At 38.5% G+C, this 115,343-nt stretch carries 106 protein-coding genes, 1 rRNA gene and 3 pseudogenes (1 of these 110 running past the window's edge); 78 read left to right on the forward strand and 32 right to left on the reverse strand.

All coding sequences use genetic code 11. From position 1 onward, the window contains the following. Positions 1-200: 200 nt before the first annotated feature. Positions 201-315: ribosomal RNA gene (gene rrf / locus I6E80_RS02745) — 5S ribosomal RNA — on the forward strand. A gap of 809 nt (positions 316-1,124) precedes the next feature. Next, the gene (locus I6E80_RS02750; RefSeq protein WP_024598455.1) at positions 1,125-1,760 is read left to right on the forward strand and encodes an isoprenylcysteine carboxylmethyltransferase family protein; all 636 of its coding nucleotides are present in this window, start codon (positions 1,125-1,127) and stop codon (positions 1,758-1,760) included. A gap of 92 nt (positions 1,761-1,852) precedes the next feature. Here I6E80_RS02750 and I6E80_RS02755 read toward each other — a convergent pair whose 3' ends face one another. The 3 genes from I6E80_RS02755 to I6E80_RS02765 all read right to left on the reverse strand — a co-directional run bounded on the left by I6E80_RS02755 (position 1,853) and on the right by I6E80_RS02765 (position 6,475). Continuing rightward, the gene (locus tag I6E80_RS02755) at positions 1,853-3,871 is read right to left on the reverse strand and encodes an EAL domain-containing protein (protein WP_197184720.1); all 2,019 of its coding nucleotides are present in this window, start codon (positions 3,869-3,871) and stop codon (positions 1,853-1,855) included. 4 nt (positions 3,872-3,875) lie between these two features. Further along, positions 3,876-4,331 (reverse strand): YfiR family protein, encoded by a 456-nt coding sequence (locus tag I6E80_RS02760; RefSeq protein ID WP_231616699.1) that lies wholly within the window; start codon positions 4,329-4,331, stop codon positions 3,876-3,878. Between the two features lie 83 nt (positions 4,332-4,414). Then, complete coding sequence (locus I6E80_RS02765; RefSeq protein ID WP_197184721.1) at positions 4,415-6,475, reverse strand: TonB-dependent siderophore receptor; 2,061 nt, start codon at positions 6,473-6,475, stop codon at positions 4,415-4,417. A gap of 476 nt (positions 6,476-6,951) precedes the next feature. Between I6E80_RS02765 and I6E80_RS02770 the strand changes: the two genes are divergently transcribed. Further along, a complete protein-coding gene (locus tag I6E80_RS02770) occupies positions 6,952-7,830 on the forward strand; it encodes a sensor domain-containing diguanylate cyclase (RefSeq protein WP_197184722.1) in 879 nt (292 codons plus the stop codon). Positions 7,831-7,879: 49 nt separating this feature from the next. Here the strand turns inward: I6E80_RS02770 and I6E80_RS02775 are convergent. Next, a pseudogene (locus I6E80_RS02775) lies at positions 7,880-7,999 on the reverse strand (LysR family transcriptional regulator); the annotation flags it as partial. 274 nt (positions 8,000-8,273) lie between these two features. Here I6E80_RS02775 and I6E80_RS02780 point away from each other — a divergent pair. The 3 genes from I6E80_RS02780 to I6E80_RS02790 all read left to right on the forward strand — a co-directional run bounded on the left by I6E80_RS02780 (position 8,274) and on the right by I6E80_RS02790 (position 10,942). After that, the gene (locus tag I6E80_RS02780) at positions 8,274-9,290 is read left to right on the forward strand and encodes a kelch repeat-containing protein (RefSeq protein ID WP_197184723.1); all 1,017 of its coding nucleotides are present in this window, start codon (positions 8,274-8,276) and stop codon (positions 9,288-9,290) included. After that, a complete protein-coding gene (locus tag I6E80_RS02785; RefSeq protein ID WP_197184724.1) occupies positions 9,287-10,003 on the forward strand; it encodes a Sir2 family NAD-dependent protein deacetylase in 717 nt (238 codons plus the stop codon). Before I6E80_RS02780 ends, I6E80_RS02785 begins: the two co-directional genes overlap by 4 nt. A 141-nt stretch (positions 10,004-10,144) precedes the next feature. After that, positions 10,145-10,942, forward strand: coding sequence for a response regulator (locus I6E80_RS02790; protein ID WP_197184725.1), 798 nt, complete (start codon positions 10,145-10,147; stop codon positions 10,940-10,942). An 87-nt stretch (positions 10,943-11,029) separates the two neighbouring features. On the opposite strand, the gene I6E80_RS02795 is transcribed toward I6E80_RS02790, so the two are convergent. After that, positions 11,030-11,632, reverse strand: a complete 603-nt coding sequence (locus I6E80_RS02795; RefSeq protein ID WP_197184726.1) for a LysE/ArgO family amino acid transporter — start codon at positions 11,630-11,632, stop codon at positions 11,030-11,032. 95 nt (positions 11,633-11,727) lie between these two features. Between I6E80_RS02795 and I6E80_RS02800 the strand changes: the two genes are divergently transcribed. Next, a complete protein-coding gene (locus tag I6E80_RS02800; protein ID WP_197184727.1) occupies positions 11,728-12,621 on the forward strand; it encodes a LysR family transcriptional regulator ArgP in 894 nt (297 codons plus the stop codon). 6 nt (positions 12,622-12,627) lie between these two features. Here the strand turns inward: I6E80_RS02800 and I6E80_RS02805 are convergent, their stop codons facing one another. Next, on the reverse strand, positions 12,628-13,941 hold the full coding sequence (locus I6E80_RS02805) for a M20/M25/M40 family metallo-hydrolase (RefSeq protein ID WP_197184728.1): 1,314 nt from the start codon (positions 13,939-13,941) through the stop codon (positions 12,628-12,630). 408 nt (positions 13,942-14,349) lie between these two features. Here I6E80_RS02805 and I6E80_RS02810 point away from each other — a divergent pair, with 408 nt between their 5' ends. From I6E80_RS02810 to I6E80_RS02820, 3 genes are all read left to right on the forward strand, one after another. Continuing rightward, a complete protein-coding gene (locus I6E80_RS02810; RefSeq protein WP_024597446.1) occupies positions 14,350-14,709 on the forward strand; it encodes a hypothetical protein in 360 nt (119 codons plus the stop codon). 255 nt (positions 14,710-14,964) lie between these two features. Further along, positions 14,965-15,456 (forward strand): hypothetical protein, encoded by a 492-nt coding sequence (locus tag I6E80_RS02815; protein ID WP_197184729.1) that lies wholly within the window; start codon positions 14,965-14,967, stop codon positions 15,454-15,456. 26 nt (positions 15,457-15,482) lie between these two features. Beyond that, positions 15,483-15,704 carry a hypothetical protein gene (locus I6E80_RS02820; protein ID WP_004334476.1) on the forward strand — a complete coding sequence of 74 codons (222 nt, stop codon included), beginning with the start codon at positions 15,483-15,485 and terminating at the stop codon, positions 15,702-15,704. 122 nt (positions 15,705-15,826) lie between these two features. Here the strand turns inward: I6E80_RS02820 and I6E80_RS02825 are convergent, their stop codons facing one another. Beyond that, positions 15,827-16,507, reverse strand: coding sequence for an SDR family oxidoreductase (locus I6E80_RS02825; protein ID WP_197184730.1), 681 nt, complete (start codon positions 16,505-16,507; stop codon positions 15,827-15,829). A 48-nt stretch (positions 16,508-16,555) separates the two neighbouring features. Further along, complete coding sequence (locus I6E80_RS02830) at positions 16,556-17,236, reverse strand: SDR family oxidoreductase (protein ID WP_024597442.1); 681 nt, start codon at positions 17,234-17,236, stop codon at positions 16,556-16,558. 275 nt (positions 17,237-17,511) lie between these two features. On the opposite strand from I6E80_RS02830, the gene I6E80_RS02835 reads away from it, so the two are divergent. Then, complete coding sequence (locus I6E80_RS02835; protein ID WP_197184731.1) at positions 17,512-18,366, forward strand: mechanosensitive ion channel family protein; 855 nt, start codon at positions 17,512-17,514, stop codon at positions 18,364-18,366. A gap of 86 nt (positions 18,367-18,452) precedes the next feature. On the opposite strand, the gene astB is transcribed toward I6E80_RS02835, so the two are convergent. The 3 genes from astB to I6E80_RS02850 form a co-directional block, all read right to left on the reverse strand. Further along, on the reverse strand, positions 18,453-19,799 hold the full coding sequence (astB, locus tag I6E80_RS02840) for an N-succinylarginine dihydrolase (protein WP_182749772.1): 1,347 nt from the start codon (positions 19,797-19,799) through the stop codon (positions 18,453-18,455). A gap of 634 nt (positions 19,800-20,433) precedes the next feature. Beyond that, positions 20,434-21,540 carry an L-dopachrome tautomerase-related protein gene (locus I6E80_RS02845; protein WP_197184732.1) on the reverse strand — a complete coding sequence of 369 codons (1,107 nt, stop codon included), beginning with the start codon at positions 21,538-21,540 and terminating at the stop codon, positions 20,434-20,436. Between the two features lie 45 nt (positions 21,541-21,585). Continuing rightward, positions 21,586-22,020: a MarR family winged helix-turn-helix transcriptional regulator gene (locus I6E80_RS02850; protein ID WP_170071607.1), complete on the reverse strand. Its 435-nt coding sequence runs from the start codon at positions 22,018-22,020 to the stop codon at positions 21,586-21,588. A 129-nt stretch (positions 22,021-22,149) separates the two neighbouring features. Here I6E80_RS02850 and I6E80_RS02855 point away from each other — a divergent pair, with 129 nt between their 5' ends. The 5 genes from I6E80_RS02855 (at position 22,150) to I6E80_RS02875 (ending at position 27,607) form a co-directional block, all read left to right on the forward strand. Next, positions 22,150-22,578, forward strand: coding sequence for an organic hydroperoxide resistance protein (locus I6E80_RS02855; protein WP_197184733.1), 429 nt, complete (start codon positions 22,150-22,152; stop codon positions 22,576-22,578). Between the two features lie 161 nt (positions 22,579-22,739). After that, a complete protein-coding gene (locus I6E80_RS02860; protein ID WP_197184734.1) occupies positions 22,740-23,096 on the forward strand; it encodes a metalloregulator ArsR/SmtB family transcription factor in 357 nt (118 codons plus the stop codon). A 32-nt stretch (positions 23,097-23,128) separates the two neighbouring features. Beyond that, the gene (locus I6E80_RS02865) at positions 23,129-24,139 is read left to right on the forward strand and encodes an ArsJ-associated glyceraldehyde-3-phosphate dehydrogenase (RefSeq protein WP_197184735.1); all 1,011 of its coding nucleotides are present in this window, start codon (positions 23,129-23,131) and stop codon (positions 24,137-24,139) included. A gap of 23 nt (positions 24,140-24,162) precedes the next feature. Next, the gene (gene arsJ, locus I6E80_RS02870; RefSeq protein ID WP_197184736.1) at positions 24,163-25,380 is read left to right on the forward strand and encodes an organoarsenical effux MFS transporter ArsJ; all 1,218 of its coding nucleotides are present in this window, start codon (positions 24,163-24,165) and stop codon (positions 25,378-25,380) included. A 106-nt stretch (positions 25,381-25,486) separates the two neighbouring features. Beyond that, positions 25,487-27,607 (forward strand): methyl-accepting chemotaxis protein, encoded by a 2,121-nt coding sequence (locus I6E80_RS02875; RefSeq protein ID WP_024598477.1) that lies wholly within the window; start codon positions 25,487-25,489, stop codon positions 27,605-27,607. A gap of 84 nt (positions 27,608-27,691) precedes the next feature. On the opposite strand, the gene I6E80_RS02880 is transcribed toward I6E80_RS02875, so the two are convergent. Next, positions 27,692-28,276, reverse strand: coding sequence for a TetR/AcrR family transcriptional regulator (locus I6E80_RS02880; RefSeq protein WP_197184737.1), 585 nt, complete (start codon positions 28,274-28,276; stop codon positions 27,692-27,694). Positions 28,277-28,389: 113 nt separating this feature from the next. Here I6E80_RS02880 and I6E80_RS02885 point away from each other — a divergent pair, with 113 nt between their 5' ends. Next, complete coding sequence (locus tag I6E80_RS02885) at positions 28,390-28,932, forward strand: carboxymuconolactone decarboxylase family protein (protein ID WP_024598479.1); 543 nt, start codon at positions 28,390-28,392, stop codon at positions 28,930-28,932. A 69-nt stretch (positions 28,933-29,001) separates the two neighbouring features. On the opposite strand, the gene I6E80_RS02890 is transcribed toward I6E80_RS02885, so the two are convergent. Beyond that, the gene (locus tag I6E80_RS02890; protein ID WP_024598480.1) at positions 29,002-29,532 is read right to left on the reverse strand and encodes a hypothetical protein; all 531 of its coding nucleotides are present in this window, start codon (positions 29,530-29,532) and stop codon (positions 29,002-29,004) included. A 52-nt stretch (positions 29,533-29,584) separates the two neighbouring features. On the opposite strand from I6E80_RS02890, the gene I6E80_RS02895 reads away from it, so the two are divergent. After that, a complete protein-coding gene (locus I6E80_RS02895; RefSeq protein WP_197184738.1) occupies positions 29,585-29,953 on the forward strand; it encodes a DUF1294 domain-containing protein in 369 nt (122 codons plus the stop codon). A 64-nt stretch (positions 29,954-30,017) separates the two neighbouring features. Here the strand turns inward: I6E80_RS02895 and I6E80_RS02900 are convergent, their stop codons facing one another. Then, positions 30,018-30,374 carry a PEGA domain-containing protein gene (locus I6E80_RS02900; protein ID WP_024595403.1) on the reverse strand — a complete coding sequence of 119 codons (357 nt, stop codon included), beginning with the start codon at positions 30,372-30,374 and terminating at the stop codon, positions 30,018-30,020. A gap of 171 nt (positions 30,375-30,545) precedes the next feature. Then, positions 30,546-32,519 (reverse strand): serine/threonine-protein kinase, encoded by a 1,974-nt coding sequence (locus I6E80_RS02905; protein ID WP_197184739.1) that lies wholly within the window; start codon positions 32,517-32,519, stop codon positions 30,546-30,548. 493 nt (positions 32,520-33,012) lie between these two features. On the opposite strand from I6E80_RS02905, the gene tagH reads away from it, so the two are divergent. The 33 genes and pseudogenes from tagH to I6E80_RS03065 all read left to right on the forward strand — a co-directional run bounded on the left by tagH (position 33,013) and on the right by I6E80_RS03065 (position 71,373). Beyond that, complete coding sequence (gene tagH / locus I6E80_RS02910) at positions 33,013-34,323, forward strand: type VI secretion system-associated FHA domain protein TagH (protein WP_197184740.1); 1,311 nt, start codon at positions 33,013-33,015, stop codon at positions 34,321-34,323. Between the two features lie 15 nt (positions 34,324-34,338). Continuing rightward, a complete protein-coding gene (gene tssJ / locus I6E80_RS02915; RefSeq protein ID WP_024598484.1) occupies positions 34,339-34,803 on the forward strand; it encodes a type VI secretion system lipoprotein TssJ in 465 nt (154 codons plus the stop codon). 14 nt (positions 34,804-34,817) lie between these two features. Next, on the forward strand, positions 34,818-36,146 hold the full coding sequence (gene tssK, locus I6E80_RS02920) for a type VI secretion system baseplate subunit TssK (RefSeq protein WP_076924340.1): 1,329 nt from the start codon (positions 34,818-34,820) through the stop codon (positions 36,144-36,146). A 21-nt stretch (positions 36,147-36,167) separates the two neighbouring features. Beyond that, positions 36,168-37,448 carry a type VI secretion system protein TssL, long form gene (gene tssL / locus I6E80_RS02925; protein WP_076924339.1) on the forward strand — a complete coding sequence of 427 codons (1,281 nt, stop codon included), beginning with the start codon at positions 36,168-36,170 and terminating at the stop codon, positions 37,446-37,448. A 9-nt stretch (positions 37,449-37,457) separates the two neighbouring features. Then, positions 37,458-40,970 carry a type VI secretion system membrane subunit TssM gene (gene tssM, locus I6E80_RS02930; RefSeq protein ID WP_197184741.1) on the forward strand — a complete coding sequence of 1,171 codons (3,513 nt, stop codon included), beginning with the start codon at positions 37,458-37,460 and terminating at the stop codon, positions 40,968-40,970. Continuing rightward, positions 40,952-41,680, forward strand: coding sequence for a type VI secretion system-associated protein TagF (gene tagF / locus I6E80_RS02935; protein WP_197184742.1), 729 nt, complete (start codon positions 40,952-40,954; stop codon positions 41,678-41,680). The genes tssM and tagF overlap by 19 nt, the downstream gene beginning before the upstream one ends. Continuing rightward, a complete protein-coding gene (locus I6E80_RS02940) occupies positions 41,673-42,470 on the forward strand; it encodes a PP2C family serine/threonine-protein phosphatase (protein ID WP_076924336.1) in 798 nt (265 codons plus the stop codon). The genes tagF and I6E80_RS02940 overlap by 8 nt, the downstream gene beginning before the upstream one ends. Before the next feature lie 220 nt (positions 42,471-42,690). After that, positions 42,691-43,806, forward strand: coding sequence for a type VI secretion system protein TssA (gene tssA / locus I6E80_RS02945; protein WP_197184743.1), 1,116 nt, complete (start codon positions 42,691-42,693; stop codon positions 43,804-43,806). A gap of 16 nt (positions 43,807-43,822) precedes the next feature. Beyond that, positions 43,823-44,326, forward strand: coding sequence for a type VI secretion system contractile sheath small subunit (tssB, locus tag I6E80_RS02950; protein WP_024598491.1), 504 nt, complete (start codon positions 43,823-43,825; stop codon positions 44,324-44,326). After that, positions 44,323-45,813 (forward strand): type VI secretion system contractile sheath large subunit, encoded by a 1,491-nt coding sequence (gene tssC, locus I6E80_RS02955; RefSeq protein WP_024598492.1) that lies wholly within the window; start codon positions 44,323-44,325, stop codon positions 45,811-45,813. Before tssB ends, tssC (I6E80_RS02955) begins: the two co-directional genes overlap by 4 nt. 36 nt (positions 45,814-45,849) lie before the next feature. Further along, positions 45,850-47,376, forward strand: coding sequence for a type VI secretion system contractile sheath large subunit (gene tssC / locus I6E80_RS02960; RefSeq protein WP_197184744.1), 1,527 nt, complete (start codon positions 45,850-45,852; stop codon positions 47,374-47,376). A gap of 2 nt (positions 47,377-47,378) precedes the next feature. Further along, positions 47,379-48,146, forward strand: coding sequence for a type VI secretion system accessory protein TagJ (locus I6E80_RS02965; protein WP_197184745.1), 768 nt, complete (start codon positions 47,379-47,381; stop codon positions 48,144-48,146). Positions 48,147-48,163: 17 nt separating this feature from the next. Continuing rightward, positions 48,164-48,649 (forward strand): type VI secretion system baseplate subunit TssE, encoded by a 486-nt coding sequence (gene tssE, locus I6E80_RS02970; protein ID WP_024594570.1) that lies wholly within the window; start codon positions 48,164-48,166, stop codon positions 48,647-48,649. Beyond that, complete coding sequence (gene tssF / locus I6E80_RS02975) at positions 48,646-50,472, forward strand: type VI secretion system baseplate subunit TssF (protein ID WP_197184746.1); 1,827 nt, start codon at positions 48,646-48,648, stop codon at positions 50,470-50,472. The genes tssE and tssF overlap by 4 nt, the downstream gene beginning before the upstream one ends. Beyond that, on the forward strand, positions 50,469-51,458 hold the full coding sequence (gene tssG, locus I6E80_RS02980; protein ID WP_197184747.1) for a type VI secretion system baseplate subunit TssG: 990 nt from the start codon (positions 50,469-50,471) through the stop codon (positions 51,456-51,458). The genes tssF and tssG overlap by 4 nt, the downstream gene beginning before the upstream one ends. Positions 51,459-51,480: 22 nt before the next feature. After that, positions 51,481-54,084: a type VI secretion system ATPase TssH gene (gene tssH, locus I6E80_RS02985; protein ID WP_197184748.1), complete on the forward strand. Its 2,604-nt coding sequence runs from the start codon at positions 51,481-51,483 to the stop codon at positions 54,082-54,084. 250 nt (positions 54,085-54,334) lie between these two features. Beyond that, positions 54,335-54,814 carry a type VI secretion system tube protein Hcp gene (locus I6E80_RS02990; protein ID WP_024594574.1) on the forward strand — a complete coding sequence of 160 codons (480 nt, stop codon included), beginning with the start codon at positions 54,335-54,337 and terminating at the stop codon, positions 54,812-54,814. A gap of 74 nt (positions 54,815-54,888) precedes the next feature. Then, complete coding sequence (locus I6E80_RS02995; RefSeq protein ID WP_024598498.1) at positions 54,889-56,766, forward strand: type VI secretion system Vgr family protein; 1,878 nt, start codon at positions 54,889-54,891, stop codon at positions 56,764-56,766. Between the two features lie 7 nt (positions 56,767-56,773). Further along, positions 56,774-57,130, forward strand: a complete 357-nt coding sequence (locus tag I6E80_RS03000; RefSeq protein ID WP_024598499.1) for a hypothetical protein — start codon at positions 56,774-56,776, stop codon at positions 57,128-57,130. Between the two features lie 35 nt (positions 57,131-57,165). Then, on the forward strand, positions 57,166-57,456 hold the full coding sequence (locus tag I6E80_RS03005) for a PAAR domain-containing protein (protein WP_024595244.1): 291 nt from the start codon (positions 57,166-57,168) through the stop codon (positions 57,454-57,456). A 2-nt stretch (positions 57,457-57,458) separates the two neighbouring features. Next, a complete protein-coding gene (locus I6E80_RS03010; protein WP_197184749.1) occupies positions 57,459-58,487 on the forward strand; it encodes a hypothetical protein in 1,029 nt (342 codons plus the stop codon). Further along, a complete protein-coding gene (locus I6E80_RS03015) occupies positions 58,484-59,335 on the forward strand; it encodes a hypothetical protein (protein WP_197184750.1) in 852 nt (283 codons plus the stop codon). The genes I6E80_RS03010 and I6E80_RS03015 overlap by 4 nt, the downstream gene beginning before the upstream one ends. Beyond that, the gene (locus I6E80_RS03020; RefSeq protein WP_231616701.1) at positions 59,335-63,957 is read left to right on the forward strand and encodes an RHS repeat-associated core domain-containing protein; all 4,623 of its coding nucleotides are present in this window, start codon (positions 59,335-59,337) and stop codon (positions 63,955-63,957) included. The genes I6E80_RS03015 and I6E80_RS03020 overlap by 1 nt, the downstream gene beginning before the upstream one ends. Next, positions 63,950-64,414, forward strand: coding sequence for a hypothetical protein (locus I6E80_RS03025; protein WP_154946061.1), 465 nt, complete (start codon positions 63,950-63,952; stop codon positions 64,412-64,414). Before I6E80_RS03020 ends, I6E80_RS03025 begins: the two co-directional genes overlap by 8 nt. A 99-nt stretch (positions 64,415-64,513) precedes the next feature. Then, positions 64,514-64,995, forward strand: a pseudogene (locus I6E80_RS20395) (transposase); the annotation flags it as partial. Positions 64,996-65,158: 163 nt separating this feature from the next. Beyond that, a complete protein-coding gene (locus tag I6E80_RS03030) occupies positions 65,159-65,656 on the forward strand; it encodes a DUF6795 domain-containing protein (RefSeq protein ID WP_197184751.1) in 498 nt (165 codons plus the stop codon). A 14-nt stretch (positions 65,657-65,670) separates the two neighbouring features. After that, on the forward strand, positions 65,671-66,843 hold the full coding sequence (locus tag I6E80_RS03035) for a lipase family protein (protein ID WP_197184752.1): 1,173 nt from the start codon (positions 65,671-65,673) through the stop codon (positions 66,841-66,843). A 117-nt stretch (positions 66,844-66,960) separates the two neighbouring features. Next, the gene (locus I6E80_RS03040; protein ID WP_197184753.1) at positions 66,961-67,734 is read left to right on the forward strand and encodes a ChaN family lipoprotein; all 774 of its coding nucleotides are present in this window, start codon (positions 66,961-66,963) and stop codon (positions 67,732-67,734) included. Between the two features lie 17 nt (positions 67,735-67,751). Continuing rightward, positions 67,752-68,309 (forward strand): hypothetical protein, encoded by a 558-nt coding sequence (locus I6E80_RS03045; protein WP_331459313.1) that lies wholly within the window; start codon positions 67,752-67,754, stop codon positions 68,307-68,309. A 70-nt stretch (positions 68,310-68,379) separates the two neighbouring features. Next, entirely contained in the window at positions 68,380-68,646 is a 267-nt protein-coding gene (locus I6E80_RS03050) for a hypothetical protein (RefSeq protein ID WP_197184755.1), read from the forward strand. Between the two features lie 90 nt (positions 68,647-68,736). Next, positions 68,737-69,516, forward strand: a complete 780-nt coding sequence (locus I6E80_RS03055) for a hypothetical protein (protein ID WP_197184756.1) — start codon at positions 68,737-68,739, stop codon at positions 69,514-69,516. Between the two features lie 235 nt (positions 69,517-69,751). After that, positions 69,752-70,183 carry a transthyretin-like family protein gene (locus I6E80_RS03060; RefSeq protein WP_231616702.1) on the forward strand — a complete coding sequence of 144 codons (432 nt, stop codon included), beginning with the start codon at positions 69,752-69,754 and terminating at the stop codon, positions 70,181-70,183. A gap of 23 nt (positions 70,184-70,206) precedes the next feature. Continuing rightward, on the forward strand, positions 70,207-71,373 hold the full coding sequence (locus I6E80_RS03065; protein ID WP_197184757.1) for a lipase family protein: 1,167 nt from the start codon (positions 70,207-70,209) through the stop codon (positions 71,371-71,373). Between the two features lie 14 nt (positions 71,374-71,387). Here the strand turns inward: I6E80_RS03065 and soxR are convergent, their stop codons facing one another. Further along, positions 71,388-71,849, reverse strand: coding sequence for a redox-sensitive transcriptional activator SoxR (gene soxR / locus I6E80_RS03070; RefSeq protein ID WP_197184758.1), 462 nt, complete (start codon positions 71,847-71,849; stop codon positions 71,388-71,390). A 78-nt stretch (positions 71,850-71,927) separates the two neighbouring features. On the opposite strand from soxR, the gene I6E80_RS03075 reads away from it, so the two are divergent. The 5 genes from I6E80_RS03075 (at position 71,928) to I6E80_RS03095 (ending at position 75,819) form a co-directional block, all read left to right on the forward strand. After that, positions 71,928-72,401, forward strand: a complete 474-nt coding sequence (locus I6E80_RS03075) for a flavodoxin family protein (RefSeq protein WP_197184759.1) — start codon at positions 71,928-71,930, stop codon at positions 72,399-72,401. A 65-nt stretch (positions 72,402-72,466) separates the two neighbouring features. Continuing rightward, positions 72,467-72,979, forward strand: coding sequence for a DsrE family protein (locus tag I6E80_RS03080; RefSeq protein WP_024598520.1), 513 nt, complete (start codon positions 72,467-72,469; stop codon positions 72,977-72,979). Between the two features lie 8 nt (positions 72,980-72,987). Beyond that, on the forward strand, positions 72,988-73,623 hold the full coding sequence (locus tag I6E80_RS03085) for an SGNH/GDSL hydrolase family protein (protein ID WP_197184760.1): 636 nt from the start codon (positions 72,988-72,990) through the stop codon (positions 73,621-73,623). A 77-nt stretch (positions 73,624-73,700) separates the two neighbouring features. Then, positions 73,701-75,239: an EAL domain-containing protein gene (locus I6E80_RS03090; RefSeq protein WP_197184761.1), complete on the forward strand. Its 1,539-nt coding sequence runs from the start codon at positions 73,701-73,703 to the stop codon at positions 75,237-75,239. A 58-nt stretch (positions 75,240-75,297) separates the two neighbouring features. Then, positions 75,298-75,819 carry a hypothetical protein gene (locus I6E80_RS03095; protein ID WP_197184762.1) on the forward strand — a complete coding sequence of 174 codons (522 nt, stop codon included), beginning with the start codon at positions 75,298-75,300 and terminating at the stop codon, positions 75,817-75,819. A gap of 70 nt (positions 75,820-75,889) precedes the next feature. On the opposite strand, the gene I6E80_RS03100 is transcribed toward I6E80_RS03095, so the two are convergent. Beyond that, entirely contained in the window at positions 75,890-78,142 is a 2,253-nt protein-coding gene (locus tag I6E80_RS03100; RefSeq protein WP_197184763.1) for a TonB-dependent receptor, read from the reverse strand. A 304-nt stretch (positions 78,143-78,446) separates the two neighbouring features. On the opposite strand from I6E80_RS03100, the gene I6E80_RS03105 reads away from it, so the two are divergent. The 4 genes from I6E80_RS03105 (at position 78,447) to I6E80_RS03120 (ending at position 83,260) form a co-directional block, all read left to right on the forward strand. After that, positions 78,447-79,454, forward strand: a complete 1,008-nt coding sequence (locus I6E80_RS03105; RefSeq protein ID WP_197184764.1) for a LacI family DNA-binding transcriptional regulator — start codon at positions 78,447-78,449, stop codon at positions 79,452-79,454. A gap of 175 nt (positions 79,455-79,629) precedes the next feature. After that, a complete protein-coding gene (locus I6E80_RS03110) occupies positions 79,630-80,868 on the forward strand; it encodes a sugar MFS transporter (protein ID WP_197184765.1) in 1,239 nt (412 codons plus the stop codon). Between the two features lie 14 nt (positions 80,869-80,882). After that, positions 80,883-82,385, forward strand: a complete 1,503-nt coding sequence (locus I6E80_RS03115; protein WP_197184766.1) for a trehalase family glycosidase — start codon at positions 80,883-80,885, stop codon at positions 82,383-82,385. Positions 82,386-82,570: 185 nt separating this feature from the next. Next, complete coding sequence (locus tag I6E80_RS03120) at positions 82,571-83,260, forward strand: response regulator transcription factor (protein ID WP_024598527.1); 690 nt, start codon at positions 82,571-82,573, stop codon at positions 83,258-83,260. A 164-nt stretch (positions 83,261-83,424) separates the two neighbouring features. On the opposite strand, the gene I6E80_RS03125 is transcribed toward I6E80_RS03120, so the two are convergent. Genes I6E80_RS03125 through I6E80_RS03140 form a run of 4 tightly spaced genes read right to left on the reverse strand, consistent with a single transcriptional unit; the run spans position 83,425 to position 86,555 of the window. Next, a complete protein-coding gene (locus I6E80_RS03125) occupies positions 83,425-84,198 on the reverse strand; it encodes a CsgG/HfaB family protein (RefSeq protein ID WP_024598528.1) in 774 nt (257 codons plus the stop codon). Further along, entirely contained in the window at positions 84,198-84,623 is a 426-nt protein-coding gene (locus I6E80_RS03130; protein WP_024598529.1) for a curli assembly protein CsgF, read from the reverse strand. The genes I6E80_RS03125 and I6E80_RS03130 overlap by 1 nt, the downstream gene beginning before the upstream one ends. After that, positions 84,613-85,011, reverse strand: a complete 399-nt coding sequence (locus I6E80_RS03135; protein ID WP_024598530.1) for a curli production assembly/transport protein CsgE — start codon at positions 85,009-85,011, stop codon at positions 84,613-84,615. The genes I6E80_RS03130 and I6E80_RS03135 overlap by 11 nt, the downstream gene beginning before the upstream one ends. Before the next feature lie 41 nt (positions 85,012-85,052). Continuing rightward, entirely contained in the window at positions 85,053-86,555 is a 1,503-nt protein-coding gene (locus I6E80_RS03140; protein ID WP_076924316.1) for a curlin, read from the reverse strand. Between the two features lie 581 nt (positions 86,556-87,136). On the opposite strand from I6E80_RS03140, the gene I6E80_RS03145 reads away from it, so the two are divergent. After that, a complete protein-coding gene (locus tag I6E80_RS03145) occupies positions 87,137-89,638 on the forward strand; it encodes a S8 family serine peptidase (RefSeq protein WP_197184767.1) in 2,502 nt (833 codons plus the stop codon). 93 nt (positions 89,639-89,731) lie between these two features. Here I6E80_RS03145 and puuE read toward each other — a convergent pair whose 3' ends face one another. From puuE to xdhA, 8 genes are read right to left on the reverse strand one after another with little or no spacing between them, the layout of a single operon-like run. Then, on the reverse strand, positions 89,732-90,664 hold the full coding sequence (gene puuE, locus I6E80_RS03150; protein ID WP_197184768.1) for an allantoinase PuuE: 933 nt from the start codon (positions 90,662-90,664) through the stop codon (positions 89,732-89,734). 1 nt (position 90,665) lies between these two features. Next, positions 90,666-91,877, reverse strand: a complete 1,212-nt coding sequence (locus tag I6E80_RS03155; RefSeq protein ID WP_197184769.1) for a urate hydroxylase PuuD — start codon at positions 91,875-91,877, stop codon at positions 90,666-90,668. Between the two features lie 5 nt (positions 91,878-91,882). After that, positions 91,883-93,247, reverse strand: coding sequence for a guanine deaminase (gene guaD / locus I6E80_RS03160; RefSeq protein WP_197184770.1), 1,365 nt, complete (start codon positions 93,245-93,247; stop codon positions 91,883-91,885). A gap of 2 nt (positions 93,248-93,249) precedes the next feature. Next, on the reverse strand, positions 93,250-93,600 hold the full coding sequence (gene uraH, locus I6E80_RS03165) for a hydroxyisourate hydrolase (RefSeq protein ID WP_231616703.1): 351 nt from the start codon (positions 93,598-93,600) through the stop codon (positions 93,250-93,252). Continuing rightward, a complete protein-coding gene (uraD, locus tag I6E80_RS03170; RefSeq protein WP_197184771.1) occupies positions 93,597-94,097 on the reverse strand; it encodes a 2-oxo-4-hydroxy-4-carboxy-5-ureidoimidazoline decarboxylase in 501 nt (166 codons plus the stop codon). Before uraD ends, uraH begins: the two co-directional genes overlap by 4 nt. Beyond that, on the reverse strand, positions 94,094-94,984 hold the full coding sequence (gene xdhC / locus I6E80_RS03175; RefSeq protein ID WP_197184772.1) for a xanthine dehydrogenase accessory protein XdhC: 891 nt from the start codon (positions 94,982-94,984) through the stop codon (positions 94,094-94,096). Before xdhC ends, uraD begins: the two co-directional genes overlap by 4 nt. Then, complete coding sequence (gene xdhB / locus I6E80_RS03180) at positions 94,977-97,316, reverse strand: xanthine dehydrogenase molybdopterin binding subunit (RefSeq protein WP_197184773.1); 2,340 nt, start codon at positions 97,314-97,316, stop codon at positions 94,977-94,979. The genes xdhC and xdhB overlap by 8 nt, the downstream gene beginning before the upstream one ends. Beyond that, positions 97,303-98,811: a xanthine dehydrogenase small subunit gene (xdhA, locus tag I6E80_RS03185; protein WP_197184774.1), complete on the reverse strand. Its 1,509-nt coding sequence runs from the start codon at positions 98,809-98,811 to the stop codon at positions 97,303-97,305. Before xdhA ends, xdhB begins: the two co-directional genes overlap by 14 nt. 200 nt (positions 98,812-99,011) lie before the next feature. Here xdhA and I6E80_RS03190 point away from each other — a divergent pair, with 200 nt between their 5' ends. The 12 genes from I6E80_RS03190 to I6E80_RS03245 all read left to right on the forward strand — a co-directional run bounded on the left by I6E80_RS03190 (position 99,012) and on the right by I6E80_RS03245 (position 109,307). Then, positions 99,012-100,571 (forward strand): ABC transporter ATP-binding protein, encoded by a 1,560-nt coding sequence (locus tag I6E80_RS03190; protein ID WP_197184775.1) that lies wholly within the window; start codon positions 99,012-99,014, stop codon positions 100,569-100,571. Beyond that, the gene (locus I6E80_RS03195; protein WP_197184776.1) at positions 100,568-101,671 is read left to right on the forward strand and encodes an ABC transporter permease; all 1,104 of its coding nucleotides are present in this window, start codon (positions 100,568-100,570) and stop codon (positions 101,669-101,671) included. Before I6E80_RS03190 ends, I6E80_RS03195 begins: the two co-directional genes overlap by 4 nt. A 3-nt stretch (positions 101,672-101,674) precedes the next feature. Further along, positions 101,675-102,601, forward strand: a complete 927-nt coding sequence (locus I6E80_RS03200; RefSeq protein WP_024600002.1) for an ABC transporter permease — start codon at positions 101,675-101,677, stop codon at positions 102,599-102,601. Positions 102,602-102,673: 72 nt separating this feature from the next. Next, positions 102,674-103,741 carry a BMP family ABC transporter substrate-binding protein gene (locus I6E80_RS03205; protein WP_197184777.1) on the forward strand — a complete coding sequence of 356 codons (1,068 nt, stop codon included), beginning with the start codon at positions 102,674-102,676 and terminating at the stop codon, positions 103,739-103,741. Positions 103,742-103,815: 74 nt separating this feature from the next. Continuing rightward, positions 103,816-105,192 (forward strand): uracil-xanthine permease family protein, encoded by a 1,377-nt coding sequence (locus tag I6E80_RS03210; RefSeq protein WP_029750908.1) that lies wholly within the window; start codon positions 103,816-103,818, stop codon positions 105,190-105,192. 29 nt (positions 105,193-105,221) lie between these two features. After that, a complete protein-coding gene (locus I6E80_RS03215) occupies positions 105,222-105,956 on the forward strand; it encodes a DUF5020 family protein (RefSeq protein WP_197184778.1) in 735 nt (244 codons plus the stop codon). Positions 105,957-106,095: 139 nt separating this feature from the next. Then, a complete protein-coding gene (locus I6E80_RS03220) occupies positions 106,096-106,692 on the forward strand; it encodes an RDD family protein (protein WP_197184779.1) in 597 nt (198 codons plus the stop codon). A 14-nt stretch (positions 106,693-106,706) separates the two neighbouring features. Further along, entirely contained in the window at positions 106,707-107,171 is a 465-nt protein-coding gene (locus tag I6E80_RS03225; protein ID WP_231616704.1) for a hypothetical protein, read from the forward strand. A gap of 21 nt (positions 107,172-107,192) precedes the next feature. Next, the gene (locus I6E80_RS03230; RefSeq protein ID WP_231616705.1) at positions 107,193-107,678 is read left to right on the forward strand and encodes a hypothetical protein; all 486 of its coding nucleotides are present in this window, start codon (positions 107,193-107,195) and stop codon (positions 107,676-107,678) included. Positions 107,679-107,753: 75 nt separating this feature from the next. Then, positions 107,754-108,068: a hypothetical protein gene (locus tag I6E80_RS03235; RefSeq protein ID WP_197184780.1), complete on the forward strand. Its 315-nt coding sequence runs from the start codon at positions 107,754-107,756 to the stop codon at positions 108,066-108,068. 11 nt (positions 108,069-108,079) lie between these two features. Continuing rightward, positions 108,080-108,499 carry a hypothetical protein gene (locus I6E80_RS03240; protein ID WP_197184781.1) on the forward strand — a complete coding sequence of 140 codons (420 nt, stop codon included), beginning with the start codon at positions 108,080-108,082 and terminating at the stop codon, positions 108,497-108,499. A gap of 172 nt (positions 108,500-108,671) precedes the next feature. Beyond that, a complete protein-coding gene (locus I6E80_RS03245; RefSeq protein ID WP_004334621.1) occupies positions 108,672-109,307 on the forward strand; it encodes a trimeric intracellular cation channel family protein in 636 nt (211 codons plus the stop codon). Between the two features lie 2 nt (positions 109,308-109,309). Here the strand turns inward: I6E80_RS03245 and I6E80_RS03250 are convergent, their stop codons facing one another. Next, positions 109,310-109,744, reverse strand: coding sequence for an N-acetyltransferase (locus I6E80_RS03250; protein ID WP_197184782.1), 435 nt, complete (start codon positions 109,742-109,744; stop codon positions 109,310-109,312). Positions 109,745-109,858: 114 nt separating this feature from the next. Further along, positions 109,859-111,325 carry a DASS family sodium-coupled anion symporter gene (locus I6E80_RS03255; RefSeq protein ID WP_197184783.1) on the reverse strand — a complete coding sequence of 489 codons (1,467 nt, stop codon included), beginning with the start codon at positions 111,323-111,325 and terminating at the stop codon, positions 109,859-109,861. A 284-nt stretch (positions 111,326-111,609) separates the two neighbouring features. On the opposite strand from I6E80_RS03255, the gene I6E80_RS03260 reads away from it, so the two are divergent. The 3 genes from I6E80_RS03260 to I6E80_RS03270 all read left to right on the forward strand — a co-directional run bounded on the left by I6E80_RS03260 (position 111,610) and on the right by I6E80_RS03270 (position 114,252). Continuing rightward, entirely contained in the window at positions 111,610-112,449 is an 840-nt protein-coding gene (locus tag I6E80_RS03260; RefSeq protein ID WP_197184784.1) for a DUF417 family protein, read from the forward strand. Between the two features lie 17 nt (positions 112,450-112,466). Then, positions 112,467-112,718, forward strand: a complete 252-nt coding sequence (locus tag I6E80_RS03265; RefSeq protein WP_197152198.1) for a Rho-binding antiterminator — start codon at positions 112,467-112,469, stop codon at positions 112,716-112,718. A 550-nt stretch (positions 112,719-113,268) separates the two neighbouring features. Further along, positions 113,269-114,252, forward strand: a complete 984-nt coding sequence (locus I6E80_RS03270) for a hypothetical protein (RefSeq protein ID WP_197184785.1) — start codon at positions 113,269-113,271, stop codon at positions 114,250-114,252. Between the two features lie 52 nt (positions 114,253-114,304). On the opposite strand, the pseudogene I6E80_RS20400 reads toward I6E80_RS03270, so the two are convergent. Further along, positions 114,305-114,535 (reverse strand): annotated as a pseudogene (locus I6E80_RS20400) (IS110 family transposase); the annotation flags it as partial. 272 nt (positions 114,536-114,807) lie between these two features. Here I6E80_RS20400 and I6E80_RS03275 point away from each other — a divergent pair. Together I6E80_RS03275 and I6E80_RS03280 are read left to right on the forward strand one after the other, a co-directional pair. Then, a complete protein-coding gene (locus I6E80_RS03275) occupies positions 114,808-115,206 on the forward strand; it encodes a hypothetical protein (protein ID WP_197113126.1) in 399 nt (132 codons plus the stop codon). A 78-nt stretch (positions 115,207-115,284) separates the two neighbouring features. Further along, positions 115,285-115,343 carry the 5' end (the start) of a hypothetical protein gene (locus I6E80_RS03280; protein WP_169044704.1) on the forward strand. Its footprint extends 364 nt past the window's final position, so the window shows 59 of its 423 coding nt (coding positions 1-59); the start codon lies at positions 115,285-115,287; the stop codon falls past the right edge of the window.

The raw sequence follows: 115,343 nt of genomic DNA on the forward strand, positions 1-115,343 counted from the left end.
AAGTGGTGTGAGCCATTAAGCTAACTTGTACTAATTACCCGTGAGGCTTAACCATACAACGCCAAACGCGTTTTATGCGACAGTTTAGACAGAAGTTAATATGACTAAAGTAGATATTACTTAGAAAGACTTAAAAAATATTATCAGATATTTTCCAAATTCAGTTAGTGCGTAGAAATACGGATTAACGCCCAAATTTGCTTGGTGACAATAGCGTTTTGGACCCACCTGATCCCATGCCGAACTCAGTAGTGAAACGAAACAGCGCCGATGATAGTGTAGCATTTGCTATGTGAAAGTAGGACATTACCAGGCTTCAAATTGTAGAAAGCCCGAATCTAACGATTCGGGCTTTTTTACGTCTGCAGAAAAATAAAATGCGCGCAATTAATAGACACTCACATCAACATCCATCACGTAGGCCGGGCGAGCGTAGTGACTCCTGGCGCTAAAGTTATGTTTAATCACACCAAAAGCCCTCAATATCTCTGCACGCCGATAAGTATGTAGCATTTCACAGTGACTTTTTACCGCTGTGGGCACTCCGACATTCTACTGTGTAGGGCACCGACTTCAAATTGTAGAAAGCCCGAGTCTAACGATTTTGGTTTTTTTACGTCTGCAGAAAAGTGAAAACGCGCAATTAACACACACTCACAGCAACACCCATCACGTAGGTCGGGCGGGCGTAGTGACTCCTGACGCTAAAATTATGTTTAATCACTCAATATCTCTGCACGCCGATAAGTATGTAGCATTTCACTGTTGTCCTTTACCGTTGTGTATAATAGCTTCTATTGCGTAGCGCACCGACTTCACATTGTAGAAAGTCTGTATCTAACAATTTGGGCTTTTTTGCGTCTATAGAAAGGAAAATATGAGTGAATAATATCGATATAAAATATATAAGCAGATTGGTATTACATAAAAAGTATGAGAACCTCATAAATTAAAGTTATTTTTAAATTAATGGTATGAGTCAATGACTAGCCATTAACAAACTACTGACTTAACTTGTTTATGAAGGCAATGAATACTAATATAATTTCATGACTATATAACTAAAATTTTTTGAGTTAGTTGTTTTAAAATTATCACCAATAATGATTGTGAGCTGTAACTAAATGCACTATGAAACATTTTTAGATGACTCTACTTCGCTAGTTGAATTTACACGTATTTACTTAGCTATTTTTTATACTTTTGTTGCGGGGTTTTATACATTTAGAATTATTTATAAAAATAGAAACACACCATCTGGCGTTGTTTATCCAGGAGATAAGTTTTGTTCTAGTTGGTGGAACCATATGGTTTTTAAGTTTTTCAGAGCTGCTATTTGGTTTGTATGTGTAGTGAGAGTGTTTGTACCTGAGTTAGATAGTTATTTGGGTCTGTTTTCGATATTTAATGGCTGGCCAGGAGTATTGTTTGGCGATATTTTATTAAGTGCGGGTTTTATTTTGACGATGTTTGTACATTTCCATATGTCTGAGCTTTGGCGATCAGGAATTGATCCTAAAGGACCGCATGAGCTTAAAACCTCTGGGTTATATGAATATTCTAGAAATCCGATGTATTTAGGTATCGTAGCAGCACAAGTAGGTTTCTTTTTAGCCTTACCTAGTATATTTAGTTTGATCTGCTTAGTGGTTGGTTTAATTGCTATATATAGACAAACTTTAGTTGAGGAAGCTCATTTGACCCATCGTTTTTCTACACAATATAAAGAGTATAAATTACTTGTCCCTCGCTGGTTATAGCTTGAGGTAAGGCTATAAGTATATTGAATGTAAATTAAGAGTTATGGGGTTTTCTATGTTGAATTGTAAAAGGTTCACACGATAGACAAAAATTAGATCACTTCTTTTTGTTCTATGTATTTTCCCATAAACTCTTTTTTAGAAATAGCCTTTGAAAAGAAGTAGCCCTGAATATAATCACAAGCAAGATGCTTTAATAGGTTGTATTGTTTTTGTGTCTCAACGCCTTCAGCAACAACCATAACATCTAGGTTGTGCGCCATGGTAATAATAGCTTTAACTAGAGCAATACTATTATCATTTGATTCAATATCTTTAATGAATGAACGATCTATTTTTAATATATCTATGTCTAAGCGCTGTAAATATGCAAGCGAAGAGTATCCAACACCAAAGTCGTCAATGGCTATGTCTAAATTAATTGTACTTAAGCGTTTTAACTGTTGTTGTATTGAGGAGTCTGGGTCCATTAATGTATTTTCTGTAACTTCAATTAAAATAGTATTTGCGGGAAGTTGGTATTTTTTGCTTGCGGTAATCCAATCATCCACCCAGCAACCAGCACGATCAATTTCAAGAGGTGATGTGTTCACACTTATTTGAATCGTTTTCTCACTCAAAATATTAAATTGGACGGTATCTTGAATTGCTTGAGATTTAACCCATTGCCCTATTCCGTTTATTAATCCATTTTTTTCTGCTACAGGTATAAATTCATTTGGTCCTATTAGACCCCGCGTAGGGTGATTCCAACGTATAAGGGCTTCAGCTTTTGGTACTGATTTTCCATCAATTGAAAAAATAGGTTGGTAATATAATTCAAATTGATTTTGAATGATTGCAATACGTATCTCTTCTATTAAACGACGCTTTTCTGTAGCTTTTTCTTCAATGGCATAAGAAAAGAACTCATAGCGATTACGCCCTTTATTCTTAGACAAGTACATTGCTTGATCAGCACGTTTAACGAGCTCTTCTACTGTTAAGCCATCAGCTGGGAAAAACGTTAAACCTATACTTGCTGTAACATACACTGTTTCTTTTTTTATTTTTATACTTTGCATTAAGCTGTTTTTTACAACTTCGGCAATTTTTGATGCCTCATCTGAACTACTTACGCCCTCTAAAATCAACGTAAATTCGTCTCCGCCTAAACGAGCTACTGTATCTTTACTTGTTAAACAGCTTTGAAGTCTGGTTCCTACTTGGTGTAATAGTAAATCGCCGTAGTCATGGCCAAGGCTATCGTTTACCTCTTTAAAACCATCTAAATCGATAAATATAAGGGCGAATTTCATTCCTTCAACACTTACTAAGCTTTGTAGTTTCTCGTAAAAATACCGTCTATTTGGTAAATCGGTTAACCCGTCTTGGTAAGCATACTGTTGCAGCTGAGAATTTGCATTTTCAAGTTCGTTAGTGCGAAGCCTTACTTGATTTTCTAACGAATTTTCCCTTTGCTCAATATTGTGCAGCATATCGTTAAAACAAGAAGTAAGTTGTCCCACTTCATCTTGAGATAATAGCTTGGCACGTAAGCTGTAATCATGTGATGTTGTTATTTTATTAGCCGTTTGCGCTAAATACAGTATTGGATTTAAAAATCGGCGTCTGAGTAATAAAGACAAAAGTAAACTTACTGCAAACGTAAAAGCCATTAAAATTAAAATAAACTTAATATAAAAAGTAATTCTATCTCTAATATAGCTGTCATTTGCACGTATTTGTAGGTCTCCATAATGGTTAGTGTCGAGCGTTAGAGGGGTATTTACTTCAATACTATGTTCAACCTCCATTGCTTCTGATTTAGCTATTGCTAATTGTTTTCCAGCCTTATTATTTACAGCTACGCTAATAACATCAGATCGAATCAGTATTGGATTAATAAGCTCCTGAATAGCTTCTATATCATCAAACATAAGTGCTGTTGTTATATTTGGGGAGAGCATCTTTGAGAGAGAATCTAAGCTTTCTATTTGGTCTTCTTTGGCACTTGTAATTTCATAAGCACTGAATACAAGAGTAACAGTTGCAGTAGAAACAAGTGCCACGCTCATTAGGATGAATAACAATTTTTTGCTTATTGTATTTAGTGCAAATAATTTCTTCATTGCATTACCTATCTACAACGCGGGCAAGGCGTAGTACTTTTGAACTCATAGTAATGCCTGCATCTTTAAGTTGCTTTGGCGCAATTTCAAAGCGAATTTTTCCACTTGATAGAAAAAATCGGATATGACCACCGCTTTGAATAAATACATCGGTTTCACCTACTACCATTATATTATTTTGCATTAAAGGTTTTGCAATGTTCCAAGCCTCTACAGTATCGGATGTAATGAATAGCATGTTGCATTTTGTACTAGCTAATTCCTCGAATGAAATAAATTTACTACGAAGTGGTAAGTCCTGAATTGTTCTGTTTTTCAAAGCAACGTTTGCTATATCAATGAAGTTTTGGTCTGGGCTACATAAAATAAATGCTTTTTGTTCACTCAACGAAGTATGCCATTGCCCAAATCTAGCGAAGTTATATAAAAAGCCTGCTTTTAACATATATTCTTTTTCCATAGCATAACTGTTCGTACTAAGTGAAAGTACAAAAAGTATTATAAGGCTATGAAATGATCGTTTAAATTTCAGCATTTATTAACTTAAAATGTCGCTTTAATAGTAAAGGTAATACATTCATCAATATAGTTAGGTATTGTGTAAGTTTCGCGAGTATTTCCATATTCTATATGAGAACCCGCAAATAAATTTTTACCTGAAAGCGCCGTTGACCACTTTGGATTGATTTGATAGTTCCAAGTAAGATCTAGAGTTGTGTAGCTATCGGTATTGTAAGCATCAGAATTTTCTACGCGCAATGTCGCAAATATATTATGGTTCTTAAGTAGTGTGTAATTGGCTTTAGCAAATAGCTGCCTATTCGTTGAATCAAACCCAATGGAGGGGGTTGTGCCTACTGGTAAGTCGTAATCAATCCTTGTGTAGCTGTAACCAAGTTCTGTACTTAGTGTATTTAAAGGGTGCCATGAAATAACAGCATCAAGGCCATTAGTCGTTGTTGCCCCTACAGATACTAAATCTAAATCAATTTGTGTTGTTGTGAGTGCTAAGGCCGCTTGCTGAAATTGCCCTGCTTGAAAAAAAGCGAGAGCGGGCAAAAACTGATCTGCGTGCGTATTTAAATTAATGACTGCAACGTGCTTAGCATCAGTATGAAAAGTCGAGAAGTCCACTGACCATTTTTCATCTGTAAATCGGTAGCCTAATTCGTAGGATGTATAATTTTCTGATTTAACGTCATCGTTACCATTTAAAAATGTAGCAATACGATACTCGTCAATTGCTGTTACGCCAGTGCTTGAGCCTAACGCTTCGATAACTTTAGTACCGTTTACTGTAAAGTTATCATTAAACTCGATAAGGGTGGGTGTTCGTACACTTCTTGATAGTGCGCTCCATACTAAATGGTTTTCAATTGGTTTATACACGAGTCTTGCAGATGGTTGGTTTTCCCATCCAGTTAAATCATTATGATCGAATTTAGTGCCAATTATAAAGTCTAGTGTATTTGGAATGAAGTTATATTGAGCCTGAATAAGCCCGCCATATTGCTGTAAGCTATCAAGGTCTTTATCGCTGTCTAAAAACACGCTTTTTTCAAAAGAAATACTATTGTATCGATAACTCAACCCCCAATCTAATTGTAGGGACTGATAAATAAAGTTCATTTGATAATCTATATCAATAGATTCAAAATCTTCCTTTATATATTTTTGAGAACCGTTTTGTTTAAGCCAAGAGACTTGTAACATTTGATTGGCATCAGGCGAGATTCGATTTTCTAAGCGAGCCATAACGCGAGAGTCTGTTCTTTCTAAGCCGTCTGAGAAAGAAATGTTTTCATTAGTATCATCAATCACACCGCGATAATTTTGTCCTAAATCAGAATGAGTAATAGTACCTTGAAACAATCCTGACCATTCATCATTAGGCGTAAAGTCAGCTCGGATACCAAATGATTGTTGTTTTGTAGTGTCACTAGGTGTCAGTGAAACACCTTTTTTGGATTCATTGGCATCTTTTAAGTGGCCATAAACACGGTAACTGCCGATGTTACTTATATCACCACCGTAGCGAAGATTTGCATCTGCATTTATTTGATTACCAGTTGTTACACTGGCGTATCCTCCGCGAGTATCAATACTGTTTTTAGTAATTATATTAATAACGCCATTATTTGCGTTACTACCCCAAAGTAGTCCGCCTTGCCCGCGTATTACTTCAATGCGTTCAATATCGTATAAAGGAACATTTAGCGTTTCCCAATAGACTGCGGCAAATTTAGGTGTATATAAACTTTGCCCGTCAATCATTACTAACAGTTTGCTTGAAAAACGAGAAGCAATACCTCTTGAAGAAATAGCCCATTGATTGTTATCAAGCTGACGTACAATTAAACCAGGTACCATTTTAAGGGCTTCGGGAACTGAGGTTGCTCCAGACTTTGTTATTTGCTCTTTGCTAAGCACATAAATTGATGAAGCGGTATCAAATGCTGACTGTGCTCTTTTCATCGCGGAAGTTACTTGCACATCCATACCCATTAAGGCATCAAGATCGAGGTCTTCATCTTCAAACGGCTCAGCCGTTACAAGAGGGCACACAAAAAGTAATGGCCAAAATAAACGTTGTGATATTTTCACCCGAAAGTCTCCTGCGCAATCAAAAAATCAAAAACAATGACTGTTTTTGTAATACATGTGATATCACACAATATTAACATACATTAACAGCGTAAAAGTATAAATGCGATTAAATCAAAATAACTAATGTTGTAGTAGTTAAAAAATTTAACTACGGCCAATAAAACAATAAAAAATACAGTAGATACATTTTATACAAGTACATTTATTAAAGAGTAAAAAAATAGAAGTTACTGAGAGCTATATGGTTATTTACAATTTAAAATTTAGGCTATTTTTGAAGGACTTCAAAGTATTTTGCGGTTATTGATTATTTAACTTTGCATATCATGCTTTTGCAAGAGCGATATTAATTATACGTGCACGATTAATCTAACTTTGTATTAATTATTATTGTAGTTTCAATTACCTTTGCTTTTATTAAAGGTATATAGAATACTTAAATTCGCTTGGTTTTGCTTTAAAGGCACCAGAGTATGATGAAAAATGAATTGATTAATGTAGAAGAAGTACTCGATTTAATGCTTGATGCCGTGTGTGTGGTAGATAAACAAGGCACATTTGTTTTTGTAAGTGCTGCATTTGAGCAAATTTTTGGTTATACAGCCGATGAAGTTGTTGGCAAAAAAATGATTAACTATGTTTATGCCGGCGATCATCATAAAACCCATAACGCAGTAACTTCGCTATTGTCTGGTGACATGGTGAACCCTCGCTTTGAAAATCGTTGGTTGAGAAAAGATGGTGAAGTAGTCCATATACTATGGTCTGTTCGCTGGTCAGAGCAACATCAAGTAAGAATTGCTGTAGCGCACGACATAACCGAGCGTAAAGTAATGGAAGAACAACTACATTACATGGCACGGCACGATGTATTAACAGGTCTGCCTAATCGATCTTTATTGATGGACCAGTTAGAAAAAGTAATTATTAGTGCAACCAGAGACAACACATTTTTTTCCTTACTGTTTATAGACATAAATGGCTTTAAAGCAGTAAACGACACCCACGGACACGAAACTGGCGATAAGCTTTTATGCGCCATTGCAAAAAGGCTCTCAGCATCGGTCAGGCACTACGATACAGTAGGGCGTTTAGGCGGAGATGAATTTTTAATTATTTTAGATAATTTAAGTTCTAGCCACGAAACTGTCAGAATCAAAAATAAAGTCCTCACTGAGTTTAAGGCCGTCTTTAAGTTAGGTGACGTACTATTAAATATTTCACCTAGTATTGGTATTGCAAACTACCCAGAGCACGGTCAAACAGATCACGAACTTATAAAATATGCCGACCAAGCGATGTATAAAAATAAACAACGAGGGTTAGATAACGTAACCTACTTACCTCAGTAACTAAGCTGAACTATCACCTTAGATCAAACAATAGTCAAAACGCCCTTAACTATAATACCTTACTTGCCGCCATATTTTTAATATCGGTTTGCCAGTGCTGCGCTAAAAAGTCGATGAAAGCACGCACTGCCGTTTGCAGATAATTACGTGATAAATAAACTGTCCACAAATTATGTCCAGATGATAATGAAGGCGATTACCGTGTTGGCAGCAATACATATTTTACTAATGACGCAGGCGAGAGCAAAGTTTCGGTCACTGATTACGCAACAGCAATGGTTGATGAAGCGCAAAAAGGAGTGTACGTAAATCAGCATATTAGTATTGCCTACTAACATGATTACTACTCAAAAACGTTTGATTATTTAGATATAACAATACTGGCTCATAAGGCTAAAATAATTTAATCTGAGCGTATTAATTCTTATTAAATTACTTGCCTTATGAGTCTTCTTTTTTCTCTTGCGTTAGCAAGCCTTCCCGCTTTACCTGAGCCAGTTGCGAATAATGCTGTTGCTAAAGTTATAGTACAAAACCAAACCTATTTTTTAAGCTTTATGGGATTAGGCAGCGATAAGCTGCACTCGTCAGTGCATAACAAAGTATGGGCGCTTAAAGTTGGCGATTCACAGTGGCAACCCAAAACTGGTGTGCCTTCAAGCTTGCCATTAAAAGGGCGCTTAGCTAGCACCGCAGTCGGTTTAGGCGAGTACGCCTATGTATTTGGCGGCTATACGGTAGCAGAGGATCATACTGAAGTTTCTAGCCCAGACGTTTATAAGTACGACGTAATAAAAGATACTTACACTCATCTTGCGAGCATGCCAGTACCCGTAGACGATAGCGTAGCGCTGAGCTACAAAGCGCGTTACATTTATCTAATTAGCGGTTGGCATAACGATGGCAACGTAAACTTAGTGCAAGTATACGACACGCAAAATAATACATGGCAACAAGCCTCGCCATTTTTAGGTGAACCCGTGTTTGGTCAGGCAGCTGCAATTAGTGGGAATACCATTGTTATTTGTGATGGCGTTAAAACACAAGCTAACCCAGATTCTCGCCGCTCGTTTACAGGTGTAGCACAGTGCTTAAAAGGCACAATAGATTCAACTAATCCACAAAAAATAGATTGGCGTACGTTGCCTCATCCAACGGGCACCGCTCACTATCGAATGGCAGCTAGCAGCTATAATGGCAATATTTATATGATGGCAGGCTCTAATAACCCATATAACTACAGTGCAATAGGTTACGACGGTAAGCCTGCACCAGCAAGTGATCATGTTTGGCGTTTTAGTGTGGATAAAAACGAATGGCAGGTTTTATCATCGGCTAAAGTAAAAAGTATGGATCACCGTGGTTTACTAGAGCACAAAGGTGTTTTATACCGAGTTGGCGGTATTGATAATAACCAGCAAGTAAGCGCTAACGTACTCAGTTATAAGGCTGAAAAATGAACACCCTTTACATTACCGGCGCAGGAGTAAGCGCAGCCAGTGGCATTCCGACCTTTAGAGGGGAGGACGGTTATTGGACCATAGGCAGTAAAAATTATACGCCTATGGAAATGGCAACACGCGCAATGTATCAAAATGCCCCTAAAGAGTTTTTAGCATGGTATTACCATCGCTTTGCAACGTATCGCAACCACGGCCCAAACGACGTGCATCATTGGCTGAGTAACAAAAACCTAATTACTCAAAACATAGATGGGCTTGATGGCAAAGCAGGTAATAAAAACTACATTGCTATTCATGGCAGGCTTGATCAAATGACCTTATTTCATGAGCAAGGTGATAACGTAACCCCTTTTACCGCTCCGTGGGAAAAGGTCGATGAAAGCTGCTTGCACAACTCTTTATTTGATGTGTTTAATATTCAAAACCAAGCACCTGAGCTTAATTACTCTTTTAAACCCTTTGTTTTATTGTTTGATGAGTACTACACCGAGCTTTATAGAATTAGCGAAGCGCAAAAGCGTATGAGCAACGCCGATAAAATCGTATTTATAGGTACCTCGTTTAGCGTTAACATTACGCAAATGGCAATTGAAATAGCCCGCGATTACAACATTCCCATTGAAGTTGTAGACCCCGAGCCAGCTCATATTTTACACCCCAATGTGAGCTATAAAAAAATGACGGCACTGGAATACATTCAAAACAATTAAAGTAAGCATTTTATGAGCATTTAACGTGCAATATTTAATGTTATTTACAATTTTGCAAAGTTTTTATCTCTCCAGTTATACATGTTGTTCTATAATGAAAGTAATCGCCTTTAAAAACATAATAATATATAAGAGACATAAATGAGTGATTTAACCGCAATAGCCAATTTATCAATATTATTAGTAGAACCTTCAGACGTTCAACAAAAAATAATTATAAAATCGTTATTAGATAGTGGCGTTAAACAAGTAGAAACGACAACCACACAAGAGCAAACATTAGCACTTCTTATTAAATATCAACCAGATTTAGTAATAAGCGCAATGTATTTGGCCGATGGAACAGCCGACACCTTATTGCAAAAAATCAGATCAAACCCAAGCACCGAACATCAACCGTTTATGCTCGTATCAAGCGAGCGAAATAAAAAGTATTTAGAGCAACTACGTCAATCGGGTGTATTAGCCATTTTACCAAAGCCTTTTAGTGCAACCGCTATTACACGCGCTCTTAAAGCCACGCTAGATATAATTAGTGAAGAAGAAGTAGACCTTGAACATTTTGATGTAACATTGCTAAGAGTGCTGGTTGTAGATGACAGCCGCTTTGCGCGTAAACACATTATTCGTGTACTTGCGGGTATGGGAATACCTGCCCCAGTAGAAGCCGAAAATGGTAAAGAAGCTATTGAGCACTTAAACAATCAATCATTCGACTTAATAGTAACCGACTACAACATGCCAGAAATGGACGGGCGAGAACTAACCGAAACCGTTAGAAGCTCAAATAGCTACTCGCATATTCCTATTTTAATGGTGAGCTCAGAAGCCAACGAAACACATTTAGCAAATATAGCCCAAGCAGGGGTCGATGCAATTTGTGATAAACCGTTTGAGCCAGCAACCGTAAAAGATTTACTGTTTAAAATAATGTCTTAAATTATTAACCCAAAGGCTAACGTTAAAACACATTAGCCTAAGTGAATATAATAAAAGCAGCGCTTGTTAAAAGTCGCTGCTTTTATTTTATTGGCTAGGTACGTTATAAAGACTAAACGCCACAAAACATAATATAACTGCAATTGCGGTATCAAATACTCGCCATCTAAATGGTGAACTTAATATGCTTTTAAGTTTAGGTGCAAAAAATACTAAGCTGCTAAACCAAATTATTGAGCCAACACAAGCGCCAAGTGCAAAATGCATTGGGTTTGGTTGTAAAGCGCCAATATTGCCAAGTAATAACACGGTATCTAAATACACATGTGGATTTAACAAACTAATTGCAAAGGCCGAAAGAGCAGTACTCCACCAGCTTACTTTTTCTACTTGGCTTACCTTTAAACCCGAAGTCCCTTTAACTGCTCGCATTGCAGATCCATACGCTAAGTACAATAGCATCGCAATACCGCCCCACGTTAACCAAGGTAGTAAGCCCGGTAATAATTGCTGTAATTCATTTGCTGCAAATACACCTATTAAAATAAGAGTCGCGTCGCAAATAATGCATACCGAGGCTAAAACAAACCGATTAGCGCCAGCCATACATTGGCTTAAAATCCAGATGTTTTGCGCGCCAATAGCAATAATTAAACTTAGTCCCAGAATCACACCCGATAAAAACGACATACTTTAAATCCACTCAATTATTCAATGCCTTGCAGGGTAGGGTGTAATCTGTTACAAATCCAATGAATATATTTAGGGTTATATGCGTAAAACTCATGATTGATTATCAACTACTCAATGCACTGTCGGCGGTTATTAGTGAAGGCGGGTTTGAAAAAGCCTCTAAAAAACTATTTATTACGCAATCGGCAGTAAGTCGGCGAATTCATCAACTCGAAGCCAAACTTGGAGAGCCTGTAATTATTAGAACGCAGCCACCGCGCCCGACCGCTCTTGGCAAGCGTTTACTTAATCATTTACAACAAGTGCTGCAGTTAGAAGTTGCTTTAAACGTAGATGCACTTAACGAACACTCCAGTTTAAATACACCTCTTAGTGTAAAGTTGGCTGCCAATGCTGACTCACTAGCAACATGGTTGCCAGAAGCCCTTGCCATACTAGACACAGAATCTGATTGTAAATTTAGATTTGAAGTGATCTCAGAGGATCAATCCATCGCTCATAAAAGGATGAAAGATGGCGAGGTAATGGTGTGTATCAGCTCATCTCCTGAGCCTGTAAATGGCGGGTTAGCATGCCCATTAGGCGCTATACGCTACAAGGCAATTGCGAGTCCTGACTTTATTAAACAACATAACCTCACTTCGCTTTCGCAATTGGCGCAGCTACCTTGTTTAGTTTTTAGTGAATACGACAAGCTACAGCACCAGTTTTTAGAAGATATTAACGGCTCAACGCCAGAGTATATGCATATATATCCTTCATCAGAGGGATTTAAACAAGCCATGATAGCAGGCCTAGGATATGGCTTATTGCCGACTTTGCAGCTTGGGGATTCCTTGCAAAAAGGGGAGTTAGTTGACTTATTTCCAGAGTATTATATTGATACGCCCTTGTACTGGCATTATTGGCAAAGTGAAAGCCCGCAACTTAAAGCACTGCGTAAGTTTGCAACGCAAGTTGCGGCTAACCGATTAGAACCAATTTAAAGGTGTTTATAACTGCCCTAATCTATAAATAAGTAATGCGGTTTTTTTAATGTTTTTATCAAGGCTGGTTAAGTCGGCTGTTTCGTTTTTAGTGTGCGCACCGCTACCCATTAAGCCCAAACCATCAAGTGCCATATCAACATGGTTTGCCGCAAACGAAATATCTGCCGCGCCTGCATTACGTGGATTAGCGGCTACTACTTTGTTGAAGCCTAAATCGTGGCTTGCGTCGCTGTATAATTCTAATAGCTTTTTATTGCCATCAGTTAATGCCATTGGCGGGTAACCGTCTTCAAAAATAAGCTCTGCTTTACTGCCATTTAGACTGTTGCTAGCAATAAGTTGCATTGATCTTTTTGCGTTTTCTAATTGTTTTGGTGAAAGTGCGCGTAAATCACCTGCTACATGCACGGTTTGTGCTATTACGTTGCTTTTACCAAACGCCGTTGCTGACGAATTAGCACTGTCGTAATCGGCATTTGTACCACCCACAATAAGCCCCGGATTAAACGTTAAATTAGGTTGCGTGGCAAGTTGCTCTCTAAAATCATTTAAAATACGTGATGCCTCGTAAATAGCGCCATAACCAACGTTTTCGCTAAATATTTGCGAAGAATGCGCCGCATTTGCCGTTACGTTTAGCGTCCAACCGGTATAACCACGGCGCGCCGCCATAGCGGTTTTAATATTGTTGTCGCCATTTTCATAACCAAGCGCTACGTCAGCCCAAATTGCCGCATCAACAATAGCTTGTTTAGATAAGCTAAGCGGGCGACCGCTGCTTTCTTCATCGCCAGTCAGTAACACTTTTATGCTTACATTTTCGAGTAAATTAAGGGCTTGTAAGCTTTTAAGTGCAGTAATTATTACCGTGTTACCGCCTTTCATATCGGCAACGCCTGGGCCACTGGCTGTATCGGCATCAAGCTGTTTGTAGGTAGTAAAGTTATCGTTTTTGGCAAATACCGTATCTAGATGGCCGATCATCAGTATTTTTATTGCATCGGGATCATTACTCTCATGGGTTGCTAATACATGACCTGCGCGGTTAAACGCACTGCCATCAAGCCATTTTACTTTAAAACCTATGGCTTTAAGCTGCTCGCTTGTCAGCGCACCTACTTTTTTTACACCTTCAATATTAAGCGAACCGCTATTAATATTTACGGCTTGCTCTATTTCTTCAAGTGCTTGGGGAATGTTTTTATCGACCTGTTTTACTATTTCACGCTCGTTTTTATCAAGCGCCGCATGGCTTGTAAGCGGTAAGGTACTAGCAAGTGTGAGAATAAGTGCATGGCTAAATTTTAAAAATGACATAACAGCATAATAAGTGAGAAATAAGAGTATTTAATATGAAGTAAAAATACACAGTATTCAATAGAAGGTGATTGTGATTTTTAACTAATTTTATAAGCAATAACGAGTTACAAGTTTAAGGGTTAAAGGGTGAACGTGTTATTAGTTTAAACACAGGTACTTAAAATATAATCTTTTAATTAATAATCAAGCTGCATAACTAAACAGTAATTTGTCTGATATTACTGATCTCCACCATTTTGGGGTTTTGCTGCATTTAGAAAAGGTAAGGCGAAGCTAACTAACTGTTTACAGTTGTTTATTTTATAGCTAGGATAAAATCATTGTAATATAGGTACATTTGTCGGTTTGTAAAACGACAAGTGTCGTAGACTAAATTGTCAGGTGTAAACGGATATCATCAAGTATATGGATATTTTCAAAGGTATAGATTTCAATGATTCGTTTGTTCTCGGTTGGAGTTCAAATACAACTGAAATCACATTCAAAATTGAGGCTAGCATTTGGCCTGATTCACCTCATTATCTAAATCCAAAACCTGATGAATATACTTGCTACCGTAAATGTGAAATTCAATTTACGGGTTTTACTTCATATTCAGGGCTTGTTGAACAAAGTAGTGTTAAACCAAACAATGATATAGATGGTTCATTTGATTATGGCAATATAGACTCGTTAATTGAAACAAATCAGGGCTTTAAGGTTGTAGGTGAGTTTGGTAACTTAGAAATTATAAACGGCAAAGTTCAGTTAAAAATTTACACATAACAAGAGAATGAATAGTGATTCACTTTAGTTTGTCATTTTTAGTTGCAAACGACGCAATAAAACGGCCAAACTAGCTCACACATTATTCAGGCGTTGAGGCTGTAGAATTACTATTTTTCAAGAAAAACAGCCTCGTTTATGGGCTCCAAATGTATTACCTAATGCTTTAAAAACGCTTAGAGTTAATTGCAGGAGCTCGTTTTTTAATTGAATTTGGCTGTTGGAGTTATTCTACAGTCTAGTTATAGGTTCAAGATGACTTCACACAGAGATTTAAATCCCACACATGAAATTGCTGTTCTAGATTCATATAAGAATCTCCTTTCATCACAAGGTAAAGTACTTGAATTAATTAACAGACCAGATCCGCCTGATGCAATTGTAAAGATTGATGGCGTAGATACTTGGATAGAAATAACAGATGCACATTTTAGCCAAGAGACTGCAATCAGCATAACTTCTCATGCCGCAGATGATAAAGTTCACATATCGTCAAAAGGCGATTTAGTTGGAGATTTTGATTCAATTACTAATGGAAGAGTTGAGTCAGCAATTAAAGCTAAGTTACAGAAGAAAACAATGCAAAGCATTGCTACATTAAATAAACCAGGGATATTACTTGTTGGGTTATATGGGCCATTCTTTGACATACTTCAGGTTGAAAGTAATTTTTCTGATGAATTTAAAGCTGAGTTAAAGACCCAGAATATTTTTAGTTCTATTTATGTTTATCAAACCTGTAACTAAAACACTCATGCGTACCATAAAATCAAATGAAGCAATACTCTGTCGTAAAAGTGATATCTCTTAATAAAAAATTTATCTATTCAGAAAAAAGCTTTGGCTCTAGGGTTCCTCAGGTCGGTGATATTGGAACAATAGTTGAAGTTTATGATGGAGCCTTTGATATTGAATGTAGCGATGAAAATGGTGTTACCATTTGGCTTGAAGTATTTGAACCTAGTGATGGAGGTTTAGAGTTACTGTATATATAACAAGCTTTTATTAATGCTGAATATTTTCCCTTCATTCTATCTAGCCGGTATTTAGAATTAACAACCATCAGGTTTAATACCATTAGCATTAAACCTGACAGCTCAAACTCAACCAATCAACGTTAATTAGTCGGCATTAAATAAATCTCACGTACGCTGTTGCGCTGGTTTGCTTCAATAGCAAACAGTACAGTGTCGGCTACATCTTGTGGGTCGAGTTTATCGGGTTTTGCCTCATCAAAAAACGGGGTGTTTACCATACCTGGTGCTATGGTGGTACAGCGGCCATTCCACTCACTCATTTCCTCAGCTAAGTTTTGTCCAAAGCCATAAGCAAACCATTTAGTTGCACCGTAAATAGAGCCGCCAATTGGCTTACGGCCAGCAGCAGAGCTGGTTAATATAAAGTGACCTTTATTTTGGCGTAAATGCGGCAGTGTTAGTTTTGCAGTCCACAGTAGGGCTTTAATGTTTATGTCGATCATGGTTGACCACTCATCCGGATCCCCTTTTTCGGTGCCAGCGGTTGAAACGCCCATGCCTGCGTTAGCAAAGGCTACATCCAAACGGCCAAACTTTTCAATGCCTTTTGTTACTACGTTTTCAAGTGCGGTAAAGTCTGTGGCATCTGCAGCTACGCTAAGTGCGTTATTTGAGCCTAATGATTCAACTAATTTAGTTAATTTGTCTTCGCTTCTGGCGGTTAAAATGACTTTGTGGCCATTGTTAACCAGCGTTTTTGCGGTTGCTTCGCCAATACCGCTTGAAGCACCTGTAATGAGGACTATTTTTTCTTTCGCCATGATTATTTCTCCTATGTTTACATATTCAAAATTATGAGAATTGTTTTACTAATGAGTGGGTCTTAAATGTATTTCTCTGATGTTATTGCGCTGATTTGCCTCAATGGCAAATAGCACAGCATCGGCAACATCTTGCGGGTATAACTTGTCAGGTCTTGCTTCATCAGTAAAAGGGGTATTTACAGCGCCAGGGGTGATGGTTGTACAACGCCCATCCCATTCACTAATTTCTTGTGCTAGGTTTTGAGAAAAACCATAAGTAAACCATTTGCTTGCACCGTATATAGAGCCTTTAACAGCTCTGCGACCAGTTGCTGAGCTAGTAATAATAAAGTGTCCTTTGCTTTGGCGTAAATGCGGCATTGTTAGTTTTGCAGTCCACAGTAGGGCTTTAATGTTTATGTCGATCATGGTTGACCACTCATTGGGGTCGCCTTCTTCAACCCCTAAAGTGTCTAGCCCTTTACCTGCATTAGCAAAGGCAACATCTAAACGACCAAATTTTTCAATGCCTTTAGCAACAACGTTTTCAAGCGCGGTAAAGTCGGTTGCATCTGCGGCTACGCTAATGGCGTTATCTGAGCCCAACGACTCTACTAATTCAGTTAATTTATCTTCGCGTCTAGCGGTAAGTATTACTTTGTGACCATTGTTAACCAGCATTTTTGCGGTTGCTTCGCCAATACCACTTGAAGCGCCGGTTATGAGTACTATTTTCTCTTTTCCCATAGATAACCTCTTTTGTGAACCTTGAAAACTTAAAATAACCATACCAACAAACGATTAACCTATATTGAATAGGCGCTATAAATTAGCCGTAAATAGGCGGGCTTTACGTATCAAAAACCATAGTTTTAACGGTATTTTTAAAGTTGAAATAAGTGATTAAAAAAGATAGGTTTAAATTTTTTATTCTATATACTCGCGCCACTTCTTTTGAAGTCGGTTTTTATTAGATTTAACCATTATTTTGCTGAGTTTCAGCCACATTTATCGGAACAAACATGAAAGATAAACTTTTAGCGTTTTGGCAAAGCCATTCAGAAACAATCATCACTTTAGGGTACAAAGTGATTTTAGCGTTGGTGATTTTAGTTGCGAGTGCCTTAATTGCACGCTCGGTTAAAAAAGCGATTAAAAACTCTAAATCGCCATTAAAAAGAGTAGATAGTACGCTACTCCCGCTTTTATCGAGTATTGCTGGTTATTTAGTTTATATAATTGGCGGGCTATTTATTTTAGATATTTTTGGTGTTAATACGGCAAGCTTAATTGCGCTAATGGGCGCTGCAGGTTTAGCGATTGGTTTAGCCCTTAAAAATACGCTGAGCAATATTGCTGCGGGTATTATGCTGTTAATACTTAGACCTTTTAAAATAGGCGACTTTGTTGATGCCAGTGGCACGCTTGGTACTGTGAGTGAAATCAACCTATTTACCACTATTTTTAAAACCACCGACGGTCTTTATATAGCATCGCCTAACGGCAAAGTATGGGGTGGCAATATTAAAAACTTTACCCGTAACGGCAAAAGACGAATGGACATAGTGGTGGGTATTTCGTATGCCGACTCTATTGATGTTGGCTTAAATGTGCTTAAAGAATTAGCCGCATCAGAGAGCCGATTACTCGCAGAGCCTGCACCTAAAGTAATGGTGGCATCAATAGGCGAAAGCGCAGTAAACATTCAATTACGTGCGTGGGCTGTTAATGGTGATTATTGGCAAACCGTGTGGGATTTAAATAAACGTGTTAAAGAAGCAATTGAAGGCGCTGGGCTGAGTATTCCGTTTCCGCAGCGTACGCTGCATATATCCGAGTCGATGGCGTCGGCAATAACTGTTAACAAAGATGCTTAAATATGTATTAACATAAACATAAACACGAATAAAAATAGCGAGCCTTTGCTCGCTATTTTTGTATTAGCCTTTGTGCTGACGAGGTATTAACCTTCTAATTGAAAGTCGTACACTGAGCCTAAATTAAGTAGCTGCGTTAGCTCATCAAGTGCTTGGTAGCTTTCGGTGAGTAGGGCTGAATCTGCAAAGTCACTTGCGCCTAATTTGTCGCGGTAGTTACGTTTTGCCCAGTCACACAGTTGTGTGTATTTAGTATCAGTTAAAATAACCTCAGGGTTTACCGCAGCAAGTTCTTGCTCGTTAAGGGCTACACGTAAACGCAAGCACGCAGGGCCTCCGCCATTTTGCATACTTTGGCGCAGGTCAAAAAACTGCACTTGGTTTACTGGGTTATCAGCCATAATCATTTCTTCAATGTAGGCGTTAACCGCGCTGTTGCGTTTACACTCTTGTGGTGCCACTAACAGCATTGAACCATCTTCAAGGCTCACTAACTGGCTATTAAATAAGTAACTACTTACAGCATCGGTAATACTTACTTTATCGGTAGGTACTTCAATAATATAAAATTCTTTATTGCCTACATACGCTTCGCGAATATCTTGCAGTGCCAGAGCTTGGTTTAAAAATGCTTGCTGGTGGCACAGTAATACATTGGCGTTACCTACTGCAATTACATCATTATGAAACACACCTTGGTCTATTACGTCTGGGTTTTGCTGTAGTAAAATTTGGCTTGAATCTTTTAAGTTATGTAAACGACAAATTGCTTCTGAGGCTTCGAGTGTTTGCCTTGCAGGAAACTTAGCGGGTTTTGGTAATTGGCTGTTAAACGCGCTGGCACCAAATACAAACATTTCAAGGCCTTGCTCGCCGTGGCTGTCACAAAAACGAGTATGGTTTGCTGCACCTTCGTCGCCAAAAAAGCCTTGGTCTGGCAAATGGGTATGGTGCGCAAAGTATTTGTCGTTATTAAACATAGCCTTTAATAAGCGCGTAGTGGTTGCAGGCTCTAATGAACGATGAAACTTATTATTTAAATTAGCTGAAGTAAAATGTACTTTGCCGTCGGTTGTATCAGGAGATGGCGATACCGTAGCAGCATTGGCTGTCCACATTGCAGACGCTGAATAACACGCGCGTAATAAAATTGGGTCAGCTTTAAATGCTTTATGAATTACCTGTGCATCATTACCGGTAAAGCCTAAGCGGCGCAGTACGTTTAAGTCGGGGCGCGCATGAGGGGCAAATACACCTTGGGTTAGGCCTTTGTCGTGCATGGCTTTCATTTTTTCAAGGCCTTGAAGCACTGCCTCTTGAGGATTTGAAAAGCTTGCTGCGTTATTTAACGAAGCAACATTACCATACGACAAACCAGCGTAGTTGTGAGTAGGACCCACTAAGCCATCAAAATTAACTTCCAAAGCGTTCATACACGTTCCAACTAAAAATTTTCAATAGGGTGCAACAATACAACGCAATAGGGTTGCTTGCAAAGTTATAAACGCAGTGTTTTTACTAATTTTTGATGTTTTTAAATGGGGAATTTATTACAAGGGAGTTGTTTTGATATTGAACGATTAATTTGAAGTTTAACTAAAATGTACATATAAATTTCATAGTGTGTAAAAGCTTAGCCTAAAGTAGGTTTATACATTTAAGCTTTATGCCAAGCCTTTACACAATACGATGTTACTTAACATAGGCGCGCTCTTTATCAGCGGTTGTATGGGTATTTGTTGGATCATTAACTTGCCAAACGCTAATATCTAAACGCCACAAAAGATAAAGGGTATGGTATAAATTGAACATGGTTTTTCCTTAGTATTTTCACTGAACACATCAGTTTATAGGAAGAAGTATGCCAACATTAACTTGAATATTTTATGAATAAAAATCAGGTATTTAGTATTTAAGTGTAAATACATACTTAAGGATTAGCACCAAAGAGGTGAAGTATTACTAAAAGATGCACCAGTGTGGTGTGTTTTTAGCAAAAAGCCCTGCAACTATTGGGTCACTTAAATGTGCAAGGCTTTTTAAAAATGTAGTCACTTAAAAAGTAAATTAACGGCCTACTTTTCCTTTTACTAAAGGCTCGAACGACATTACTTTAAACTTGCCGTGGCTTTGATTTTTGCCATTATTAAGCACTGGAGAATTATGTAAATCGTCAACGGTAAAGTATATTTTATGATCGGCTCCGTAACTAAAACCATCAGGCCAGCTCAAACGTTCGTCTTTAAATAATACTTCGTAGTCGCCAGTGGGTTTAACTACGCCAATTGCGCCATTGATTATGTCGGTTACATATACGTTACCGCCGCCATCAACAATAATACCGTCTGAAATTGGCTTAGTGCCGTAACGCGTAACTTTGTCTTCAAGCGCTTTAGCCGAAAGGCTCTCGTTATTTATAGCGCTGGTGGCAATGCGGTAAACCGACGTGCCCGACATAGATCCAAAGTAAAGCCAGTCTTCGTTAGGGTCAAGCGTAATAGGGTTAACACCTAAGCGGGCAGGTTGTCCGCCAAGGCTCATTGTGCGCCCATCAATAACCATATCGATATTTTCGGCTGTGGTGTAATGACTGTCTTGTAATACTCTGCGTGCGACACCTGTTTTAAGGTTAACCGTAATAATAGCGGCTTGGCTGCCTTGGGCTGTATCGGCAATGTATACAACGCCATGCTTATTATCGATGACTAAATCGTTTAAAAACGAGGTGTCGGTAATGGTTGGTTTAGCCAGATAAATGATTTTGTGCAGTTGCTCTTTATTTGTATCCCAACCTACTAAGCGCCCAGCGTGATCGGGCCCTGAAGTGTCGAGCATCCATAAAACGCCATCGCTTGATACGTTTATGCCAAGCACATCGTAAAAACCTTTACCGTTATTGTACGCGTATGCCCATTCTTCATTAGGGTAGGGCTTGGTTGTACCATCGCTTAAAAGCTCCATAATTTTTTGCTTTTGGCCAAAAAAACCATGCACAGATAAAAACTTTCTGCCCGATGGAGTAATAGCAATGTTACCTGGTGGATGCTGCGCATCAAATGTGGCTACTGTTTTTAAATCAGCATTTTGATTATCGGTATTAGCAGATACGGCGTTGCTACCTAAAAGAGCCGTGCTACACGCCGCTGCTAATAGTAATTTTTTAATATGGGTCATTTTTAAAACCTTTTAAAACACGTTTATTGTTTAAAAATTAAGAGCCTAATCGGCTAAGTCGTTTACTACTAAATCGAGCAGCTGCATTAACTGCTGTGCTTGTGTTGCATCTACACTATCAAATTTACATAAAATATTTTTAGGAATATCGGCTGCTTTTAACTTAAGCGATTGGCCATGCTGGGTTAGCTGCACTAGGCGTTTGCGTTTGTCGTGCTCATCTTTAATAACAGCCAGTAATGATTTGTCGCTCATTTTTTTGAGTATTTGGGTCATTGCACCGCCGTCTATCGCGGTTTTATCTTTTAGCTCGGCAATTGTTATTTCGTCTTGCTCCCACAGGGCCATCATTACTACGTATTGTGGGTAGGTTAAATTTAGTTCGCTTAAAGGCTCGCGATACGCACGCGCAATGCTGTTAGATGCCATGTATAACCGATGACATAACTGATTCTTTAACTTTAATTGCTCAAACGACATAACGTTATCCTTCATTTCGATACATGCTATTTTAATTTGCATGCAAAGTATTTGCAATCTCTAATTACTTGTTCTATTATTTTGCACACAAACTAAATTGATTGATATTTTTAAACTTTGGAGTTCATTATGAATGTATTACAAAACGTAGCTTACACAGCAAAAGCAACTGCAACTGGCGGCCGTGAAGGCGTAGCTAAATCTGATGATGGTCGTTTAGATGTAAATTTATCAACACCTAAAGGTTTAGGCGGAGACGACGGACAAGGCACTAACCCAGAGCAATTATTTGCCGCAGGTTATGCAGCATGTTTTATTGGCGCACTTAAATTTGTTGCAGGTAGCGAAAAAATAGAATTACCAAGCGACACGCATATTAACTCTGAAGTGTCTATTGGCGCGATTGAAGGCGGTTTTGGGATTGCGGTAAAACTTGCTGTATCACTAGGTGATATGGATAAAACAGCAGCGCAAGAGCTTGTAGATAAAGCGCACCAAGTATGCCCGTATTCAAACGCAACACGTGGCAACATCGAAATAGAGCTTTCAGTTATTTAATAACTAAATGAAGAAAAGTTATAAAAGCACACTTCAGTTACTGAAGTGTGCTTTTTGCGTTTTAGGGTAAAATCACGTTAACATGCAAAAAATCATATATTCACTATTCCATATGTTCTGTTTTTGTTTTATTGTATGTGCACTAACACAGTGAGGACAGTATGAAACAATTCAACCCACTCCAATTTTATAAATGCCTAGCGGACGATACGCGTTTAAAGGCAATGCTATTAATTAGCCATCAAGAAGAGCTATGTGTATGCGAACTGGTTGCTGCACTTGAGTTAAGCCAGCCTAAAGTGTCTCGCCATTTAGCGCAGTTAAGACAATGCGGATTATTGAGCGACCGAAAACAAAATCAATGGGTTTATTACAGTATTAATAAAGCCCTGCCAGAGTGGGCTAAAAATGTATTAACGCAAACCCTGACTGCTAACCCTTCATTTTATGAAAATGATTTAACGCGCTTAAATGTTATGGGTAATCGCCCTGAACGTGTTACTAGCTGCTGCAACTAACTAATAAATTAACTTATTAAAGGTATTTAATTATGACTATTAAAGTAGGTATTAACGGTTTTGGCCGTATGGGACGCTTAACACTGCGTGCAGCAGTTGATTGGCCAGAAATAGAGTTTATTAAAGTAAATGATGTAGCGGGCGATGCTAAAACCCACGCACATTTAATTGAGTTTGACTCAGTACACGGACGCTTAGCGCAGCAGGTTACTAGTGATGATAATAGCTTTAGTGTGGGTAAACACACGATTGCGGTTACCAACAACAAAACCATAAACGAAACTGATTGGTCAGATTGCGATGTAGTTATAGAAGCCAGCGGTAAAATGAAAACCACTGAACTGTTAAATCAATATTTAGCGCAAGGTGTTAAGCGTGTTGTGGTAACAGCACCTGTAAAAGAAGACGGTATTTTAAATGTAGTAATGGGTGTAAACGATGATCTTTATAACCCAAGTGAGCATAAAATTGTTACTGCTGCTTCTTGTACTACTAACTGTTTAGCGCCAATAGTAAAAGTGCTGCAAGAAAAAGTGGGCATTAAGCACGGCTCAATGACCACTATTCACGATATTACTAATACTCAAACGATTATTGATGCCCCTCATAAAGATTTACGCCGTGCGCGTTCTTGTGGCACAAGTTTAATACCTACTACAACCGGTAGTGCAACGGCTATTACGCATATTTTCCCAGAACTAAAAGGTAAATTAAACGGCCATGCCGTGCGTGTACCTCTTACTAACGCATCAATTACCGATTGTGTTTTTGAGCTTGAACGGGGTGTTACACAAGATGAAGTAAACACGTGGTTTAAAGATGCTGCAAATAATGAGCTAAAAGACATTCTAGGCTACGAAGAAAGACCGCTTGTATCTATAGATTACAAAACAGATCCGCGCAGCTGCACCATAGATGCCCTTTCTACTATGGTAATTAACAACACTCAACTTAAATTATACGCTTGGTATGATAACGAGTGGGGTTATGCAAACCGTACTGCTGAGCTAATGCTTAAAGTTGCAAAAAGTGATTTAGTTTAATCTCATTTAAAAGGTTTAACGCTATGTTTGCGCAGTTGGCTAACTTACCGAGTTCTATAAAACAATATTTAATAATTACTGGTAACTATTGGGCATTTACTTTAACCGACGGTGCACTACGCATGTTGGTGGTGCTGTATTTTCATCAGTTAGGGTATGGTGCATTTGCTATAGCCATGTTGTTTTTGTTTTATGAAATTTTTGGTGTGATCACTAATTTAGTAGGTGGTTGGCTTGGCGCGCATTTAGGGTTAAATAAAACCATGAATGTAGGGCTTGGGCTGCAGCTTGTAGCTTTAGCTATGCTTTGCGTGCCAGGGGATTGGTTAACCGTTACCTATGTTATGGCAGCGCAAGCATTGAGTGGCATAGCTAAAGACTTAAATAAAATGAGTGCCAAAAGCGCCATTAAGTATTTAGTACCGCAAAGCGATGAGGGGCAAAGCCAATTATATAAATGGATTGCCATACTTACAGGCTCTAAAAATGCGTTAAAAGGGGTGGGCTTTTTTTTAGGCGGCTTATTACTTACTGTATTTGGTTTTGTAGGTGCACTAATAAGCCTAATTGCATTACTTAGTGTTGCGTGGGTTATTAGTTTAATTTTTTTGAAAGGCGATATTGGCAAAGCTACAAACAAACCTAAGTTTAAAGAATTATTTTCTAAATCCCGTGCAATCAACTTACTTAGTGCTGCGCGTTTATGTTTGTTTGCAGCGCGTGATGTGTGGTTTGTCGTTGCATTACCGGTTTACTTAGCCGCTCAGTTTAACTGGGATCATTGGTGGGTAAGCGGCTTTATGGCTTTGTGGGTTATTGCTTATGGGCTGGTGCAATCGCAAGCTCCGCGCATAACTGGACAAAGCGATTCAAATTCACACTCAGTCAAAAAAGCATATTGGTGGGTTGCTTTATTAAGTGGCGTAACCTGTATTTTAGCGTTGTTGATGCAATTTGATATCGCGGTACATTTTACGCTTGTAATTGGCTTACTTATTTTTGGTGGTGTATTTGCCGTAAATTCATCACTGCACAGTTACTTAATAGTAAGTTTTGCTAAAAATGACGGGGTGTCCCTCGACGTTGGTTTTTATTATATGGCTAATGCAATAGGGCGCTTGCTTGGTACGGTGCTTTCTGGCTGGGTTTTTCAAGTGTATGGGCTTAGTGCATGTTTATGGGTGAGTGTGTGTTTATTAATTGCGGCCTCAATCACAACGGCACGCTTAGCTAAACTTTAAAAAACTCAACATATTGTATTAAATTCAGTTTCTTTAACGATATTCATAGCTTCGTTGGTTAGATCTACTAAACTATATCAGTAGTTTTAATTTAAGGGTGAGATGAATGCGGGAAATATCGCTAGCAAAAAAATTACTTTGGCTTACTGTTGGAAGTATATTTATCACTGTATTAGTGCTTTCGAGCATTTTGTGGTGGCAGTTATCTGCAAGTAATACCGAACTAGCAAGCAAGTCAGAAGATTATATTGTTGCTGAAGTTGAAGAAAAGTTGAATGCAAATGCAGCAATATATGGTGAAAAAATAGCGGGCTTTATTAACGAAGCTTACCGAGTGCCATACTCTTTAGCTGCGTTATTAGGTGATGCAGCTAAAAGCGAAAGCCTTAGTCGCGATACAGTAGTGAGTATTAATCGCTCTATTTTAGAACAAAATACATTACTATCATCTATTTACTCTCAGTTTGAACCAAATGCGTTTGATGGACAAGATTCAAGCTTTACAACCGGCTATAAGCACTCGGTTAATGGCGATGGTACGCTAGAAGTTTATATAACACGCGATCAGAATAACGTGATTGAGCAGCAAAAAGTAGCTAATGCCGCTGATAAATATATTACCTCACTTAATGAGTTCGGCATTCGTGAAGCACATTGGTACTTGTGTGCAAAAGACACACTCAAGCCTTGTATTATGGAACCGTATTTATACGAAATCCCATCTGGCGATTCAGTAATGCTTACCTCATTAACAGTGCCTATTTTAAAATCGGGTCAGTTTATTGGTTTAGCGGGTGTTGATTTAACACTGCCGACCTTTCAGGCCATGACTGAGGAACTTTCTAAACAGCTTTATAATGGCCAAGCTAAAGTAACCGTGCTTAGCGATATTGGTTTAGTAGTGGGAAGTAGCCATTATAAATCTAAATTAGGGCGCCCATTCAAAGAAGCTGTTAGTTCTAACTTGTTTAAAGAGCTTGAAAAATTTAAGGGCCAAAAAGGCATATTTAAAACATCGTCTGAGTACTTAGTTAATTACCCTATAAATATAAAGCTAGCTAATAGACAGTGGTCTTTACTTATTGAAGTACCTAGTAACTTAGCTTTAGCGGGCCCTGATGCACTGTCACAAGATATGGCCGATACTGCAAACGATTTAGGCGCGATGATTTTAATTACAGGTGCTGTTATTGGCGTTATTGCATTTTTAATAATGAAATTTGTTATTGGTAGCGTGGTTGCGCCTCTTCAGCAAATTCAACAACGTGTAGATAACTTAGCAAGTTCTGAAGGCGATTTAACGCATACACTTCATGTTGAAACTCATGCAGAGCTAATTGCTTTAGCTGGTGGCTTTAATGCCTTTTTATCTAAGTTGCGTATTTTAATTACAGAACTTAAAGATGTGTCTGATCAAACCAAGCAACAAGGTGAAATAGCGCAGCATATAGCTATTGATACTAAGCATAATGTTCAATCTCAATTTCAAGAAATTGAAAGTGTGGTAACGGCTATGAACGAAATGAGCGCAACAGCACTCGAAGTCGCCAGAGCATCAGAGCAATCAGCTCAACAAGCCGATGAAATAAACAGCTTGGTAGTAAGCAGTGAATCGAGCTTATCGTCAGCGATGACACAAGTTAAAACAATGTCTGAAGAAATTAAAGAAGCTAATCAAGCCGTTGAAAAAGTAGCTTCGCGCAGTAAAGACATTACGCAAATATTAGATGTAATTCGTACTATTTCAGAACAAACAAACTTACTTGCTCTTAATGCAGCTATTGAAGCTGCGCGCGCTGGTGAACATGGCCGAGGCTTTGCTGTTGTTGCTGATGAAGTACGTGCACTTGCTTCTAAAACGCGTTCATCAACAGATGACATAAGCCAGTTAATTGATAGCTTATTATCTGAAGTGGGTAATGCGTCTACCGTTATTGAAAAAGGCGTAGTACGTGCGCAAAATGCTGTTGATGAAACATCAGTAGCTTTTGATGCTCTGCACAGTGTTGTCGTTAAAGTTGATGAAATAACCAATCAAATTACACATATTGCAACCGCTGCTGAAGAACAAAGCTTAGTGACCGAAGAAATTAACCGTAATTTAACGCTTATATCTGATGCCGCCTCGCAACTTGCTGACTTATCTACACAAGCGGGGGATAGTAGCGAAGCGCTTAACAAACTTGTTGCGCAGCAAGACTCAGAGCTAAATAAATTAAAAACATAATACTTATTAAGTATTCAGATAAAATAAAAACGGCAGTAATTTAATTACTGCCGTTTTTTATTCAAATTATTGATTGGAAGGTGTTTATAGGCTTTTTATGATCTTGAACATTTGATTGATCATAGGCTGAGCAAGAGACTCTACACCTGGGCGGTTAAAGTAACCACGTAACCCAGTAAATTGAACTTCAAAAAAACGTGCATATTCTTGCGCTGATATATTATTACTCAACTCATTGTTTTCAATTGCTTGCTCAAAAAGAATCGAAAGATAGTTTTCAAACTTATCAGCTAAATCTAAACTTAGTTGATATAAATTGCTATCTTTATCGGCAAACTCGCAATTAGCTTTCACCAACATGCAAATAGCACTCGGTGTACTTTCTTTCTTTGTGACGACATCCTCAACAAAAGCACGTAAACCACCAAGAATGCTGTCTGATGTAGATAGGCATTCTTTAATCTGGCTTTCCATTTGCACTGTGTAGTCTTTTAACGATTCAATATAGAGGCCTTCTTTTGAACCAAAAGCAGAATAGATACTTCCTGGGCGCATGTTTACAACATCTTGTAAATCACGCGTCGAAGTTGCATGAAAACCCTTTTCCCAGAATAGCTGACTTGCAAGGCGGACAACTGTCTCGCGCTCAAACTTCACCTTATTAACCATGTTGTTTCTCAATTAATTTGAACATTTGCTCAATTTTAACTTGAACAGTCGCTCAAAATCAAATATTATGTGTCTCGAAGTTACTTAAACCTAATTATTTATTGGAGCTAAACATGGCAGAATTTACTTTATACACAGCAGATAACGCACCTGAAGAATCAAAATCTCTAATGGCTGATTCAGTAGCTGCATTTGGTATGGTACCTAACTTACACGCAGTAATGGCTGAAGCACCAACATTACTTAAAGGTTACCAAGTACTGCATGAGCTGTTTCAAAAAACATCGTTCAATGCAGAAGAGCTTACAGTGGTATGGCAATCAATTAATGTTGAGCACGCGTGCCATTACTGTGTACCAGCACACAGCGCCATTGCTGCGTCAATGAAAGTTGACCAAGGTATTGTTGATGCACTTGTAAATAAAACACCACTTGAAAATCCTAAGCTAGAAACTCTTCGTGAAACTACACTAGCAATGACACGTGAACGTGGCGTGATCAGTGATGAGCAAATCGAAAAGTTCTTTGCAGCAGGTTACGGCAAGCAGCAACTACTTGAAATTATTGTTGGCTTATCTCAAAAAGTAATGAGCAACTACACTAATCATCTTGCAGATACACCTGTAGATGCACCATTTAAAAAATTCGTAAAATAATTTACGACTTTTAAAGAATGAAATAACAAAAAGGCAGCCTAGGCTGTCTTTTGTATTTATAAATCGCGGCTATTTAAATTTAACCACTTTTGTACTGCGTGTATAAGTACGGCTTTCAGGTTTAGTCCACTCACCCTTTTTAAGATAAGAGGTCGATACAATAAATTTATCGTCTTTCAAATCACTAGTCGATTTAACCTTTGTGATCCCATCTTTGCTGCCTGTTACATCTTCATAAGCGACAAACTGAGTAGGGCTTAATACCTTCATAATCCCTTTTGTATAAAATCCTGCGGTGGTAAAGTAGTAAAATACGAGTGACTGCTTTTTAGTATCGTAAAAAATCATCGACTCGCCACCATACTCACCTTCATTAATTGAGTGCATAGTGCGTATAGCCTTACCATTTAGCGCGCGTTCCCATTTACCCACATCTTGCACAGGTTTTGCACCTTCAGGTACTTTAAAGTCTGCTTGCCACGTTCCTAAGTAAGGTTTAAACACTTCTAGCTCTTTATCAAGGTTACTGGCAGTTTCATTAGCAAAGCTACTAAATGTGCACAAACATAATACTAAGAATAGAGATTTAAAATATGTCATAATTTGACTCTTGTTGTTAGGTTTTTATAAGCCCAGTATAGGTGATAATTAATTGATAAAGAAAATATTAATAACGTTCTCATTACTTTATTTAGCTGCCATTTGGCTGGCTTACCCACTGCAATACTTACCCGTTTATATACCAATATATGTACCTGGTTATATAAGTGTATTAAGTGCTATAACCTTTTTTATGTACGCGTGGGATAAGCGACAAGCTAAACGCTCTTCACATACAAAAGTAAACCGTACACCAGAGCGCGCACTGCAGCTTCTTGCATTATTTGGAGGATGGCCAGGGGCATTAATTGCTCAACAATTACTTCGTCATAAATCGCAAAAGCGACGTTTTATTATTGTGCTGTGGTTATGTGTTTTAGTGAATGTTGCGGCTATGGGGGGATTATATTTTTTTGTGTAGTTTAAAATTATGCCTTTAATACATGTGAAATGTTCAAAGGCATAATTAAAGTTTAGATATTGGACTAGTTAGCCGCTTCAGTTGCTGCTACTTCATCTAAATTTACTGTTAAAATTGTCTTTTTATCGACTACAACCCACTTGCGGTAAGTTAAGTAACCTGGCTTGCTTACTTCAACGTCATACTTACCTTCTTTAAGTTCAATAGCATCTTGGTACACAGGCGCAATGTTCATAATGCGTACGCGTGCATCACTAGGGTTAGTGATTACAGTTAATGAAATAGGTGCTACAGCTTCAACAATTTCTTCTTGTACTTGAACTGCTTCTTCTTTTGCAAGTTGCTGCGTTTCATCTACAGACGATGTAGTTGAACAACCACTTAGTATTAGTAATGCCGCTAGTGCGCTTATCTTTTTCATAGGTACTCCATAAACTCATTTAAATAGTGATAATTACGAAAAATCTTGGAGGAGTTTATGCAAAATGATCGCTCAACCCGTCGTCCTTGACCTTCGTTTGTTAAAACAAAACGTTTGTTAGTTTAATATATTTTTAGTTATTTGGTGATGCTCACGAAATAAAATAGTTGTTTAAAGCATTACATTATCAAGAGATTGAGTAATAGCTTCACTTCTTTCAACTAATTGTTCTGCTGTACGGTACATCTTTCTTTTCATTAACGTATTTGCCATAGTGATATAGCGTCTAGATAATTCTTGTTTTAAAGAAACGAGTAATGAAAAGTCTTTAGGTAATGTTGCAGACTCGGTATTGATTAATTCTTCAAAATCTAATAAATCTTTGTACTCTTCAATCGTCTCTAGTTTTTGTGTGTATCTATCAAATCTAGGACCGTAAAATACGATGGCATCTTCAGTAGGAAAATCAGCTGGCTCACCTAGGTTTACTTTCTTTTGGTAAAGCGTTAAAGCATCTATCGCCGACTCTCTTTTTAGCAGATTGGCAAAGCCAAGTTCGTTTTTTTGATTATTGGTGAAAATAGCTTTACCAACATTAAGTAAAGATTTTTGCGTGATAACATCATCTTCTTCAATAGCTTTATCTAAGGCAAGTTTATAGTTATCAAAATGTACTTCAGACGGGCGATAAACGTAGGTGCTATCGACTACACTTAAATCATTGATTAATTGTGGAATACTATTATTGTCCAGTTCACTATAGCGAGATTGCTCAAGTAACAAATCAATACGAGAAGTAATATCTGAAATTATTGATTGGCGCTCTCTTAAAATGCTTTCGAGTTGTACCGATAGCTTTTCTGAATCTGGGTAATACTCCAAGGCCTTACTATAAACATTAATTGTTTCATCAAAGTCTTTAAACTTGTTAGCGCTTGTATTGATTTGATTCGCTCTGTAATCAAAACGTTGTAGAATATTAGCTTGATTAGATCTTAATAAGCCTTGTTTTAATACCTCGTATTGAGGTGGGATTTCTGCAAGCTTGTTTAGAATCTCCGGTCCATTCCAAGACATCCATGTTTCTACTTGTTGGTTTATTGCTTTTGCATTATCTAATTTAGCTTCAAGCTGCTTTATATTATTTGTATTTGATAGATAGTATTGACCAGCCAAAAGGGCTAACACAACAGTACTGGCTGCAAGTGCTATTGCCGGTTTAAAGTTACTTTGAAGCTTATCTAAAACAGGCTTTAACGAATCAGTTCTTTTTGCTGCATCTAAAGAAATTGCTTTATTAAGCGTGCCCCACAACCATAAAGGGCAGTTACTAGGGCGTTTTGCCGATGTATCTTTAGGGAGTGTGTCTGCTGCAACGCGATTATATGGATGTTTGCTACTCAATAATTCTAGGGCAATACACGCATAAGAAAAAACGTCATCTTTAACGGATGCTGCAGCACCTTTAAGTTGTTCAGGACTTGCATAAGTTGGTGTATAGCCCCCTACAGTACCTAAGCTTGATTCGCTTTTAACTGCATAGGCATCTTCAATGGTTTTGTGTTTTGCAATGCCAAAGTCGAGTACCTTAAGGCTACCATTAGAATCGAAAATTATATTTGATGGTTTTAAATCGTTATGAATAACGCCACGAGAATGGGCATAAATTAATGCATCGGCAAGTTGGTTAAGAATTACATTCGCTTTTTTGAAAACCATTCCAGAGGGTTTATTGCGCTTGATTATTTGCTCAAGCGTTTCGCCTTCTACTAATTCCATGGTTACATAATGTAAACCATTATCAGAGCCTGCAGAATATACTTTTACAATATTAGGGTGAGAGAGCTGTTGTGTTTTAGTTGTTTCATCTTTAAGAAGTGAAATAGCTTCTTCAGAATGAGAAAACTCTTCTAACAATACTTTAATCGCTACAAAAACTTCAGGACGACTCGCACTTTCTAAAAATAAATCTCTGGCTCGGTAAATGTAACACATACCACCTTGGCCAATAAGTTCTTCAACTAAGTAGCGATCCGATACTTTTTTACCAATAAGGTTTAATTTATTTATTGCTTTTGACGTGCGAAGTTTTGAGTCAAGTGAAGCTATCTGCGTTTTATCATTAGAACTGTTGACACCGCTCATTATAAATCCTTTTATTGTGCATATTAAAATAATCGCAAAGGTGAGTTTTTTATTTTTATCAATTCTCCCTTTGATAAGTGCCGTATTTTTACAAAAATTAGCTAACTTAGCAATGTTTCTATAGCAGAACTTTCGTACAAAACTTTAAAAAATTTAGAGCTTTTATAGTAATTTTTGAAATATCGTTTAATTGCTATTTGTTTTTATAAACAGTGTAGGCCTACAGGCATTGCTTTATAACACTTCTATGTGCTTAAAATGAATAAAATGTAATGCTAATTATTAAATAGCAATTTTTTAAATGGGAACATACAAAATATCTTTTGTAAGTTTTGAAAGGGCTTTTTTATAGAGGTTTTGTTTAATTTAATTTATTTAAATTTGAGCTTTTGTATGGTTGAGTATATTTTTATATATTAATTTCAATGTTGACAATAGTTTCTCTTCTACTTTATCCTAATGAGAATGTAGATTTATGGGACTAACTTATCAAATGGAACTGATACTAAACATCACTAGTTATCATAGACTCTCTCCAGAAATTGAAGCAACTAAAACAGTAAAAGACTCTCTAATATTTGGCCGTTCAGAAGTATGTGATTGGCATTTTCCGGATCCTGAAAAAATCATTTCTAGTAAGCACGGACGCATAGTAAAAGAGGGTGATTCCTTTTATGTTTACGACACATCTACAAATGGTACTTTTGTAAATTTTGGCGTAGCTCCATTAGGTCAAGGTAATAAACAACGCTTGTCGGATAGTGATACGATCACCGTGGGTGATTTTCAAATAGAGGTGAAATTAGCTACTAATGAAAAAACACCTGATACCGATTATGGTAATTTAAGTGCAGCAGCTAGTATTAGCAAAGAGCCAGCAAGATCTTATCAGCATCCTACTGAGCATTTTTCTGATCCAGAACAGTACTTTAATGAATCAATAATGGATGAGTCTATGCCTGCGGTTTCTATGACTCAGGCAGCTGACGATAATTCAGCAAACCAAATACCTGAGAACTGGGATGAGCTTGCTCACTTAATGAACCCTGGCGCTGTAACTCAACAAGCACCCGTTGTAAGTAAACCACAACAAAAACCAGCTGTTGAACAGCAAATTTCAGTTAATACACCAGTACTAGATACGCCTGTAACTAAACCTCAAGCAGTAAAGCCTGCTCATAAACCAGTAGTGCAAAAAAATCCAACATCACATAATGAAGACACCGCTTTAACTGATGCTTTTTTAAACGGGCTGGGGGTTAAAGCTGAGTTACAAAATTCATTAAACTCACAAGAACTTTGGTTTGAAATGGGCCAAGGGTTAAATCTATTACTGACCGAGTTGATGGAGTCTCTTCGCCAAAGAGCGCTTGTAAAAAACCAATTGCGTTTAAACCAAACGATGTTTCAAACTCAACAAAATAACCCAATTAAGTTTTCGGCAGATATTGATGACGTTATTCAGAATTTATTCATCAGAAATAGTGCAAGCTTCCTGTCGTCTCAAGAATCAATCAAAGAAAGCTTTGTTGATACGCGAAGACATGAACATGCTTTATTAGCAGGAGCTGACGGCGTATTAAAAGGGATGTTAGAGCAAGTTTCTCCCCAACATATAAATCAACAAATAAATGATAATTCTAACGTATTAAAAATCATCCCTGGCCAAACAGAGTCTAAGTGCTGGAAGTTATACCAAAATTTATATGATGAGTTATCTCATGATGTAAATAGTAAGGGAGCTATGGCATTGTCGGATGATTTCTTAAAAGCATACAACGATAGAATTAAAGAATCGTTCTAGAAAGGAAAGTAGATAATGAACAAATTTAAGCTCTTTTTAATGAGTTTCAGTTTACTGTTTTTAGCCATGGGTTGTTCAACTGTTAATAAGTTTGTGCCTCCTTCTACGGATCTAAAAATTAATGTGTCTAAAAATGTAAACCCAGACACGTCGGATAGACCTTCACCGGTAGTAATGAAAATTTTTGAGTTGAGCTCGAGGACAATTTTTGATACTCAGGATTTCTTTAGCTTGTATGAAACACCTGAAAAACAATTAGGCCCAGACTTATTAAAGAAAGATGAATTAGAATTACAGCCAAACTCTGTTCAAGAATATAAAATGACCTTAAACCGCAATACACGATATGTTGGTGTTGTTGTAGCGTACAGAAATATAGATCAAGCACGATGGAGAGCTGTAATCGAAGTTGACCCAACTGGCTATGACGATATAGATGTAAATGTTGAAGCAATTGCTACATACATGAGAGAGCAATAAAAAGGATTTGTATAATGAGTGATAACACTCGTGTTGCCTGGACCGAAGGGATGTTCTTAAGGCCGCAACACTTTCAGCAGTCAGATAAGCACTTTTCGCATTTAATTAAGCAAATTTGTAATGGGAACTTAGCAGATCCTTGGGGCATACTTGATATAAGTATTGACACTCAACTATTAAGTTCAGGCCAGTTTGCTATTGAGTCATTGTCAGCTATTACTCCTGATTTGTTACCTATCGATATGCCTCAATCAACCTCTTTGCCTGAGCCTTTAGTGGTTGGCAAAGATGTTTATGACGAAATAATTTATTTAGCGGTTCCTGCTCTAAAAGCCAGTGGTATTAATATTTCATCGTTGGATGAGGATATTGTTACGCGTTATAAACTTAATGACTTATCAGTAAGCGATGACTCTTTAGGTGCGCAAGCTCAAGAAATTATTCAAGTAGCTAAGGTATTTAGTAAGCTAGTATTGTCATCAGACGATCACGCTGGCTATATATTATTGCCATTAGCACGCATTGTTGAAGTAAGTAGCGAAGGGCAAATTAAGCTCGATTCAAAGTATATTCCAGCTTCATTAAAAGTAGGTCAGTGTAAGCCATTACTTGGTCTAGTGAGAGAAATTGGCTCAATGATAAAGCAGCGCTCAGAAAGTATCGCTGTTAGGTTGTGCCAAGGCTATGCGGGGAGCACATCTGTAGCTGATTTTATTATGCTGCAAACACTAAATAAGTATGACGCTGTTTTTGAAAACCTGTTATCAGTTAATAACCTTCACCCAAATATTCTTTATACACGTTTAATAGAGCTTGCAGGTGAGCTATCTACTTTTAGTACAGTAAACAAAAGAGTACCTAAATTACCTAAGTACGATCATAAAAATTTAGGTCCTGTATTTAGTGAAGTCGTAAACTTTTTATATCAATCTTTAAGTCATGTAATCGAGCAAACTGCAACAGAAATAAAGCTAGAGCAGAGCAAGTTTGGTATTTCTTTTGGTGCGCTCAAAGACAAATCTGTACTTAGCTCAGGTCAATTTATATTGGCTATTAAGGCGAGTGTTCCTCACGAAGAGCTTCGTAAGATATTACCTTCTCAAATAAAAATAGGTAGCGTTGAGACGATCCGAGATTTAGTAAACAATCAGATCCCAGGTATTACAATCAGTAACTTACCAACTGCACCGCGTCAAATTCCTTACCATGCAGGTTTTCATTATTTTGAATTAAATAAACATGGTGAGCATTGGGCAAAACTTCATTCAAGTGGTGGTATTGCTATTCACTTGTCAGGAAGTTACCCCGAGTTACAACTAAGCCTATGGGCAATAAGAACTTAACTTTTAAAAGGAAGAGTTTCAATGGACGAAACCATTATAAAACCACGTCCTGGTCGATTAGGGCGTGATGCCTCAAATAATAATCAAGTAGATAATGATCCAGACAAAACAGTCATGTCTGTTGAGCCTGTTGCAAGTAGTATTCCTAGTAATGCAAAGGTATCTATATTTAAAAACCCATTAATGGAAGCAGCAACAGACTGCTTTTCATTGGTTATTTCAATTAGAAAATCAGTTGAGATGACTAACTTAGCTGCTTTAAAGCATCGATGTGTAGAGGCTATTAAACGCTTTGAAGTCGAAGTTCGTAATCAAAACCTATCAAAAGATGTAATCAAAAACTCCCGTTATTGCTTATGTGCAATTTTAGATGAGTCTGTTTTAAATTCTAAATGGAGCTCTATGGAATGGGCTGACGAAAGCTTGCTTTCAACATTTCATAAAGAGACCTTTGGCGGAGAGTACTTTTATACTTTACTAGACAATGCATTGTCTCAGCCAGAGCAACACAAAGCCTTTTTAGAGCTTCAGTACCACTGTTTAAATTTAGGTTTTAAAGGTAAGTACAGGTTAGATACTGTGGGTGATAATAAAGTAGAAGAATACCGCTCACAAATGTACCACCTATTAAATCAATTAGATGGGCCAATCAATAATAAGCTTTCTCCTAACTGGAAGCAAAGAGTAGCCGCTGGTGTAGAATTAAGAAATCAGGTGCCGTTGTGGGTTATTTTTTCTGTTCTGGGCTTACTTTTACTTACTGTTTATTTATTTATAAATATGAAGCTAAATGATGATGTTACGGCTGTTAATGACAAGCTTGCTATCATTCATCCTCTAGCTGAAGACCAAGCAATAGACAAAAAGGATCAGCAGCTACTTGTATTAGAGCAGCTATTACAAACTGAGATTCAAATGGGGATTGTAACGATAAAGAAAAATATCGATAGAATCAGAATCTCTATTAATAGTGAGAGCCTTTTTAACCAAGGTGACTCTAAATTATTACCTTCATTTCAACCTATTTTAGAAAAGCTAGCATTGAGCCTTGAAGGAACTAAAGGACGTATTTTAATAACTGGCCACACAGACGATACACCAATTAGAACTGATAAATATCCTTCAAATTGGCACCTTTCTTTAGCGCGCGCAACGCAAGTTGCAAACTCTATGGCTAAAAGTACAAACCTCAGTGGGCGTTTATGGCCCGAAGGTAAGGGCGCAGCAGAGCCTATTGCCAGTAATTCAGATTCAGCTTCTCGGTCACTTAACCGACGAATTGAAATCGATTTATTATTTTAAGAGGCTGAAATGAGTTTTTCACAAAAAATAAAAAAAGTGACCTACGCACTTACATCTCGTACGGCAATGCTAGTTATTGGCTTTTTGGCTTTATCATTACTAATTTGGTTTGGCGGCCCATTAATAGCGATAGCTGACTATGTACCACTACAAAGTATTGCAGCAAGACTGTTTACTATTATATTGGTTTTATTGGTTTTTTCTGTGTCTAAAATTTATCGTCTTATGCAACAAAGCAAACGAGACGAAAAAATGGCTGATGAGTTAATTGATAGTAATAGCGATACAAATAGCTCTGAAGTAAATGAAGAAATTACCACGCTTAAAACGCGAATGAACGAAGCTATCGATCTTTTAAAAGATGTAAAGCTGTTCAAAGGTAAAAACATTTACCAGCTGCCTTGGTACATAATGATAGGACCGCCAGGGGCTGGCAAAACTACCGTTATTCATAACTCAGGGCTTGATTACCCACTAAAAGATAAGCTGGGTGTTGATTTAGTTCATGGTGTTGGCGGTACGCGTAATTGTGATTGGTGGTTTACCAATAAAGCTGTTTTAATTGACACTGCAGGGCGCTACACAACGCAAAGCAGCCACGCAAAGCATGATTCACGTGCATGGGAAGGCTTTTTAGGATTACTTCGTAAGTACCGTCCTCTTAGGCCGATTAATGGTGTAATGATCAGTATGGGTATTTCTGAGCTTATGAGCCAGACCAAAACTGAGAGAAACCTACATGCTCGCGCTATTAAACAACGATTACAAGAGCTACAAAGCCAATTAGGCATGACTTTTCCTGTTTACGTTATTTTTTCTAAAGTTGATTTAATAGAAGGCTTTAGAGAGTTTTTTGGCGAATTAACTGAAGAAGAATGTGAGCAGGTCTGGGGCGTAACCTTTGAACTTGATTTAGATAAAGACACGCAAGTAGATGCATTTAATAAAGAATTTCACACATTAATTTCTAAATTAACCGAGATGTTAAATCGTAGATTAATTAATGAAAGAAACGAAGAAATTCGCGCTAAAATATTCGAATTCCCAAGGCAGCTTCGTGTGCTACAAGGTGTAGGAGATGCTTTTTTAAAAGAAATATTCACTCCTAATGCATACGAAGAACTACCAATGTTTCGTGGTGTTTATCTTACAAGTGCAACGCAAGAAGGTACGCCATCAAGCTTTTTAAACGAAGCAAACGCAGGCGAATCTGGATACATTAACCAATCTAAAAGCTTTTTTATAAAGAATGTATTAGAAGGTGTAATTTTTCCAGAGCAAAACTTAGCAAGCACTAACAAACATCATGACAAACAAAATAAATGGCTTCGTGTTGGTAGCATATCGCTTGCATGCATAGCTTTATTTGGTTTTTCAACATCGTGGTACTTTAGTTTTGCTTGGAATAGTAACTTAATTTCAGAGACTGAGGATGCGATTGCAACGTACCAAGAGCTTGATACCGCCTCATTTGATCGTAATAACTTATTGGTACTAAACGACAGATTAAAAGCTCTTAGAAACTTACCTGCAAGCAACCCTGAACTTGTTAATACACAAGAGTCTAAATCAATTGGGTTTAACAAACTAAATGAAATAAAAATGGCTTCTACACAAGCCTACGACCGTTCATTGCAAACGTATTTAGAACCGTTTATTGCAAGTACCTTAATTAAAGAAATGGAAGCTCATCCTGAGCACTTGAGTTATTTATACGAAACACTGAAGTGTTACCTCATGTTGTTTCAGCCTGAATACTTTGAAGGCGAAGATATAACGGTATGGTTTAACGCGTATTTAGAACGTAATTTACCAGGCGATAAAAATATGCAAACCAGAGTAGAGCTGATGGAGCATGTTGCTACATTACTTGAAAACGGTGTTAGCCAAATTGAAATTGATAATCAAGCAGTGCGTGTTGCACGAGCTGAGCTAACTAAGCTACCAATTGCTGAGCGAGCATACCAACGACTTCAAGCCGACTTCTTAGATAGCAGTATCCCGCCATTTAGGCTTACAGATATTATTAGTTTCGAAAGTGCGCAAAAATTTACTTTTAGAAATGACGGTGAGCTTACGCGAAGTATCCCTGGCTTATATACATTTAATGGTTTCCACGGCATTTTTAATGTTGAGAAAAGTAAAATGCTTGGTAATTTAATGGCAAGTAGCTGGGTGTATGGTGAAGAGGCCACGGGTACCTACGATATTTCTAAAGATGAAATAGAGAAAAAGCTAGAGCAGCGATATTTTCAAGATTATATCTATTATTGGCAATCATTTATTGATGATTTGAGCCTTAATCAATATAGCTCTCCTGCTGAGGGGGTTAATATCACTGATGCTCTAGCGGGTTCTGAAGCTCCTATTAAAAATATTATCACTGCTGTTCAAAAAAATGTGCAGCTAACTAAATTACCAGTATCTGATAATCAAAAGGCTGCAGGTAAAGTGGCAGCAAATGCTGCTGAAATTGCTATGCAAACAAAGGCTAATCGTATCAAACGATTTTTACCTGACGAAGCCCCTAAATTTGATATTAAATTACCGGGTCATCAAGTTGAAGAAGCTTTTGAAGATGTAATAAATATTGATGCTCAACAATTAGATAATATTCAGAAAAACCTAAGAGAGTTAAACGTTTACTTAACCAAACTTGATAGAGGCGATCAGTTAAAGTCGTCAATTAAAGATCAAATTAGCGGTAAAAGTAAGCCAAGCTTTATTCGTCAACTTGAGTTCCAAAGCCGAGACTTACCTTATCCGTTTAATAGTTGGTTGTTAGATATCAGTCGTGATACTAGCAATATAACTAAAAATAGTGCCAACAGACACTTAAACGAGATGTGGAAAAGTAAGGTGTTACGCGAATATAACGCTGCAATTGTTGGCCGTTATCCGTTCTCTCCATACGCAGATAAAGAAGTGAATATGAAAGATTTCACTCGATTCTTCGGCCCTGGAGGAACAATTGATAGCTTTTTCACAAACTATATTGCGCCAAGTGTAGATATGAGCTCAACGCCATGGAAATTTGAAAAAGATATAGGCATTAGCCGAGATACATTAGCGATGTTTGAGCTTGCTAATCAAATTCAAACTGTCTTTTTTGATGGCGGTAGTGCAACACCAAGAATTGAGTTTGGTTTAAGGACTGTAGAATTAGATCAATCAGTATCAAAGTTCAGGGTCGAAATTGATGGGCAATCTATGTCATATCGTCATGGGCCAATCAAAATAACTAACTTTGTATGGCCAGGATCAACAGGGCAAAGTAATACTCGGATTGAATTTACTCCTCCAAGTGGTGGTCGCCCTATTAATACAACTTACCAAGGTGAATGGTCGCTATATCGTATGTTAGACGAGTTAAGTGCTAAAAGAGCAAAAACACGTGAAGACTTAGAGTTACATTTTTCACTCATGGGGAACAATGCGAAAGTCGAGTTATTGCCTAAATCAATCAGGCATCCATTTTGGAACAAAAGTGTAGAGAAGTTTTCATGTCCGACCCGATTATAAATATTGGTTATCTTGGCAAAGTGCCTAGTTTAGGTGACTTTGTACAAGATAATGTATCGAAAGAGTTTTCAGAGCATTGGGAGCAATGGCTGCAAGCAGCCATTGCAGTGAGTAAAGAGCAACTAGGTGAAGTATGGCAAGATAACTACTTAACCGGACCAGTATGGCACTTTGCATTATCGCCAAATATTGTTGGTGACAAAGGGGTTATGGGTACGTTGTTTCCGAGTATGGATGCCGTGGGACGACATTACCCTTTTACTGTTGCAAGTACACTAGAGCATGCACCGATTGATGTTTTAAACTCGGGTGTGTTCTCTTTAGAGTATGAAGATACTGTATTAAAAGTTCTAGATAGTTCCGTTGATTTGTTTTCTTGGCGTAAAGAGGTTGCTAAGTCTTTAAGTGCTATATCTGGAGTTAAAAAGCAGGTTAGCTTTTTAAATTCAGCAGATAAAAATAAAAGTGCAGAAGCATTTGAGTTTTCAGGTGATGAGCTATCGAGTGAAGTTCTTCAAGATGCAATGCATGCTCTTTTATTAAAAAGACATGGCGATTACAGTGTTTGGTGGACGCATGGCTCTTGCAACATAAAACCAATGGTACTTATAACTCCTGGCTTGCCTGCGGTAAATCAAGTTGCGGCAATGTTAGATGGAAGGTGGAAACACTGGGAATGGAATTTTACACAGGTAAGAAATAGTGATTAGCAAGTTTAGTACAAGTTATGCAATTACCCATCGTGGTGCTGTCAGGCAGCTTAACGAGGATGCGCATGTAGAAATAAACAGCCATAACTTATGGGTTGTCGCAGATGGGATGGGTGGTCACGAGGCTGGTGAAGTTGCCAGCCAACTTGTTGTAGATGTATTAAGAGCAAAAATTGAAGAGCTTCCACTTGAAAAACTAGAAGTATCACACATAGTTGAAGCCATTGAAGATGCTAATAGGCAATTAAACGAATACAGTGCCCAATATCTAGGTAGTAAAACCGCGGGCAGTACAGTTACCGCATTATTTTTAAAAAATAATAAGTACTATGTTTTGTGGGTTGGCGATAGCAGAGCTTACATGCTGCGAGATGGTCAACTTAGGCAAATATCAAGAGATCACAGCCAAGTAAATGATTTAATCGATGAAGGGATTATCTCAGTAGAAGAAGCTAAGACGCATCCATTATCAAATGTAATCACAAGGGCTGTAGGTGTAACCGAAGAAGTAAAAGTGGACGTTATTCAAAATGAAGTGAAAACAGGCGATATATTTTTACTTTGTTCAGATGGGCTCACCGGCGAATTGTCAGATGAAGACATATGTTTGTCATTAGAGCCAAGTAGTATTATTGATTCAGGAATGGCGTTAATGCACTCATCATTAGTGAGAGGTGCAAGAGACAACGTAACGTGTATTTTAATAAAGTACGATGAAAGTTATGCTGGCAATAATTCAGAAACATTCAACATTCAAGATGAAGCTACAATTCCATTGTTTTCAAGGTAGCTCTATTTTAAAATGAAATTGTTTTAGTTTACTTTATTTGAGTTTTTACTTTAATTACATTTATTAATTTAAAGTATATTAATATTCTAATTGTTTATGTAAAAGTAATAATCAAGGTTTAAACTCAATTGTAACTAGGCTTGTAATTTATTATAAAGAATGTAATATAAAATCCGCTCAGCTTTATTAGAGTTTTATGGATAATTATTAGGACGACGGAATGTTTTTATTTGAAGAGTATATTTCCCCTATTTCAGACACCGAGATTGCAGGTATTGATCCCCGTTCTGATGTTTCTCCTACGTCGACTTATTACGCCTTAAAAGATTTAAGAAACCAGCTTCGTGCCGCAGAAAGAAATGCGTTGGTTGATGAAGAAGGTATTTCTTCATTAGCAAGAGATTGGCTTCCTTTATTAGAACAATGCAGTAAAGCAATTAAAAACGAAAGCAAAGATATTGAATATTTAGCTTGGTTTATAGAAGGCCTTTGCCGTATTCACGGTTTTAAAGGCTTAGCTTTTGGTTTTAAGGTTGCTCATAATCTGCTCGATAGTTATTTTGATAAGCTGTATCCGTCATTAGATGACGATGATGAGTTATCCGATAAAATTTCAGCTTTAGTTGGTCTTAATGGCTCTGCTGGTGAAGGTACTTTAATAATTCCTATTAAAAGCATCTACTTGACAGACAGTTCCAGTATGGAATCGTACTCTTTTTGGGAGTATCAACAAGGCTACGACATTTCTCGTTTAAGTGATGAAAAAAGAGAGAAAAAGATTAATCTAGGTGCGGTTGACTATGAACTCATAGAAAGAAGTGCATCAGAAACCAGTACTGAATTTTTTGTGACTTTGAAGCATGATATCGAAAGTGCTATTGAACAGTTTGCTTTATTAAGCGAAGTTATGGATAGAGTGACAGGTCAACCTCAGCCAACGTCTAACATAAAGCAAGCGTTAGAAGTTAGCCTTGGAGCTGTTGAACATGTTGCGGCTGATAAACTTGAAGCTGCAGAAAAAGCTAAAGCAGCTCTCAATGCGGTACAAGAAGTTGTTCACAGTGATGACGAAGAAGGTCAAACTACTGTAAATCAAACTGTAAAAGCTAATAACGAAATTAACTCAAGAGAAAGTGCGATAGATAAACTCAAAGAAATTGCATCTTTTTTTAGAAAAACAGAACCACACTCGCCTATGTCTTACACCATAGAGCAAGTAATTCGATGGAGCGAGTTGTCGCTACCTGAATTGTTAAATGAATTAATTACAGATAGTGATGCTAGGACTGGGTACTTTAAGTTGTCTGGCATTAAAATCAGCGAAACTGAAACATAAGTAAAAGGAGTTCTCTATGAGTATCCATGATAAATTAAAACGAGTTCGTAAGCCTCGCGTACACATCACTTATGATGTGGAAACTGAAGGCACTGCAGTAAAAAAAGAATTACCATTTGTTGTTGGTGTTATGGGCGACTTCTCTGGTGATAACACTGAAGCATTAAAACCACTTAAAGATAGACGATTTGTGCAAATAGATCGTGAAAACTTTAATGACGTTTTAAAGCGTATGAGCCCTTCACTAAAATTATTAGTTGATAATACGCTTAATGATGATGGTTCTGAATTTGAAGTAAAACTAAACTTTAAATCGATTGACGATTTTGAGCCAGCAGCTGTTGTGAATCAAGTTGAGCCATTACGTAAATTAATGGAAACACGCAACAAGTTACGCGATTTAATGACTAAGATTGATCGCTCAGAAGAATTAGAAAACGTACTTGAAGAAGTATTAAGCAATACAGCAAGCTTAGACTCTATCGCAAAAGAACTAAAAATAGAGGAGACTGAAAAATGAGTACAGAGCAACTAAGTACTGAATTAGAGTCTACTTCAGAAGCAACGTCTTCACTTTTAGAGCAAGCAATTGGCGCAACTAAACAAACAGATGCAAGCCGTGCAGAAGAGTTACTTAAAACACTGACAGAAGAAGCCTTAAAAGGGACTGTTCAGTGGAACAAAAACATGACAGTGACGTTTAATGAAGCGATTCAATTAATCGACCAAAAAATATCTAAACAGCTAAGTGTAGTTATGCATAGCGAAGAGTTTCAAAAGTTAGAAGGCTCTTGGCGAGGTTTGCACCATTTAGTGATGAATTCTGAGACAAGTGCTACACTTAAAATTCGTATGCTAAATATGAAGAAAAAAGAACTTCATAAAGACTTAAGTAAAGCTGTTGAATTTGATCAAAGTCAAACATTTAAGAAAATCTATGAATCTGAATTTGGTACTCCAGGTGGCGAACCTTACGGTACTATCGTAGGTGACTTTGAGTTTACTAATCATCCTGAAGACGTTGAAACATTAAGCCTAATGTCTAATGTTGCAGCAGCTGGTTTCTGTCCGTTTATTGCAGCTTCATCTCCTTCATTATTTGGTTTTGATAATTGGGAAGAGCTAACTAAACCTCGCGATTTAGAAAAAGTATTTGAATCTCTAGAATACACAAAATGGCGCTCGTTTAGAGACAGCGATGATTCACGCTTTGTATCACTAACAATGCCTCGTTTCCTATCTCGTCTGCCTTATGGCGCAGCTTCAAAACCAGTTGAAGAATTTAACTACGAAGAGTTTGAAGTAGAGCCTAAAGATGGCCGTTCATTAAGCACTGATAACAGCGACTATTGCTGGAGTAATGCTGCATATGCTATGGCTACTAATATGACTAAAGCATTCGCTCAGTATGGTTTTTGTACTGCAATACGTGGTGCTGAAGGTGGCGGTAAAGTAGAAGGTCTTCCTACGCATATTTTCACTAGCGATGATGGCGATCCAGATCTTAAATGTCCGACTGAAATTGGCATTACAGACCGACGTGAAGCAGAACTAAGCAAGTTAGGTTTCTTACCTCTTTGTCATTACAAAAATACAGATTATGCAGTATTTTTTGGTGGCCAAAGCTGTCAAAAACCACAAATTTACTCTACTCCTGATGCAACAGCAAATGCGGCAATATCGGCTCGCTTACCTTACTTGATGGCTACTTCTCGTTTTGCTCATTACTTAAAAGTAATGGCGCGCGACAAAATTGGTAGCTTTATGGAAGCGGAAGATGTTGAATCTTGGTTAAACCGTTGGATCTTATCGTACGTAAACGCGACTGAGGGTGGTGGTCAAGATATCAGAGCGCGTTATCCTCTAGCTGATGCAAAAGTATCGGTTAAGGAAATTCCAGGTCAGCCAGGTGCATACAATGCAGTTGCATGGTTACGACCTTGGCTACAAATGGAAGAGCTTACTTCCTCTTTACGTCTTGTAGCTAAAATTCCAGAGATCGGTTAATAAACTGATCTTTAGCGTTAAGGATAATGCAGTAGAATGAATCACGAAGAGTTTTCATTTATAAATCAAGACTTCGCTTTTGTACAAAAAGCGCAGTCTCGAATAAGTGATAATGAGGCTTTACTCGATAGGTTTTTAAACGAAAAAAACCTAGATAAAGCATTGTTATTATGGCTTGAAGGCTCTTCAGATTCACCTATTTCATGGACTAAAGAATCACTGGGTCCTTATTTACAGCGCGTAATCGTTGAGCTCGATCAGCTCATTTCAGAACAATTAAACCTAATTATTCATAATGATAGATTTCAAAAGTTAGAAGCCAGTTGGCGTAATCTTTGGTGGCTGATACTTCAATGCGAACAATACGACAAAGAAAATAAAGTAAAAATAAAAGTATTGAACTGCGATTGGGCAACACTCTCTAAAGATGTAAACAAAGCCATTGATTTTGACCAAAGTTTATTTTTTCAACTGCTTTATCAGAGTGAATTTGATAGCGCAGGTGGCGAGCCATTTGGTGTTGTTATAGGTGATTACGAAATTAGTAACATGTGCTCAGCGGGCACAATTTATAATGACATAGACACAATAAAAGAAATATCTAGAACCGCTGCTGCGGCTTTTTCTCCATTCATTTGCTCCGCTTCTCCTAACTTATTTGGTGCAGATAACTTTTCTGATTTAGGCTATTACGCCGATTTGTTTAATCAGTTTGAACAACCTGAATACGCTAAATGGCAAAGCTTTAGAGCGATGGAAGAATCTCGTTTCATTGGGCTTACGCTTCCTCATGTATTAGTTAGACCGCCATATAGCAATGATGGTAAACGTCATCAAGATTTTTACTTTAAAGAGCAAATTAAAGACCCCGAAAGCGATATGCTTTGGGGCAATGCAGCATATCAATTTGTATCTACCATAATAAGAGCATATTGCGATAGTGGCTGGTTTGGGCACATTCGCGGTATTGAGCCGGGTAAAATTTCAAAGGGATTGGTAACAGGGCTGGCTAGAGACAGTTTTGCAAACGACACTTATCAAAAAGAAGCAAAACCACCACTAAACTTGTTAGTAACAAGCAAATTTGAAAAGCAATTTTCAGAACTTGGCTTTATTCCAACATCGTCAGTAACCAATACAGAGCACATAGTTTTTTATAGTAATGCATCGGTTCAAAAAACTAAAAACTATGAATCAAGTGCCGCTAATATAAATGCACGTTTATCTTCAATGCTGCAATATATTTTATGCGTATCTCGCTTTGCTCACTATTTAAAGTTATTAGCTCGCGACCGTGTTGGGTCTTACAACACGGCGCAAGCTTGTGAGCGAGACTTACAAGCGTGGATAAATAATTATACAACTGCTTCAGACTCTGCCTCAGAGCATATAAGAAGTAAGTACCCTTTAAGTAATGCCAGAATAAAAGTCAGTGAAAATAAAGCCAATCCTGGGCATTACTTTTCTGTTTTACAATTACAGCCACATTTTCAATTAGATCAGATGATCTCCAGTATTAAATTAATTACTGAGCTCAGTCCTCATCATAAAATAAAGGAATAGTCATGAAAAAAATACATAGCTTAATTCGCGAGGGGAAACTTACTGATGCTTTATCTTGTTGTGCTACAGAGCTTCAAGATGAGCCACTAAATTTTGATATCAGAAGTATTTACGCCGAGCTACTTTGCATAAATGGTGAGCTTGAGAAAGCCGATAAACAACTGGATTTTATGGTGCAAAAAAATCCTGAATTTGCAGTAGGTGCAGTAAATTTAAGACACCTAATTCGTGCTCAGCAATCTCGTGTAGATTTTTATCAAGGTAAAGGCATCCCTAAGTTATTTCATGATGCGAATGAATTAGACACACTATTTTTGAAAATGCATGTTGCTCTGTTAGAAGGTTCAACCGACGAAGCAGCTCAGTTAGCTCAGGAAATGGAATCTATAAGAGTTAGCACAGACGAGGCATCAGCAAGAGATCTTGATGATTGCTTAAACCCATACCTAGAGGTTCTAGGGACTAATGGTGAGTTTTATTTAGCTAACTTTAACGAAATTGAATCTTTGAAAATGGAGCCAGTAGAGTCTTTATTAGAAAGCATTTGGTTACGTGTTGAAATTACGATTAAAGATGGCCCGTCAGGTACAGCTCATTTACCACTTGTTTATATTAACTCTGAATCAGAACTTGAAAAGCTAGGTCAAGTGTCTGATTGGGTCGAGCTAAAAGATGAATTTATTATAGGCAAGGGAATGAAAATGCTGTTTGTTGATGATGAAGCTATCACTATTCCAAATTTAAAAATAAGCTCACTTGAAACAGCATAATTTAAGTTTAAGCAACCATGATAGAGCATAAACAACAGCTTCAAGCATCTATAATAGATAGGCTCATTGATGACGAGCCTGATTTTCAGGATGCACCATCACGTACCGAAGGCATCACTATTAGTGAGCTCAGAAAAAACGTGCGCAGAGATATTGAAGCTTTGCTAAATGCTCGAATTCAGTGGCATACATGGCCAACTCAATATACTGAGCTAGCTACTTCATGTTTGTCTTATGGTTTACCTGACTTTTCGAGTATGTCTGTAAGCTCTCACGAAGGGCGCGCATTACTGTGCGAAACCGTCAGAAATACAATTTTAAAATTTGAGCCACGGTTTCTTGAAGTTGAAGTGTTTACAGACGAAGAAGTGCCTTTAAACAGAGTATTAAATTTAAGAATTAATGCGCTTTTATACGCCGATCCTGAGCCAGAGTTTATTAGTTTTGATTCAGAAGTAGAGCCCGTGAACTTGGGTATGAAGATTATTGAGGCATCATTATGAACGATGAGTTATTGAAGTATTACAATCGTGAATTAGCATTTGTGCGTCATTTAGGTAAAGACTTTGCTGAAAAATACCCAAAAGTTGCAGGGCGTTTAAAGTTAAGTGAAGATCATATTGAAGACCCTCATGTATCAAGATTAATAGAATCGTTTGCATTTTTAACCGCCAACATAAGGCAAAAGCTCGACGATAGCTTCCCGGAGTTAACGGATGCTTTGCTAGGGCAAATGCTACCAGATTACCAAGCGCCAATTCCATCAATGTCGGTTGTTAAGCTTGAAGCTGAGAACTTATCTACGGCAGGTGTTGTTATACCAAAGGCAAGTGAAGTAGAAACTAACGTTGACTCAATGAAGCAATGTAAATTTCAAACGTGTTATGAAACCTACCTTTGGCCTGTCGAAATAACAAATGTGCAATTTGATAATAGCCCATTTGTAGCGCCTAAGCCTCGCTGGCACGAAAAAGCAAAATCTATCTTCAAAATAGAATTAACTGGTGAGTATAAAGGGGTTTCGCTTGCAGAAACTGGCCTTGAAAAATTACGTGTTTTTATAAATGGCCAATGGCATCATACACTTAAAGTGTACGAGTTACTGTTTAAACATAGTATTGGTATTGCTATAGACAATGGCGATGAAGGTATTAGGTACCTGTCAAAAAACCAGTTAAAAGCAGTTGGTTTTGATTCTAACGAAGCAGTGGTCCCTTATTCGCAGCGCTCATCTGCCGGATACCGTTTGCTCGTTGAGAATTTTACTTTTCCTGAGAAGTTTAGGTTTTTTGAGCTTGAAGGCATTCTCTCATCACTGCCCAAGCAATCTAATAAATGTAGTATTTATATTTACCTAGATACTGAATCTGCTGAGCTTGAAAAGCAAGTAGATAAAGATATGTTCTTATTAGGCTGTACCCCAATAATAAACTTATTTGAACAAGAGCTTGAGCCAATACGACCTGAAATCAGTGAATACGAGTATCAGTTAACACCGCGTTATATGGACTCTGAAATATCTGAAGTGATTGGTATTTCTGAAGTTATTGCATTTGATCATAAAGGCAATAAGCAAATTGTTTCGCCTTTTTATGGTCAAACACATCCTAAATATCATGGTCATGATGATTTGTTTTGGCATATTCGTCGAGAAACAGCTTCTTGGGCAGGCGGTTATGTAGAGTCAGGAACCGAAACATTTTTATCGTTAGTTGATGCCACTTTTGAAAATAGTGCGATGGAGTATGGTGACGGAAATTCAGTACTTACTGTTCGCGCAAATTGTAGTAACCGAAACCTACCGGCAAGTATGCCCTTTGGTGATGACGAGCTTGGTTTATTAATGCCGGAGCGCGGCGATGTCATTAAAAAAATTAGATGTTTAACGCCATTTACTCATGCAGTGAGACCTATATTAGCTGATGCAACACGTTGGCAGTTAGTTAATCATTTAACGCTAGATACCTTTAGTGGTGAAGATGCATGTAATAAGCTTAAAGAAGTTTTACGTTTATACGATTTTAGAGCATCGCCACAAACTAAGGGTATGATAGATAATATTTATAGAGTGGTAATAGAGCCCTCAACAGCCCGTGTTATTCAAAAAGGTAAAGTAAGCTTTGCCACAGGCAGCGAAATAGAAATTACATTTGCTAACGATGATTTTTCTGGCAGCGGGATGTTTTTCTTTGCATCAATACTTGATCACTTTTTTGCTCAATTTGCAGCAATAAATAGCTACACACGTTTAAGCTTAAGGCTTAAAGAGCAAGAACAAATTTATTTTCAATGGCCTGCAAGAGTGGGTGACAGTCCATTATTATGATTAAGCAAATAATCTCACAAGCTTCTCAAATTGATTTTTATAAAGCTGTTTTCATAATTGAAAATCAGCTCAAAAAGCGCGGCTTAGATTATCGACATGTCGGTTACGACAGTAATCCAAAGCAAGAGTTGATTAAGTTTACAGCTACCCAAAAGTTTGGCTATCCAGGTAATGCAATTACCAAATTAGAAGAAATAGGTTTCGAAGACGGTATGCATAAAGTAAATATGCAGGTTTCTTTTATGGGGCTAACGGGTTGTTCAGGCGCTTTACCCCAGTTCTATAGCGAACTCGTGATGCAGCGTTTGCGCTATAAAGATACAACCATGCGTGACTTTTACGACATGTTTAATCATCGTTTAATCTCACTGTATTACCGTGCTTGGAAAAAATATAAACCATCGCTTAATCACGTAAATAAAGATAGAAACAGAGATCCTTATACACAAATACTGGGTCTATTAAGTGGTGGTTACAACGAACACCAACTGCATTTTTCGGGTTTATATAGCCGTAAAATTAGAAATGCATTTGATTTAAAAAATGTACTTTCGTCATACTTAGGCTGTGAAGTATCAATTAAACAAATGGTTGGCCAATGGCACGAGCTAAAAGAGCAAGAACAAACCCGTTTAGCAAGCCAAGCATTATATGAAGGCCAGCACGCCCGTTTAGGCGTTGATACCATGATTGGAAATAAAGTATGGGACGTATCTTCTAATATCGAAATTCACATAAAATCAGATGATCCAGATAAAGCAAAACAACTTTTGCCCAAAGGTCCGCTTTTCGAAATCGCGAATAAAATAACAAAAGACTATGTTGGAAATGCCATTAACTTTCGCTTAGTCATTGAGTCAAATTTTCAAAATTTAGGTGCCGCTAAACTTTCAAAAAATGAGTGTCAGTTAGGTGCCAATAGCTTCTTATCTGTACAAGATAACAAATTAAAATCTAACCCTACTAAGTTATCGTTTAAGGGATAATTAAAATTAAAAGGAAAAAAGTATGTCTTCGATGACACTGAATAAACTAGTTGAAAAACTGAGTCCTGATTGCAGAAAAAGCCTAGAAGGTGCTGTTGCTATATGTAATAGCCGCAGTCATTTCACGGTTGAACTTGAGCATTGGCTACTTTCAATGATTGAGCAGCAACTAGATGACGTTAGACTGATTTTTGGCTCATTCGATATAGATATTGATAAAGTTCAGCAGGATTTAAATCAATCATTAGAGTCGTTTAAAACGGGTAGTGAGTCATCTCCTAGTTTGTCAGTGCATGTAACCAGTCTCCTCAAGCAATCATGGTTAAGTACTAGTATTGAGTTTACAGATAATCAAATTCGTAGTGCATATGTTATTTATACCCTTACCAAAGACGATACATTATCCAGCTTAGTAACACGTTGTAGTAAGTTATTTAATAAAATAGAACCAGGTCAATTGCTTCATGCATGGCCTGAAATCGTTGCGCAATCTCAAGAGCGTAACCATTCAGTACAAAATGCGTCGACTCAGGCAAATGCTGGCTCTAAAACCCCAAGCTTAGATCAATTCACTGTTGATTTAACTGCCCAAGCACTCGCTGGAAAAATCGACCCTATTCTTGGTCGTGACTTCGAAATTCGCCAAATGGTTGACATTTTAACAAGGCGTCGTCAAAACAACCCAATTTTAACTGGTGAAGCAGGTGTAGGTAAAACAGCAGTTGTTGAAGGGCTCGCGTTAAGAATTGCTCAAAAAGATGTACCGGCTGTATTACAAAATGTAAAAATTCACAGTTTAGATTTAGCACTACTACAAGCTGGTGCGGGTATGAAAGGTGAATTCGAAAATCGCCTCAAATCGCTTATCAACGAAGTAAAAAATGCGGTAAATCCGGTTGTTTTGTTTATTGATGAAGCACATACCATGATTGGTAGCGGTGGTGCAGCGGGTCAAAATGATGCGGCAAACCTATTAAAGCCCGCTTTAGCACGTGGCGAATTACGCACAATAGCGGCGACTACTTGGGCTGAATACAAAAAGTTTTTTGAGAAAGACGCTGCATTAACGCGCCGATTCCAAGTTGTAAAAGTTGAAGAGCCAACGCCCGAAAAAGCCGTAGCTATGTTACGTGGCTTAGTGCCGGTAATGGAAAAGCATCACAAGGTGTTTATCTCTGAGCAAGCACTTGAAGGCGCAGTGCATTTATCTCATCGTTATATTACGGCTAGACAATTGCCAGACAAAGCTGTGGCGCTATTAGATACAGCTTGTGCACGTGTTGCAATGAGCCAAGCATCTACTCCAAATACTATTGAGCAGCTTGTAAATCGCTTAAGCGAAATAGAAACACAAGTAAAAATGCTTAATAGAGAACAAAAAACAGGTTTAGATCACGCAGAGCAGTTAGACACTTTAAAAGCAGAGCTTATTACAATTGAAGAGCAATTAGAGCCTTTAAAAGCGCAATTTAAAACTGAAAAAGAAATAGTCGCTGAGCTTAATCAAGCGTTAGAGCTTATTAACTCACAAGATGAAGAGTCATCTCAAGAAGTACTCAATAAGCTTAGAGCTAGTAAAGAAAAACTAGCCGCTTTTGAACATAATATGGTGCATTGGCAAGTCAACGAGGAGCTAATTGCACAAGTTATTTCAGATTGGACGGGTATTCCTGTTGGTAAAATGCATGAAGATGAAATTCATGGGATTTTAAATTTAGCCACACAAATGAAGCAACGCGTTGTAGGGCAAGACCATTCTCTTGATTTAATAGCTAAAGTTGTTCAAACATCGCGTGCTCAGCTAGCAGATGAAAGCCGCCCTAATGGTATATTTATGTTAGCTGGGCCGAGCGGTGTAGGTAAAACCGAAACAGCTCTATCACTTGCTCAAGAAGTATATGGCAGTGAAGACAACGTTACCGTAATTAATATGTCTGAGTTCAAAGAAGAACATAAAGTGTCTTTATTACTTGGCTCACCCCCAGGATACGTAGGTTACGGTGAAGGTGGCATATTAACCGAAGCGGTAAGAAGAAAACCATACAGTGTTGTACTTTTAGATGAAATGGAAAAAGCCCATCCCGGTGTGCAAGATATTTTCTATCAAGTGTTTGATAAAGGTACAATTAAAGACGGTGAAGGCCGCGATATCGATTTTAAGAATACAATTATAATTATGACCTCAAACGTGGGTACAGACACCACAATGAGTTTATTTGAAGACGAAGAAAGTAAACCGAGTATTAAGGGTTTATTAAAGGCATTACAAGATGATTTACTCGCGTCATTTAAACCTGCGTTTTTAGGGCGTATTAATGTAATACCTTATATACCGTTAAGTGATGATATTCTTACTGAAATTGCAGCTATTCAAATAAACAAAATAATTAAACGAGTTAAAAAGCACTACAATGCAGAGCTAACTTATAATAATGATGTAATTGAGTATATTATTGCTAATTGTCAAAATGCAGGCTCAGGCGCACGTAATATTCACACTATACTGCAAAACAGAGTGCTGCCATTATTGTCTGAAGTTTTACTTTCTAGCATGATTGAAGACAAAGAAATTAATAGTATATCGTTATTAATAAAAGATAATGAATTTGAACTAGAGCTGAATTAAAGGTTAATTAAAGTTAATTTGAAATAACTTGTTATTAAGGTTGTTTCTTTAGTTTGAGGGCATTATAATTTTGGTGCCTGATATCACTACATGGAATTTTTGAGACATTGTCTTCATCTAAGGAAAGGAATCAGAAGGCCTTTTCATTGCTGTATTAAAGATAATGGTTTCAAAGGAATTTTGGTATAAGCCAAAGTAAAGAATCCAGTATTAATGGATAACATTGTTTAATAAAAAGGAGCATTATCGAATGCAAGCAAATACATATTTAAAATACGGTTCAATCAAAGGCGAAACTACTGCTGAGTCTTTCAAAGATTTAATTACAGTTTTATCTCTTGATTGGAATGTAAGTCGTGAAATTAGCTCAGCTACTGGTACAGCGATGGACCGTGAGTCAAGCTCTACTCGTTTAGGCGATGTAACAATCACTAAACTTCAAGATAAAGCATCTCCGGATCTTTTCAAAGAAGCGACAATCGGTAAAGGTTTACCAGCTGTTTTCCATATCACTAAACAAGGTGATAAAGTTGAAGAAATCATGAAAATCGAACTTACAGATGCAATGATTTCTAGCTACTCAGTATCAGTACAAAACGATCGTCCGATCGAAACAATCACTATCAGCTACACAGAAATGATGATGACTGTTACTCCAACAGACGACAAAAATAACATTACTGCTCCACTTGTATACGGTTACAGCGGTGTTAAAGGTCAACAAATGTAATATTTGTTACCTTCATAATGGCTCTGGGCATTGCTCAGAGCTTTTTTTGATCTTTAGGACGGGAAAAGCAAGGAATGCAAAAAGCAACACAAGATAAAAACGTAATTCAAATAAGCACCCCTGCTGGTAAAGATGCCCTCTATTTAACTCGTTTTGTTGCCCAGGAGGCAATGTCTGATTTATTTGTTATGTCTGCCAATATGTACACCATTGGAAAACAAATAGCACACGAAGATTTAGTTGGTAAACCTGTATCTATTAAAGTAAAGAATGCAGATGGCGGTGGTGAGCGTTACTACCACGGCATAGTCAGTCACTTGGTTTCAAACGGAAGCCGTACAGCAGATGTAGACGAACAAAAAAACTATATCGACTATCAAGCCACCATAGTTCCTTTTGCAGCTTCTATGCGCAACCGTAAAAACAGCCGCATCTTTCAAAAGAAAACAATTAAAGAAATATTTGCTGATTTATTTGGCCAACACAATGTTGCCTTTAGCGATAAAACAAGTAAGACCTATCCTAAGTACGAATATTGCGTTCAGTACCAAGAGTCCGATTTTGATTTTATTCAGCGCTTATTTCAACAAGAAGGTATTTTTTACTTTTTTGAACACTCAAACAGTAGCCATACGCTTGTTTTAGCTGATGATATAACAGCCTATGAGGTGTGTGGTGAAGGTAAGGTTGTATTTTCAACTGGTCACTTAAGCGAATCGCATGTATCGCGTTGGCAAGGTGGTTTAAGTATAGCCCCAGGTAGCTTTAAACGTGTTGGTTACGATTTTAAACAGCCATCTCGATATCCTGATGGCGAGCAAGCAAACCCTGAACTTCCTACGCAGTCGGTCTCTGAGATTTTCGAATACACGGGCGAGCAAGAGTGCCACCCGCGTGCTGCTAATTTAGCGTCAGTACAATTAGAATCACTACAAAGAGACATGAAGCTTTCGAGTGGCCGCAGTGACTGTCGCTCATTTACGGTTGGTAAATTATTTAGTTTTAAAAAACATGAAGACCCACGGCTTGAAGGTAAAACATTTGTAATTACCTCTATGATGACTTCAATTACAGTACCCAACCAATCAGGTTCGCAGCAGTCATCGCTAGAAGAAGTTTATTCAAACCACTTTGAATGTGTACCAAAAGAAATTCCTTACAGAGCCCAAATTAATAAGAAAAAACCTGTAATTAACGGTGTGCAAACAGCCATTGTAACCGGTGATAGCGCCGATGAAATAATGATTGACCAATTTGGACGCGTAAAAGTACAGTTTGATTGGGATCGTGAAGGTAAAAAAGATTCAAAAAGCTCATGTTGGATCCGCGTATCGCAAAACTGGGCCGGTAAAAAATGGGGCGCTTTTTTCTTCCCACGAGTTGGCCAAGAAGTCTTGGTTGATTTTATAAATGGCGACCCTGATCAACCCATAATAAGTGGGGCAGTGTATAACGCAGACTTAATGCCTCCGTACGCATTGCCTGCTGAAAAGACACAAAGCGGTATAAAAACCCGCTCTACAAAAGAAGGCGGGGCTGATAATTTTAACGAGCTTAGATTTGAAGATAAAAAAGGCAGCGAGCTTTTATATATTCAGGCAGAAAAAGACAAACAGCTATACGTTAAAAACGATCAAAATGACAAAACAGACAATGACCATAATGTTGAGATTGGCAACGACAGAAAAGTAGATATTGCTAACAACGACAGCCTTAAAGTTGCTAAAAATCGTATTGCCGAAATGGGCGACAATGATACTTTAAAAGTTGGTAAAACATTAAATATAGAAGCTGGTGATGAAATCATTATTAAAACAGGTTCAGCACAAATTAAAATGAGCAGTAGTGGTAATATAACTATCGAAGGTACTAATATAGATATTAAAGGTAGTAATGTTAAAGTTGACGGCAGTGCTATAACTTTATCAGCCGGAATAATTAAATTAAATTAGTGCAAATATGGAAATAATAAACAGTTATTACACAGGGCTAAGAAACGGGATTAATAATAACGGATATGTTGTATATTGCCGTTATGGGTTGGCATATTTAATATGCTTACCAATTAATAGACCCGACGATCCATTGCTAAATCCAGCATTAAGTCACTTAAAAGCAATGAATGGTTATTACGCTAGCCAGTTTTTAAATAATTTACACCCAGCATTAAATAGTGAAGATATTGTGTCGGGATTATATCAATATGCTATGCAAAGCCCAGTTGCACTTTCAGATTACTCTCAAAGTGAATTAATAGAGTGTTTATCGCTTTTAGTGGCGCACAGTAAGTTATTAATAATCCCTTTATTTGATTAGTTTATTATAAAAATATAAACAGACAAGGAGTCTTTATGGGTAAGCCCGCAGCTACAATTGGTCACATGCATGTGTGCCCTAAAACAACCGGCACAGTGCCGCATGTAGGCGGCCCTGTAGTTATTGGCTCAACTAATGTGTTAATTGGTGGTATGCCCGCTGCGCGTAAAGGCGACATGATGGTGTGTATTGGCCCGCCAGATAGCATTAAATCGGGTTCTGGCTCAGTTAAAATTAACGGTAAGCCAGCCGCTAGAATGGGTGATGACAGCTCCCATGGTGGTAAAATTGTTGTTGGCAATCCTACAGTATTAATAGGTGGCTAACCTTGCTATCTACATACCTAAGTAATCATAAAGCGCAACTGCTAGCAATTAGTGAAGCACAATATTGCCCTTTTACATGCGTAGGTTTTATAAAAACGCTCAAAACAAAGTTACTAGAAGCTTGTTGGTTAACGGCTAAAAAAAATAACGTAACACAAAAATTCAGCCAGCCAGATTTAGCACAATTAATTGCTTTTTTACAAAGTGACACCAACATTGATTCCACAGCACAAGCATGTATTGAAGTTATGGCTAATTTGCCTCAAAACATTAATCTAGCGTTTATTAACGCTTTAATGAATGAGCCCACCTTACATAGCCTAACTAAATTAATTATTTATAAAGTGTTATTACAACAGCATAGCTTTAATTTAATCGCTTATATTGATTTAAAAACACTGGGCTTTGCATTAACCACTAATCAAGAGTCGCTTGAGCATTTGCAGCCTGCGTTGGATAAAAATTTTTTAGTAAGCAGCCAAACAAAAAATACCGATGTAATAAATACGTTTAAACACTTATGCAATGCTGGGCTTATTAATTCCCCGTTAATGTCGCTTTTTTTATTATCACTAAGTTGGGAACAAGTAAACGTAGTTGGCAACCATGCAAGTAACACCTTAACGGTTGATCAAACCATGCAGATATTACTGCAAAGTAGCTTTGCAAAACTTGTTCCTTTAGCTAATACCTCTTTAAATAAAGTTGAAGATCCAAGTGCCATTATTGCTTTAGTAAGACGTTTGCTTGGTGATAAGCTTGATTTATTGGTGAGTTTTGAAACGCAATTACAAGCGTGGCAAGGTGATGAGCTATCGTGCAGTGAATTTAAGCGCCAGTTACAAACTAACTGGCCAAAGTACGAAAGTGAGCTTTCACCTTTGCGCTTAATAGCTGGAAAGGCATTAAATATTAAGTTAAATGCGATAGAAATGTCTGCTATGGATAGCTATAGCCAAGCTGTATTTAACTTATACAGCTATTATCAGCACGCTACAGCTAAAAAGCTAGATGCGAAGGCACCGCTATGAATGCTTTTAATATTAATATGGAGTGTTTTTTAGCACCATTTTCACAAGACATAGATGAGCTTTTATACGGCGAAGTATCAGTGTTAAATGAGTGTAAAGTATGGCAATCGTGGAATGCATGCATTTACGATTGCGTATTAAAGGCAAAAGAATTATTTGCAAAAGTTGAAGACCTACAAGCGCCTTTAGTTTGGTTGCTTCCTGCGCTTGAGTATCAAGGTGAGCTCAAGCAACTTTTAGCAAATAGTTTAAAGCAGTTATTTCCACAGCATGTAAGTCATATTTTGTTTTATGGCGCTACAGGCGCTAATGCAATGATTGAACTTGTACAGAAAAATCAGTGGGAGAAGGTGAATGTACTTGCAGTAGATGCAACATACAAAGCTAATATTAACAGTGAATATACCTATCAAGGTGTTGGTGGTGCATTTGCAACGGTTACAGCAGGTAAAGCGGGTTGGATGCAACAAAGCCACGAGCTAGCTCCATCTGTAGATTTTATAAAGCATAATCAGTTAAGTGGGATGTTTTCTAACATTGCGCTTAATAGCAAAAAACAAATAGATTTTATATGTGCGCCAGGTAATGGCGTAAACCACGAAAGCGATGTGTGGTTAACAAATTTACAATTGCTCAGTAGCTTAATTAGTGAGCATACACATTATGAATTACCTAATTACAAATTGGGTAAAATTGGTGCGCTTGAAGGACTCGTCAATTTATATCAATTGACCTCAAGCCCAGCTATTGTAAATCACTTTAAACACGCGTTAGTGATTTCTCAAGAACAATCAAAATACCAAGCTGCAGCATCATACTTATGGATAAGTGAGGAAGTACACAACTAATGCAAAGTAATACAGTTGTTTTACAAGGAACGAGTTACCCCATTTGCCTAGTTGCTGGTGCTGCAAAAGCGCCTGCAGGCTACGAAGCTGTTGTAACTAATACCAACGAAAGTGCGAATCAATTGGTTGATCAAGTTAGTGAAACGCTCACAAATGATCCCTCTAAACGTATTGATACTATTAAGCTACTTTTAAGTATAGGTATTGGAGCTTCTAAAGCAGACGACCAACGTAAAACTGCTAACTCGCTTATTAAAGCAATTGCTGCAGGGACTATTAGGTGTTTCCGTGAAAAAGTTAAGTCTTCTATTCAAGTTAGTGATAATACTAATAGCAGCTCGGCAGGTAAAAATTCTAACAAAAAAACTAAAACAACAGCATCAGGTAAAAGCGCATCGCAAGCACCCGCTAAAAACACTGGCGGCGCCAGTAATAACACCGCAAGCGAAGAGCCCATTACAAACCAAGAATGCCGCTCAGATCCGGTTTCAATGCTCTCTGGCGAAGAAATCCTCCCGCTTATCGACTTTACCCTAGCAGGGAGTCGCCAATTAATATGGCGACGTTTGTATCGCTCATCTCATGCTGATGTGTGCACAACAATGGGTAATGGTTGGCGCCACGACTTTATGGCAAGCCTTACTGAGCATTACTTGCCACCGCCAAAAGTGGGCCCTAAACAAAAAGGGACATACTGGTTAGAGTACCAAGACGAGCACGGTGCTAAACATAGATTTGAAAAGGTAAAACCTGGTCAATCGAGCTATCAGTTAAGTAGTAACCTTGCACTGCATTACCAAACAAATGGTAAGCAAGTACTTGTAACGCCAGATGACCAACACCTTACCTTTAAACCAGGCGAAAGCGCGTGGTTGCTTGAAAAAATAATTAACGAAAAAGGCCAAAGCATCGCGTTTTATTACGATGCTAAAGAGCGCCTACACCGTATAGAAGTAAACAAAGTACGTGGCTGCATTATTAGCTACAACGCGCAAGGTTTATTAAGCAAAATAGCAGCGTACTGCACTGACAAAAACAATAAACAGCAATTACTTTCGCCATTACTAGCAAGCTACGAGTACGACGAAAACAAAAACCTTGTTCAGTCTACTAATCAGCAAAACGAAACTGAGCGCTACGCCTACAACGCCGCTAATTTATTAACAAAGCGTACCCGAGCCAGTGGCTTTAGCCATCATTTTGAGTGGGATAGCTACTCACCCAGCGCTAAATGTATAAAGCAGTGGGGCGATAACAACACCTATACTTACCAGTTTGAATACAACCTTGAGCGCGGTGAAACAACCTGTATAGACTCTCGCGGCCACAAAGAGCACTTTGTACATAACGCACAAGGTAAGCTGGTAAAACATACCGACCCTAACGGCAACGTTTGGCAATATACATACAATGCGCAAGGGCAAAAGCTCAGTGAAATTAAGCCTGATAGCAGCACAACGCGCTATAGCTACACACCTTTCGGCCAGTTAGAAACAATAACGCAGCCAGATGGTAGCCAAACCCATTTTGCTTACAACCAACTTGGGCAACGTGTATTAACTACCTTACCTGATGGCCAAACCATTAAGCGTAAATACAGTGTGGCTGGCTTATTACAAAGCGAAACCTTTGGTGATGGCCGCACCACATTATACAGCTACGATAAGCTCGGCCAGTTAACCCAGCATATTAATAAAAATGGTCAAATCACCAAGTTTATTTGGAACGAGCAAGGCGAGCTGTTAGCAAAACATCATAACGATGAGCTAATACGTTACAGCTACGACAGCTTAGGCCGCGTAAATGCCACACTTAACAACGTAGGCTTACTCACTCAATATAAATACAATGAGCACGGCCAGCTTACACAAACCATTGCCTTTGATGAAAACGAGCCTGAAAATAAACAGCATCAATATTTTAGCTACGACGAAGCAGGGCGATTAATTAGCTCGCAAAACAGCAAAGGCGACACCACAGAGCAACACTTTGAAGGGCTAAGCCAACCACATTGTGTTATTCAGCCCGATGGCAGCGCACTGCATTTAACATACGACAAAGAGCGAAACTTAACAGCCATAGAGCGAAGCGACGGCCACGTATACCGCATAAGTTACGACGCGAACGAAAACCCAACACAAATAACCGGGTTTGATGGCACGCTCCAGCAGTATAAATACGATGCCTGTAACCGTTTAGCCTCAGTAACGCAAAGCAACAAACGCCATGTAAAAATAGAGCGCGACAGCTTAGGCCGTGTAACTGCGCAGCATGCAAGCCTTGCAAGCGACTCACATATAATTAATAACGCCAATTACTACAGCTATAACCTGCAAGGTAAAATTACTCGTGCGCATAATGCGCAATCAACCTTAAAGCAGCAGTTTGATAAAGGCGGCAGGCTACTGTGCGCCGAGCAAGTTAATAACCAGCAACAAGCGCATACCTTAAAATACAGTTATGATGAATACGGCAGAAGGCAAACCCTTACCCTGCCAGATTCAACCATGCTTAAATACAGCTACAACCAGTTTGGCCAGCTAAGCGGCATTAACTTACTACAAACCAATAGCAAAGAGGCTGAACTTGCGAAGCCGCTTGTAACCTTAAGTTACGACAGCCAAGGTAATATTAAAACCCAGCAGTTTGGTAACAGCATTACCCTCAATCAACAGTTTGATGTATTTAACCGTTTAACGCAGCAACAGCTTACACACCCAGCGCAAGCATTATTTGATACTTGTACGTACAACTACGACAGTGTAAACCAGCTCATTGCCCGCAAAAACGAAGGCGTAAGCAGCCAAAATATCAATTTTGAATACAACAGCCTCGGCCAGTTAATACAACAAACATTGGCAAGCTCACGTGCCGATACAACCACACATTACCAGTGGGATAGCTTTGGTAACCCGCAAAGCCAAACAGTTAAATCAAACACAAGCGATGCAGACCTTAGAGATACAGGCGAGCAGGGGATAGAACATGATGCAGCCAGTAATGAGCATACAGCCAGCTCTTCTATTGATTTAACACACGCCACGCATAGCGAATACAAAGAGTTAGCGCCAAATAATAGTGAAAGTAGTAGTAAAAATAGTAGCAACGTTGACTCAGTAGCAAACAATGAAAGTACTAACAACACCACAATAAACAGTGCCACCGACGCCGACCGCCTAACACAATTTGGCGACAGCGACTTTTACTACGACGAGTTCGGTAACCAAATACGCGAAACCGGCAAAGGCATTAAAACCCGCCGTGAATATAACGCATTTAACCAGCTAAGCTGTTTTAATAATAACGGCACGCTCACTCAATACGACTACGACCCACTCGGTCGTCGTATTGCTAAGCACACCGAGCACGGTAAAATTGACTACATTTGGGATAACGACCAGTTAATCGGCGAATGCCAGCACGGTGAATATACGTGGTATATCAACCTGCCAAACCAATTTCACCCAGTAGCACTGATTAAACAAGGTGAGGTGTACTACTACCACCTAGACCAACTTAACACCCCACGCTTTGTAACAAATAACAAATCAGAAGTCGTATGGGAAAACCAAGCCGATGTATATGGTTATGAAGAACCAGAAGCCGAGCCTGACACGAATAAAGAAAACACCTTCACTCAGCCAATTCGCTTTCAAGGGCAATATTTAGATGAAGAAAGCGGCTTACATTACAACCGTTATCGCTACTACAGCCCCAAGCAGCAACGCTTTATAAACCAAGATCCGATTGGGTTAGTGGGCGGCATAAATCACTATCAATATGCACCCAATCCTGTTAATTGGGTGGATCCATTTGGGTTAATGTGTGAAGAGGGTGAAAAGAGCTTAAAAAAAGCGTTAGATACAAGTGTAGCTTCTGGGTGCATAAGTCCAAAACTATCTGAAAAATTATTTAAAGCAGCTCAAGATGGGCAATTAACGCCTAAGGAAATTAAGGATAATCTGAATTCAATACCACAAGAGGAAGGTTTAAAGCCAGTAAGTATTTTTCCGATAGAATGGGCTGTTGAAGGCGTCGCTGATATTTTCGATGCTGTAATTACTATGGTTGATGAAGGTGTAACTGCCGCCGGTGCTGCAACATTAGCGGTAGCAGCTATTCCAGGTAAGTTTGCAGATGAAGCAATTGAACCAATTGTTAAAAAGCTTGGTAGCGGAACTGGAGCTTTAAAAGTTGGTGAAGCAACCACATACAGTAATCATAATAAGAGAGCAAAAGTAGGCGACGATCTTGAAGGTAATCATATTCCAGCTATTAAGCAGATTATAAAAGCTGAAGAGATAAAAAGGGAAAGAAAGCTAACGAAAGCTGAAAAATCTGAACTAAAGAGGTTAACTGGTGTTTTAGTGGAGCCTAAAGAAGTTCACGCTGCAGGAGCGACATTTAGAGGGAGAAATACAAAAGTAAGGATTAGTGAAGATGCCTCTGATTTAGAAAAAGCGGCTTTTAGAGATACTGAAACAACAAAGGGTGAGCTGCTCAAGCGAGGTTATAGTGAAAATGAGATTAATAATGAAATAACTAAACTGCATAACTATAATAAGTCTATAAATGTTTATGATAAAAAAGAACCTATTAAATTGAGTACCGATAATGATTGATTTTAATGTGATTAGTGAGATTGTAGAATCGACTTTAAAGAGTGGTATCGAAGAGCTATGCCATTCTATTTTTAAGGAAAAGCCGGAGTTTCATCACGATGATGATTTGGATGAGACTTACCTAATTATGAAAGATAGCGGAGTTTCGATCTTATATAATGAAGATGAAATTTTTGAATGTTTATTTTTTCATTTTGAAGGTGACTCAGATACTAAGGCGTGTCAATTAGAAGTTGTTTACCTTAATCAATTCTTTAGCCCATACAAAGTGAAAGAAACACTATTAGGGGCAAATTATAATTATATTAAAGAAATAATGATGTCTTCTGGTAAATATTTAAAAGTTAAAAGTGCTCTGGTTTTTGAAAAAGATAAGATTTACTTCAATGCGGAGTTTAATGAAGATAATGGACTTTCTTTATTAAGCGTTATGAGTGAAAAAAGCTTTCCTGGTTGATTTTTGATTCAAAAAGATATCCTAGATAACAAAGACACATATCTTAATTTTGAAGCAAGTACTTGGTCTTATCAGTGTGAAAAACAAGCAGGGTGTTTAATGGTATTCGCAAGTAAGCGTCAAGTAAGTTTGTTTGATACAAAATATTACCACTGTATCTAGCGTTGTGTTCGGCGTGCATTTTTATGTGGAGAAGAACATTTTACTGGCAATTCTTACGTGCATCGAAGAGGCTGGGTTGAAGAAAAGTTACTTATGCTTGCCAAAGTGTTTTGTATTGACGTGTGTGCTTATGCAGTAATGAGTAATCACACCCATTTAGTGCTGTATGTAGATGATAAAAAAATGACAAAGCGATTGTTATTCGCTGGCATAAGCTGTGCAAGGGCACCGAACTTACGCAAAAGGTCATGCAAGGTGAAGAGCTAAGTAAAGCTGAATCTATTTTTTAATCGAACGGTCAAACAGTATCGCGAGTAACTGAGAGGTATTATTTGGTTTATGCGTTGATTTAATGAAAACAAGATAGTAGAGCAAAAAATAAGGTAACGTTACAGGTTTCTTTTGGGAGCCAATTCAAATAGTAAGCACTATCCGATGAAGCTGCACTTGCTGCGAGTATGGCGCGCATTCAACATGCTATGGCTAATGAGGTAACGGTTGAAAGTCATTTACTTTCACGTTTTTAATTAGTGGTACTTATTTTAAATAATTAGAAATATAGGTAAGGAGGCCCAAACCACTATGTTTGGTTTAATAAAAAAATATGACGTACACATGTGCTCTGAAGTTAAAGGGATTATTACTTTAAACGGCAATCCCGTTGAAGGTGTTTTAATTAATCGCAGCCTTAAATTTGCACATAAAATTGAAAAAGAAGATCAGGTTATCACAGCTTCCGATGGCACGTTTAATATGCCAGAAGTTGTTGTTGAGTCAAAAATTCCCGGTGATATGTTTTCCCATGAAGTTACTTATCAACTTATTACTGCAATTCATGGCGGTGAAGAGTATGAGCTTTGGAATAGTGAGCTACGTGGTATTGATGAGCCCGACGAGTACAAACAAAAGCTAAACAGTCTAAACGCTGATTTAGTATCACCTAATGTGGATTTTATATTTCCTAACCATGCTCATGAAAACTTAGATTTTTATGGCTCGAGTATTTGTAGATGGAAAAGTGACTTTGAAATCTATGAAACTGAAGACGACGATACGGATTACTTTAAAGATTTTAAATAATAAAAGGATTTTACATGAAAATTTTATCTCCTAGCATAGCGGCACAACTGGCTGATTTTGCGTACAAAAGCATTGCGGTTTCGGCAGCTGGTGATCAGTCAAAAAAAATAAAGTCGAATCCAATTATTAGTAAGCATTTTGCATTTGATTCAAAAACATCAACACTAACAGGTGTAAGTGGCACAACAGCAGAGCATGTATTGAACCAATCTACTGGTTTTGGCTTTTTTGGTGTAGGCAAAGGTACCGGTAACCATGCGGGCGAGATTGTTATAGCAATACGGGGTACTGCTGGGCTTGCTGATGCGTTAACAGATTTACACTGTGGTGTTACCGTTGGCCCAAATTTAGCTCCGGTACATTCTGGATTTAATCGTACTTTTGAAACTATTAAACCGCAACTAGCAGCAATATTGAGTAAGGCAGGTGGGCGCCCTGTTCACTGTATTGGCCATAGCCTTGGTGGTGCTTTAGCAACGTTAGCAGCAAATTGGATTAAAGCTCAATATAAGGTGCCTGTAAAACTTTATACTTTTGGATCTCCAAGGGTGGGTCTTAACCCTTTCGCAATTAAAACAGAGACAAGATTAGATGGCATTTATAGGGCTGTTCATCGTAGCGACCCTGTAGCTATGGTTCCTGTTTGGCCGTTTGTACATGCGGGGAGCGAATATAGGCTAAGTACGTGTGTTTCATTAACGGGTGCGGCGCATAAAATGGCAGGTAATGCGCCAGGTTATATTAACACTGCAGCTAGTTACCCTGACTATAAAAGTATGCAGAAAGGCTCGATATCTAACTTAACGATGACACGTCTGAAGTACTATAACCGACATCATGCTTCTTTTAATGCACATTGGTCTGAAAAAATCACAAGTGCCCTTATCACTTTATTACGTGAGAGCGGTAAGTTAGCAAGTATTATGGGTCAAATAGGCACATCAGGTGTTTTAACTATTTATGATTTATTAGCTCGGTCAATTGTAGAGATTTCTCAAATGTCGATTAAGTTTGCTGAAGATAGTAAAGGGCTAATTGGGCATATACTTAACTTTATAGGAAAGCCATTTGTTGCCGTTGATATAACTTATGCAGGTGTAAAAAAAGCTTTAACTTGGATGTTAGAAAAACTTAAAACACTAGTAATTGCTGCGGTCAAAGTTTCACCTCATATCGCCTTTGGCTAGTAATTAAATTAAGGCTCAGGTAACTACTGAGTCATTTTTATAAAGCGGGCCACAATTAGTAAATGTAAAATATCTAGTTTAAAAGCCCTTCGAAGTTATTAAACATAAGGAAATACAGTGAATAAAATAAACACGGATGTAAATTATAAAACAATGGCCGGTAATGCGCGCTTAGTGATGCTTGGTGAATCTAGCCATAGTGCTGCTGGGTACAAATATGAGGCTATAAAGGCTATTAGGCAGTTGAAAGCAGCGGGCTTTACACATTTTGCTATGGAAATGTTGCCCCGTTACATGCAGGAAAAAATAGACTTTTACCAAAGAACAGGTAAAGGCTTTGACAGCATACAACAGTTTTTCGATAAATACTGGTTTCATGGTTATTTTACGGCTCATGCATATGCTGAGCTTGTAAAGGCTTCTCGTGATTTAGGATTAAAAATTGTAGCGCTAGATGTTTATATCGAAACTATGGAGGTAATGGATAGTGTATGCCCATCAGCTAAAGCTCTTACTGGAAAATGTTTTGATGCACATACATTTAGAAATGCTCTTTGGGCTTATAATTTAGCTAGAATCCTTAAGAGTTCTAACCAAAATAAGATTGTTGCTTTCATGAGTCGATGGCATGCGGTTAAGAATTTAAAGTACCAAATAGGAGTTGATTCATTAATTAAAGAACATGGTATTCAAAATGTTCGCTTTATTGATTTTATCGGTGGTTTAGCTTGTTACAGTGACAGAAGTTGTGAGGGTATGTCTAGTCAGAACGAGGACTTGAAAGCGAAGTACTTTTACAAGGAAGGCTTCCCACATGAAAATACTGTTAAATCTTTCCAGGTACACTTACCCGAAAAACGTATAAATAGTGATGGGTCTTTCCAATGGTAAAAGGATTAACTTCGTTTGTGTTCGCATTATCTTTATTGACTTTTGTACATGCTAACGCATCTATGTTTCCTGATATAGATATTAATGATTCAAGTTTGACATCAGATACTGCTGCAAAGCAATGTGCAAAAAGTTTTATGCATGCCCCACATAAATTATTACTTTGGTGTGAAAAAGCCTATGTAATGGGTCACTGGGAGTCTTTGTATTATATAGGGATGTATACTGGGGATGGCTCTCGTTATTTAGATGAATTAAATACGCGAATGAATCAAGGTGAAGCTAATGCTATTAATACATTAGCTTGGCTATACCAAAGTGGTCGCTTTGTTAATAAAGATATAAGAGAAGCAGCACGTTTATATGAACTTTACTTGGCCCAAGAGAGTAACCAAGTAATCTTTCTTAAAGCTTCTACCCATTATGAATTGGCAACAATATATGAAAAGCTGGCTATGTGGGGAAAAGTAATAACCCATACACAATACGTCATAGATAATGCCGACAGAGATGGCCGCATAGCAGTTGCAAAAGATTTACAAAAGCAAGCCAAAGCCTCGTTAGCTGAAAATTAAACTTTAAATGTATTTACCTATAAATATAAAGGAGCTATAAACGCCTAAGCTAAGGCGCTATAGAAATGATATGGAACAACAAAACCAACAAACATTAACTAACCTTGTTTACGATATATACGAAGACCCAACTTTAATAGAAGAGCATCAAGTGCTTATAAAACCTTTACTGAGCGATTTAGTTGCCACTGCGCCAGCTGGGTTTGAGGGTATGGCGACGATGATTAATACCCATATTTCTAATGGTTTTAAATTCAAAAATCCTAAAATACAAAAATTTGAACTTGAGTCGGGGCTTTTAAAACTTAAAACGTATTTTCAAAAAATAAACCTATAACACCTACCTCTCTTTATTATTGAGCACCCACATATTTAATTTTAATGCAGCACGTGTGCTGCATTCGTTTCTTCTCATTATGGATGATGTATGAGCCTTGTTACCACGAGTATTTTAATGCTGTTTTTACAGCCTTTATTTGTATATTTAGCTCTTTTTAAAGAGTCTGAGCAGAGTGCCCGAAACCGTTCACTAGATAACGAAGATGCTATGTATCTATTTATCGCGCCAGGGTTAGCTGTATTTTATCCTGATGACTTTTGGCAGGCGGTACTTTATTTAGGAAGTGTATGCCTGTTAGGTTTAATGCTTGCCATTATTGTAAAAAGCAAAGCTAAAAAGCGATTAACAAGGGATGACGCTATCGGGTTTACTATTGCCAGTTTTTTATTTTTTTGGCTTATAAAATTAATTATTGGTGGGGTAGAGTATCTTTTTAGCGAAAATGCCGCGAATGCTTCAGCAGCCGACATAGGCCAGCAAGCTTATTCATCAACTACAGGTGAGCTTTTAAACTGGGGCTATTTGTATTATCAGTTTTGGCCAACGCTATGCTTTTTACTCTTTATGTTAGCAACATTAGTTATAAAAATAATTGAGAGCCGGTTTAATAAACATTCATTTTCAGGCTCGCTCTTAATATTGGGCGCAGTTTTAGCAGGTGTAGCACCGTTATTTGGGCGTGCTTTTATTTTAGGCGTTATCGCTAACTTTTTTATATATTTTGTTGTTTGCACGGCATGTATAGAAATTGATAAAAAGAGCGACCCCTCAGCGGGTGCTATTAGCTTTATGTATGGCTTTTTGCTTATGGGCGGCATCATGTTTAGTGGCATGGGTAAATTAATATATACACTATTTTATAATTAGATTAGTGATTGTTTTTTGATTAAAAAACATGCAGTATAATTGTACCTAATTAGACCCCTGCTTTTTTTATATAAATATGGCTTGTGTAATTAATTAGCCATATACATTAAGTAGCTTATAGCTTATAGCTAGTGGGAGAGTTTTTACTTTGTTTTTATCGCGTTTAAAAATTTTTGTGTTGGTAATAGCCTCTATTACCGTTGTTTTTTTTACTACATCACAGGCTTGTGCAGATATGTTTGGCTTTTTTAATAAACAAGAATTTTATTTATCGGCTCCAGTAAAAGGTCAGCTATTAGATAATGGGCAGCCAGTTGCAAACACTAAAGTAATGCGCTCACTTACTTATGGCGATGAATTCGTTGATGAAACCAGGACAGATGAACAGGGGTATTTTACTTTTACAGAAAAAACAATAAAAACAGGTAAACCCTCTAATATGTTTGATAACGACTCGTTGGTTCAGCATATTTATTTAGAAAACGGCACGCCAGAAGGAATTGTTTTATGGTACACGCTTGTTTCAATTCATGAAAAAAGTGACACACTTAAAGAGCTTCTTGCAAACTTGAAATGTGATATTTCTAAAGAGCCGCAAACATACGATATTCCAATTAAAGAAGATACAAGCCACGCTTTTGCGATTTACACATCATGTAAACTTTAACTATTAATTTAAAGGGAACTTATATGAATACTTTGACGCCAACCCAAGCTGTACAGTTAGCTAACCTTGCTTATAAAGCAAAAAGCATTAAAACCACTAACTTACTTCATCGTTCACTTCATGCATCTTTGCGCGACAATTTTAACTTTTCAGTTAACCCAGGCGCAGTACAAGGTGTAACGGGCGGTTTTTTCTCCCATTTATTTAATTTAAGTACGGGTTTTGCTCTAGTAGGCCATGGGCTTGGTGATTATCAGGGTGAATCAGTTATAACAATTCGTGGTACTAACTCGCTAAGAGATGGCTTAACTGATGGCCATTTTGGTTTAAGTGGAGGCTCAAACGGAAGTATGGTGCATGCTGGGTTTAATAAGACCTTTTACAGTATGAAGCCCGCGTTACAGGAGTTTGTTGAAGCTAATATTAAAGATAAAGTAACCGATTGTATTCATTTAGTTGGCCACAGCTTAGGTGGTGCATTAGCGACGCTTTCTGCTGATTGGATTAGAGCTGAATATTCAATACCTGTAAAGCTATATACGTTTGGCTCACCGCGCGTTGGGCTTGAAAACTTCTCTCGGGCTGCTACATCGAGAATTGATAAAATTTATCGCTGTACTCATGGCGCAGACCCAGTTGCTAAGGTACCTTTGTGGCCGTTCTCGCATGCGCCTTATAGCGGTCAAGAAATACGCTTAGATAATGGGCAAGGTTTAAAAGGTGCAGCGCATACCCTCAATGGTACGCCTGGCTATATAAACACAGCCAATAGTAATAATTGGAACAACTTAACCATTCAAGCTAATCATTTTTTGAGTACCCCTGTACGTTTGAAGTTTGAAGATAGAAATCAAGCCTCTTTTACTTCCCACTGGGCTGATAAACTAGGGGCTGCGTTAGTCACACTTTTAAAAGATGCCGGCTATTACAGTGCAGTTGCTGCCCAAGCCGCTATTGGTACTGGGCTCACTTTTTACGATATGTTGGCGCGTACTTTAGATAAAATAGCTAAAGCGTCAGCCTCGTTTGCAACACAAACCTTAGGTTTACTAGGGCATATGTTAGTGTTTGCAGGCAAAGTAATTAGTAAAGCGGTGGAGCTTACATATAGCTTTATAAAATCTGTATTCGATTCAACCCTAGGTGCATTATACCGAGCGGCGAGAGAGGGGCTAAGCGGCTTAGATTAACTTTAATCTAGCTCTCAATCTCGCTCTAACAAAATAGCACCACTTTGGTTTTCGCCTAAGTGGTCATTTTTGTTATAAATAGGGCATTTACTCATAGATAAGCACCCACAGCCAATACATCCATCAACGCGATCACGCAAACGCTGCATATACGCTATTCGCTCGTCCAGCTGTGCTTGCCATTGCTTTGAAAGGGCTGCCCAGTCTTTTTGTGTGGGTGTGCGCTGATCAGGTAATGTTGCCAGTGTTTGTTTAATTTCATCAAGGGTTATTCCCATGGCTTGTGCGGCTTTTATTACCGCTATACGTCGCAGTACATCTTTTTTGTAACGGCGTTGATTACCGCCATTTCGCCAGCTACGTATTAGTCCTTTTGTTTCGTAAAAATGCAGGGTTGATACTTTTATGCCGCTACGCTTTGCTACATAACCTACTGTTAAGTTGGCCTCAGTTAGTTTTTTTTGATCTGTTTGCATTATTTTTTAATTTCCGTTTGACCTCAATATAACTTGAGGTTTTAAGCTTCTTTCAACATTAAAAAAGGAGCTAACTAAATGCAACAAAAACTTGAGCGTAGTACGGTTATTATTTATTCAAGCGCACGCAAAAATGGTAATACACAGGCGCACGTTAACGGATTTGCAGAGCAAAATAATGTGCGTGTAATATGTTTGGATGATTATAAAATAGCGCCGTACTGCTATAACAAAAACTATAATAATGATGACTTTTACGCTGTGTTTGAAGCACTTTTAACGTATGACCATTGGGTGTTTGCTTCGCCAGTTTATTGGTACAGCACCACAGTACAAATGAAATTATTTATTGATAGAATAACCGATTACATGGACGATGAAGCATTAAAACCTAAGCTTCGTAGTTTACGTAGTAAGCATTTTTCAGTGCTTTCGAATGCGTCATCAAGCGAAGCTCCCGCCTGTTTTGTCGAGCAGTTTAAAAATACGTTTAGCTATTTAGGTATGCAGTTTATTAACCACAACCATAAAAGTACCCAAAAGGTTGCTTAAATTGCAGCCTTTTTTGGTTGTCTCTGGTAGTTTAGTAATACGCTTAAAAAACAAAGGATAGTTTAATGAAATATTTACTATGGTTAGTACTAATTTTTAGCCCGTTTATTAATGCTAATGAGCAACCAATTAAAGGGTTTGGGAATTATTACAATGTTCCTCAACATGATGAAATAAATGACTCTACGGTATTTAAAATAGCCTTTGATGTTGCAGAGGGCGCTAAAAAAGGTGAGCAGAACAATTCAATGAACTCACTTGCACGTTTTATTAATATGCATGTAGCACACGGTGTAAAGCCAGATAACATTCAATTAGCGTTAGTTGTGCACGGTAGTGCAAGTGTTGATGTGTTAGCTAATAGCGAATATAAAAAACGTTTTGACGCTGACAATAAAAACCAAGCGTTAATTGAGCAGCTACTTGCTAATAACACTAAAGTGTATGTTTGCGGGCAATCGGCTACTCACTTTAAAGTAACGCCAGAGCTTTTAATTGATGGCGTAAAAATGTCACTTTCTGCGATGACAGCACATGCTCAGTTACAACAACAAGGTTATACACTTAACCCATTTTAATGACTCAAATGATAAAAAATATACTCTGCTTTGGTGATTCTAATACCTGGGGATTAAACTCTATAACGGGTAAACGCTTTGGTGAAAATACCCGTTGGACATCGCTATTAGCTAAGAATTTAGAGTGTGCTTTTGCTATTATTGAGGCGGGGCAACCTAACCGCACGTTAGTGCATAACCCGCCTTTTGATGGTGTGCTGAGTGGTGTTAGCTATTTAAAGCCTTACTTAGAGGCGCATCGAATTGACTTTATTATTATTGCCCTTGGTACAAACGATCTTAAAAAACGTTTTAATTTAACTCCTAGTTTAATAGCAGATGGCTTGAATGATTTAATTAACTCAATACATAGTTATTATCAGAAAAGTAGTACTTTAAAATCACCTAAAATTATTATTGCTAGCCCACCTAAAATAAGAATTACCGAGCAGTATTCGCGTATTTATGAAGGTGCAGATATAAAAGCAACAGAGCTCTCTAGTGCATTTAAAAGTGTTGCGGCTAATAATAAATGCACCTTTATTGATTTTAATACATTTATTAATGTAACAACCGGTGATGGGATTCACTTTGAAAGTAGTCAGCATTTAACTGTAAGCACTAAAATCACTCAACTGGTTCGAAATTTGCTCAACAATTCTTGAATCTATCTATTTGAATTTAGTACGACTTATGTAATCATCTAAAAAAAAGCGACATAAATTAACAACTTCGAGATGCTATGAAAAAGTACCAACAAAAATCTATTATAGCCATTTTAACCGGAGGGCTGGTATTTGTAGCTGGCTGTTTTATTTTGCTCAACTTTGCAGCTCAACAATTAACAGCACAAACAAAATCTGATGCTGAGTATATTCTCACTCATATAGAAGGTGCAATTGCAGAGAGGCGTCGAATACTTACCCCATTAAATAAGCTTGCGTTTAAACAGTGTGACAACACAACTCTTCTTGAGATGCGCCGCGCTTTATTTGATGCAAAATATGTAATTGATATAGGTTTTTTTAAAGGTAACCAGCTAGTTTGCACTACGGGTGCAGGCTTATTAAGTAAACCAATTAACGACAAACAGCCTGATTTTATTCGAGATGATGAACAGGTGAGGGTTCGTTTTGAGCCAGAGCTTTATCTATTATTGTTTAGTGAGCGCCCTATGGAGGTAATTATAGTCAGGCAAGGGGACTATAATTTAATTATGCAGAGTACGCCTTTTACCAACATTGGAATTACTGCGCCAGATTGGGAAGTTATTTATAAAACACCAAATACTTTGCATCATTTAGCAGGTAAAGAAGGGCTGTATCAGCAGGTAAAAAGTAATATTTTTTTTCCTTACGAAACTAATTCAGTTTGTAGTTCTACAAATAGTCAATATTGTGTAGTAGTGCGCTTACCTTGGAGTCTGTTTTTTTCTAATAATCACTTATTATTAATAATTTCGTTAATTTTAACGTGTTTAGCGGGCATATCGAGTGCGTTAATAGTTGATGCGAGAATTGCTGCACGCCGCTCTACCAATCAGCGTATTCGTAAAGGACTTAAAAAGGGGTCATTTTATTGGACTTACCAGCCCATTATTTGTTTGCAAAGTGGCAAGCTGATTGGTTGCGAGGTACTTGCACGTTTTGAAGATAAGTACGGTGTTTTATTTCCTGATGAGTTTATTCCTGTTATCAGAAAAAATAATTTAACATGGACTTTTACTGAAGCAATGATTGCAACGGCAATAAAAGAGTTAACCTCTATAGAGGTATTGCCAGAAGGCTTTAAAGTGTCGCTTAATATATTTCCGTGTGATGTAGAGCTGGGTAATGTCTCGTTGTTGCCGCAAATTACAGAGCTTACCAATTCACGCTTTATTATTTGTTTAGAGATAACTGAAGACGAATACCTTGATACAAGTATCGCGCATGCTCATTTTAGAACCTTGGTTGAGTCGGGATTTAACTTATCATTAGATGACTTTGGTACGGGTTACTCAAATTTAAGAAACTTACAAAATTTGAGTTTTCATCAACTAAAAATTGACCGTACATTTGTACAAGATATAACCACTGAGGGCTTAAAAGCCTCTATGATCCCAAATATTATGGAACTTGTGCATAAGTTTAATTATACCTGCGTAGCAGAAGGGATTGAAACTACAGAGCAAGAAGCTATTTTAAAAATGGCGGGAGTACATTACGGACAAGGTTGGAAGTATGGCAAGGCCATGACCGCGTCTAAATTTAAAAATTACATAGCTAATCAACACTTTTAGATCTCAGTTGCCATACTAAGCGTATCGTTATGAAATTTAAAAAAATATTAGGTTTATTATGATCAAATTAACATTAAGTGCTTTTGCATTTTTACTACTTAGTGCATGTACAACACAATACCCAAACCAACAATTAACAGGTAAACAGTTTCCAAGCATTAGTGGCGAAAGCTTAGAACAAAATATGGTAAATATACCTAGCGACTTTAAAGCAGATAAAACACTACTGCTTATTGGTTACAAACAAGATAGCCAATTTGATATAGATCGTTGGTTAATTGGCTTAGACATGGCAGGCGTTAAGCTTCCTACTTACGAGCTACCTACTATTGCGGGCATGGCACCACGCATGTTCAGCACATTTATAGACAGCGGTATGCGCAAGGGCATCCCTAAAGAATTATGGGGTGGAGTAATCACTATTTATAAAGACGGTGAAGCGGTTCAAAAATTTACAGGTAATGAAAGCCCGAATAACTCACGTGTTGTACTTATAAATAGCAGCGGCGAAATTTTATATTTTTATGACCGAGGTTTTTCGGTAGATGCGTTAAATAAACTAAAAGTGAATATTGAGTAGCCTTTAAATTCATTTTTTTAGGTTAATTAAAGTGAAAGGGAGCGAATGCTCCCTTTATATTATATTTTATTTAAAACGCGTAACTTACACTAAAACGCGTAGTGCGAGGCATAATGTAGCGACCATTTGGTGAATCTGCATTACGTGGGTCACCCTCGGTAATACCTTGCTCATCAGTTAAGTTATCAATTGCTACTTGAAGCTTAATGCCTTCCATTGGTTCTAAAATTAGTCCTAAATCAACTTTCTCATAGCCATCGAGTGTTACCGTGTTTTCGTTATTTCCAAAGCGATCATCAACAGCTGAAAGCGTACCGTATAAAGTTGCATACATACCTTGCAGTTCAAAGTCGTAGCTTGGTGTTACACGTACTTGCCATTTTGGTTGGCGCTGCGACTGGTTACCATCGTTTGTTGGGCTCTCTGTAATTTCAGCATCTTGTAATGTCGTATTTAAATTAACAGAAAAACCAGACTCATGATTAAAGTTGTAATCAAGCTCTATACCGTATGCTTCGTTTGTTAAAATTTCTGCTGGTACGCCAGGTCGTCGTACAAATGTGTCACCTTTAACTTCATTTACAAATACGGTTGCATAAAAGTCGGTTGATTCAGTAATTAACTTATAGCCAAGCTCGCCTTGAGTTATTTCTTTAATAAGCTTTTCGCCGCCTTCGTAAGCATCAAAGTTATCTCTAAAGTCATCAAAGTAAGGCATTTTATAACCACGGTTAACACGGGCAAACACACCCATATCATCATTAATTGAGTAGTTTAACCCTGTAGTCCACGATGTTTTACTTTCATCATAGCTAACGGTTTTAGTAATGATACCGTCAAGGCCCTCATCTACACTGTATTCTACTTCGTGGTTTTCTTGACGTACGCCAACATCAAGTGTAAACGCATCAGCAAATTTGTATTCACCGGTGACATAAAACGCGTTAGTGCGCGCATCACCTGTAGAGCTTATGTCGTAGTTAAAATCACAACCATCGGTGCTTTGATTACATTCAATCCCAGTCAATGCTTCGCCACCTGATTCAAGTACATGGTATGCAGTGTTACCTAAGCTCCACCAATCTTTTGCTGAAGTACTTGCAGTGTAATACCCAAAGGTTGTTGATAGGTCGCCAAATTTTTTCGAAAAGGCTAAATCATTAGTAAATGAGCTGATTTCTTTAAGTACTACCCATCGACCAAGTTGTTGGACTGGGGTGTTGCTTTCGTATTCAGTGTTTGTAACTGCTCCAAATGCAGTTTGGCCGTTATCAGCAACTGCTCCAACCGTTGTTGCTGAGCCACTAGGTACTAAACCGTAGGTATTTGCATCGCCTTTGGTAATGTTAAAGCGATCTGAAAAATGCCAACCATCTTTTAGCTCTAGCTTAATACTACCGCCCGAAACATGGCCGTCCCACCCTCGGCCATCACCTAGGTCAATATCAAGTGCTTGTGCATCGGGGCCTGTAAATATTGTTGCTTGACGATTTAGCGTACCAAGTTGCGTATATTCTGCGTCAATTCCATCAACATTAAGGGGTGTTGGTAAGTACCATGCACCGTGATCGTCTGTTTGGCGGGTATAAAAGTTAAGCTCACCGTTGTCTAAATCTTTAGTAATGTTGATTGTAAATTGGCTACCTTTTTCTGAAGTAAAGCCCGCATCACGAATACCCGGAGAGCTTTTTACGTAACCGCCAACCATAAAGTATAAATCGTCAGTAATTTTACCACTCATCACAGCATCAACGCGCTGTAAGTCGTAATCAGAAGTCGTGTATTTAAATAAGCCTTCTGTTTCTTCGCCACCACGTTTTAATCTAAAGTTGGTTGTTAATCCAGGTTGTCCGTTAGATAAAACAGGATTAGGTCCACCACGCAGGGCTTCTACTGTCTCAATGGTTTCATCAATACGAAACATTGATGAGTTTTCTAAAAATGACAACGTTGAAGCAGGATAAATAGGGGAGCCTTCAATGCTGAGTGTTAAAAATGGGGCATCACCCCCACCAGGAAAACCACGAACAAATACATTAGCACCCGATTCACCACCTGAGCTTTCTACCCAAACACCAGGTATTGCTTTAAACAAGTCGGCAGTGCTTTTAGGAGACAGTTTAATAATTTGTTCACTATCGATATTAGTTACCGCATAGCTGGCATCTATTTTTCTAACTCCAACACCGGTAGGTGTTCCCGATACCACAATGCGCTCAACTTTCTGTTTTTCTTGTGTTTGCTCTGCTGCAAATGCGCATTGAGTGCTAAGCGCTAAAGTAATTGCACACGATAATGTGCTATTGGCTTTATTGATTTTCATGTGTGTGATCCCGTTTAGTGTGTGAAACAGTGTGATTTTTTAGCCTTAACTCTTAAAATTTAATGTAAATAGGCTGTGTATGTTGAAACCTTAGAGATAAATGCAAACGTTTGCAATATTTATTTGTAAATTATTTATGAATTTATATAGTTTATTTATTGAGCTTATTTATCAGATAAACAATTTTTAAGGCGTTGTTCGCGCCAGCAAAAAATAATAATGCTATATTGTCAGCAGGTTAGATAATTGTATAAAGCAACCAGAGTTCAGGTTTATTAGTGGCAACCGGCGATTTAGGAAAATCATGAATAATAAAAAAATTAAATTAATTGATTTAGCAAAACTAGCAGGTGTATCGACTTCAACAGTTTCGCGTGCGCTTAATGATAATCCGCTAATTAAGCAAGAAACCCGCGATAAACTACAGCGCTTAGCTAAAGAACACAATTTTAGCCTGAATACTGCCGCAAGCCGCTTGCGTACACAAAAAACCAATGTAGTGGCGGTTATAATTAACCTTGACGAACAAACAGAACAGTCGATTAGCGACCCTTTTTTACTTAAAGTGGTGAGCGAAATTAACCTTGCGCTTAATCAACAAGGGTTAGAGCTTTTATTATCAAACTCAATAATGGCGCAAGGCGATTGGGCTAATTACTTTATTAATAGCCGCCGTGCAGACGGCATTATTGTGGTAGGTCAAGGTAAGAACCAAACCAATATCGAAAATGCAGCTAACGCAGGTATTCCGCTGGTAGTATGGGGGGATCCTAAAACACCCTGTAATTATGCCATTGTAGGGAGTGACAACTATTTAGGGGGCTTGCAAGCAACCACGCATTTAATAGAGCATGGAGCCAAAAATATTATATTTTTAGGTGACCCAGAACATGGTGAAATTAGCGAACGTCATCGAGGGTACTCTGCTGCATTAGCAACCCACAAATTAAAGGAACATGTTGTATCTATTGATATTACAAGTAGCTCTGCGTACCAATCTATTAACCAATTACTGCGTGAAAAAGGCCTTTATTTTGATGCTATAGTTGCATGTAGTGACATGGTTGCTTTAGGGGCAATGAAAGCCTTAAAAGAGCGCTATGTAAGTATTCCTAATGATGTCGCTCTAGTAGGCTTTGATGATATTGCTATGGCCGACATTAGCCACCCTTCATTATCGACCATCCGACAAAACACACAGTACGCAGCCACGCTACTAGTTCAAAAGCTAATGCAACAACTCGCTGGTGAAAAAGTTGAATCACAAGTGATTGATATTGAATTAATTACCCGTCAATCGAGTAAACGTTAACTTATAAATGATGTTGAGTTAATGTTAAAATCATAATGCAAACGATTGCATTGGAGGTTGTTCTAAACTAAACTCAAATCTCACTGATATAAATACACACAGTGTATGCACTCATTATGGGCATACAATAAAGGTCGTTATAGCGTTTAAATAACGCTGTAAAGCGGGGGCAGTTATGAGTAAAACAAAAGTCACACTGGCTATTGCAGCAAGTTACTTTATTTTCGCTATTTTATTAAATAGTGTAGGTACCGTTATTTTGCAGGCAATAAATACTCTAGGGGTAAGTAAAACAGAGGCCTCAGTTCTAGAAGGGTTTAAAGATTTATCCATTGCGGTAATGTCATTTATAGTGGCTTCGTTTATTCCTCGTTTGGGCTATAAGCTTGCCATGCTTGGGGCGCTTACTATTGTTGCGCTTGCTTGTGTAAGTACGGCTTTAATTAGTGACTTTTATGTGTTTAAAATTTTATTTGCAGCTATTGGTTGTGGCTTTGCTGTGGTTAAAGTATCTGTTTACTCTATTATTGGCCAAGTAACAGACGATGCAAACAGCCACTCCTCATTACTAAACACCATCGAAGGCATTTTTATGGTTGGTGTATTAAGCGGTTATTGGATTTTTACTGCTTTTATAGATCCAAGTGACTCAACCGCTTGGCTTAACGTTTATTACTTGCTGGCAGCTCTAACCCTAATTGTTATAGCAAGCGTCATTGCAGCACCTATAAAGCCAGCAATTGTAAGAAAAACTAAACGCTCAAGCTGGTATGACTTTATAGCGATGCTAAAGCTAACATATCAACCATTAGTGCTTATATTCATAATTAGCGCTTTTTTATACGTGCTAATTGAGCAGGGCGTAGGTACTTGGTTACCTACATTTAATAATGAAGTTTTAAAACTCCCTGTCGCTATTAGTATTCAGTTGGCTAGTATTTTTGCTGCGGCACTTGCGCTTGGACGCTTAGTGGCAGGGCAAGTACTTAAACACATTAATTGGTTTGCTGTATTGTGCAGTTGTTTAGTTGCTATGGCTGGTTTAATACTCATCACCTTGCCACTTACTGAAAATATTACTGAAAATAACGTAACCAGTTTGTTTGACGCTCCTCTCGCTGCATTTATTTTGCCGTTAATTGGTTTTTTTATGGCACCTATTTATCCGGTACTTAACTCCGTTATGCTCAGCGCACTTGAAAAACATCGTCATGCAGCTATGACTGGTTTGATTGTGGTTTTTTCGGCACTTGGAGGCACAACAGGCTCAATAATAACCGGTTATGTATTTGAGCACTTTAGTGGGCAGCACGCGTTTTACCTTTCTTTGGTTCCTATTAGTTTAATTTTTATTAGCGTGATTTTTTTCAAAAAACGTACAGATGCTATCTCACAACACGCAACCACAGCTTAAAAGTAAGGAAAGTTATGAGTTTTTTCGAGAGCCAATTATTTAAAGATGTTCAAACGCAGAATGTATTTAGTGACTGTAAAACATTCGCTGATGCAATTGCGCGTGTTAATTGGCAAAGTGCATGTAAAAGTTATGAGCAACTAGCTCCTTTAAATGACGCGCAGCTTAGTGAGTTTGTAAACGCACACTTTATTACCTCCCCAGTGCTAACAATGGGCACTAAGGCTGATACGTCATCTGTTAAACAGTATATAAATTCGTTATGGACTGGCCTTAGAAGGGAAGCCGATATTCCAAAGCAAGACTCATTACTTGCACTAAAACACAGCTATATTGTGCCTGGGGGACGTTTTCAAGAAATTTACTATTGGGATAGCTATTTTACAGCCTTGGGTTTAATTGATGCAGATAAAATTGATGTAGTTGAAGATATGCTACTTAATTTTATCGATTTGATTAACGATTATGGCAGTATTCCAAATGGTAACCGCCGCTATTATTTATCACGCTCGCAGCCACCTGTTTTAGCACTTATGGTCGAATTATTATGGGAGCATACACACCGTAAGTCGCTTAATATGAAATGGCTTAATATGTGTGTGGCAGCGCTTGAAAAAGAATATAGGTTTTGGATGCAAGACGCGCAGTTGCTTTCAGATAATATATTGAGTTCAAACCGCGTGGTAAGAATGCCTTGTGGCGGTATTTTAAATCGTTATTGGGATGATGCGGGTGAGCCAAGGGCTGAGTCACTACGAGAGGATTTAGAGTTAGCACAAGAGTTGGCTGAGGAAAGTAAAGCTGATTTTTATCGTAATATTCGTGCTGCGTGTGAGTCGGGATGGGATTTTAGTTCTCGTTGGTTGGGAGAATCTAGTTTACTAAGCTCTATTCAAACCACTGATATTGTTCCTATTGATTTAAACTGCCTTATATATAACTTAGAAAGTCGGCTAAGTGAGTTTTTTAAACTGCTCGGCAATAGTGAGCAAGCTCAGCATTACAAATCACTTGCTGGCAATCGTAAAGCACTTATAAATACGTATCTTTGGAATGAATCCATCGGCTTTTTTGTTGATTATAACGGCCGGTTGGCCACTCAATCTCCAATACTTAGTGCTGCGGCCACTACAGCGTTATTTGTTAATTTAGCCAGCAATGACCAGGCAACTAAAGTAGCAACGTTACTAGCTAATGATTTTTTAAAAGAGGGTGGTATTGTTACAACCATTACTCATACACCACAACAATGGGATAGCCCAAATGGTTGGGCACCATTGCAGTGGTTTGCCGTAAAAGGGCTTAATAATTACGGTATTACACAATTAAGCACGAATGTAATGCAAAACTGGCTAAAGATGGTTGAGCAAAATTTTGAGATAAATAAGTGCTTGCTCGAAAAATATAATGTGTGCACCCCTAATGTTTTAGCTAGTGGAGGTGAATATCAAGTACAGCAGGGATTTGGTTGGACAAATGGCGTAACAACTCGATTTTATAAGTTACTAAGCGACTAATCCGATCTGTTATTTATCTTATAAAAGCAATTTTTAAAATGAAATAAATGATGGTTATATGCTGATTTTATTCGTCTTTATTTATTTTAGGATGAAATATAAGAATATCGCTTTAATACCAAAATCTGATTGTAAGTTGTATTTGGTTTCGGTAATGTGGTGTAAATGTTTCAAGGACGAAATTTATGCTAGATAAAAGCTCAGTATTTGTAAAAACAACATTTCAAACATCTTTTCACTCACATAATTACACCGCTATTTTAAGAACGCTTCAAGCGTTGTTTAGTGATGTTAAAATGGATGATGCTGTGCCTAAAACTGAGCAGCGAGCTAATTATGATTTGTTTTTAATCGATGGTGCTAAAAGCAAATGGCAAGACCTCATTCCTGCAGATCTTATTTGTTTAGCTAAACACTATAACGTTGTCATTTTTAATGTTGATAGAGAAGATGTATGCGAGCAAAACTTATTGCTTAACCATTTTAATGGCGTTTTTTATAAATCAGATGCACCAGAAGATATTTTTAAAGGATTACTTCGGGTTAATACTGGCGAGCTTTGGTTTACACGCAAAGTGATTTCAAAAGCATTTAACGATATTTTAGCCGTAGCATCATCGTTTAATAGCCTACACGACGACATCGAATTAAAGCAGGACGATTACGATCATTTAACAAAGCGTGAAAAGTCTGTTATTCATTTAATTGCACAAGGTGCGAGTAACCATACAATTGCTGATAAACTTAATATTAGTGACCATACTGTAAAAACACATCTTTATAGCGCGTTTAAAAAAACGAACTCACGCAATAGAGTAGAACTTGCTAATTGGGCTCAGCGCTATATATCAGTTTTGCTGCCAATGGCTAAATAAGAGTAAAGCCACCAAGATGTTATCTAGGTCAATTAAGTCAATTAAGTAAAATTTTATCCTCTAGATTCTTATAAAGTTCGGGTAAGCGAGTTATTTTCAACTAACTAGTCACATAACCTATAAAGGCTACAATATGTAGCCTTTAGTTAATTCAGGAAATCAGTTTACGCTGATTTTTTAGCCCATAAGCCTTTATCAATACCTTTTGTTATAAGATCTGTAAGCGCTTTTTCTATTGCTTGTGTTACACAAATACTCATAGGTTCATTGTCGCTAAAGCCCGCTTCAGCTTCGGCTAAACGTTTGTAGCTCACGTATCTAAAAAATCCTGCACGCATTTCTTGGCTTAATACTTTTTTGCTGGTGGCTACACTTAGTAATACTTGCCCTGTTCGAACATCAACAGCACGTAGATATATTGAAATAGCATCTTCGCGATAAAGCTCAGAGGCGCCTATACCAAAGTACTCCATACCTAAACCACCTGTTTTTACATTGGTGTCGTAGCTTATAATACCGCCTTCTAAAATAATTTTGGCGGTGGTAAGCGGTGGTAAATCAGCTTGGTTAGGGTTATCGGCTTGACCTGCACGAATGATTTTTCGCTCAGTTAAAATATTTTGTAAACCCTCACGTTCTACTGGCGTAAACCAATCTGATTCGTGTAGTGCTTGGACAAGTATTGAGTTAGCACCTTGAGTAACAGCCGTCGAAAACGAGCTTACGTTAGTTTGTGGCTTATATTGCCCGGTTTGATCTCTAAATGAGTAAACCGATACAGGAATACTACCGACAGGTTTAGGTAGGTTTTTTAGATCCGCAAATAATTCAGTTGGCTCTAAGCTAATAGCTTTTTGCTGTGATGGTGGAATAAGATTTCCCAAACTTGCACAGCCGCTCAAACCCAGTAATGTTATTGTTATTAGTAGTTTATACATTATCCAAACCTCGGTACTTCAATTATTACAACAGAGTCATCTAATATATTTGTTATTTTTACTGTAATAGAATCGGTTGTGCTGGTTATAACTTCAATTTGATAATCACCACTCATAAAAATAGAGTCCTGATTAAAAAGGCTATCTTCTATGTCCTCACCAAATGCCATATCGGTAATTTCTCTTACCATGCGGTTTAAATAGGTGCGCTCTAAAGAATCTTGAAATTGTTCAGCGTAACCTTTTTCGATTACTGGCGCTTTATGCTTGTTTTGAGCTTGCGCTTTGCTCAGCAACATATTTGCGTTTAGTGGGTTTCCACCAAAGCTTGGGTTGATTGGGGTATAAATTATTTCAGTCGCTTGGGACGAAAAGCTTAATGTTGTTATTATTATAAGGGCTATTTTTTTCATTTTACCATCCATCTTTAGCCATATCAGGGGTTGATGCAGCCATGTTTGAGCGAGCCATTGCATCTATTACTGTATAAACAGCTTGCTCTACACGCTCATCAAGGGGTTCTAATCTGCGACCTAAATAAGTCGCGTAAACAAGCTGGTTATTCATTATTAAAGAAAGCTGTGTACCTGCTTTTGGTATTACGGTTTCTTTTATTTCTATATTAAAACCAGCCGTTGAGGGGAGATCTCGCCAATAGTTTGAAAATTCATAATAAAATTGATGACCAAAGCGGCTAATACTTCTATCTAGTAATAAGCCATCTATTTCTAGTTCATCAGCAGCATGAGTTGCCCCAGAAAAACATAGGAAGAGTGTGAGTAGGTAACTATTAAAGCTAATGTTTTTTTTCATAATTTAAAATGGGGAGAGGGTCGCTCTCCCCACCTCAATAATTACATTTGAGTAATTGTTGCTGTATTTCCATCACCCATTTGGGTAACAGATACAGTGCTGTTAAAGCCAATTACAGAGCCTTCAACAATGTTATCGTTACCAATTTGAGTAACACTAAATGATACGTTTTCACCGCCAACTAAAAATGCTGATTGTTCAACGCCAGTAACCCAGTTACCTTCGCCTGTTTGTGAAATATCAATACTATGGTTGTTGCCTTCAACCATCATATCAATAAGATTTAACATGCCATTTTGTGCAATATCAATTTGATTATCGTTACTGTCTAAAATGCCTGCAAGTGTAACAATTGCTTCGTTTTGCGAGCCATTTTGGGTAATATCGATATCGTTATTATTAGATGTAAGTGATACATCGGGGTATGACGATTGCACTAGCATTGCATTTTCATCACCAGACTGAACCAAATCAACATCGTTACCTGTGCCATTAAAGTTAGCTAAATGAACAGAGTTTAAATCGCCCACTTGATTGGTCATAAACTCATTATCAGAACCAATAACACCCATATAAGTTTCGTTTAAGTCACCCATTTGGATGGCAGTAACTTCGTTATTATCACCAATAATATCGGCAGTTGTTAAGTTTTCAGCGCCAACTTGTGTAGCAGAAACTTCGTTATTTGAGCCTTCAAACAAGTTAGATTCAATAGTATTCATTGATCCTTCTTGATCTAAATCTATTTCATTATCGTCGCCAATAACGGCTGCAAATGTTACTGCGTTTGTATTACCATCTTGTTCAATTGAAAGCTCATTAGCATCACCAGAAATGGAACTAAATGTTGCTGTATTGCGATCCCCCAATTGCTCAACTTCAAGTTCATTTTCATTACCTTGAAGACTACTTACTTTGAATGTACTCCAATATCCATCTTGTACTAAATCGAGAACATTTTCGTCGCCCGTAAGCATGGTTATTTCAGCTTCATGCCATTCACCTGTTTGTAGTGAGGTGATTTCATTTGCGTTTCCTTGCATATCCATGTTGTAGAACCAGTGGCCACCAGTGCCTTGTTCAACATCAATGATATTATCATCGCCAGTTACAATATTAATTGCTTCGTTATTTACAAAAAAGCCTTGGCCAAATTGCGTAACAAATAACATATTATTATTGCCAGTCACCTCAGTAATAAAACCATTAGCAACACCATCTTGGGCGTATACTTGCGCGTTGTTATCGCCAATAGTTGTAACTTCACCGTAGTTTCCAGATTGAAGTTGAGAAACTTCAGTTTCATTGTTGTTACCTGTCGTAGTAACAAGCATGGTATTGCTGTCGCCGTCTTGAGTTAGTAGCGCAGTATTTTCATTAAAAGTTTGTGTTAGAGTCATCGAGTTTTCAATACTTGCTACAGAAACGTTAGTAGCAAGTTCTGAGTTTGATGCTGATTTGCTTGGCGTATCTGCATAAGAGGCAAAGCTAGTACCCATTGCAATTGCTACTGCGCAGCTTAAAAGTGATTTGTTCAACTTCATTATTTTCTCCTTGAAATATTAAAACCAAACACCTTAAATTTTATAGGTTTTATAAGGTATTTGCTGTGTCAGCATGCCGTGCCGATATAATGTTTTGTGATCCACCTGAAAAGCTCTAAAGTAAAATTTACGATGTCATTAATAATTATTACTAAGCGATTTGTCATTATTCTTAACTTACGTTTAATAACTGTTAACTATTAAGTACCCAATTACTGTATTCCTCTAATGTCATTTCTTAAATCATCATTTTTTACCAATTATTTAGTTTTTATTTTTCAGTTGCTTATGAAGGTTTTTGGTTTTTTTTATTAATTTGATATAAAAAGCAGTAAAAATTAACGGCCCTGTATTAGGTAAGTTGCTGAGTGTTAATTTCATTAAAAGGTCTGTATTTAATGTTTTTTTAATACATTAACTGGTCAAAATAGTTGGTTTTTACAGCGTTTTCATTTTTTAGCTTGTTTAATGATTCGTTTGGTTGTTTCCTAAACATATGCCATGTGATCCCTTGTACTCGAAATAGTGAAAGAACGTGCTTAGAGCATCTAAGCTAACCCAACAAAACTATGGATAGAACAATGAAAACAAAATTATCTATTATTACTCTTGCTTTACTACCGTGTTTAGCTGCAGCAAAACTTCCTGATGTGGGTGTAAAGCAATCTGTAGCTGCTAGCAGTGATTCAATAATTGTTAAATATAAAAGTAATGCAACGAAAGAAATGCGTAAGCAGGCTCGTTCATTAGTTAAAGCTAAAATTACTGATATAAATAAAGATGAAATTGACGACAGTTATACGTCTTTACTTTCAGGGCGTTTAGCTAAGTTTAAAGTGTCGGGAATGAGTACTAAAGACGCTATTGCTCTTTTAAAGTCTCATCAAGCAATTGAATACGTAGAACCTGATTATCGTGTAAGTATAGCAAGCGCACCAAATGATCCTCGCTTTGACGAGCTTTGGGGCTTAAATAATGAAGGTCAGACTGGCGGTACAGCAGACGCTGACATTGATGCAGTCGAAGCATGGACGATTTCTACAGGTAGCCGAGATGTAGTTGTGGGTGTAATTGATACAGGTATTGATTATAGTCATAGTGATTTAGCGAGCAATATGTGGGTAAATACATCTGAAATTGCAGGCGATGGTATCGATAATGACGGTAATGGCTTTATCGATGATATTCATGGTATTAATGCGATTACCGATAGCGGTGACCCTATGGATGATGAAGGTCACGGAACACATGTGTCTGGAACTATAGGTGCCAGTGGTAATAACTCTGTGGGAGTAGTGGGTGTAAATCATGAAGTATCACTTGTAGGTTGTAAGTTTTTAGATGCTGCGGGTAATGGTTCAACATCAGACGCTATTAAGTGTATTGATTATATGGTTGGCCTTAAAAATTCGGGAGTTAACCTACGCGTATTAAACAATAGCTGGGGCGGTGGTGGTTACAGCCAAGCATTAGCTGATGCTATAGACTCTAGCGAAGCGGCCGATTTACTATTTGTAGCTGCAGCGGGTAACGATACTATTGATAACGATGTTAACCCTCACTACCCATCAAACTATGAAAACGCCAGTGTGTTATCGGTTGCTAGTACGAATCAAACTGATGATATTTCGTGGTTTTCGCACTATGGTTTAACAAGTGTTGACATGGGCGCACCAGGCACAGCTATTTTATCTACTACACCGGGTGAAAGTTACGCGTCATACTCAGGTACTTCAATGGCAACCCCCCATGTTGCAGGTGCTGCAGCGTTAGTGTTATCGGTTAATCCTGAGCTAAGTACTCAAGAGCTTAAAGAACTACTAATGAGCTCTGGCGATGCGAATGCTGCGCTACAAGGTGTAACTGTTGCAGGTACTCGCCTTAATGTAAACCAGGCACTTATTGATGCCGATCCAACACCAGGCTTTAAAATTTCAGCCGATCCACTTACGCAACAAGTTGAGGCCGGCCAGGCTACATACTACACATTTACAATTGGCTCTATTGCCGAGTGGGATGAAGAAGTAACGCTTGAATTATCAACAACATTAGCTGGTGCTTACTTATCAGCAGTTACAGCGCGTCCTGGCGATGAAGTAAGACTTAACGTTGAAACAGACGTTGACACTCAGTGGGGTGATTACGAGCTGATGGTAACAGCTACGGCAGGTGATATTGTTAAGCAGCAATCAGTTGATTTAATGATTCAGCCTGTAGGATTAAACGACTTTACTTATAGCAGTAGTCAAAGCGTTGAAATTCCTGATAACTCACCAGTAGGGGCCGTATCAGTAATTAACATTGGCGATGATTTAACCGTATTTGGCACTACAGCAGATGTTGATATTTCTCATACTTACTCTGGCGACTTAGTGGTTAAGTTAGTATCTGCCCAAGGCACACAAGTAACATTACAAAGCAATGTAGGTGGTTCAGCAGATGATATTGTTAGAAGCTTTACGTCTGAATCATTTAACGGTGAAGTAGCTACCGGCGATTGGACACTACAAGTAGAAGATACTGCCGCAGCCGATACCGGCACAATTAATGGTTGGTCATTAACGCTAAGCGCTATTGGCGAAGTTAGCCCACAACCACCACGCTCAGATTTTGAGGCTGAAACACAGGGTCTAACAGTTAATTTTACGGACTCAAGTACTGATGCTAATAACGATATTACACAGTGGAGCTGGGACTTTGGTGATGGTGCAACATCATCTGATCAAAACCCTATGCATGTGTATGCAGCATCAGGTAATTACGATGTTGAACTAACTGTAACTGACAGTGAAGGCAATACAAGTACATCAACTCAAACGGTTGTAGTAAGTGATGTAGAGCTAGAACTGACCTTAAAGCGTGCTAATAAGTCTCGCCTTGATACTATGCGAGTAGATTTAAGTTGGGAAGAAGTTGGTGCTGAATCTCTAAGCGTATACCGTAACGGTGAGCTGGTAGATACAACATCAGATAGTGGTCGTTACCGTGATTACGTGCGTGGAGCTACGTTACCATCGTACGATTACCAATTATGTGTTACTGAAAATGTATGTTCTAACATCATTACGGTTTCATTTAACTAAGTAAACCACTACTCCTAAAGTGACCTTAAGCCCAGCATTGCTGGGCTTTTTTTGTTTAAGCTATTAGAGTTTATTTTGAATGGTATATCGGAACTAAACTTTTTTATACGGGTGTGTTTTAAGCCAGTGCTCGGCGATTTGCTCGCGCGTGGCAAACCAAACCTGCTCATGCGAGCGGGCATATTCTAAAAACCGCGCTAATGCTTTTATTCTTCCAGGTCTGCCAATTAAGCGGCAATGCAAACCTATCGACATCATTTTAGGGGAGTTTTCACCTTCTGGATCGCCTTCCTCGTATAGCGTATCGAATGCATCTTTTAAGTAATTAAAAAACTGATCCCCTGCATTAAAGCCTTGAACAGCTGCAAAGCGCATGTCGTTTACATCAAGCGTGTAGGGCACTATTAACTGTGGTTTACCTTCTTTAATACTGTAAAAGGGCAGGTCGTCGCTGTAATCGTCGGCGTCATATAAAAATGTGCCATTCTCAACAACAAGGCCTGCGGTATTTGGGCTAGTTCGGCCGGTATACCAGCCTTTGGGCTTTTTACCTGTAAGCATTTTAATGACATCAATGGCTTGTTGCATATGCTCGCGCTCAGTTTGTTTATCAATGTTTTGATAATTAATCCAGCGCAGGCCATGGCTTGCAATTTCGTGGCCTGCTTCAACAAAGGCTTTAGCTACATCGGGGTGGCGCTCAAGGGCCATCGCCACTGCAAAAATGGTGACCGGTATATCGTATTTTTTAAAGAGTTTAAGTAAACGCCATACACCTGCTCGCGAGCCATATTCGTAAATAGACTCCATGCTTATATGGCGGTCTTCTACATGCGGGGCACTGACTATTTCAGATAAAAATGTTTCGGCTGCTGCATCACCATGCAATACACAGTTTTCGCCGCCTTCTTCGTAATTTAATACCACTTGTACAGCTATACGGGCTTTATTGGGCCAATTTGCATGTGGTACATCAGGGCCATAACCAATTAAATCGCGCGGGTAGTTTTTAAATTGCTCGCTCATGTTATTGCTCCTTTTTAAGTGCTATGAGCCAAGAGCCTAGCGTTTCACGCTCTGCATCAGTCATTTTGGTCATATTAGCCAATGGCATATCTTTGGTTATAACCGCACGGGTATGAATAAGCGTGCTGGCTTTTTTTACATCATTAATAGAGTCGAGTTTAAAGCCAAGTGGCGCTGCTTGAAAAAGCTTTGATGTAGGTGTTTCACTGTGGCACTGGGTACAGTGCTTGCTGATTATATTCCACGCTTGTGCGTCGGTAATACTTGCTTGTAAAGGCGCTTTTTCGTCTGCATTTGTTGATGTACTGGGCCAAGGTGCTATTGCCAGCATAAGGGCAAAAAAGGCGGCAATACCACTTACAAGTACTGAAGGTTTATTAACGCCTTGATGTTTTAAGTTAAAGTAATGGCGTATCCACATGCCAATACCAAACAGCGCAATTAAAATAAGCCAGCCAAAGCTATGGCTGTAAGTATAAGGAAAGTGATTGCTCAACATAATAAATACCACTGGTAACGTGGCGTAGTTATTATGAATAGAGCACAGCTTTGCCTTTAAACCCGGGAGCGATTCAGGAATACGGCCAGCTTCTACTTCGCTTACCATGTAGCGCTGCCCTGGCATAATTATGTGGTACACATTGCCAACCATACACGTACCAATAAGCGCACCTACATGAATATACACAGCGCGGTCACTAAATAGCTGGTCAACCCCGTAAGTCCAAAGGGCCAATATGCCAATAACCACAGCAATAAACGCTTTACCGTTTTCTACGAGTGGGGTTTTACACAATAAACGATAAACACCATAACCCAAGCCAATAAAGCCAAGGGATGCGGCAATAGCAGCAAACTTACTTAGCTCACTTTTGCTGTTATCGATTAGGTAAACATCGGCGCCAACATAATAAAGCAGGCTAAATAATAAAATACCAGTGATCCAAGTTGTGTAGGCTTCCCATTTAAACCAGTGCAGGGTATGCGGCATTTTTTCAGGGCCATTTTGATACTTAGCCACTTCGTAAAAGCCACCGCCGTGCACGGCCCATAAATCGCCTTTTATGCCTTTGTCTTGTTTCCACTGTGGCGGGGTTTGTAAGTTATTATCAAGCCACGCAAAATAAAATGACGCCCCAATCCACGCAATGCCTGCAATTACATGAAAATAACGCAGGACTAAATGAGCAAGCTCAAATAAATAGTTTTCCATAACGGTTAAGCCTCTTCTAATTGCGGTGTATGGGTAGCTGAAAACTGCTCTTTTTCATCGCGCTTATACACGCTTTTACCCATAATGTAGGTTTGTTCAATACAGCGGTCATCACCTAGCATCATCATTGCAAAAAGTTGCTCGTGCAGGGTTTTTGCATGGCCAATTCTGAATTTTAAAAACGAGGTGGCCGCGTAGTCCATTACAATAAAGTCGGCTTCACAGCCAATAGCAAAGCTACCTATGGTGCCTTCTAAATCAAGCGCTCGTGCACCGCCCAAAGTAGCTAGGTACATGCCTTTAAACGCGGAAAAGCGCTGGCCTTGTAATTGCTGAATTTTGTACGCTTCGTTACCTGTTTGTAGCATAGAAAAACTTGTGCCTGCGCCTACATCGGTACCCATGCCTACGTTAATACCGTGCTCTTCACAGGCTTTTAAGTTTAATAAGCCTGAGCCTAAAAATAAGTTAGAGGTAGGGCAGTGCGATATGGCCGCGTTGTTATCTGCAAGGCAGCAAAGCTCGCGCTCAGATAAATGAATACTATGGGCAAATACCGAGCGTTTACGCACCATTTTAGCTTGCTCGTACACGCCAAGGTAATCTTCGGCTTCAGGAAATAACCCTTTTACCCATTCGCACTCGTCTTTGTTTTCAGATAAGTGGGTATGCAGGTAGGTGTCGGGGTATTCTTCTAATAATTGAGTACATTTTTGTAGTTGCTCTGGAGTAGATGTGGGCGCAAAACGTGGCGTTACTGCGTAGCTTAATCTATCAACATTATGCCATTTTTCTATCAGTGCTTTTGATTGATCGTAACTAGTTTGCGCGCAATCTGATAAATCGTCAGGGCAGTTTCTATCCATCATTACCTTACCGGCAATCATACGTAAATTACGTTTTTGAGATTCGTTAAAAAACGCATCTACCGATTGCGGGTGCACAGTGCCAAATACCAATGCGGTAGTGGTGCCATTACGCAGTAGCTCATCTAAAAAGCGATTAGATATGTCTTTTGAATAGTGCTCACAGGTAAACTTTTTCTCTGTCGGAAACGCGTATTCGGTGAGCCAGCTTAAAAGTTGCTCGCCGTAAGCACCCACCATTTCGGTTTGCGGTAAATGTATGTGCGTGTCTATCATGCCGGGCATAACCAATTTACCATCGTGGCGAATAATAGTGGCTGACTTATCAATGCTTGGCAGTATGTCTTGCTCGTAACCAAGTTTAATTACTTTGCCGTTTTGAATAACTAATGCGCCTTTTTCAAAATAGCGATGGGCGTTCTCGCCGGCTATAGCTGGGTCATCAACAAAGTCGAGTATGTTGGCACAAATTACGGTCATTTTATTCTTGTTTTGCGTGCTCATTGTTAGCTGCCTCTGTACGTTGAGTAGCCAAATGGGCTAAGCAATAACGGAATGTGATGGTGTTTTTTGTCTTGTAATCTAAAGGTTATTTGCGCCTCTGGGTAAAATGCAGGTGTTTCTTTATTTTGGTAATAACTATCTAAATCGAATACTAGCTTATAGGTTGCAAATTCTACGTCTGTGTTGAGCCAGTCGGTAATTCGCCCGTCGCTATTTGTTTTACCTTGAGCAATTAATTGCCACTCGTTATTAGTGAGTAAAAACAATTGTACAGCTACATTGGCTGCAGGTTTGCCTGTGCTGGTATCTAAAATATGGGTAGTGATAGGGCTCTTATTCATACTTTTATTCATAGCAATGACTCCAATCTTATTTTTGTTATTTTGGCTTGTTCGCCCGCGGCTATATTAAGCTCTGTGCTGCGGGTGTTGTGTATACGCTGCTCAATAAGTTCAAGCATTTGCTCAGCACTTTTACCACTGGCACACACAATAAATATAAAGCCAAATTTACTGAGGTATTGTTTATTTAGCGCAATCATTTTTTTTAGGGTTTGCTCGTTTGCTTTACTCATGCCTGATTGTTCGTGCCCCGCTTTTTGCGCTGTAGCGGCGTACTTTTTACTTAAAGTTGATAAATCGCCTATTTGCGGGTGGCCTTCAAAGGCGGCTAAATAGTCGCTTTCGCCCAGGCTATCCCATACGCTTTGCGCGCTTTGATATAGGTGCTCTTTATTTTCAAATGGTATGATATTTAGCATACCGCTTACCCAATTTGGTGCTGCGCAACAGTGCTCTAAAGCTTGGTGAGCTTGCGCTGCATTTAAGTTATTAATTTTTAAGCTACTCATGCGCTTTCTTCCTCGTGCGTGGTGCTAATTAAGGCATTTTTAAGTGCGCGCCATTGCAAGCCTTGGCGTTTGGGTGCGTGGGTTTGCATAGCTTGATAAAGGCCAATTAACTGTCCACTAATCGAAATAGCCACTTCCATTGGTAATTTGCCCGTAATGTTTTTAAGCCCAACAGGGCAGACCATTTGTTTTATTTGATCGGTAGTAAAATCGCGATGAGCTAGGCGTTGTTTAAAACGTTTTGCTTTAGTGTCAGAGCCAATAACGCCCAGCCAATTAGCATCAGCGCGTTTAATAATGGCTTGGGTGAGTGCAAAGTCGAGCTGGTGGTTATGGGTCAGTATTAAGTAATTGTTAGCTTTAGGTGCGCGTTTAACTTGTTCTGTTGGCTCTTCATCAACCACTTTTACTACGTTATTAGGGATTGATTGTGGGAATACATCGGCGCGGCTATCTATCCAACGTATACGCATAGGTAGTTGTGCCAATATACCAATAAGCGACTGTGCTACGTGGCCTGCGCCGTAAATGTCGAGGGTAAATCGCTCGCATTGCATGCACTCAAGCATAACTGTGGCAGCTCCCCCGCAGCATTGGCCTAAATTTGCACCTAGGTTAAACTGCTCTATCACTTGGGCGGCTTCGCCTTTGGCAAGTAGTTCGCGGGCTTTTTCAATTACTACGTATTCAAGGTGACCACCGCCAAGGGTGTCGTAAATATGCTCGCCGCTTATTACCATTTTAGAGCCTGTGCCGCGTGGGGTTGAGCCATTTGTGCCAAGCACTGTGGCAATAACATAATTAGTGCCGCTTTGTTCGTGCTCGTTTATAGCCTGCGCCCAATTTTGAGTATGAAAACCCTGAAACGACTCATTTAAATTAGCCATTTTGATGCTCCTTAAACCAGCTAGCGGTTTGCTCAATTGCATTTAATACACGCTCAGGTGTAGCAGGCGTATCAAGTGGGGCGGTGTATTTGTAATCAGCCACACTGCTTATGGCGTTACGAATAGCGCTCCATACACTAAAGGCCAACATAAACGGCGGCTCGCCTACCGCTTTTGATCTAAATACGGTGGTTTCTGGATTGGCAGAGTTATATAAATTGACGTTAAATTCGGCGGGTGTATCGCCAATGGCTGGTATTTTGTAGTTAGCAGGACCAAAGCTTGCAAGCTGCCCTCTATCGTTCCATTGTAAGTCTTCGGTTGTTAGCCAACCCATGCCTTGTACAAAGGCGCCTTCAATTTGGCCTATATCAAGTGCTGGGTTAATTGAGCTTCCCACATCGTGCAAAATATCAACGCGTGTTACCGTGTTTTCGCCCGTAAGTGTATCTACCTCAACTTCACTCAGTGCTACGCCGTGAGCGTAGTAAAAAAACGGCCGGCCTTCGCCTTTAGCTCTATCGTAATGAATTTTAGGCGTGGCGTAATAACCGGTTGATGAAAGCGATATACGATTCATGTAAGCAAGGTTTGCAAGTTCACTAAAGCTAATTTCGCCTTTACTAAAGGTAATTAGGTTATCTTTAAATACAATAGTGTTGCTCTCAACTTCAAAGTGCTCGCTTATAAAGTTTATTAAGCGCTCTTTTATTGTGTTTACTGCATTAAGGGCTGCCATACCGTTTAAGTCGGTACCGCTTGAAGCCGCTGTTGGTGAGGTGTTTGGTACTTTGTCTGTACGGGTAGCGCTAATGCTTACCGCGTTAAAATCAACCCCAAAACCATGAGCCACAATTTGTGCAATTTTAGTGTTAAGCCCTTGGCCCATTTCGGTGCCGCCATGGTTTAAATGTATCGAGCCATCGCTATAAACATGCACAAGTGCACCAGCTTGATTTAAGTGTTGTACAGTAAACGATATACCGTATTTAACCGGCGTCATCGCAAGGCCCTTTTTTATAATAGGTGACGATGCGTTAAATGCTTTAATAGCATCTTTACGTGCCCAGTAGTCACCCGACTCCTCAAGCTGGCTTATCATATCTATTAAAATATGTTGCTCTACGGTTTGATGATACGGCGTGGTGTCGCGGCCTTTTTTGTATAAATTAAGTTTTCGGATCTCAAGCGGATCTTTACCTAATTTGGCTGCTATATCGTCCATTATTAGCTCGCCCATAATCATCCCTTGCGGGCCACCAAATCCTCTAAATGCGGTATGGCTTACGGTATTTACTTTACAGCGATTACCTTTAATTGTGGCGGCTGGGTAGTAGTAGGCGTTGTCGGCATGAAACATGGCGCGGTCTACAATTGCATCCGATAAATCGGGCGAGTAGCCACAAAATCCGTTTACGGTAATGTCGGCACCTTCTATTAAACCATATTCGTCAAAACCGACATGATAGTGGTTATAAAAAGGGTGGCGTTTACCGGTTAATTTAAAGTCGTCGCTACGGGCTAGGCGCATTTTAACTGCGCAGCCAAGGTAGTAAACCGCAAGGGCTGCAAGGCATGCCCATGGTGCGCCTTGAGTTTCTTTACCGCCAAAAGCACCGCCCATACGGCGGGTTTCTACGTTTACAAAGCTAAATGGCTTTTTTAAAATTTTAGCAACTAAGTGCTGAACCTCAGTAGGGTGCTGAGTTGAGCATTGAACATGAATCCCGCCGTCGTTATCGGGCTGAGCGAGTGCTATTTGCCCCTCAAGGTAAAAATGTTCTTGCCCGCCTATGTGTATTTCGCCTTTAAGCTGGTGGGCTGCGTTATTAATTGCGTGCTCGCTGTTACCACGGTTAAGTGAATGAGGCGGCCTTACCCAATGCTCTTTTTTTATTGCTTCTTTAATATCAAGTATTGGCGTAGTTTGCTCGCACTCAATAACCACTAAGCGGGCCGCGCGGCGCGCTATTTCGTAGCTGTCGGCAACGATTACTAATACAGGTTGTCCGTGGTATTGAATTTCATGGCTGGTGAGTAATACATCACCAGGAAATACCGGGCCAATATCTAATTTACCCGGTACATCTTCGGCCGATAAAATGCGTTTAACGCCTTCAACTGCCAGTGCGTGACTAGTATCTATTGATTTAATAAAGCCGCTTGTAACAGGCGCAAGTACAGGGTAGGCATGTAGGCAACCGTAAGGCTCAGGGTTATCGTCGGCAAAATTTGCACTGCCACAAACTTGTTTAATAGCGCTTTCGTGATATTTAGATTGTCCAACGCTACCACCTTGGGCTTTTAGTTTATCCATTTCAAAGTGACGCATGTGAGATCCTCGTAATGGCAATGTTGTTATTGTTTTTACTGCTACTTGGCTGTGCATCGCAAAACTCAATTCCAATACGCTGTAGCAAATTTTTGCTTACCGTACTGCGGTAATGTGCGCTGCTGCGTACATCGCTCATGGGTACAAAGTCATCGTTTATAGCGGTAGCTGCATCTATGAAAGTGCTCACTTGGAATGATTGAGATATCAGCTTTTTCTCAATATGCTGCGCGCGTTTAGGAATAGCCGCCATCCCACCCATAGCGCAGCGAGCTTGAGTGATCATGTTTTGTGAATGCTCTATAGCAAGCACCAAACAAACGGTAGATATATCGTCTTCAAATCGTTTTGATATTTTATGACATGCCAGTTTTAGTGACTCTGGACGCTTTGGGATTGTGAACTTACTAATTACTTCATCGCTTTTAAGAACCGTTTTTTTGTAATCAATAAAGTAGTCGGCAACTTTAATAGTGCGCGTGCCTGCGCTGCTTAATAAATCCATTGATGCATTAAGAGCGATTAAAAGGGGAGCTGGATCACCAATTGGTGAGGCATTCCCTATGCTGCCACCCAGTGTGCCGCTGTTTCTTACTTGGCTTGATCCTAAGCGTTCAAATAGCTCTTTTGACTCAGGGTAATGGTTATAAAATGCCTCAACAAATTGGCTATAAGGTAGTGCTGCACCAATGTGTAACTCACCGTTATTATCTGCCAAGGTACAAAGTTCCTTTACTTGGCTAAGGGAGATAATTACATCCGGTAAAAGCATGTTTTGGCTAAGCTCAATGGCAAAGTCGGTGCCACCAGCAACTAAATGTGCATAAGGATAAAGCGCTTTTAGCTCAACAAGTTGTTGGGCAGTTTGTGGTAAATAGAATTTGCGAGGGCCATTTTTTAAAAATGGAACATCGTAATCATATTGCGTATTAAGTGACGCTTTAAATTTTGCGGCCATTGTTGAGTACGGTTCAGCTTTACGCTCATAGCTATAGGCTTTTTCGGCTGCAAGTAATATTGGGCTATAGCCTGTACAACGGCATAAGTTACCGCCAAGTGCATGAATAACCGCTTTTTTACCGGGGTACGTAGGCTCATTAATATAAAGAGCCAACAAACTCATTATTATACCAGGCGTACAAAAACCACATTGCGAACCATGGCACTCTACCAGCGCGCGCTGCACAGGGTGTAAATCGGTTAAATTTGGGTATAAACCAGTAGTCACAGCTTCTACTGTTACTATATGTTTTGCATGCGCATTACCTAGTAACAGTAAGCAACTGTTCATTGTTTTGTATTGCCAGCTAGCTTGCCCGTTTGCATTTATACGCTCTTCACCCACTAAAATAGTGCACGCGCCACAGTCGCCAGTTGCACAGCCTTCTTTGGTGCCCATTTTCCCTTTTTTGGTGCGAAGCCAGTCCAAAATGGTGAGACTTGGCGAACATTCTTGTATTTCAATTGGCGTGTTATTTAATAAAAATTGAATCACACAGACCCCCTTAATTTTTATAAAGCCCTGATACATAAAGGCTTGGCATATGTTTTTTCTTGTTGTTTGCGCACGGGTAAGAAAAATACTTTTTAATCTTGGTAAGTATATTGCAGTTACCATGCCATTGTTGACCGCTCGGTCAGCTGGTTGTTGTTAGTATGCTTATTAACTTAATAAGCACTGAAAAGGTGTTAATAATGAATAATAAATACCGCCTTACTATGCAGGGAATGACAAAGAAGTATCCCGGATGTATAGCCAATAACGGCGTAACCTTAAAAATTAAGCATGGGGAAGTGCATGCCTTATTAGGTGAAAACGGTGCCGGTAAAAGCACACTAATGAAAATGCTTTATGGTGTGGTTAAACCTGACCAAGGGGACATGTTTTTTAATGGCCGCATAATGAATATAAAAGAGCCTGCTGATGCGCGTGATTTAGGCATTGGAATGGTGTTTCAGCATTTTTCGTTATTTGAAACACTTACGGTTGCCCAAAATATTGAACTAGCGTTAGGTGATTTAGCAGGGCATAGCAGCACGCTTGCGGGTCGAATTACAAAAACATCAACACGTTATGGTATGCCATTAGATCCACACAGATTGGTTTCAACACTTTCAACTGGCGAGCGTCAACGAGTAGAAATCGTGCGGTGTTTGTTATTAGATATTCAACTACTTATTTTAGACGAGCCCACCTCAGTCCTTACCCCACAAGAAGTCTATGCATTATTTAAAACTCTAAAATCACTTAAAAAAGAAGGCTGCTCCGTGCTGTTTATTAGCCACAAACTGCACGAAGTGATTGAGTTATGTGACAGTGCGACCATTTTGCGAGGCGGAAAAGTAAGTGGGCATTGTATTCCTAAAAACGAAACTAGTGAGTCAATTGCTAGGCTAATGGTAGGCGACAACACGCCAATTAGTAACCAAACCCGCAGAGCCTTGGGGACGGCTGACTTTTTAACCGTTAATAGTTTAACCACCGCGGCACAAGCGTTATTTGAAACACCCCTTAAAAACATTAACTTTGCAGTACAGCAAGGTGAAATAGTGGGCATTGCAGGTGTTGCTGGCAACGGGCAAGAAGAGTTATTAAAAGTGCTTTCGGGGGAGCAAATTCAAGCAAGTAGCCGTGCCATTAAATTTAAAAACACTGTTGTTGATGCACTGTGCCCGCTAAAAAGGCGCCGCCTTGGACTTGCATGTGTTCCAGAGGATAGGCTTGGGCGAGGAGCCGTGCCCACTATGGATTTAGCGCAAAATACACTGCTGACTAGTTTTGATAGTGGACTAGTTAAAAATGGCTTTTTAGTAAAACAAAAAATTACCGAGCTTGCTAATAAAATCATAACAAAATACAAGGTTAAAACGCCAAGTTTTCGCACTCATGCAGCTAGCCTTTCAGGTGGTAATTTACAAAAATTTATTATTGGTCGCGAGGTAGAGCAAAGCCCAAAACTACTCGTTATGTCGCATCCTACTTGGGGAGTAGATATAGGCGCACAAGTGGCGATACATGAAGCTATTTTAAAGCTTCGCGACGAGGGGGGTGCGGTACTCGTTATTTCAGAAGATTTAGATGAACTTTATAAAATTTGCGACCGCATTGGCGCAATTTGCGATGGAAAACTGTCTCCTATTTTAAACACCGATACCGTACCGCTTGTGCAGTTAGGACAGTGGATGGCTGGCGATTTTAGTGACGACCTTAATAATCTGCCTACATTACAAACATCAAAAGGGGCTCTAGCATGATTAAGTTAGAACCACGTGTTCAGCGCTCGCCGGCTTGGAGTTATTTCTCTCCTGTTTTAGCTATCTTACTCACATTAATAACCGGTTACGTGGTGTTTGCCTTATTAGGGCATGACCCGCTAAATGCCTTATATACATTGCTTATAGCACCTGTTGCCGATTGGTATGGTGTAACTGAGCTACTTGTAATGACCATTCCTATTTTGCTATGCGCCTATGGTTTAGCGCTTTGTTATAGAGCATCGGTTTGGAATATAGGCGCAGAAGGGCAACTGCTTATTGGTGGTGTATGTGCAAGTGCTGTAGCCGTTAACTTTGTTGACTCATCAAGTGCTTTTGCAATGCCACTAACATTACTTGCGGGTATTGCTGGTGGCATGTTGTGGGCGGGGCTTGCTGCTTTTATGAAGCTGCGTTTAAACACTAATGAAATTTTAGTCACCATAATGCTCAACTACATAGCAGTAAATGTATTGCTGTGGGCTGTTCATGGGCCACTCAAAGATCCTCACGGTTATAACTTTCCTGAAAGCGCATTGTTTGGCGATAGCACGTTATTGCCTGTTTTATTCAACGGTACTCGATTGCACTTAGGCCTAGCGTTTGCGTTATTAGCGCTATGCGCCACTTGGGTGTTTATTAGTAAAACCTTTATAGGCTTTCAAATACAAGTACTTGGGCTTGATGCATCCGCTGCCAAAATGGCGGGTTACAAGCGAGCATTATTAATTACGGGAGTGTTAGTTATTAGCGGTGGCTTAGCGGGGCTTGCTGGTGCGGGCGAAGTAGCTGGGCCTATTGGACAGCTGGTTCCACAAATATCACCTGGTTATGGCTATGCCGCCATTATTGTTGCTTTTTTAGGGCGATTGCACCCAGTAGGAATTACGTTTGCGGGCTTACTAATGGGGCTTATTTATATGGGAGGTGAGCTTGCGCAAATTAACATGGGTTTACCAAACGCCATTACCGGTATTTTTCAGGGGTTAATGCTGTTTTATTTACTCTCGTGCGATGTGCTTATTACTTATCGCCTTAGATTTTCTCTGCCATTTAAACAACAAAAAGCGCAGCCAATACATATTGCACAGGAGTCTTAAATCATGGATTTAGATGTAATTACTAATATTTTATACGCCACTATTCGTACAGGCACCCCCTTATTGCTGGTGGCGCTGGGTGAAATGGTATGCGAAAAAAGCGGCACCTTAAATTTAGGGCAAGAAGGCATGATGCTTTTAGGCGCAGTGGCAGGGTTTATAACCATGTATCAATGCGACAACCTATTTATTGGTTTTACGGTAGCAGCTTTGGTTGGTGTTATGGCCTCACTTATTTTTGCTTTTGTAGCACTTAATTTAAATGCTAGCCAAGTAGCGGCAGGTTTGGCGCTGACTATTTTTGGTACTGGCCTTTCGGCATTTTTAGGTGCCGACTATGAAGGAAAAACGATTAATGCCTTACCTACATTAGCAATAGCTGGGTTTGAGCATATTCCGGTTTTAGGCAAGGCGCTATTTTCGCAAGACGCCATTGTGTATTTAAGTTGGAGTTTAGTGCTTGGTGCGTATTTGTTTTTTAAATACCACAGAGCAGGGCTTGCAGTACGGGCTATTGGTGAAAACCCAAGTGTGGGTAATAACTTAGGATTACCTGTAATGCGTACACGTTATTTAGCCGTTATGTTTGGCGGCGCACTGGCTGGTATTGCGGGCGCTTACTTGTCGTTGGCTTATACACCACTTTGGACTCAAAACATGACGGCAGGGCGAGGTTGGATAGCCCTTGCACTCGTGGTGTTTGCAAGCTGGCGTATTGAGCGCGTAATGCTAGGCGCTTATTTATTTGGCTTTGCCAGCATTATGCACTTAGTTGCACAAGCGTTCGGTTTAGCGGTTGATTCTAACTTATTAGCCATGCTGCCTTATGGTGCAACACTTATTGTATTGATTATGCTCAGTAAAAATAAACAAAAGCTAAAAATGTACGAACCCATGTGGTTAGGTAAACCTTGGCACAAGGGTCATTAAATTGATTACAAAATCAATAAGGTAAATTACCTGCTTCAACAGGATATTAAAAATATAACACGGAGAATAACAATGAAAAAACTTATAACAACACTCGGGGTTGCATTGAGCTTGTGCATAAGCGCATCAGCTATTGCAAAAGATAACGTAAAAGTAGGCTTTGTATATGTAAGTCCAATTGGTGAGGCCGGTTGGACGTATACACACGATGTAAGCCGGCAGTACCTAGAAGACAAATTTGGCGACAAAATAGAAACTACTTTTGTTGAAAGCGTACCAGAAGGAGCCGATGCTGAGCGTGTTATTACGCAACTAGCCAAAAGCGGGCACGATCTAATATTTACAACGTCGTTTGGCTACATGAACCCAACACTTAAAGTGGCTAAACGGTTTCCTAATGTAAAGTTTGAGCATGCTACAGGCTATAAACGCGCAAAAAACGTAAGCACTTACTTTGATCGCATTTACGAAGGACGCTACCTAACAGGTGTTATTGCAGGGCACATGAGTAAAACCGACAGTATTGGGTATATTGCTGCGTTTCCTATTCCGGAGGTAATACGCGGTATAAATGCATTTACGCTTGGCCTGCGCTCAGTAAAGCCTAATGCAAAAGTAAAAGTAGTGTGGGTTAATAGCTGGTTTGATCCGGGTAAAGAGCGAGAAGCTGCCGATAGCCTTATAGATCAAGGCGTTGATATTATAACTCAACATACTGATTCGCCTGCACCACTTCAAGCAGCGCAAGCCGCTGGTATTTACGCTATTGGCTACCACTCAGATATGAGCGGTTATGGTAAAAAAGCACATTTAACGGCGGCGGTTCATCATTGGGATGAATTTTACGCAGACCGTGTACAACAGGTACTTGACGATAAATGGCAATCGCAAGATATATGGAAAGGTATAGGCTCAGGGATGACTCGCTTAGCGCCGCTAAGTAAAGACATTCCAAGTGATGTTGTGAGTGAAGTGAACGCGATTTCAGAAAAAATTGGTAAAGGTGAATTCCATCCATTTACTGGCCCTATAAAAAATCAGCAAGGTGAGCTGGTTATTGAGGCGGGTAAAACAATAGACGACAAAACGTTGTTGGGTATGGACTTTTATGTTGAGGGCGTTGAAGGGCAGCTTAAATAAGCCGTTAACGCAATAACAATGAGTTGGTCACTTAGACAAATACAGTGGCTAACTCGCAAAACGTAGAGGTTTATATGTCAATAAATACAAGCTCGTCTGACGATATTATATATGCGGTTGATGACACCCCAGGCGCAACCGAATCATTTTTTGCAGGCTTGCAACATGTACTAGCAAGCTTTGTTGGCATTATTACGCCCACGCTTATTATTGGTGGGGTGCTAGGCCTTGGCAGCGAAATACCTTATTTAATTAGTATGGCATTATTTGTATCTGGTGTGGGCACGGTTATACAAGCGCGGCGTGTTGGCCCGGTGGGGTCAGGATTGATATGTGTGCAAGGTACAAGCTTTGCCTTTTTAGGAACTATTTTAGCGACAGGCTTTACCGTTAAAGCAACGGGTGGCAATAATGACGAAGTCCTTGCCACTATATTTGCCGTGTGCTTTTTAGCTGCTTTTGTTGAAGTATTTATTAGTTTTTTTATTAGTAAATTAGGCAAAGTAATAAAGCCAGTAGTCACTGGTGTGGTGATCACCACTATTGGTATTTACCTAATTAAAGTAGGCATGACTGATATAGGCGGCGGGCAATGGTTACTTACTAATATGCCTGAAAAATTTGCTTCAACGAGTAACTTAATTGTTGGTTTCTCGGTTGTTGCTTTAGTAGTGCTGCTTAATGCCAGTAAAAATCAATGGGTAAGGCTAACGGCTGTCGTAGTTGCAATGATACTTGGCTGGCTACTAGCCTTTGTATTAGGTATCGCTAAATTCAAATTAGGTGAATTTGATTTAATTGCCATCCCACTGCCCTTTAAATACGGCTTTAATGTTGATTTTGGTGCACTCATAGCCTTTGGCTTTTTATACCTTATTACTGCAATTGAATCGACTGGTGATATTACTGCCAATTGTGCTGTTTCTAAGCTACCTGTTACAGGACCTAGTTACTTAGCACGTATTCGTGGTGGTATTTTAGGTGATGGTGTTAACTCGATGATTGCCGCCTTATTTAACACTTTTCCTAATACTACTTTTAGTCAGAACAACGGCGTTATTCAGCTAACCGGTGTTGCCAGCAGACATATAGGCCTGTGGATCGGCAGTATTTTAATCATTCTTGGTTTGTTTCCTGTGATTGGTGCTGTATTACAAAATATACCTAAACCTGTTTTGGGCGGTGCAACGCTTGTAATGTTTGGCACCGTTGCCGCCGCGGGCGTAAAAATACTCGCAAGCGAAAAAATAAATCGCAGAAGCCTACTTATTATTGCAGTGAGTTTAGGGCTCGGGCTAGGTGTTAGTTTTGTACCAGAGTTGTTTGCAAACGCACCTAAGTTAGTTACCGCTATATTTGGTAGCGCAGTGACGGTATCGGGTATCACCGCAATAATAATGACGTTGGTACTACCAGAGAATTACTCAGCAAGTACAGATCATCTTAACTAAACTAATAAAAATCATTAAAGGGATTAACAATGAAAATCAAAATAATAAAAAACATAGCGTTCGTAACTGCAATTACAATGTGCTCTACAGGTGTATCGGCTAAAGAGCTTTGGTCAGATTTTAGTATTACCGCAATGACCGGTGCCGACTACCTAGAGCCATTTTCAGGGGAGGAAGACGACAGAAGTGTGGTAACCATTGAGCATGCATCGGGCCATACTTGGGGCAGTACGTTCTTTTTTATGGATAGACTAAGTAACCCCGATGAAGTGTATGGGGAGCTAAACATAAACCCTACTCTTTACAAGCTGCAAGATAGCTTTGTTAAAGAGGTGTTTTTAGGCCTACAAACAGAGTATGGCTCGGGAGATACGAATCAAAATAACTATTTATTAGGGGGCGGTGTATCACTTGATGTACCTGGCTTTCAGTATTTTAATGTGGCTTATTATCGTCGTTTTCAAGATGAAATAGGTATAGAGCGTGAAGATAATAACCAAATAACAGTCACGTGGGGCTATAACAAAGGTAACTTTAGATACGATGGCTTTTTAGATATTGTAGATAGCACCGACACAATGTTTGGTAAAAGTGAAGGCGGCTTTAACTTTACCTCACAGATTAAATACAATATTGCACCTATTCTCGGCTTAGATACAGGCCGCCTTGATGTGGGTATTGAGTATGTCTATTGGAAAAATAAATTTGGTGTAGATGGTCAAACAGAGCACAACCCAAACCTGTTGGTTAAATGGCATTTTTAACAGCTAATTGAATGGTATTTGATTAATAATTAAAGGCTACTTTTTAGTAGCTTTTTTATTTGATAATCTTAAATAATTGAATGGCTTAAATTAGTTGTGTTAAATTACTTTTTAATAACACTATATGGATTTTGTTTTCATGGACTCTGAAATAGACTTTTCTACCTACACTTTAGATGAGCTTTACTCATCAGCGAGAGCTATCGATCGCGAAACCTACCCAGATCGAGCAAAAGAAATAGACGACTTAATTAAAACGCGAGAAGCACAGAGCCCATCTGAAAATGTAGTATCAAAATTAGCAGGAGAAAAAGCAACGCGCTCAGATAGGCTAGTGGCTGCTATTGTGGATGGCATTTTAGGTGTTGTTTGTTTTATTCCTGTATTCATGCTCGTAGGGTTTGATAATTTAAGCCAACCAACACTTACTTTATCTGGAGGTTTGCTAGGTTATGGCATATTAAGCACGTTAGTGCTTCATGGTTACCTTATGTACCAACGCGGACAAACAATTGGTAAATCTTTAATGTCTATCCGTATTGAAAATTTAGATGGTACACAAGCCAGCTTTACTACAATTTACTTTAAACGCATGCTTTCTATGCAACTCTTATCACTTGTCCCTTCGGTAGGTCAGTTTATAGCTGGTTTTGTTAATCCATTATTTATATTTGGAAAAGATAAACGATGTTTACATGATCATTTCGCGGGAACAAAAGTGAGCTATGTAGATTAATCAGGATATTAATTATGGCAGCTTTGCCTAGGCAAAAAAAATTACCCGGATTTAAAATAATCTACAGTTTGGCTTTATCAGCATTATTTATTGTCATTTTGCTATTTTACATGGAAGTAATTAACGAAAAGCCTCTATTGCATCAGTTTTTATATTTGTTTGGATTATCTTCTTTAGGAGTGGTTATTGAATGGCTATCTACAAATAATAAGCAATCACAAGCTATTGATATTGCGAATGGTGAATTTAAATTACTTGGTATAAATATAAAGGTGTCTGAGCTAGAAGAAGTGCTTTATTGTCAAAGGAAACGGTTTGAGCATACCTTAAGGTTTAAATTTAGTGACGCGACTTACCGAGACATAGAAATATCAGCCCCTGACCTGATTGATGATTTGCGTTTTTATCACTTTATGGTTGGTAACGGTTTACCAGTAAAAATGACAGACGATAGAGGGCGTTTTTTTGAGGGGAATTAACATTACAGCAAGGAGCGAGTGATGATTAAAAAAGCTTTTATGCTAGCAAGTGCGGTCTTTAGTGGATATTTACATGCAGGCTCATTTGAAGGATGCTATTCAAGAACAGACAAAATAACTAGCGCGATCCCTATGCTCAACGACGATGGGAGCGAAAGTAATGAGCGTTTTAAATTAAAAACGAGCTATATAAATGTATTCAAAAAAGACGATAAATATTTTACAGAAGGTCTTATCTGGGGCTTTAACTTTCATATTTGCACTATCACAGCCCCGTTAGAAGGGACGACAGAACCATTACCTTTAGTACTAAAGGGTAAAAAACTGGTGTTTGAAGAACAAGAGCCCGAATACGATATTAACTGTAAGTTTGAGCTGGAATTTGATGAGAATGGTTTGAATATTAAGGATGAAAACTATCATTGCTCTAGCTACATGTTTTACTGTGGAGCACACGCAAGTGTTAATAATATTCAATTAGTTAAAACCTCTAAAGGGTGCAATTAACAAAGCCATTTATAATATTTTATAGATTAGTCAGTTTGTATTTTAACTTGCTGAAACTGCTAACAAGGACTTACCATGCGCTGCTTTTTATTATTTATAGGCTACTCATCTTATATTGGCAGTGTGGGTGATGCTTTGTTTGGCTTATATGCCTTATGGGTTTTAATAAGTAATGAATTAGCACTTTTAAGCTTATCGCTTAATGACTTTTTAGCGCAGTATGTTGAGTTTATATTTTGGGTGAAGCGGGTCGCATTTTATGTAATGCCACAAGGCTTTGCCAATTGGTTATTTGGCATTCCAGCTATTATTTACTTTCCTGTACGTATATTAATGAGCTTAGTGATTGGTTGGTGGGCGTTTAAAAAGGCAGCTCAGTTAAAAAGCTGAAGGGTATAAAAGTGATTGCACATAAAAAATTAGACATACTCTACCTTGACGGTATTGCAGGTCTACTTGCTGGTTTAACTTTGTTTAGTTTTCAATCTTGGTTCTACGAAATTTATTCTTTACCTTTGTATGCACTTCAATTTATTACAGTGGCTAATATACTTTATGGTGTATGCGCACTTTTATTAGCATTTAAAAGAACAAGAAGCCTATTAGCCATTAAAGTATTAGCTATAGCTAACTGCTTTTGGGTAATAATTTGTATTTTCTTTATTTTTGAATATGTTAATTCTGCAAGTTGGATAGGTATTAGCCTATTAATCTTTGAGTCAATTTTTGTAGGCTATCTCGCTTATTTTGAGTGGGTAAATAGCGCTAGCTTAGTTTATGGGCCTGCTTATAAACAACGTGTAAAAAATACCTACTTTTAAAATAATTACCTTCTCAAGTATTACTTTTCATAAAACCTAACCTTAAACTGCATTCAGTGTAAATTACAGCGTTGTTTTTAAATGTATTTTTTAAAGTTAATTCAAATTTTAAGGGATGCTTTTTGGCACGTAAGTTGATACAACCCCTTATGAATTTTAAAAAGGAATTACCATGACTGCAGAATACTTTATGGTACTAGGGTTACTCGGTGTCGCATTTTTTGCTGTTGCAGGGGCATTGCTTGGGTATGAAAAAAACATTAGTGGTTTTGGCGTAGTAGTGGTTGCAACCGTTACAGCACTAGGGGGCGGAACCCTCAGAGATATACTTTTAAACAAACCGGTATTTTGGATTGCCACTCCAGAGTATTTATATTCGACCTACGGGGCCGTTATAGCAACAATTGCATTTATTCGATACTTACCGCGCGTTAATAACTACTACTTTTTATTGGTAGACGCTGTTGGTATGGCGCTATTTAATATTATGGGGATAGAGAAAGCACTCATTAATGGCTCCGGCATGGTGGTCGCGATTACCATGGGTATCACTACAGGCATATTTGGTGGTTTAATACGTGATGTAATTTGCCGTGAGGTGCCAACGGTTATGCGCAGCGAACCTTACGCCTCTGCGTGTTTAGCGGGTGGTGCAGTTTATGCCGCTTTATTTAGCCTTAATGTAGATTACATTTGGTGTATTTTAGGATCATTTTTCACGACTATCTTTTTAAGATTGGGCTCTTTGCATTGGGGTTGGCATTTAACTATTTTCAGAAAAAAAGACTTCAGAGATCAAAGCGACTAATTTTAGCTACGAGTAGCCCGCGTTTGCATGTAGTACTCGTAATTATTCTCATCAGTTATAGTAAAACCCAGCCGCTTATAAAGTCCTAATGCTGGGTTGTTTTTAAGCACAGTGAGTTTAATGGGTTTTGATTGCGCACTTGTAATAACTTGTTCAATAACAGCTCTCCCATACCCTTTATTTTGATGCAATAGATGTATTTGTAATTGCATTATTTCAATGTATTGAGCGTGCGTTTGGTATTTTAAAGTACCAATTTGTACCTCATTTATAACTATAAGGTGAGAGCAATCATATTGATCATCAAGCCTTAAAACATGCTGTTGATCAGTTAAAAATAACCCGGCATTTTCTAAGTGTTCAACCATAGTCAGTTTTCTGAGGCTTAATAAGTAGTCTCGGTCTGAATATGCTGCCTTTATGAATTTAAAAACCATAATGCTCCCTTCTAACAGCCCTAATGTTTATATTTTTAGGGCTGAAGCACTTGAACTTGTTCTAAACTCAAGTGCGCAGTATTAAATGTGCAAGCCAAACTAACAAAGGCAATACTACCAATACCCGAGTGCTTTCCACCAAAGCCCGCCAATAATTCCCCATACACTTAAATTAATAATACTCATTATAAGGCCCATTACCCACCAATCTTTTAATGATACATAGCCTGAGCCAAACACGATGGGAGATGTGCCTGTTGCGTAATGCGTTAACGACATCATGAGTGATGAAGCGCCAGCTAACAGTAAACCTAAAAATAAAGGCGGAGCGCCAAGCGCTAAACCTGCGGCGTAAAATGCGGCAAACATAGCAGTAATATGTGCTGTGGTACTGGCAAAAAAGTAATGAGCATAAAAATACACAGCTACCAATATAATAGCCGATACAATCCAGTCAAAGCCCAATTGCGCAATGTTGCTCTCAACAAGCGTTGAAAACCACGTTACCAAACCTAGTTTATTTAAAAAAGTGGCCATCATTACTAATGCTGAAAACCAAACAACGGTATCCCACGCAGACTTTTCTTTAAGTACATCGTCCCAGCTTAATACACCCGTTACTAATAAAACCGACAAACCTAAAAAAGCCACTGCGGTAGTATTAACCGCGTACTCAGCTCCTAAAATCATTGCGGGTACGCCGGCCCATAAAACAAGCAGCATAGCAAAAACACCCACCATTATTTTTTCGCCATAACTCATTGGGCCCATTTCAGTTAATTTAGATTCTGCGTAGGTTTTAGCATCGGGTGTACTTTTCACTTCAGGTGGGTAAATGGCATAAACAACCAAAGGCACAAGGGCAATACATAGCAAACCAGGAACAAGCGCTGCCAGCGCCCATGTACTCCAAGTAATACTAATATTTGCACCAGTAGCATCTGCAATAAGCTTTACAATTAGAGGGTTAGGAGCCGTGGCGGTAATAAACATAGCTGATGTAATAGGGTTTATATGGTAGCTCACCAAAGCAAGGTAGTGCCCAATTTTACGAGATGTGCCCTCCTCAGGAGACGAGCCAAAGCTTGTTGCTATCGACTTCATAATTGGGTGAATAATAGCGCCGCCTCGCGCGGTATTACTTGGCGTCACAGGCGCTATAACAAGTTCAGACAGCGCGAGTGCATAGCCAATACCAATAGTTTTTTTACCAAAAAAAGAAATGAAATTATAGCCAATACGATTACCTAAACCGGTTTTAGCTAAACCCCGAGAAATAATAATAGCAATACCAATCAGCCAAATTAATGAATTAGAAAAGCCACTTAATGCATCTTTAATAGCGCCAGATGGGCTGTCATTAGTTACGCCCGTTAATGCAACAGAGGTAATAGCTAAAATAGCAATGGCGCCGATAGGCATTGCTTTACCAATAATGGCAACTACTGTACCAATAAATAAAGCGAGCAAATGCCATGCGTTTTCGGTAACACCTTGCGGAGGCGGTACAGCAAACCAAAGTAATAAAACAATGGCTATAGAAATCAGTCCAGAGGTAACTCGAATATCACTACCTTTCATTAAAAATGTCCCTAAGTTTTAGAAATGCATGCATTCAGTGTATTGAAAAGGCAACGTTATTCTACTTCATTTAATAATAAAAAAAATGACACACATCATATGAAAATTAAACTTATTTAATTTTATTAATAAAGAGGTAATAAACCATAAACTAAATGAATAATTAAGTTACCCGATGAGAGCTTACGTTGTGCTTAATCAACTCTTATTTTTTAAGAGTTAGCTTGAATTGTTTTATAGGTTCGTAAGGTCTTTGTAAGTCTTAACGAATACTTGGAAATACAATGAACTTAAAACTAACCAACAACGTGATTACTTTTTTATTAGCGAGTAGCTTTTTGTTACTTGGCTTATCGTTTGCGTTAGGGGCAAACCCTAATACGTTAACGGCTACGTTTAGTTTTTACGGCGTTGATTCGCTAATGTCTGTATCTGCATTAGGTTTAATTAGTGGCTCCTTTATGATTGCCTTAGCGTTTGCCACCGTGCTCGCTCGCCTTAAACTAATGAAACCTACGCCAGCACTTTTACTTGCAGCAATTATAAGTTTGGTTGCATTACTTACCTTGTTTGCCAGTAACCGTTGGATGGCGCAACTTGGTGGCTTTCCAATCATTGGTAGTGGGCAGGGCATAATTAAATACTTTGCAATAGTGCCTTTGTATTTGTTTTTGTTTTATAAAGACAAACTTACCGACAAACAACACGTACTTTTAAACTTTATACCGGTTGCTATGGTTCTATTGTGGATTGGCGGCATGAAGTTTTATGAATTTGAAGCAAAAGGCATTGTGAGTTTAGTAGGAACCTCACCGTTTATGTCGTGGTTATACACGGTATTTAGCGTACAAGGCGCGTCTAACGTGATTGGCGGGTTTGATGTATTATTTGCTGTGTTATTGGGCTTAGGGCTATTTTTAAATAATAAAAAGCTAATTATTGTAAGTGGCTTAGCGTGTTTAAGCGTATTTATGATGACCCAAACATTCTTAATTACTGCAACCGGTGCATTTAGCTCTTCCACTTTACTGGAACGCTTAGGGCAGTTTGTAATTAAAGATCTTTGGTATATAGCCAACCTTGTTGTTATTGCTTTTTTAATGATTTTTAAACCGGCTAAATAATATAAAAGAGGGATTTTATGATCAGTTGCAACCAATACGACTACATCGAAATTGCCTGTATGCACCATTTAAGCATTGAGCTTATATTAAAAAATGGCGATGGTGTATGCGGGATAGCAACTGACACAAAGCGCAATGCTAATAGAGACGAATGCATAGTTGTTAGCGTAAATAGCGAGTTGCAACTCATTGTGCTCACTACAATTAGTATACTTAAAGCGCATGAGAAAAATCCATACTTTGACCACGTGAACTTTGATGTAAAGTAAACACCTCACTCATTCGTTTTTATCATAAGCACCTCAGCGAGCCCGTATCATTAATATGTTAAGGCTCGCTTATCTCATCAATGCTTTAGCTAATTACGCGCTAAATACATAAAGCCAAAATTTTCCTATTACTTTCTTTTGTTCTTTACTCGAGTTTTTCCACCGAATAAGGCTAAACGCCAGCTATTAAAGCGTATAAAAATGCTAATTCTGTAATAAGTAAGCCTTTATATGCCCGTATATGGCGTTTGGTTTTTGTGCGTTTGTTAATTATGATCGTAAAAGGTAGCTACATAAATAAAGCTAACTGACAGAACCAACTGTTTATATAAGCAGCTATTTTAATTTTGTCCAATAACATTATCAAAAGTCGTTTTGGTGTATTTTAACAACGATGATTTTATAACATACGTAATTACTTGTTTACATTGAAGTTGTTTGGTGGAATTATTGAGCTATGTAATATACGCCGTTTTGGGGTGTTATAAACCCCCAAAGTAGTGTTCATAAAGCTGTTATGTGAATTTTCAAAGTCTAGCTATGGAGTCAGATGTTTTCTTTATTAATTAACAAAATTAGATTTCATTTAATTTGCTACTTCTCAAAACATATCTGCCCAAGTCGATTCTTACTGACCTCAGATGAAGCTAAAAAAAATGACTTTTACGAAGTCCATATTTATATACCTAAGGCTACGAATGAAGATATTTCCAAAATCCCTGAGAACAATCGCAGTGCATTAAGGATAAAATGTGAATTTATGCCCATTAAAAATGGAAAGAGATGGGGCAATATTTTAGCTGGAGTCAAAAAGAGCAGAGATGATGTTGAATGGCAACCGACTCTTTTATCGGCTGACTTCTTAAAATACTCACGAATTGATGTGAACTTGTTTTTTGGGTTATGGGATTTAAGAGAGCAAAAGTGCTCATTACTTACTTTAATTAGGCTATACCTATTAAGAAAATTTAGGCTTATATATATAGAAATTCTCTTTTATAAATTAAAGAACTTTATAAATAAGCATCGTGTTTACAGGAGAATAAGAACACCTCTTAGATCCAAATTCGAAATTTATGAAGCTCTAATGAATAGTGATGATTTTTTACGCAAAGGCACTTTCAGAAAAAGTGAACTTTCAAAGCTTATTTTCGGAAATCATTACGTAGGTAAATTTGAAATATATCAGAAAGTATCACAATCGCTGGAATGGATTTTGGATTCATGTGTAGAAGATAAAGAGATTCAGAAAATCTCAGCAAATCAAGATCGTGACCCATTATATAAAATGAAAGGTAATGGGATTCATTATTTCACTTTAACCAAAGAAAAATTAGCTAATGCTGAAAATAATAGAGTGATTCAACGGCAACAAGTTAGCTTGCAGAGATGGATGGCTTTCTTGACATTCTTGCTAGTTATAGGCACATTTTTAACCGCTGTAGATAAAATTGATGCTGCAAAAGCATACTTAGCGCCATTATTAACTTATTGTAATCAAGCATTAAATTATATTGGCACCATATTCACATAACAACACGCCCTGAGGTGGACGACTAGTAAAATTTAGCGATTAATTGCAAATTTTAAAAGTGGTGAGCCTCTGCGTTTAAGGCCGCTAAATACGTCGATTCATCGTAGGGTGTATTCGTTTTCCAACACCTAAATACTATTCTTATCCATTTGAATGCCAGTGATCTAATTATGCTGTTATGTGGCTTACCCTTAGCTTTTTGTTGCTCATAATACGCTTTATTAGCCCAAAACGAATAACGAATAGAAAAGCCTGCCTATTCTGCAAATGTTTGCCTCAAAAAAATAGGTAACTATAACGCTAAAGAGTTCAAGTTTTTTGACTACTGCGCTCAAAAATAAATGCTTTACTAGCGTACTTTTAAGCTTTGCAGTACCATCAATCCCTTTCAAAACGCCAATTAAAAAAACACCAAACACTTCTTTATATGTTGCGTAAAAATACAGTAATCGATTGAACCAAAATAGGAACTCAGCTATGGTTTATTTATCAATAAAAACAAATAAAAAACGAGTTAATCTACAGGCTCGTTATGTAACTACGTGAGGAGAGATGATGAACAAGGAAACTATAGGGAAATACGTCGCAGTTTTGGGATTATTGCTTTTCTGGGCACCTCTTTGGGGAATTGTTGATTCGTATTTAATTATGTCCTCTTCATTTCAAGAGATAACACTGTTTGGAAGTAATGAACCTAAAATATCACAAGAAGAAATGTCATCAACAGCTTTGTCTACAGTAACAGGGTTCATCTTATTTTTAGTTGCACTTTGCTTTTTAACATTTTCCGTTGTGGGCTTAAACTATCGAACTAAGTGGCTTTTTTGGGCACTAATAATATATTCAACATTGTTACTCTTCATGTTCCCTGTTGGTACAGTGTTAGGAGTAACTGTGCTGGCAGCGCTAGTTTTAAACAAGAAAAAATTTGGACTTGACGGTGACGCTATATAACAAAACCATTAACCGGATTAGTACAAGAGCGCCACAAATCGGTTATGGCAGGCGTTAGCTTTCTAAGAAGGTTTCGAGTTGAGAACAATATTTAGCTTTATTTTAGCCTCTTTAGTTGTTGCATTTTTAGCGCCAAT

The organism is Pseudoalteromonas sp. NSLLW218 (assembly GCF_015864775.1).
In the GTDB taxonomy this organism is placed as follows: domain Bacteria; phylum Pseudomonadota; class Gammaproteobacteria; order Enterobacterales; family Alteromonadaceae; genus Pseudoalteromonas.

What these genes read in the sequence shown, in the direction of transcription:
- I6E80_RS03130 (WP_024598529.1), bottom strand. Translation starts at nt 84,623, where the DNA reads ATGGATGGTAAAATGAAAAAAATAGCCCTTATAATAATAACAACATTA.
- I6E80_RS03230 (WP_231616705.1), top strand. Translation starts at nt 107,193, where the DNA reads ATGATTAAAAAAGCTTTTATGCTAGCAAGTGCGGTCTTTAGTGGATAT.
- I6E80_RS03035 (WP_197184752.1), top strand. Translation starts at nt 65,671, where the DNA reads ATGAAAATTTTATCTCCTAGCATAGCGGCACAACTGGCTGATTTTGCG.
- I6E80_RS03255 (WP_197184783.1), bottom strand. Translation starts at nt 111,325, where the DNA reads ATGAAAGGTAGTGATATTCGAGTTACCTCTGGACTGATTTCTATAGCC.
- I6E80_RS02860 (WP_197184734.1), top strand. Translation starts at nt 22,740, where the DNA reads ATGAAACAATTCAACCCACTCCAATTTTATAAATGCCTAGCGGACGAT.
- I6E80_RS03215 (WP_197184778.1), top strand. Translation starts at nt 105,222, where the DNA reads ATGAAAATCAAAATAATAAAAAACATAGCGTTCGTAACTGCAATTACA.
- I6E80_RS03100 (WP_197184763.1), bottom strand. Translation starts at nt 78,142, where the DNA reads ATGAAAATCAATAAAGCCAATAGCACATTATCGTGTGCAATTACTTTA.
- I6E80_RS03200 (WP_024600002.1), top strand. Translation starts at nt 101,675, where the DNA reads ATGGATTTAGATGTAATTACTAATATTTTATACGCCACTATTCGTACA.
- tssC (WP_197184744.1), top strand. Translation starts at nt 45,850, where the DNA reads ATGAATCACGAAGAGTTTTCATTTATAAATCAAGACTTCGCTTTTGTA.
- I6E80_RS02800 (WP_197184727.1), top strand. Translation starts at nt 11,728, where the DNA reads ATGATTGATTATCAACTACTCAATGCACTGTCGGCGGTTATTAGTGAA.
- I6E80_RS03025 (WP_154946061.1), top strand. Translation starts at nt 63,950, where the DNA reads ATGATTGATTTTAATGTGATTAGTGAGATTGTAGAATCGACTTTAAAG.
- I6E80_RS03110 (WP_197184765.1), top strand. Translation starts at nt 79,630, where the DNA reads ATGAGTAAAACAAAAGTCACACTGGCTATTGCAGCAAGTTACTTTATT.
- astB (WP_182749772.1), bottom strand. Translation starts at nt 19,799, where the DNA reads ATGAACGCTTTGGAAGTTAATTTTGATGGCTTAGTGGGTCCTACTCAC.
- tssG (WP_197184747.1), top strand. Translation starts at nt 50,469, where the DNA reads ATGATTAAGCAAATAATCTCACAAGCTTCTCAAATTGATTTTTATAAA.
- xdhB (WP_197184773.1), bottom strand. Translation starts at nt 97,316, where the DNA reads ATGCGTCACTTTGAAATGGATAAACTAAAAGCCCAAGGTGGTAGCGTT.
- I6E80_RS02770 (WP_197184722.1), top strand. Translation starts at nt 6,952, where the DNA reads ATGATGAAAAATGAATTGATTAATGTAGAAGAAGTACTCGATTTAATG.
- tssC (WP_024598492.1), top strand. Translation starts at nt 44,323, where the DNA reads ATGAGTACAGAGCAACTAAGTACTGAATTAGAGTCTACTTCAGAAGCA.
- I6E80_RS02855 (WP_197184733.1), top strand. Translation starts at nt 22,150, where the DNA reads ATGAATGTATTACAAAACGTAGCTTACACAGCAAAAGCAACTGCAACT.
- I6E80_RS03065 (WP_197184757.1), top strand. Translation starts at nt 70,207, where the DNA reads ATGAATACTTTGACGCCAACCCAAGCTGTACAGTTAGCTAACCTTGCT.
- I6E80_RS02900 (WP_024595403.1), bottom strand. Translation starts at nt 30,374, where the DNA reads ATGAAAAAGATAAGCGCACTAGCGGCATTACTAATACTAAGTGGTTGT.
- I6E80_RS03055 (WP_197184756.1), top strand. Translation starts at nt 68,737, where the DNA reads ATGAGCCTTGTTACCACGAGTATTTTAATGCTGTTTTTACAGCCTTTA.
- I6E80_RS03120 (WP_024598527.1), top strand. Translation starts at nt 82,571, where the DNA reads ATGCTAGATAAAAGCTCAGTATTTGTAAAAACAACATTTCAAACATCT.
- I6E80_RS03140 (WP_076924316.1), bottom strand. Translation starts at nt 86,555, where the DNA reads ATGAAGTTGAACAAATCACTTTTAAGCTGCGCAGTAGCAATTGCAATG.
- I6E80_RS03090 (WP_197184761.1), top strand. Translation starts at nt 73,701, where the DNA reads ATGAAAAAGTACCAACAAAAATCTATTATAGCCATTTTAACCGGAGGG.
- I6E80_RS02835 (WP_197184731.1), top strand. Translation starts at nt 17,512, where the DNA reads ATGAAAGATAAACTTTTAGCGTTTTGGCAAAGCCATTCAGAAACAATC.
- I6E80_RS03275 (WP_197113126.1), top strand. Translation starts at nt 114,808, where the DNA reads ATGAACAAGGAAACTATAGGGAAATACGTCGCAGTTTTGGGATTATTG.
- soxR (WP_197184758.1), bottom strand. Translation starts at nt 71,849, where the DNA reads ATGCAAACAGATCAAAAAAAACTAACTGAGGCCAACTTAACAGTAGGT.
- I6E80_RS02995 (WP_024598498.1), top strand. Translation starts at nt 54,889, where the DNA reads ATGCAAAAAGCAACACAAGATAAAAACGTAATTCAAATAAGCACCCCT.
- I6E80_RS03085 (WP_197184760.1), top strand. Translation starts at nt 72,988, where the DNA reads ATGATAAAAAATATACTCTGCTTTGGTGATTCTAATACCTGGGGATTA.
- I6E80_RS03210 (WP_029750908.1), top strand. Translation starts at nt 103,816, where the DNA reads ATGTCAATAAATACAAGCTCGTCTGACGATATTATATATGCGGTTGAT.
- puuE (WP_197184768.1), bottom strand. Translation starts at nt 90,664, where the DNA reads ATGAGCGAGCAATTTAAAAACTACCCGCGCGATTTAATTGGTTATGGC.
- tssB (WP_024598491.1), top strand. Translation starts at nt 43,823, where the DNA reads ATGAGTATCCATGATAAATTAAAACGAGTTCGTAAGCCTCGCGTACAC.
- I6E80_RS03060 (WP_231616702.1), top strand. Translation starts at nt 69,752, where the DNA reads ATGTTTGGCTTTTTTAATAAACAAGAATTTTATTTATCGGCTCCAGTA.
- I6E80_RS03015 (WP_197184750.1), top strand. Translation starts at nt 58,484, where the DNA reads ATGAATGCTTTTAATATTAATATGGAGTGTTTTTTAGCACCATTTTCA.
- I6E80_RS02810 (WP_024597446.1), top strand. Translation starts at nt 14,350, where the DNA reads ATGGATATTTTCAAAGGTATAGATTTCAATGATTCGTTTGTTCTCGGT.
- I6E80_RS02815 (WP_197184729.1), top strand. Translation starts at nt 14,965, where the DNA reads ATGACTTCACACAGAGATTTAAATCCCACACATGAAATTGCTGTTCTA.
- arsJ (WP_197184736.1), top strand. Translation starts at nt 24,163, where the DNA reads ATGTTTGCGCAGTTGGCTAACTTACCGAGTTCTATAAAACAATATTTA.
- I6E80_RS02845 (WP_197184732.1), bottom strand. Translation starts at nt 21,540, where the DNA reads ATGACCCATATTAAAAAATTACTATTAGCAGCGGCGTGTAGCACGGCT.
- I6E80_RS02750 (WP_024598455.1), top strand. Translation starts at nt 1,125, where the DNA reads ATGCACTATGAAACATTTTTAGATGACTCTACTTCGCTAGTTGAATTT.
- I6E80_RS02805 (WP_197184728.1), bottom strand. Translation starts at nt 13,941, where the DNA reads ATGTCATTTTTAAAATTTAGCCATGCACTTATTCTCACACTTGCTAGT.
- tssH (WP_197184748.1), top strand. Translation starts at nt 51,481, where the DNA reads ATGTCTTCGATGACACTGAATAAACTAGTTGAAAAACTGAGTCCTGAT.
- uraH (WP_231616703.1), bottom strand. Translation starts at nt 93,600, where the DNA reads ATGAATAAAAGTATGAATAAGAGCCCTATCACTACCCATATTTTAGAT.
- I6E80_RS02890 (WP_024598480.1), bottom strand. Translation starts at nt 29,532, where the DNA reads ATGACATATTTTAAATCTCTATTCTTAGTATTATGTTTGTGCACATTT.
- I6E80_RS03220 (WP_197184779.1), top strand. Translation starts at nt 106,096, where the DNA reads ATGGACTCTGAAATAGACTTTTCTACCTACACTTTAGATGAGCTTTAC.
- I6E80_RS02755 (WP_197184720.1), bottom strand. Translation starts at nt 3,871, where the DNA reads ATGAAGAAATTATTTGCACTAAATACAATAAGCAAAAAATTGTTATTC.
- I6E80_RS03050 (WP_197184755.1), top strand. Translation starts at nt 68,380, where the DNA reads ATGGAACAACAAAACCAACAAACATTAACTAACCTTGTTTACGATATA.
- I6E80_RS03190 (WP_197184775.1), top strand. Translation starts at nt 99,012, where the DNA reads ATGAATAATAAATACCGCCTTACTATGCAGGGAATGACAAAGAAGTAT.
- I6E80_RS02830 (WP_024597442.1), bottom strand. Translation starts at nt 17,236, where the DNA reads ATGGGAAAAGAGAAAATAGTACTCATAACCGGCGCTTCAAGTGGTATT.
- I6E80_RS03245 (WP_004334621.1), top strand. Translation starts at nt 108,672, where the DNA reads ATGACTGCAGAATACTTTATGGTACTAGGGTTACTCGGTGTCGCATTT.
- I6E80_RS03020 (WP_231616701.1), top strand. Translation starts at nt 59,335, where the DNA reads ATGCAAAGTAATACAGTTGTTTTACAAGGAACGAGTTACCCCATTTGC.
- I6E80_RS02905 (WP_197184739.1), bottom strand. Translation starts at nt 32,519, where the DNA reads ATGAGCGGTGTCAACAGTTCTAATGATAAAACGCAGATAGCTTCACTT.
- I6E80_RS02780 (WP_197184723.1), top strand. Translation starts at nt 8,274, where the DNA reads ATGAGTCTTCTTTTTTCTCTTGCGTTAGCAAGCCTTCCCGCTTTACCT.
- I6E80_RS03095 (WP_197184762.1), top strand. Translation starts at nt 75,298, where the DNA reads ATGATCAAATTAACATTAAGTGCTTTTGCATTTTTACTACTTAGTGCA.
- tssL (WP_076924339.1), top strand. Translation starts at nt 36,168, where the DNA reads ATGGACGAAACCATTATAAAACCACGTCCTGGTCGATTAGGGCGTGAT.
- I6E80_RS02785 (WP_197184724.1), top strand. Translation starts at nt 9,287, where the DNA reads ATGAACACCCTTTACATTACCGGCGCAGGAGTAAGCGCAGCCAGTGGC.
- I6E80_RS03235 (WP_197184780.1), top strand. Translation starts at nt 107,754, where the DNA reads ATGCGCTGCTTTTTATTATTTATAGGCTACTCATCTTATATTGGCAGT.
- I6E80_RS03005 (WP_024595244.1), top strand. Translation starts at nt 57,166, where the DNA reads ATGGGTAAGCCCGCAGCTACAATTGGTCACATGCATGTGTGCCCTAAA.
- guaD (WP_197184770.1), bottom strand. Translation starts at nt 93,247, where the DNA reads ATGAGCACGCAAAACAAGAATAAAATGACCGTAATTTGTGCCAACATA.
- tssA (WP_197184743.1), top strand. Translation starts at nt 42,691, where the DNA reads ATGTTTTTATTTGAAGAGTATATTTCCCCTATTTCAGACACCGAGATT.
- tssK (WP_076924340.1), top strand. Translation starts at nt 34,818, where the DNA reads ATGAGTGATAACACTCGTGTTGCCTGGACCGAAGGGATGTTCTTAAGG.
- I6E80_RS03205 (WP_197184777.1), top strand. Translation starts at nt 102,674, where the DNA reads ATGAAAAAACTTATAACAACACTCGGGGTTGCATTGAGCTTGTGCATA.
- tssF (WP_197184746.1), top strand. Translation starts at nt 48,646, where the DNA reads ATGAACGATGAGTTATTGAAGTATTACAATCGTGAATTAGCATTTGTG.
- I6E80_RS02990 (WP_024594574.1), top strand. Translation starts at nt 54,335, where the DNA reads ATGCAAGCAAATACATATTTAAAATACGGTTCAATCAAAGGCGAAACT.
- I6E80_RS03030 (WP_197184751.1), top strand. Translation starts at nt 65,159, where the DNA reads ATGTTTGGTTTAATAAAAAAATATGACGTACACATGTGCTCTGAAGTT.
- tagF (WP_197184742.1), top strand. Translation starts at nt 40,952, where the DNA reads ATGTCCGACCCGATTATAAATATTGGTTATCTTGGCAAAGTGCCTAGT.
- tssE (WP_024594570.1), top strand. Translation starts at nt 48,164, where the DNA reads ATGATAGAGCATAAACAACAGCTTCAAGCATCTATAATAGATAGGCTC.
- tssJ (WP_024598484.1), top strand. Translation starts at nt 34,339, where the DNA reads ATGAACAAATTTAAGCTCTTTTTAATGAGTTTCAGTTTACTGTTTTTA.
- I6E80_RS02790 (WP_197184725.1), top strand. Translation starts at nt 10,145, where the DNA reads ATGAGTGATTTAACCGCAATAGCCAATTTATCAATATTATTAGTAGAA.
- I6E80_RS03080 (WP_024598520.1), top strand. Translation starts at nt 72,467, where the DNA reads ATGAAATATTTACTATGGTTAGTACTAATTTTTAGCCCGTTTATTAAT.
- I6E80_RS02820 (WP_004334476.1), top strand. Translation starts at nt 15,483, where the DNA reads ATGAAGCAATACTCTGTCGTAAAAGTGATATCTCTTAATAAAAAATTT.
- I6E80_RS03260 (WP_197184784.1), top strand. Translation starts at nt 111,610, where the DNA reads ATGAACTTAAAACTAACCAACAACGTGATTACTTTTTTATTAGCGAGT.
- I6E80_RS03145 (WP_197184767.1), top strand. Translation starts at nt 87,137, where the DNA reads ATGAAAACAAAATTATCTATTATTACTCTTGCTTTACTACCGTGTTTA.
- xdhC (WP_197184772.1), bottom strand. Translation starts at nt 94,984, where the DNA reads ATGGCTAATTTAAATGAGTCGTTTCAGGGTTTTCATACTCAAAATTGG.
- I6E80_RS02795 (WP_197184726.1), bottom strand. Translation starts at nt 11,632, where the DNA reads ATGTCGTTTTTATCGGGTGTGATTCTGGGACTAAGTTTAATTATTGCT.
- I6E80_RS03155 (WP_197184769.1), bottom strand. Translation starts at nt 91,877, where the DNA reads ATGGAAAACTATTTATTTGAGCTTGCTCATTTAGTCCTGCGTTATTTT.
- I6E80_RS02875 (WP_024598477.1), top strand. Translation starts at nt 25,487, where the DNA reads ATGCGGGAAATATCGCTAGCAAAAAAATTACTTTGGCTTACTGTTGGA.
- uraD (WP_197184771.1), bottom strand. Translation starts at nt 94,097, where the DNA reads ATGAGTAGCTTAAAAATTAATAACTTAAATGCAGCGCAAGCTCACCAA.
- I6E80_RS03250 (WP_197184782.1), bottom strand. Translation starts at nt 109,744, where the DNA reads ATGGTTTTTAAATTCATAAAGGCAGCATATTCAGACCGAGACTACTTA.
- I6E80_RS03135 (WP_024598530.1), bottom strand. Translation starts at nt 85,011, where the DNA reads ATGAAAAAAAACATTAGCTTTAATAGTTACCTACTCACACTCTTCCTA.
- I6E80_RS03125 (WP_024598528.1), bottom strand. Translation starts at nt 84,198, where the DNA reads ATGTATAAACTACTAATAACAATAACATTACTGGGTTTGAGCGGCTGT.
- I6E80_RS02850 (WP_170071607.1), bottom strand. Translation starts at nt 22,020, where the DNA reads ATGTCGTTTGAGCAATTAAAGTTAAAGAATCAGTTATGTCATCGGTTA.
- I6E80_RS02885 (WP_024598479.1), top strand. Translation starts at nt 28,390, where the DNA reads ATGGCAGAATTTACTTTATACACAGCAGATAACGCACCTGAAGAATCA.
- I6E80_RS02965 (WP_197184745.1), top strand. Translation starts at nt 47,379, where the DNA reads ATGAAAAAAATACATAGCTTAATTCGCGAGGGGAAACTTACTGATGCT.
- I6E80_RS03075 (WP_197184759.1), top strand. Translation starts at nt 71,928, where the DNA reads ATGCAACAAAAACTTGAGCGTAGTACGGTTATTATTTATTCAAGCGCA.
- I6E80_RS02880 (WP_197184737.1), bottom strand. Translation starts at nt 28,276, where the DNA reads ATGGTTAATAAGGTGAAGTTTGAGCGCGAGACAGTTGTCCGCCTTGCA.
- tagH (WP_197184740.1), top strand. Translation starts at nt 33,013, where the DNA reads ATGGAACTGATACTAAACATCACTAGTTATCATAGACTCTCTCCAGAA.
- I6E80_RS03105 (WP_197184764.1), top strand. Translation starts at nt 78,447, where the DNA reads ATGAATAATAAAAAAATTAAATTAATTGATTTAGCAAAACTAGCAGGT.
- I6E80_RS02825 (WP_197184730.1), bottom strand. Translation starts at nt 16,507, where the DNA reads ATGGCGAAAGAAAAAATAGTCCTCATTACAGGTGCTTCAAGCGGTATT.
- I6E80_RS03265 (WP_197152198.1), top strand. Translation starts at nt 112,467, where the DNA reads ATGATCAGTTGCAACCAATACGACTACATCGAAATTGCCTGTATGCAC.
- tssM (WP_197184741.1), top strand. Translation starts at nt 37,458, where the DNA reads ATGAGTTTTTCACAAAAAATAAAAAAAGTGACCTACGCACTTACATCT.
- I6E80_RS03195 (WP_197184776.1), top strand. Translation starts at nt 100,568, where the DNA reads ATGATTAAGTTAGAACCACGTGTTCAGCGCTCGCCGGCTTGGAGTTAT.
- I6E80_RS03000 (WP_024598499.1), top strand. Translation starts at nt 56,774, where the DNA reads ATGGAAATAATAAACAGTTATTACACAGGGCTAAGAAACGGGATTAAT.
- I6E80_RS03115 (WP_197184766.1), top strand. Translation starts at nt 80,883, where the DNA reads ATGAGTTTTTTCGAGAGCCAATTATTTAAAGATGTTCAAACGCAGAAT.
- I6E80_RS02865 (WP_197184735.1), top strand. Translation starts at nt 23,129, where the DNA reads ATGACTATTAAAGTAGGTATTAACGGTTTTGGCCGTATGGGACGCTTA.
- I6E80_RS03225 (WP_231616704.1), top strand. Translation starts at nt 106,707, where the DNA reads ATGGCAGCTTTGCCTAGGCAAAAAAAATTACCCGGATTTAAAATAATC.
- I6E80_RS02760 (WP_231616699.1), bottom strand. Translation starts at nt 4,331, where the DNA reads ATGGAAAAAGAATATATGTTAAAAGCAGGCTTTTTATATAACTTCGCT.
- I6E80_RS03270 (WP_197184785.1), top strand. Translation starts at nt 113,269, where the DNA reads ATGTTTTCTTTATTAATTAACAAAATTAGATTTCATTTAATTTGCTAC.